The organism is Capnocytophaga canimorsus (assembly GCF_002302565.1).
GTDB lineage: Bacteria > Bacteroidota > Bacteroidia > Flavobacteriales > Flavobacteriaceae > Capnocytophaga > Capnocytophaga canimorsus.
The window spans coordinates 1,233,086-1,348,428 of sequence record NZ_CP022382.1 but is presented as its reverse complement, the minus strand read 5'-3'; the positions used below and the strand labels follow the sequence as shown (position 1 = coordinate 1,348,428).

The following is a 115,343-nucleotide window of genomic DNA, read 5'->3' as shown; positions in this document are numbered from 1 at the left end:
GGAAGAAAATCGACCGATGGGCAAATCGTCCTGTCGAGACCCAAGAAAAAGTCTTTCAAGAACTTATCCAAAGTGCCAAAAATACCCAATTTGGGAAAGACCATCATTTTCAAGAGATTATTTCACATTCCGATTTTGTGAAAAATGTTCCCATTCGTGATTATGAAGCCTTAAAGCCTTACATTGAGCGAGTTGTAGCAGGAGAAGAAAACGTACTTTGGCAAGGAAAACCCATTTATTTTGCCAAAACTTCGGGGACTACCAGCGGAGCGAAATACATTCCCATTACTAAAGCCTCAATGCCTTACCATATTGAGGCTGCTCGTGATGCTATTCTGTGCTATGTTCATCAGACCCAAAAAGCTGATTTTGTTAACGGAAAAATGATTTTCTTGCAAGGAAGTCCTGTTTTGGAGGAAAAAAAAGGCATCAAATTGGGGCGTTTATCAGGAATTTCAGCACATTATGTTCCTAAATATTTGCAAAAAAACCGAATGCCTTCGTGGCAAACCAATTGCATTGACGATTGGGAAACCAAAGTAGATGCCATTGTTCAAGAAACTCAAAATGAGGATATGACGGTTATTAGTGGCATTCCGTCGTGGGTTCAGATGTATTTTGAGAAACTTCGGGAAAAATCGGGAAAAAATGTAGGTGATTTATTCAAGAATTTTCATCTTTTCATTTACGGAGGTGTAAATTACGAGCCTTATCGACAAAAATTTGAACATCTTATCGGAAGAAAAGTAGATAGTATTGAACTTTTTCCTGCTTCAGAAGGTTTTTTTGCCTATCAGGATAGCCAAACGGAAAAAGGAATGCTCTTACTGCTAAATTCGGGTATTTTTTATGAATTTATCAAAGCAGACGATTTCTTTTCTGAAAATCCAAAAAGATTGACTATCAAAGATGTTGAGGTTGGGGTAAATTATGTGATGATTATTTCAACTAATGCGGGATTGTGGGCGTACAATATTGGCGATACGGTACAATTTACTTCAACCAAGCCGTATCGGGTGGTAGTTTCGGGTAGAATTAAGCATTTTATTTCTGCTTTCGGCGAACACGTTATTGCTAAGGAAGTTGAGGAAGCGATTCGCAAAGCCACGATTGGAACAGATATTCGCATTACTGAATTCACAGTTGCTCCTCAGGTAAATCCCGACCAAAACCAATTGCCTTATCACGAATGGTTTATCGAATTTGAGAATGAACCTACTGATTTAAAGCAGTTTGCATTTAAAATTGATGCCCTGATGCAAGAGCAAAATTCGTATTACTTTGATTTGATACAAGGTAAGGTACTGCAACCGCTGAAAATTACGCAAGTGGCAAAAGATGGTTTTTCTGATTATATGAAATCGTTGGGTAAACTCGGCGGACAAAATAAAGTACAACGCCTTGCCAACGACCGAAAAATTGTGGAACAACTCGCTATTTTGAGTTAAATAAAAACTTTAAAATGAGTCAAGTGTTGGAAAATGATGATTTTTACTATTCCGAAAAGGGGTATAAAATCTTTACCGAAAAATACCTACTAAAAAGAGGATATTGTTGCCAAGACGGTTGCAAACACTGCCCTTACGGATATTCTAAAAAGACAGGAACAATAAAGTCTAGAAAATAAATTAACATTTCATTTTTTCTCATTCTTACAAACTTCAAAAATACAACAATGCAATATATCACAAATATGTTCCAAAACTTGAAAAAACTTCCTATTTATTGGTATGTTTTGATGTCGTATTTGCTTCTCACAAGTATAGTAGCTGTTGTTTTTGAGCCGAAGATAATTATTATAAATCGATTGATTTTCATAGGTTTATTGTGTTTTGCTCTTATTTTAGGAAGAACGTTCCCGAAAGTCAAAAGTATCATTCATTTGGTGTTGGCATATGCATTTTTAGGAGTGATTTATAAGGAAACTGCCATAATCCATCCGCTTTTTTTTAGTCCGATTGATGGTTTTTTGATGAAGTTGGACGCTTACTTGTTCGGAGTTCAACCCGCTTTGGCTTTTTCGGCTATATTTCCACAGGTTTGGATTAGCGAATTGCTTTTTTTTGGATATTTTTCGTATTATCTGATGCCTTTAATAGTCATATTTTCACTTAGAAACGAACCCGAAGTCAAAATTAATCAATTTGGAGGGATTCTTATTACTTCATTTGTGATATACTACCTGATTTTCATACTAATTCCTGCCATAGGTCCGCAATTTTATTGGGATTATCCCGAAAACCACATCGAAGCTCAAGGTTTTTTCGGAAAAATCGTAAAAATCATTCAGACCAAAGGCGAAGCTCCTACCGCAGCTTTTCCAAGTTCGCACGTGGGTATTAGCGTAGTGATTCTACTTTGGCTTTATTCTCACAACAAAAAATTATTCTTGGGTATTCTTCCGTTTACAGCAATACTCATATTTTCAACAGTTTATATCAAGGCCCATTATGCAGTTGATGTCTTAGCAGGATTGTTATCGGGTGTATTGATTTATTTTATCACTTATGGTTACTATAAAAGAAGTTAATACTGCAAAACAGCTCAAAACCTTTATATATCTTCCTGAAAAGATACATCAAAGTCACAAAAATTGGTTGCCTCCGTTGTATCTTGATGAGGAGAAATTTTTCTCTCATAAACGAAATCCTGCCTTTCAACACGCAGATACAATATTGTTTTTAGCATATCGAGGAGAACAAGCCGTAGGACGAATTATGGGAATTATCCCTCACGAGTACAACCGCAAAAACGGAGTGCAATGTGTGCGCTTTTCTTATTTTGAATGCTATGAAGACGAATTGGTTTTCAAGGAATTGCTTTTAGCTGTGGAACGTTGGGGGAAATCTAAAAATTGTAAGGAAATGGTAGGTCCGATGGGCTTTTCGGATAAAGAACCTCAGGGATTTCTTACTCAAGGATTTACAGAGCCTACGATGCTCATTACCAATTGTAGTTTTGAGTATATGAAGATTTTTATCGAAAAAGCTGGTTTTGAATCTTTTGTAAGATTATATCAATATCAAGTTCCGCTAACAGAAAATGTTATGGAACGTTACCAAAAATTCACGCAACGTGTAGAAGCCCGACAAAGCATCATCGTTCACGAATTTACTCGAACCAGACAGGTACGTCCCTTTATAGCAGGAGTTTTTGAATTGATAAACAACTCGTATAAAGACATTTACGGTTTTTCGCCCGTAACAAAAAAAGAAACCGAAGAGTTTGCCAATCGCTTCTTACCGCTTCTTAATCCCAAACTTATAAAAATCATTTGCGACCTCAGCGGAAAAGTCATCGCCTTTGTAATTGCAATGCCCGATTTGAGCGGAGGTATCCGTAAAGCCGAAGGACGTTTATTTCCATTAGGTTGGTTTCATATATTACAAGCTTCTCGAAAATCAAAAAAATTGATGCTACTTTTGGGTGCCATCGCCCCCGAAATGCAAAACAAAGGCTTAGATGCCGTATTAGCGACCAAATTGTTTGCCTCTGCCCTGACACTTGGTTTTCAAGAAATAGACAGCCACCTGATTATGGAGAAAAACCTAAAAATGCGTAGTGAAATAGAACGTCTGCCCAATCATAAATTATATAAAGAATATACGATTTATAAAAGGAAGTTTTAAATGTGAATGGGAGATTCTGTAAGTTTGTGGTTTTGCAAGTTTTAGGCTATATGCTTTGCTGCTGGTGCAAAATTGCCATTTTATATAAATAAATTTTCGTACTCTAAATCATCTTTTGAAAAAAGGAAAGCCTATAAAAATAAGGAAGGTGGTGAAGAACGGAGCTTACAGAAGGAAAAACGGCCTTTGCTTTTTTGGTTTTTAAGTCTTAAAAAATAGTCTAAATATAAAAAACAAAAAAGCTTTCCATTTACGGAAAGCTCTTTTGTTGACCTACTAGGACTCGAACCTAGAACGACTGAACCAAAATCAGCTGTGTTACCATTACACCATAGGTCAGCTATCAAAATTGCGGTGCAAAGATACGATGTTTTTTTAAATTTCCAAATTTTAAATCATTTTTTAAGTCAAAAAAAATAACTTTTTTATTTTGTATGGAGAATGATTTGTTTTTATAATCTTTAAGGTGTTGATTTTTATTGGATTATTTCCTTCAAGGTGTTTTTGTTTTTATCTCTTTTTAAGATGTTGAAGATTACTTGGATTAAAGTTGCAGCGGAGAGTGCGTATCGCATCGACAATTGCTGTAAAGTAAGTTACAAAGCAATTGTTGAAAGAATTGTAATTAGTTTTTTGAAAAAAAACGGTTTTTTGTCCGTTTCATCAAGATTTTATTTTTAAATTCGCACACTGTGCTTTTTGCACCTTAACAAACCTCATTTTACAGATGGAAAAGCAATTTAAAAAATACGAAATTATTACGGGGTGGATCGCCTTTTTAGTGGCACTTATTACTTACGGACTTACGGTAGAGCCAACTTTAAGTTATTGGGATTGTGGTGAATATATAGCTACATCGGCTAAACTACAGATAGGGCATCCGCCGGGGGCACCATTTTTTCAAATGATGGGAGCTTTTTTTGCTATGTTCGCGCCTTCTGCTGAAAAAGTAGCTTTGTTTGTGAACTGGATGTCCGTACTTTCCAGTGCTTTTACGATTTTATTTTTGTTTTTCATTATTACTAATTTGACCAAAAAATTGGCTTTACGTTCCAATCAGCCCCTTGACTTACCAAAGACAATTGCTGTTTTGGGAAGTGGGTTTGTAGGCGCTTTAGCTTACACGTTTTCGGATAGTTTTTGGTTTAATGCCGTAGAAGCCGAAGTATATGCTATGGCAATGCTTTTTATGGCGGTGATGTTTTGGTTGGGAATTAAATGGACAGATAATTTACATCAACCAAGAGGTGATAAATGGTTGATTTTGATATCTTTGGTGATAGGTCTTTCTTTTGGGGTACATTTTATGGCACTATTGACCATTCCGGCAATCGGTATGCTTTATTTCTTCAATAGTAATATCAAAAAGAGTGTAAAGAATTTTTTCTTAGCTAATATAATTTCTGTGGCTGTACTGCTACTTATTTTTAAGTTGATATTGCCCTATACTTTGGCATATTTCGGATATTTGGAGGTGTTTTTTGTAAATTCTGTGGGTTTGCCTTTCAACTCGGGAACAATTATAGCCGGAATTTCCATCATTTTGGCTTTTTACGCTACACTTCGCTATACGTATCGTAACGGAAAAACACATTTGCAGACCATTACTTTGTGTATTCTTTTTGTGCTTATTGGTTTTTCTACTTGGATAATGATTCCTATTCGAGCCAATGCTCATACAGTAATTAACGAAAATAGTCCCACTGATGCCCGTTTGCTTTTGGCTTATTACAAATTGGAACAATATCCTGAAACCCACTTGTTCTACGGACCGATGTTCTCTGATAAATATGCAGGTCTTGATGAGAAAAACCCGTATATGGACGACAAACCCAAATACGAAAGGGATTATAAACAGAATAAGTATGTAATTGTAAACGCTTATGAGAATGCTCGAATGCGTCCTAATTCCAGCCATGAAGGAATTTTACCGCGTATGTGGAACTCTCCAAATGCTACGAACTATATGGCGATTACAGGGCTGCTTGATTTTAGCATCAAACCCGAATATTTTTCGAATGATGACCTGCGTCAAGGTGTGGCAGAATTCAAAAAGCGCTTACAAGAGGGGCAAGTTAGTTTGGAGGATTACGACCGTTTTTTATCGCGTTTTAAGGACTATATTGATGTTAAAAAGCCTTCATTCTGGCAAAATATTCAATACCTATTTTCTTATCAGATGAATTATATGTATTGGCGTTATTTTATGTGGAATTTTGTAGGTCGGCAAAATGATATTCAAGGGAAAAAAGATGGTAATGGGAGTTGGCTTAGTGGTATCCACTTTATAGATGATTTCCGTTTGGGGGCTCAGGAAAATCTCCCTTCCGATGTGTTAAATAACAAAGCGCGAAACACGTATTTTTTCTTACCTTTAATTTTAGGAATTGTAGGTTTGTTTTATATGCTTTTGAAAAGTGAACGTCAAACTTGGGTTATTTTTGTGCTTTTTATGTTTACGGGGTTGGCTTTAAAAGTGTATTTGAACGAAAGACCCTTTGAACCTCGTGAGCGTGATTATGCTTTGGTGGGTTCGTTCTTTACTTTTGCCATTTGGATAGGAGTAGGCGTATATGCTGTTTTCGAACTTTTACGAAGAGCCGTGATGAGCCGCATTGCAGCACCACTTTCGGTATTAGTAACACTACTTACTGTTCCAGTGCTTATGGCAAACCAAAATTGGGACGACCATAGCCGTGCGGGGCGTTACACGGCACGTGCCGTAGCAAAAGCATATTTAGATTCGGTCAAAGAAGATGTTGGGGCATTGCTCTTTACCATTGGTGATAATGATACTTTTGGGGTATGGTATGCTCAAGAAATTGAAAATTATCGTACTGATGTTCGTGCCATAAATACTGCGTTACTCTCTACCGATTGGTATATTGACCAAATGAAACGCAAGGCGTACCAAAGCGACCCCATTCCCTCACAGCTCACTCACGATAAGTACGCCTATGGTATTCGCGATGTGGTGTATTACAATCCGCTTACCGAAAATACTTGGAATGTTAAAGATCTTATGAATTGGATTGAAAGCGAAGATCCTAAAACTCAAATGACTTTTAAAAACGGACATAAAGCGTATTTCTATCCTACCCATAAGATACGTATTCCTGTAAATAAAGAAAACGTGCTCAAAAGTGGTGTGGTAAAACCTCAAGACGCTCATTTGATTGTAGAATATATTGATATTGAGCTGCCTAAATCGGGGATTGAAAAAAACCGAATGCTTATGCTTGATATTATCGCGAATAACGATTGGAAGCGCCCGATTTATTTTACAGGAGGAAGTTTAAGTCCTGAAGAATACATTTGGATGAAAGATTATTTACAACTTGACGGATTTGTGTATAAATTGGCGCCCATTAAAACCCCGATTGACAAAAAAAATCCGTTCGATATAGGGCGTATCGATACCGATTTGATGTTTGACATTGTAATGCGCTGGGACTGGGGGAATATGGAAAGTCCAGACATTTATCACGATCCTGAAACTCGTAAAAACGGAATGATTTTCAGAGGGAATTTGGCACGGCTTAAAGAGGCTTTACTTAAAGAAGGAAAAACCGAAAAGGCTAAAAAAGTAATAGATTTGGCAATGACTAAAATTCCGTTCGAGTATTTTGGGTACTACTTTTCGTTAGAGCCTTTCATTGAAGGATATTACCAAACGGGGCAATCCCAAAAGGCGCGTGAGCTTATCCTGAAAATTGCTCAGAAATACCAAGAAGAACTTAATTATTATGTTCATTTGCCTTTAGAGCAACGTTATGAAAATTTCGCTGAAATTCAATATACCGCACAGCATTATGGTTCGCTTTTGGCTATTGCAGTGAAAAATAAGGATACTGAATTTGCTAAAAATCAAGAAGTTATTTTTAGGAAATATTTAGCCAATTTCATTGATGAAATCGACGAAGAAGAATCACTGATGGATGACTTAAACGAGCAAACTACTCCAGAAGACAGTTTAGTTAAAGATAGCTTGGAAAGATTGAAAAATTAAAAAGATTGAAAAATTAAAAAGGAGAATTGATTTTGTTGTCAATTCTCCTTTTTTGTCTTTTGGTAAAAACTTTAACAGCTAAAGAAAATGTCTTCGAGCTATTTCTGTGATTTTGTCGGTTTTGTTAGGTTTTTATATTCGTAAAAATGACGGTATTAAGAACTTTCGGAGTCTAATTATTTATTTTTAGCTTCTAATTCCGCTTGGAATTCTTCCATAACAGGTCGCATTGTACTTTCGGGCAAGTCCGAAATGCGAATGTACATCAGTCCGTCAATGGCATTATTAAACAACGGATCCACATTGAAAGCGATTACCTTCGCATTCTGCTTGATGTATTTCTTTATCAAAACGGGTAAACGCAAGTTTCCAGGTTCCAACTCATCAATAATTTTGTCAAATTTGTTTAGGTCAGCTTTCGTTTCATCAAAGATAAAATCTTTATCTTCATCTTTAAGTTTTACTTTGAACTCTTTTTTAGGTTTTACGTACTGAGCCACATAAGGATCGTAATAATTTGATTTCATAAACTCAATCATCAATGATTTTGAGAAATTCGAAAACTGATTACTTATACTAACACCTCCTAAAAGATATTTATGTTCAGGATAGCGCAAAGTGGTATGTACGATACCTTTCCAAAGCAGGAATAAAGGCATTGGTTTTTGTTGATATTCAGGAACGATAAAGGCTCTCCCCATTTCAATGGTTTTGCTCATCATTTTGTAAAGCTCTGGTTCAAAGCGAAACAAATCGTGGGTGTAAAAGCCATCTATTCCATATTTAGGAAAAATATGAGCCCCCAATCCCATACGATAAGCTCCTGCAATGCATTTGGCGTCACTATCCCATAAGAATAAGTGATGATAGAAAGTATCAAAATGATCCAAATCACTGGAAAGATTTGTTCCTTCGCCTACCTGACGAAAAGTGAGCTCTCGCAGTCGCCCAATTTCGTGCATAATGTTAGGAATATCATCGTACGTAGCTAAAAAAACCTCGTAGTTATTACTTTTAAGTAAGCGTAAATCCTTCTTTGTAATGGTTTCAATTTCTTTTTCCACCAATTCTACAGAAATTGGATTTACAATTTGCTCTGGCTTTGGGGTTCTGTTAGATTTAAGTACTGTAGCCAAAGGTAAAAATTTCCGATTTTGTTCAAAGGCATTGGCTAAAATGTACGTTTTTTTTCTTAAAAACTCGGTATAACTATCAATAGAGGTATATTCCTCTTGGGTCTGTACTGAAATGGGTTTTCCAATGCGTATGTAAATGGTTCGTTTCCTTTGTGTTAACAACTCAGAGGGTAACTTAGCAGTACGTAGAGTACCACTAATTTTTGATAATGTATAGAAAAGTTTGCTATTCTTGGCGTGAAAATAAATTGGGATAATAGGCACTTGGGCTTTTTTAGCCAGTTTCATTGCCGCTTCTTCCCAAGGTTTATCTACCACTAATTTTCCGTTTTTACTTACCGAAACTTCACCCGCAGGAAAAAGCCCTAAAGGCATACCTTCTTTTAAATGCTTGATAGCCTGTTTAAAACCTAAAACACTTGATTTTGCTTCTTTGTGATTTTCAAACGGATTGACAGGCATCACGTAGGGTGCCAAAGGAGCGATCCGCTGTAGTAAAAAATTAGCAATGATTTTAAAATCAGGGCGTTTTTCAAGCAATAGTTTTAAGAGGAGTATTCCGTCAATACCTCCTAACGGATGGTTTGAAATGGTTATGAAGGCTCCGTCTTTTGGTATATTTCTTAAATCTTCTTCAGGAATTTCAAAACATATTTCAAATTCATCAATAATTTTATTGAGAAAATCGATACCCTCGAAATGTTTATTACGCTCGTAAATTTTATTCAAATCGGAAATGCGCAGCATTTTCATTAAAGCCCACCCTGCGAAAGTACCTAAAAATCCGTACTTTTCAAGGTTAATCGCTTTAGCGACTTCCTTAGCACTAACAAGCCCCACACGTTCTTTGCTTTGCATCTGATTCTGATTAACATTTTAATGATTACGACCACAAAGGTAAAAAAATATCTGTTAAGACGAAAAAGGTTATTAATTTCAATCTTTTTAAATCACCGAAAAATGAAGTTAAGTGCTGAAATATAAAAACTTAAAATAAAAATTACCCTTCAATCATTAATTTTGTAAAAAACTAATATCAAAGGGTAAAACTATGAAAACAATTTAGTAAACTCTATTTTTTAGAAAAATATTCGGTCAATCCTAAATTTTTTAGTTTTTGGAAGATTTCATTAAGTTGTGAATCGGTAAGGGTAACGTGCGGATAACGTGCAGGACCACAATCTACCCCTAAAAGTTTCATAAAACTTTTTCCCCCACCATTAAAACCTCCATACGAAGCCACAATGTTCACAAATTCAATGGCTTTTACTTGTAACTCAGTTGCTTTAGTGTAATCGCCCTGATGAAAAGCATCTTGTATTGCCAAATACAATGGTGCTAAGTGATTATAAGTACTTCCTACCCAGCCTTTTGCTCCTAAAGGTAAACTGGCGAGAAAGGCTTCGTCAACTCCGAACAATATATTAAATCCTTCGTTGTCAAACGATTTAGATAGTGCATAATGAATCATATTGTTTTGCGTGAATTTTAGTCCAGCAAAAGTAGGTATTTGCGCTTTGGCTTTTTTCATAAAAGTAGGCATATCTAGCTGTGCCCCTGTAAGTTCCGGAATGTGGTAGTAATAAAATGGAATGTTAGGGGCAGCTTGAGCCACAGCTTTGCAATAATCAACGAGTTTGTCTAAATTGGGCTTAAAATAAAAAGGTGCTAAAACCGAAATGGCATCAACCTTATTGGCACAATGCCCAGCCAATTCAACAGCGTGATTGAGGTTAATATCTCCTACGTGGTTGGTAATGAAAAAATCCGCACTTTTCTCTGCTGCCCAAGCCTCTATCAAAACTTTTCGCTCTGCAACAGATAACGATGCAAAATCTCCTGTGGAACCGTTAGCAAAAATGCCCGATACCTTATTTTTTTTCAAAAAATTCGCGTACTGACCAATAACCTCTGGCGCAATAGCTCCATTTGGGTGCATAGGTGTATAGGTAGCCGCAATTAAGTTTTTCATTGTTTTTAAGTATTATGTATTACATAACAAAAGTAATTTCTTTTTTATTAAATAAAAAATATTTTTAAAGATTTTTTGTGTTCTTTGGAAATTACGTGCTTCTATGATGATGTTTTCAAAGTTCAAAATTTAGCAATTCAGTTGAGCGTCTGCTTTTTTTTCAGAAAAATTAAATCAATTTTTTGTATTCGGATATGTGTTTTTTCGTAAATTAGCGTCCCGAAAAGATTTTAAAAATAAAACTGACGAATAAAAAAATAAACAAATATGCATTCTTTTTCTACATTAGACTATGTGATTTTCGCTCTGTATGCGATTGTTATTCTATCGGTGGGGCTTTTTGTTTCTCGAAGTAAGAAAGATAATAAAACCGCCGAAGATTATTTTTTAGCTAGTAAATCATTGCCTTGGTGGGCTATTGGTGCTTCGTTAATTGCTGCAAACATTTCAGCTGAGCAGTTTATTGGAATGTCAGGCTCTGGATTTGCTTTAGGCTTAGCTATTGCCTCATACGAATGGATGGCAGCTTTGACCTTAATCATTGTAGGGAAGTATTTTCTACCTATTTTCATTGAAAAAGGCTTGTACACCATTCCTGAATTTATTGAGAAGCGTTACAGCACAAACCTAAAATCGATTTTGGCGATTTTCTGGGTTGCTCTTTTTGTTTTTGTAAATCTAACTAGTGTGTTGTTTTTGGGAGGAAAGGCATTGCAAGTGGTTTTAGGTGTTGATCCTGTTTACGCTATGATAGGTCTGGCTCTTTTTGCAGCAGCTTACTCCCTTTGGGGTGGGCTTTCGGCCGTAGCTTGGACTGATGTTATTCAAGTAGCGCTCTTGGTGGTAGGGGGGCTAATTACGGCGTATATTGCTCTTGACCACGTTACTCCAAATGGTGGTGTAATTAACGGCTTGCAACATATTTTTGATGTAGCTCCAGGGCATTTTAAAATGATTTTGGATAAATCACATCCCGAATATATGAATCTGCCAGGTATTGCTGTACTCGTTGGTGGACTTTGGGTGGCTAATTTATACTATTGGGGCTTTAACCAATACATCATACAGCGTACTTTGGCAGCAAAGTCTTTAAAAGAATCACAAAAAGGAATTGTGTTTGCCGCCTTCTTAAAAATGATTGTTCCTATTTTGGTGGTTATTCCTGGTATTGTGGCTTATGTAATGTATCAAGGAGGTAATGGAACAGCTGTGATAGATGGCGTTAAAGAAGCATTTGTTGGTGCAGACGGAAATATAATGAACGATAATGCTTATCCTTGGCTAATAAAAACATTTATCCCTTCAGGGATTAAAGGATTGGTTGTGGCAGCACTAGCCGCTGCTATTGTTTCTTCATTGGCGTCAATGCTAAACTCTACAGCAACCATATTCACTATGGATATTTACAAACAAAATATCAATAAAAACGCTTCGCAAAAACAGTTGGTTAATGTAGGTCGAATTTCTGCGGCTGTAGCTCTGGTAATTGCTTTGTTTGTTGCGCCTGCTTTAGGGAATATCAATCAAATGTTTCAATATATTCAAGAATATACAGGCTTGGTAAGCCCAGGTATTTTGGCGGTGTTTATGATGGGACTGTTCTACAAAAGAGCAACCAATAAAGGTGCTATTTGGGGGATTTTGCTCTCCGCAGTGATTGCTTTCTACTTTAAGGTGGGACCTAATGGTTGGATGGCGGATTCATCTATAAGCAGTTTGTTTGTAATTCTTCCTTGGATGCACCAAATGATGATTACTTGGATTGTTTCAATGATTATTATTGCCGTTATCAGCTACTTTGATAATAAAGGAGTTGTTAGCGAGAGGGCTATTATTACCAATTCCAATACATTTAAAACTGACACTACATTCAATCTGGCGTCTTACACGATAATTATTATGCTGGTTGTTTTGTACGCCTTATTCTGGTAATTCTTTTTAATGTTTTTTAAGATAAAAGCCATCTGATAGCCTATTATCAAGATGGCTTTTAACTTATTTTTCACACTAATACGCGTGTTTTCTTCTTGATTTTTTCTTATATTTGTGTACTTAAAAAAATGGGAAAAATGGACATCTATCAAAAAATAAGCGAAACAGCTCGTATTATTCAATCTTACATTTCAGAACATACTCCTGAATTTGCCATCATTTTGGGTTCAGGGCTAAGTAAACTCCAAGACGAAGTAGAGGTTATCTCTGAAATCAAATACAAAAACATTCCTAATTTTCCAAAATCAACTGTTGCTGGGCATAGCGGTAAGCTTATCTACGGAAAAATAGAAGGGCGGTATGTGTTGATGATGGCAGGTCGTGCTCACTATTATGAAGGATACAGTATGCAGGAGGTAACCTTTCCTATTCGGGTATTTCATCAATTGGGCATTAAACGTTTGATTGTATCGAATGCTTCGGGTGGGGTAAATCCTGATTTTGCTATTGGTGATGTGATGATAATACGTGATCATATCAATATGTTTCCTGAGCATCCTTTGCGAGGTAAAAATTTGGAAGAATTTGGGGTGCGTTTTCCTGATATGAGCAAACCTTACAGCCACCAAATGATTGCTGAATTGGAGCGTATTGCGGCTCAAAATCAAATAAAAGTTCAGAAAGGCGTGTATTTGGGCTTACAAGGTCCTTCCTTTGAAACTCCTGCTGAATACGGAATGGTGCGTATTTTGGGAGCTGATGCTGTGGGTATGAGTACCGTACCAGAGGTTATTGTTGCCAGACATCAGAATATGGAGGTTTGTGCCTTGTCGGTCATTACTGATTTGGGCGGTCCAGAAATTGCGCCAGACGTTTCACACGAGGAAGTGCTAAACGCTGCTAACAAGGCTATGCCTACAGTGATATTGTTAGTAAAATCACTTATAAAAAATTATAGATAGTTTTAAATGATTTGCTTCAAATTAACGACATAGCTGTCTTTATTCTTAATTAAATCATAAATGTTTAATATTTAACAGCTTATTAACTCATTAATAAGTGTGTGGGAGCTATTTTTGTCGCCTTAAATCAATTTGAAAGGAGAAGTGTAGAAGATTTAATGATGAATGATTGATGAAAAGCTTTATAAAAAAAATACTAGTATTAGTTCTGCCGATAGTTATTTTTGGTTTGTCTCTTATGTCCTGTAATTCTTGCCAGACCAAGCAGCAAAACCAAACCTACTTCGGAGGGTACTTGGTGAATTCAAAAGATTCCTTGGTTATTCTTTATTTAAACGATAAGGCGGTGGACTCTGTAGTTTTGGATAAAGACAAAACCTTTAGTTTCTCAATCGATACAAATACCGAAAAATTATACCATTTTGCTATTGACCAAGAGTACCATTATGTGTATTTGGAACCTGGTGATAGTTTGACGGTTTTCGCCAATCTGTTGGATTTCAAAAAAACGATGTCTTTTTCTGGTAAAGACGCTATTGTAAATACTTATATTACAAGCCAATTGGAAGAGAATGAATCATTTCGCGAAGTTTTTAAGAAATTTCATAGAATGTCTCCTAAGGATTTTAAACAGAAAACAGACTCTGTTCGAAGGGTAAAGGAACAAGAATATGTCGATTTTTTAAAAGCAAATCCTACCCTATCAGAGAAAGCCAAAGCAATAACCCAAGTAAGCACAATGTCTTTGGTTAATAAAGAGATAGAGCTTTATCCTTTTATGCATCAAAGGAAGATGAACGAGTGTGTGGTTAATAAACTACCCAAAGATTTTTATGATTATAGGTCGGATATTGATTTTAACAACACGTTTCTAGCTTATTTTCGTCCGTATTACAGCTATATGGTGATGTTTATCAATAATTTGTCGTTTACTACATATCGTAAAAACTCCAAGCAACACGATTTATCAGAAGATATCAATAAAGTGCCTGACTTTCATATTAATAAGCTGGGAATTATTGATAGTATTTTTGGTTCGGGAGATTTGCGTGACGCATTATTTAGAAATGCGGCTTATGCTTTTTTGTTCCATATTCAAGATGAAACCAGTAGCAGGAATTATGTTAATTTGTACGATGGTTTCAATCAAGAAAGTAAACATCGGGAGGAATTAAATCAAGTATTTGCCAATACTTTTGCATTACAGAAAGGAAATTTTCCTCCTGATTTTGATCTTGTTACTCCTGATAAAAAAACAGTTTGTTTTAAGGATACACCTCGCCCAATAATCAACTTGTATTACCTGTGGTCTGTAAATCAATCTTATCAATCAAGCGTTATTCAAGGTAGAATTCATCAATTGATGAAGCGTTTCCCAAGTGTACGCTTTGTAGGAATTGATGCTAGTAAAAATGAAGCACTTTGGTTAAAACGCGTATCAGAATGGGATTTGAAAAATACTGAGCAACTTCACGTAACCAACTTTCAAGATTTTTCGGAAAAATATCTAATCAACGATTTGAATAGGTGCTTCATTTTAGATGAAAAAGGAAAAATTATATCGGTTTTCGAAAATATTTTTAGTGCTAATCTGGAAAAGATACTTTCCGAACGCATTTCCGCCTATAAAAGAAATAGTAGGTTATAGTTTCAGCAGATTTTCCAGCGTGGTTATGCTTTTGCCACGTGAGAGCTTCCCTAGTAGTTTCAAAAACGCCAAAGCGGTTAAAAAAGCATCTCCAGCAGCACTATGTCTATCGTATGGAGTGATGTTTAAGTCGGAACAGATGTCATCTAAGCTATAATTACGATCGTTCTGTAACAAAATATTTATAATTTTTGTTTTTTTGAATAAATAATTGGTATCTATGTATTTGTTTTCCAGAGGAGGTATTGCATTTCGTTCCAGAGCGGCGTTGAGCATTTTTATGTCATAACCTACGTGGTGCCCTACCAATACGGCGTCTTTAATATAAACTAAAAACTGCTCTACGGCCTGTTTTTCAGTAATCTTTTTATATTTATGATGTTTGATGATGCCGTGAATTTGTACGCTTTCAGGATTGAACTTTTCTTGTTGTAAAAAAACTTCAAAACTGTTTTTAAGGTGTATCCGACCGTCCTTAACTTCAACAGCTCCTATAGATAGTATTCTATCGGTAGAATAATTAAATCCGGTAGTTTCTGTGTCAAATACTACGAAACGAACCTGTTCTAAGGGTATTGCTAATTTTGAACTTGATTTTTTAAATAATTTTCCAAACATAATTTTATAGATAAGGACTGATTTTAAAACGAAGCTTTACTAACTCTTGCGCGTTTGAAATGGCTTTAAAGGTGCGTTTGAGCTTTGTTTTTTCTTCCTTGCTCAAATGGTTAATATCCAGATAACGACCGCTATTGTCATTTTTAAGTCCGCTTTTTATTCGAAATTTCAATAAAGCTTTCGCGGCATAAGCGCACGCCAAATAAATTTCGGCATTTTGTGGCTCTATCTGTGCCAATTTTTCAAAGCGTTCAGCAGTATTGGTAATTCCTTTTATTTTATGGGAGAGGATTAGAAGCCTTCCGATGTCAGTAAGTGTAGTAATTGCTCGGGTTTTAAGGTCGAATTGATCTTTGTACTTTCCGTCGTGTTCCACAATAAACTGCCGGAAGAAGCCCAGCGGAGACGGATTTTCCAAAGCACTTTTTGCCAATAACATCATAAATCTTTCGTTCTCTTGTGTAAATTCAAACACTTTTTGGCTAAGCTTGTCAACCAGTGTAGCCTCACCATAAGTGAAACACATATCGTAGAATATGGAAAACATCAATAAATCACTATCTTGAGCCTGTGTTACCCAAGCGTGATATTGTTCTTCCCATTTGTCTAAGCTCATACACCATTTTGGGTTTTTAGCCATCATATCAGCCGGACAATATTCGTAACCGATTTTATTGAGCATTTGGTTCACTTTTTTTGCCAATTGCAGAAAATATTCTTGCGTTTTCGGATAGTTTTGTGGGCTTACATTTTCAAAAACAATGGCATTGTCTTGGTCGGTGATCAAAAATTGTTCTTTACGTCCGTGGCTTCCTAAACTCATCCAAGCAAACCGAACGGGAGGCGGAGTTTCCATTCGTTTGATACATATTTCTATGGCTTTGACGGTAATGGCTTCAAAAAGTTGATGAAACAAATCGGTTATTAGCCCTAAAGGAATATTTTGCACTACGTAACCTTTGAGTAGGTTTAAGGATTGTTGCCGAATGCGTTTCAAATGTTTGGATTTGGTACAACGTTTTACGGCTTTCATCAGCCCAGGAATGTCATCTCCTTTCATAATCTCAATATCGTGATAAGTCATTATCCCACAAACGGGGGTGTCTGGTGTGCCATCTTCGGTGATTATTAGGTGATTGATTTGATATTTAATCATCTCAAATTGTGCTTGAGAGATGGTCATTCGTTTGGGATAGGTACGTACGGGGCTACTCATTACTTGCCCCACTTGCATATCAAGTGAAAAATATCCAGTGGCGATTTGTTTTCGTAGGTCTTTATCGGTAACTATACCGATGGGTTTCTTTTGTGAATCGGTAACGACAATACTGCTTACTCGTTTTTCAGTCATCAATGCAGTTGCCTCTTTGATGGTTCCTTCTGCAGTGATGCGAACTACCTTGCGTACATAGGCGGCGGGTTGTAATTCGAAGAAATCTTGTTGTAACATATTTCTATCGAAATGCTTATATAAGTATTTGGTATAATCAGCCGAATAAGGGTTTCTGGTTTTGGAAGCAAATATTTCGATGAGATATAGCCCAATTTTGGTGTCTTTTTCCAAAATGGGTTTGAATTCATCGGCAGGAATACCATATACGATGGACTCTTCCTGTGCAATGGCACTCATCGTGTAAGGGGTGTTGGTAATCATTGGGCGTACACCAAAAACATCGCCCTCATCACAAATATCCACCATTTCTTGATGGGTATTGATGGTTTGCTTCATTTCAATAGCCCCTTCCTTAACGATATACAAAAAGGAATGTGCTTGTTCATTTTCAGCAAAAAGTACTTTCCCTTTTTCCAAATAAATAACCACTACTTCTTTGGAAAGGGTTAATAAATCCTCCTCGGTGATGATATCAAAAGGAGGGTATTTTTTTAAAAAATCATATACTCTTCGGGCTATAGTATTTCGCATAAGCAAAAGATTTTCAGTGTTTTCTTTGTAGTTAGAATTTTTTAAAGATTGGCTACGAATTTACAAATTTTGATAGAATATTCCTCTTTTCCTTTTTTTGTTTATTTTCATAAAACAATCTGAATTAAGATGAAATTCTGAGTATATTTGCCCCTTGGCACAACTATTGCCTATACTAAAGACAGATGCTGTGTTAAAAGAGCAAAAGCATACTGAAATTAAATGTGTTACATTAAAAATATTTGACAAGGTTTAGCCTAACGGTAAGTAAAGTTACGCCAAATTGTCATTTTTATAAAAATATAATGATGAAAATAGGAAATTTTGACAGTTTTACTCACGAACATATTGATGAAGATGCCGAGTTCATCCCGCTTATGACTCCTGAAGATGAAGAAGAAATTCAGCGAGAAAGCTTACCAGAGAGTTTGCCTATTTTGCCTTTGCGCAATACGGTGCTTTTTCCAGGAGTGGTCATTCCTATTACTGCTGGAAGAGATGCCTCCGTAAAACTCATTAATGATGCTTACGAAACCACAAAAACCATAGGTGTGGTTGCCCAATTAGATGAAAAAGTTGAAACCCCCAAAGGTAACGACGTTTATAAGATGGGAACTGTGGCGCGTATATTGAGAGTTTTAAAAATGCCCGATGGTAATGTAACGGTAATTATTCAAGGCAAGAAACGGTTTGAAATAGAGGCTATTACACAAGAAACACCTTATCTTAAAGCTCAAATTAAAGAAGTGCCTGAGTTCAGAGATTATCAGCACGATAAGGAGTTTAATGCCATCATAGAATCGGTAAAAGACCTTGCTATTCAAATCATTCGTGAAAATCCGAATATTCCTTCCGAGGCTACTTTTGCTATTAAAAACATCGAAAGTAATGCCTTTTTAATCAATTTTGTATCCTCGAATATGAATTTGAGCGTAAACGAAAAGCAGGGGATTTTACAAATTGACGATTTGAAAGAACGTGCTTTAGGTGCGCTCAAGCATATGCATTTGGAGTTGCAAAAATTAACGCTTCGTAATGATATTCAGTCAAAGGTACGTTTCGATTTAGACAAACAACAACGCGAGTATTTTTTACATCAGCAAATGAAAACCATCCAAGAAGAATTAGGTGGAGTATCGTACGAAGCTGATGTGGAAGAGATGAAACAACGTGCCAAAGGCAAAAAATGGGACGTAAAGACCCAAGAACATTTCGAAAAGGAACTTCTGAAAATGCAACGTACCAATCCGCAGTCGCCAGATTATACAGTGCAGCGCAACTATTTGGATGTTTTACTAGATCTTCCTTGGAATGAGTTTACTAAAGATAAATTCGACCTAAAAAGGGCTCAAAAAATACTTGATAAAGACCACTATGGCTTGGAGGAGGTTAAAAAACGTATCATTGAGTATTTGGCAGTACTCAAATTACGAAACGATATGAAGTCGCCTATCATTTGCCTTTACGGACCTCCAGGGGTGGGTAAAACCTCTTTGGGGCGCTCCATTGCTAAGGCACTAGGGCGGGAATATGTGCGTATGTCTTTGGGTGGCTTACGTGATGAAGCGGAAATTCGTGGACATCGAAAAACGTATATCGGAGCGATGCCTGGACGCGTTTTGCAACTGCTAAAAAAAGCAGGGACGTCCAATCCTGTTTTTGTATTAGATGAAATTGATAAACTCAGCTACAGCCATCACGGCGATCCTTCCTCGGCGATGCTCGAAGTGTTAGATCCTGAGCAAAATAAAGAGTTTTATGATAACTTTTTAGAAATAGGATTTGACCTTTCAAAAGTGATGTTTGTTGCAACGGCAAATAATTTGAATTCGATACAACCTGCTTTGTTAGATCGTATGGAAATCATTGATATTACCGGCTATACAGTGGAAGAAAAAGTAGAGATTGCTAAGCAACACTTACTTCCTAAACAATTGGAAGAACACGGATTAAATAAAGGACACTTGAGTTTAGGCAAGAAAGAGCTCGAAAAAATCGTAGAGGGTTACACTCGCGAATCAGGAGTGCGCGGACTGGAAAAACAAATTGCCAAATTAGTACGTCACATTGCTAAAAACGTTGCAATGGAGGAGCCTTACGAAATAAAAATATCCTTAGCTGATATTGAAAAAATATTAGGTCCAGCACGTATGGAGCGCGATAAGTACCAAGACAACGATGTTGCAGGAGTAGTAACTGGACTTGCTTGGACAAGCGTTGGTGGAGACATTCTCTATATTGAGTCTGCTTTATCAAAAGGCAAGGGTAATCTGAACATTACAGGGAATTTGGGGAACGTGATGAAAGAATCAGCAACCATTGCTTTGGAGTACTTAAAGGCAAACGCAAATTTGTTTGACATCGACGAGAGTATTTTTGAGAAATACAACGTTCATATTCACGTTCCAGAAGGAGCTACTCCTAAAGATGGACCAAGTGCAGGGATTACAATGCTAACTTCTTTAATGTCATTGTTTACCCAAAGAAGGGTGAAAAAAAACTTGGCAATGACTGGAGAAATTACCCTACGCGGAAAAGTACTTCCTGTGGGAGGCATCAAAGAAAAAATATTGGCTGCTAAACGTGCAGGAATCAAAGAAATCATTCTCTGTGAGGAAAATAGAAGAGATATCGAACAAATCAATAAAGAATATCTCAAAGGACTTGTTTTTCATTACGTTACCGATATGGAAGAAGTGATCAAAATTGCAATTACGGACAAACAGGTTAAACACGCTAAAAAGTTGTAATTTTCTTGAAATACGCGTTTTTTTAAGTTTCATAAATTCTTGTAATTCATATAAATATTTTATATACCTATGACAAGTACTCTCCCTCGATTTTCGGCTTTTTGCCGAAAATCGAGGGTTTTTACTACAAATGAATTGCAGTGACTCAAAGAAACTTATATCTCTAAAACCTGAAATTTTAAATTGGTAAATAATTATGCAACATTTAGTAAAAACAACCATTGAAGAATTAAGCCATTGGATTGAAAAACCAACCAGTGAAGACGAAAATTTTAATCAAATTATTCAAAAAATTCAAACGCTTTTTTGTGAGAATAAACTCAAAACCATTTTTCGGCAATATGAATATTTGGATACTTGGTATAGCCGAAATTTTATTTATCAATCACTTATCAATAACACGCTGATTTTCCGAGAAAAAATAGCAGAAAATGGTTATTATATCATAAAAATGGCCGATAAAACCGCTAATAAGTATAAGAATAATCCGCCAGTTATTGCTTTTGACTTATATTTGTATTGGATAGCCAATGTTTTCATAATGAATCAAATAGAGAAAACAAAGGAACTTGTACAAATCGTTAATTTTCATTTAGATACCAACCTTTTGAAGGGTGGAGTAGATTATAAGCCAGTGGCTTGGTTTATTTTAAAATTGTTAAACGATTGTTTTGGACTTGAGGTAGATTATTCAAAGTATCATATTCCTAAAAATATGGGCATTTATGAGGAAGTTCTTTTACACAAAAACAGCTCAGATGTTGATTTGGTACAAGAATTAATTTCTCAAATGGCTCAATATCATATTTTACAATCAGAGCCTAAAAATCAATCAGATATGATGTCGTTGCAATTTTGCAAAGCTCACGAGTATATTTATGCTTATGAAATTTTGGTGTGGTTGCAATATCGTCATATCAACGGATTGTCAAATCCGAAAGTGTTTTCACATTCACTTATGAATTTGCCACATAATCAGTTACCTAATAATTATCCCAATATAAGATTTGATGATGACATCTTTAACAAAATAATGAATATATACAATTTGGAGTAAAAATAAACGGAGACAAAAATGTTCAAAATAAAAAAATAGAAATCAAATTTTTAACTTATTAAAAAATATAAACTTATGGCAGTAGGTTTTTATGTAGACCCTTGTTTTTATCTAATAGGTTCGGGAGATTTCCTCAATAGTTTTTTTTCAACGATTTATATTAAGTTGGAAGATTCTTTTTGGGGAAGTAAATATCCGTTGATAATGAATGAATTGTATAATGGGCGATTAGAAAAAGAAAATACTCCACAAGCTCAAAAAGAATTGCAACAAATCAAAGAAGCGTTAGCCAAACTTCCTCCAACAGAGGTTGTTTGGGATTTTGAAGACTTGTCTTTATCTCCGCCTTGGGGTAATGACATCAGCGAAGAAATTACCAATATGGCAGAATATTTTGTTACCAGCGATGGTAAAAATTTGATTGATGTGTTAGAGAAGGCTTTAAAGACTGCTATTGAGTTAGAAGATGGTTTAAGTATAGATGTTTTATAATGAAAACTTTCTATTTTATGGCGAGTTTTTTAAATTATTAAGAATCTACAAAAGCACCCACCAAAACAACATCAACAAACCAAAAAACAGATAAAATGGCAAGAAAAAATTTGATGGCTACGAGCCTGAAACCAATACGCTTATCGATGCCAAAGATTGGGATAAATAGCCTCCTAAGGGAGAAAGTAATTGGGCAAAAAGACGACGAGAACAAATGTTAGAAAATGCTAAAAAAGATTTGGATATAACCCAAAACACAAATCCTCCTTCTAAACTAAAATGAATAGTTTCGGATAGGAAGAATGCTAAGTATTTAGAAAAATTATTCGAGAAAAAGGTATAGATATAGAAGTAGAATTTATAGAAAAAATCGTAACATAATGGAAATAATAACAAGACTTAATTTTAGAGAACTCACCGCACGAGAATATATTTCTTATTGTAAGGAATTGCTCAAAAATATAAAAGATATTTTTCCCAATATTATCCTATCATACTTTTGAAAACACTACCAAATTTTTTTCCAAAACTTATAAAAGAAAGAAAGTAGCTAAAAATAAAAGAGGCGTTTTAAAACGCCTCTTTTATTTTTTCTGCCAATTGTAAAAATTCATCGTGAGTCAATTTTACCTTATGATTAAAGGTCATTTCTTTCATTTCGTTTATAGGAATCAAATGCACGTGTACGTGAGGTACTTCCAACCCAATTACGCTCACTCCCACACGATTGCAAGGAACAACCTTGGCTAATGCAAAGGCCACTTTACGCGAAAAAATCATCAAATCCGTATAAGTTTGCTCATCTAAATCGAATAGCTTATCTACCTCTTTTTTAGGTACACACAAAGTATGCCCCACGGCATTAGGGTTAATATCCAAAAAGGCAATAAAATTATCGTTTTCAACTACTTTATAAGCTGGAATTTCACCCTTAATAATCTTAGTAAAAATGGTAGCCATAGGGTTATGATTTTTAAATTCTACTAGCGTGTTATTTCTAAAATTTCCATTTTTAAAGTGCCATTAGGTACCTTAATTTCAGCAATTTCGCCTTTTGATTTACCTAACAATCCTTTACCAATAGGAGAACTTACCGAAATTTTACCCGATTTTAGGTCGGCTTCACTCTCGGCAACCAAGGTATAGGTCATCTGCATATTGTTAGCTAAATTTTTGATTTTTACGGTAGATAACACAAGTACTTTGGAGGTATCCAACTGTGACTCGTCAATCAGACGTGCATTTGCTAAAAGCGCTTCCATTTTAGCAATTTTCATTTCCAACAATCCCTGCGCTTCCTTAGCGGCATCATATTCAGCATTTTCTGATAAATCGCCTTTATCACGAGCCTCAGCTATGGCCTGTGAAGCTCTGGGGCGCTCCACATCCTTGAGCTGATTGAGCTCATCTTTCAATTTTTTTAATCCTTCAGCGGTATAATAAGATACTTTACTCATAATGGTCTGTTTTAAAAAATAGAAAAATCCTCATCACTTATGAGGATTTGGTTGCAAATATACATTTTTTTTTAATACCTACCACTTTTGATTCTTTTTTTAGCAGGAATTTAAAAAACAAAATCTATTTGTTATCAAAACATTAGCTGTACAAAAGCTTGAGGTACGATTTATGACAAAAAGCAGCTTCTTTTATCGATTTGGATACGATTTTACCGCCTCGACAAAAGCTTTTGCGTTTTCAACAGGAATGTTTGGTAGAATTCCGTGTCCTAAATTGACGATGTAATTGTCTTTCCCAAAATCATCAATCATTTGATGTACCATTCTTTTGATTTCCGAAGGTGGAGAGAGTAATCGTGAAGGGTCAAAATTTCCTTGCAACGTGATTTTACCTCCCGTAAGTTCTCGAGCTATTTTCGGAGTACACGTCCAATCCACACCAAGGGCAGAAGCTTTCGATTTTGCCATTTCAGCAAGGGCAAACCAACAGCCTTTCCCGAAAACAATTACTTTAGTAAGTGGCGCCAATGCTTCCACAATTTGATTGATATATTTCCAAGAAAATTCCTGATAATCAAGAGGTGAAAGCACACCCCCCCAACTATCGAAAATTTGTACCGCATCAACTCCTGCTTTCACTTTTTCTTTCAGATACAAAATGGTCGTATCCGTAATTTTTTGTAACAATTTGTGTGCTGTTTGTGAATCTGTAAAACATAACTCCTTGGCAATGTTGAAGTCACGCGAACCTTTCCCTTCTACGGCATAACAGAAAATCGTCCAAGGAGACCCTGCAAACCCAATAAGAGGCACACGATTATCAAGCATTTGTTTGGTAAGCTTAATGCCCTCCATCACGTATCCTAAAGTTTCGTGAATATCGGGAACTATCACATTTTCAACGTCTTTAGCAGAACGAATCGGATTAGGAAGCCAAGGTCCTACCCCCGATTTCATTTCCACCTCAATATTCATCGCTTGTGGAACAACCAAAATATCTGAAAACAAAATAGCAGCATCAGTACCCACAATATCAATGGGTTGCACTGTGATTTCCGCCGCTAATTCAGGAACTCGGCAACGCGTAAAGAAATCATATTTATCGCGTAAAGCCCTAAATTCTGGCAAATATCTACCCGCTTGACGCATCATCCAAACTGGCGGACGCTCGACAGTTTCGCCATTCAAGGCTCTTAAAAATAAATCGTTTTGTAACATTTGTTAGTGCTTAGTGATTAGTAATCAGTGGTTAGTACAATTACTGAATAACTAACCACTAATCACTAACTGCTATGAATTAAATTCCGTTAATAATTGCAATAAAATCATCGGCTTTGAGTGACGCTCCTCCAATGAGTCCACCATCAACATCTGCTTTTGCAAAAATTTCTTTGGCATTATCAGGTTTTACGCTACCTCCGTAAAGAATTGAAACGCTGTCGGCTACTTCTTTTCCGTATTTATCAGCGAGTGTTTTACGAATAAATGCGTGCATTTCCTGAGCTTGTTCAGGTGAAGCGGTTTCACCCGTTCCGATTGCCCAAACAGGTTCGTAGGCTAAAACGACATTTTTCCACGCGTCGGCAGACAAATGGAACAATCCGTTTTTAATCTGATTTTCAACTACTTTAAAATGATTATTTGCTTTTCTATCTGCTAATTCTTCTCCGATACAAAATACCATTCGGATATTGTGTTTCAAGGCTGTGTCTGCCTTTTTAGCCAATGACTCGTCAGTTTCGTTAAAATAAGCACGACGCTCCGAATGTCCTAAAATTACAGTTTTTACGCCTATGCTTTTTAACATTTCAGCTGAAATTTCACCTGTGTAAGCTCCGTTTTCAGCAAAATGCATATTTTGAGCAATCACTTCAACAGCAGTTCCTTTTGCGGCTTCAGTTGCGGGAATTAAATTCACAAAAGTAGGAGCTACCATCACTTCTGCTTCTGTTTTAGGTAATTTTTTTAATAAATCAGCTATCAATTCTGTTGATTTTTTCAGGTCATTGTTCATTTTCCAATTTCCTGCTACAATTTTTTTTCTCATATTGAAATTATTTTTTGAATTTGTCGGTTTCTGATAGGTACAAAGGTAATGTTTTTATTTCGAAATTGTTTTTAAATGCCCAAATCAAGGGAGGTTTGCTGGTCGTTTTCAGTTTGACTTGATGGTATAAATTGCTCATCACCGATTTCTTCCTCCGAAGGCTCCTGCTGTACATCTTCCTCATAAGGCAAAGGCTCAAGGGCTTTGATTTCCCTTACTTTATCGGTGCTTAGCTGATTGCCTAAAGCCTTAATTCCTTTGATAGCGATGAATTCTTCCAAATTAACGATAACATTTTCTTTGGGGTCTTTCCCTTTTTCTTTGGCAAAGACTACCTCTGCCATTGGTCGCCAATGAGTTGATACGAAAAGCAATGCCGATTTGGGGTGTTCGGTAATTATTAACTCTTCTTTATTTTCGTTTTCTACCACGAAACGCTTTACAAAACAGCGGTCTTTTTCGCCATCGTAATAGATTGCTGAAATGGGCTTTTCGGGTTGCCATTTCTCCATAACCAGCAGATTGTTATCAAAATGCAGACTTAAATCAGGAATTACCGTCTTTACCAAACCTTCTTTGGATATAAGCAACAATCGGTCATCGCCCTTAAAGGCTCCCAACAACGTTCCCCGCTCATCTGTATTGAGGCGACGTACGATATCATCAAACCAAATTTTACGAGGCTTAAGCGTGGATACCCCTTTCTCCTTAAGCTCAATGCGCTTTATGGCAAATTTGGACACCATATTGCCTCGTGCCGAACGACTTTTAATGAGGGTGTCGGCAAAATTGATATCCCATTTGAGCTTACGTATGGAACCAGCTTGTCTTAAATTGATGGTTACAATTTCTGCCTCACCATTAGGATTTGCACTGAAATACAGTACTTTCGAAGCATTGTGTTTCGGGATAAGTTCGTATTCTTTTTCACGTGTGATTGCCGTTACGTTAAAGCGTTTGATGTACGAAAATCCGGTGGTGCCATCTTTGTAAATCATATTGTAAATGGTGCGTTTGTCGTCTTTTTTAAACACCGCTACGTGAATAAGATTCTTTTTTACATATGTTTTTTCGGTTACTTTAAATACGGTCATCGTGCCGTCTTCCGCAAAAGCGATAACATCGTCAATATCACTGCAATCTCCTACGTATTCGTCTTTTTTAAGCGAAGTCCCCACAAAACCTTCCGCTTTGTTTACGTATAATTTGATATTTCGAATAACCACTTTGGTAGCTACAATATCATCAAACGGACGAATTTCAGTTTTTCGCTCACGCCCTTTTCCGTAAGTATCTTTCAAGCGTTTGAAGTGATTGATAGCATAATCAATGAGGTTTTCTAAATGATTTTTTACCTCAGCAATATCCGCTTCAATTTTGAGCATTATTTCATCTGCCTTGAACGAGTCGAAACGGGTGATTCGAATCATCGGGATTTGTGTCAAACGCTGTAAATCATCATCGGTAATTTCGCGGATTAAATCTTTTTTGAAAGGCTCGAAACGTTCATAAAGATAACTATATAGGCTTTCTTTGTCGGAATAATTTTTAAAGTCGATGTACATTTCCTCTCGGATAAAAATCTTTTCCAAAGACGCAAAATGCCATTTTTCTTGTAATTCTTCTAGCTCGATTTGCAATTCGGCTTTGAGTAGCGCCACGGTGTAGTCGGTAGAGCGTTTTAGGATTTCGCTCACGCTCAAAAACAGCGGCTTATTATCTTCAATGATACAAGCTAATGGCGAAACCGAAGTTTCACAAGCGGTAAAGGCATAAAGCGCATCAATGGTTTTGTCGGGAGAGATTCCTGAAGGCAAATGAATGAGAATTTCTACATTTTCTGCTGTATTGTCATCTACCTTTTTGATTTTGATTTTTCCTTTTTCATTAGCCTTTAAAATGGAATCAATCAGCGAGTTGGTGGTGGTTGAAAACGGAATTTCGGTAATGACCAGCGTACTTTTATCCATCTGCGATATTCGGGCTCGTACCCTAATTTTACCACCACGTTGCCCATCGTTATACCCGCTTACATCCATAATACCTGCGGTAGGAAAATCAGGATACAGCTCAAAAGGCTTTCCTTTGAGATATTTTATCGAGGCATCGAGCAGTTCCACAAAATTATGAGGCAAAATTTTGGTAGAAAGCCCAACGGCAATTCCCTCAGCCCCTTGTGCTAACAGCAATGGAAATTTTACAGGCAGGTGAACGGGCTCTTTTTTACGTCCGTCATAGCTGGCTTGCCATTGGGTTACTTTGGGGCTGAAAACCACGTCCAAAGCAAACTTGGAGAGCCGCGCTTCAATGTATCGGGAAGCCGCCGCATTGTCGCCCGTGAGAATGTTTCCCCAGTTTCCCTGCGTGTCAATAAGTAAATCTTTTTGCCCAATTTGCACCATAGCGTCAGCAATACTGGCATCTCCGTGAGGGTGATACTGCATTGTATGCCCCACAACGTTAGCAACTTTATTGTAGCGACCATCGTCTAATTCCTTTAAAGCGTGCATAATACGCCTTTGTACGGGTTTAAATCCGTCTTCAATGGCAGGAACCGCGCGTTCCAAAATCACATACGAGGCATAATCCAGAAACCAATTCTGGTACATTCCCGTGATTTTAATGATGCTATCTCCTGTGTTTTGTGTATTTTGAGTAGTGTTCTCTTCCATCAGATTGCCCAATTGCTTTTACTTGTGAGCAAAGATACAACATTAAAAAAACTAAAAGATTTAAACATTAAAAAAAGTGTAAAGGATAAAGGATAAAGTGAAAAGTAACAAGTAACAAGTAATAAGTGTGAAGTAAAAAGGATAAAGTATAAAGGAATAAGAAATAGTTTTGATGATTAGCTATTCGCTAATTACTGTTGGCTAACGTGTGTAGATTAGCTTCTATCTCATTTATTTAAAGCTTCGACTTCGCTCAGCTTGACCGCAGACTATTGACTAAAAGCTATGTATGACAAACACAAAACTCGGTATTTGTAGCTTTTAGCTCAATATTTCTACTTTTTTATTGAGAATTTTAACCTTTGAGTTAAGTTTTTTAAGCTTTAGGCTAGATGTTTTAAGCTTTTAGCTCAGTGTTTCTAGCTTTTAGCTTCAATTTCGGAGCTTTTAGCTTGAAAAATGAAGCTTCTAGCTAGAATTTTCATACTTGTCACTTGCATATTGATTGTTCATACTTTTCACTTTATCCTTTTCCCTCACACTTGGTTCTTGTTTCTTGTTCCTTTTCACTTTATCCTTTCTACTTTATCCTTGAAACTTCTAATAAATTATTTGTGTTTTGGGCTTTAATTCAGTATTTTTGTCCCGCTCATTAAATATTAAAAATTATGATTCTTTCAAAAAATCTTCTTTGGCTTGTGTTGGTAATGATTTCATTAAGTGCATATTCGCAAAATGGCATCACCATAGTGGAAAGCGAAAACATTAAAACCCTCATTGAGGTGAAAAAGGAAATTGCTAAGAGTGAAAAGCATATACAAATTCAGATTTATAACGGAAATATTTCGGGAGCCAATCAAGCAATGGAAACCGCAAAATCAAAATTCAAGCTCCCTGCTTCGCTCAGTTTTGAAACCCCTAATTACAAGGTGCGTATAGGGGTTTTCCGTACTCGTTTAGATGCCGAAAGACAATTGGTAGAGGTTAAAAAAGTATTCCCTGCGGCTTTCATCTGGAACCCAACAACCTATTAACCCTAAGGCACAAATGCTCAAAAAAAACTCGCTTCGGTTACGTATTTTTTTAAGTATGGCACTTTTGATGCTGGTGGCTTTCTCGGCAATTGCTGCAGTGATGGTCTTTCAGTATCGTAAACAATCGGCTCAGTATCATCAAGAACGGCTTATTGATAAAGAAAATCAGATTCATACTCAAATCCTCCACGTACTGAAGCAGACTACCTATCCGGTAGAAACCAGCTACATTCCCCTTATTTTTCGTCAAGAAATCTTCAATATCGCGAACATTCAAAACGTGAACTTTAACTTGTTTGACCTTAGTGGAAATCTGTTAAAAAGCTCAAGTGTCGTTTTGGACAGCACTAAAGATTCCTTGCAAATCCCTGAAGAAATACTTCGCAATATCGCAGGGGCTTTAGACAAACGCTATGCTCAGCAATTGGAAATTGACCAGCGTAGCTATCAAGAATCGTATTCGTATGTAAACGACCCGCAATTCAAACCTATAGCCATTTTAAACATTCCGAATTTTGAAAACGATACCTTTATTGAGCGTAATATGGAGGGCTCGTTATACAACCTTCTGATGGTATATTTCATTATTTTAATTGTAGCTCTGTCGTTGGCTTACTTTATGTCGAAATACATTACCAAATCTTTAAAAACCATTGAAAAGGGCTTGGAAAAAACACGACTGCTTGAGCGTAATGAAAAGATTATTTTGGATTCCCCAAGTGCCGAAATCGGGAAATTGGTAGCGGCTTATAATGGTATGATTGATGAAATTGAGCGAAGTAAAGTACAATTGGCAAAATCGGAACGTGAACAGGCTTGGCGTGAAATGGCAAAACAAGTGGCTCACGAAATCAAAAATCCGCTTACCCCAATGCGATTGAGTGTACAAAGTTTCCAACGTAAATTTTCGATGCATCCGCAACAATCCTCTGAAACGGTCAATGAGTTTTGCGAGTCTATTATTCAGCAAATTGATATTATGAGCAATATCGCTTCTGCTTTTTCCGCCTTTACCAATATGCCTGCCAAACACGACGAACATTTTGATTTAGTGCCTATTGTAAAGCGTACTTTGGATATTTTCAACTCCAAACATATTGATTTTGTTTGTCAAGAAGAACAAATTGTGGCTTGGTTCGATAAAGACCAAATTGCACGTGTGGTAACCAATTTGGTGAAAAATGCTGTACAAGCCACCGCTCAAAAAGCCGAGCCTAAAATCAGGGTAACCCTACTTAATAAAGACCAAAATGTGGAGCTTATCGTGACCGATAACGGAACGGGCATTGCTCAAGCCGATGCAGACAAGATTTTTGAACCCAAATTCACCACCAAATCCAGCGGTAGCGGACTGGGACTTGCCATTGTAAAAAACATTGTAGAGTCGCACGGCGGAAAAATACAATTCCACTCCGTTGAGGGTCAAGGAAGTACTTTTTTTATCAGTTTTCCTAAATCGGACAAATAGATTTTGACCTTATAATTGGGCGAAATTGCGTGAAAACTGCCGTACCTCGTCCCAATTGGTGTATTCTATGGGTTCTTTTGAGCGTATCGGACCCTTGGTTATAAACATTATCAGTTTTATAATTAGGCGATCACCCAAACTATACAATTTGTAATCAATTCGCCCAGCAAAAACCTGTATCACAGTGGGTTTCCACGCTATTTTACGAATAAATTTCACCACATACGGATTGGTCATAGCACTGCTTTTTTCCGCTTTACGCGCCACCAAATTCACCGAAACAAAAGCCGTTTTTTTTGTGTTTAAAAGTGGGGTGTTTCTGTTTATAAAATCAATAATTTGCTTGTTATGTTTCCCATACCTAATGCTTGACGCTACTATGATTTTGTCGTAATGAGCCACTTGGCTTTCCTGTAGTTGATCAATCCTGACCAAATCAACAATACATCGTTCGGATTTTAAAGTTTGGGCTATGGCTTGACTGATTTTTTGAGTCTGCCCATCTACTGTAGCATAAATAATGATTGTTTTATTCATCGCTTAAGCTTTGTTATCTATCCATTGGTTAATCCATACGGCAATGGCATCAGCCCAACTATCATCGTCATTAAGGCAAGGCACCATCTTGAATACTTCGCCACCGTTTTCTATAAAATCTTTACCAGCTTCCATTTCAATTTCTTCAAGGGTTTCAATGCAATCGGTAACGAAAGCAGGAGTAATGACGGCAAGTTTCTTAACGCCATTTTTAGCCAATTCCTCTACCCGATCAGAAGTGAAGGGTTCTAGCCATTTGTCAATCCCTAAGCGCGACTGAAAGGCTTGAGAATACTGGCTTTGTTTCAAACCTAAACGCTCCACCAGTTGTCGTGTGGTTTCAAAGCAGTGAGTTCGGTAACAATACGTTGCTTCAGGAGTTTTAGGCTGACAGCAGTACTGATTGTCCACTATTTTTTTGTGTTTCCCAGTTTTATCTGTTTTCTTTATATGTCTTTCAGGAACACCGTGGTACGAAAACAGCAAATGGTCAAAATCAAAATCTTTTAAGAAAGACTCGGTAACGCTGGTTAGTGCGTCAATGTATTCTTTTCTATCGTAAAAGGCAGGAAATTTGGTGATTTCAAGGTTTTTGAACTTAGTTTTGACCAAATCATCAGCAAGTACTTCTATGGTTTGTGTAGTAGCCATAGCGTATTGCGGATAAAGTGGCATTACAAGCACTTGGGTAACTCCTTGTTTTTGAAGCTGAGAAAGTCCAAATTCCAAGCTAGGATTGCCGTAACGCATTACTATCTGTACAGGAATCGTAGTGCGTTGCTGTACTTTCTCTTTAAGTCGCTGGGAAAGTACAATAAGCGGTGAGCCTTCTTCCCACCAAATTTTCCGATATGCCTTGGCGGTTTTCGGCGGACGAACGCGCAAAATAATACCACGAACTATAAGGGCACGTAGCCAGTAGGGAAAATCGATGACCCGTTCGTCCATTAAAAATTCATCTAAATATTTTTTTACATCTTCCACTTGGGTGGAATCGGGCGAACCTAAGTTCACTAACAAAACTCCTTTTGACATCGATTTTGAATTGATTAAAAACACAGCAAAAATACTTAATTTATTTTACAAAAAAAGTTTCATTATAAATTATTGAAATACTTGTATAAACAAAAGTTATAGTATTGAGGTTTGAATATTCGTAATAATTATATTATCTTTGTTGTTCATTTTAATTTACTAATTAAAAAATAAAAAATATGGCTTTAGAAATAACTGATGCTACTTTTGAAGAAGTAGTTTTGAAAAGTGACAAACCTGTAGTGGTTGATTTTTGGGCAGCTTGGTGTGGACCTTGCCGTATGTTAGGTCCTGTAATTGAAGAAATTGCAAGAGAATATGACGGAAAAGCCGTTGTAGGAAAGGTAGATGTGGACAACAATCAAGATTTTGCTGGAAAGTATGGCGTACGTAATATTCCTACGGTTTTGATATTCCAAAACGGAGAGGTAGTAGGGCGTCAGGTAGGTGTTGCACCTAAAAAAACATATACAGATGCTATTGACAGCTTACTGTAAATAATTTTTTCATTTTCAGACAAAAGCAGCTGCAAGATTTTTTCTTGTTGTTGCTTTTTTGTTTTTTTATATCGTAATAGTGTAATCCGCAAAATGAAATGTACCAAAATTCAAAATAAAATGTACATTTTTTGAAGATTCTTTTAGAGCCTGTTTAAAAATGTATTTTATAAATTCGTGGCATAAAAAATTGCACTTGGGGGTTGAATGTAGCCAGCCTAATTTTTGTCCATTATACCAAAAATATTATCTTTGCACACGTTTAATAATAGAGGAAAGATTTGACTGATTGCAACCTCTTTGGTATCTACCAAAAAATGCTAAAGCAGTATCTTGTTGGTTTTTACTATACTATAGCTGTAGGATTGTTTTTCTTTTTATCTCTTTCTCTACCTAAATTTTATAATATGGGATATTTATTCACTTCAGAATCTGTTTCGGAGGGGCATCCAGACAAGATTGCTGATCAGATTAGCGATGCCTTGATTGATAATTTTTTAGCTTTCGACCCCAACTCAAAGGTAGCTTGTGAAACTTTAGTAACTACAGGACAAGTAATTTTGGCTGGAGAAGTAAAATCAGAAACATATATTGATGTTCAGCAAATTGCTCGTAATGTAATTGAAAAAATTGGATATACCAAAAGCGAGTATATGTTCGAGGCAAAATCTTGCGGAGTGCTTTCTGCCATTCACGAACAATCACCTGATATCAATCAAGGGGTAGATAGAAAAAATCCAGAGGAGCAAGGTGCTGGTGATCAAGGGATGATGTTTGGCTATGCTACTAACGAAACGGAAAATTATATGCCTTTGGCACTTGACCTATCGCACGTTTTGCTTCGTGAGTTGGCCGAAGTTCGTAGAGAAAATAATGAAATTACCTATTTACGCCCCGATGCCAAAAGCCAAGTAACTTTAGAGTATAGCGATGATAATAAGCCTCAACGCATCAATACTATCGTTATTTCAACTCAACACGATTCCTTTGATACTGAAGAAAAAATGCTTCAAAAAATTAAGGAAGATATCATCAAGATTTTAATTCCTAGAGTCATTAAAAAATATCCGCAATATGCTCGATTTTTCGATGACGATATTATATACCACATCAATCCCACAGGTATTTTTGTAATTGGTGGACCACACGGCGACACGGGGCTTACAGGAAGAAAAATCATCGTAGATACCTATGGAGGAAAAGGGGCACACGGAGGTGGTGCTTTTTCAGGCAAAGACCCAAGTAAAGTGGACAGAAGTGCTGCCTATGCGATGAGGCATATTGCCAAAAATATGGTAGCTGCTGGTATTGCTGATGAAATTTTAGTACAAGTAAGTTATGCCATTGGAGTGGCAAAACCCACAGGGTTATACGTAAACACTTACGGAACAGCAAAGGTAGGCTTGACCGATGGAGAAATCGCTCGAAAAATTGAACAAATATTTACCTTGCGTCCGTATGATATTGAGAAAAGACTGAAACTTCGTAACCCAATATATAGCGAAACTGCGGCTTACGGACATATGGGAAGAACTCCTGAAGTGGTTACAAAGGTGTTTCATTCGCCTTATGAGGCTTCAAAAACTATTGAAGTTGAGTTGTTTACTTGGGAAAAATTGGATTATGTAAATCTTCTTAAGAAAGAATTTGGATTGTAGCTCTTAAACGACCAAATAGTAAAGGAAATAGTGCTTAAAAACAATAAATAAAGTTTTTAAGCACTATTTTATTTTTGTCTTAATCTTCTGTTATTTCTTCCTCTTCTTCGGAGGCTTTACTTTTGCTTGTTTTCTTTGGAGTGTCGCTATTAGATTCTGCTTTGAGTGCTTCACGAATTTGGGTTTCTAATTCTTCCATTAACTCAGGGTTGTCTTTAAGCAAGGCTTTTACGGCATCGCGTCCTTGAGCCAATTTAGTACCATTGTAGTTGAACCACGAACCACTTTTTCCAATGATGTTATAATCTACACCCACATCAATAACTTCTCCTACTTTCGATATGCCTTCTCCAAACATAATATCGAATTCAGCAGATTTGAATGGAGGGGCAACTTTGTTTTTTACTACTTTAACTTTGGTTTTGTTTCCTACGGCATTCCCATCGCCATCTTTTAAGGGTGAGCCTACTTTTCGAATATCTAATCGCACTGAAGCATAGAATTTTAAAGCATTTCCACCTGTGGTGGTTTCTGGGTTTCCGAACATTACCCCAATTTTATCTCGTAATTGATTGATGAAAATAACGGTACAATGTGCTTTGCTGATGCTTCCCGTAATTTTTCGTAAGGCTTGTGACATTAGTCGGGCGTGTACTCCCATTTTTGAGTCACCCATATCGCCTTCAATTTCGCTTTTTGGAGTCAGAGCTGCTACCGAATCAATAACAATCAAATCTACAGCATTGGAACGTATTAAGCTATCAGCAATTTCAAGGGCTTGTTCTCCGTTATCAGGTTGTGAAACAATGAGATTGTCAATATCAACCCCTAGTTTTTGGGCATAGAAACGATCAAAGGCGTGTTCGGCATCAATAAAGGCTGCAATACCTCCTGATTTTTGAGCTTCGGCAATGGCGTGAAGGGTTAGGGTGGTTTTCCCTGATGATTCTGGTCCGAAAATTTCAATAACTCTTCCTTTAGGATAGCCTCCTACCCCCAAAGCTACATCAAGCCCAATAGAGCCTGTAGAAATGGTTTCAATCTCTTCAACTGCAGCATCTCCTAGTTGCATTACAGTTCCTTTTCCGTAGGCTTTGTCTAGTTTTTCAAGGGTAAGTTTTAGGGCTTTTAACTTGGCTTCTTGAGCGCTTTCTACTTTATTTTCTTTTTTACTCATAATCTGTGTAATCTTAAATCAAAGCGCAAGTTACAATTTTATTATGAATATTTTTTAAAATCGAAATCAAATAACATATTTTTATAAAACGGTAGGTTTAACTTTTTACTCATTGTATTTGTTTATGTTATTTCTGCACTATTTTTTATACCTTTGCCCATAAATTATTATTTTTAGAAATTATGGCAAGTATAAAACATTTGAAAAAAGATATCAACTATGTATTAGGAGATATCATTGATGCAGTGCTAATGTGGGAATTATCAACTGGAAATCAAAAATCGGAACAAGGAACGGCTTTGATTCAAGAAATTGTGGCAAAGTATGATGGTTTTATGTCTAAAATATCCGATAGAAATGTAGAAAATAGAGGAGAACACTTGAAGTCGGTTCGAAAAGATTTCGAGGTAGAGGCTGGTAAATTGGTTGAAAAATTGAATCAATTGAGCTAGAAAAATAGCGATAGGGATTTGCAAATAAGAAAAAACATACTATATTTGCACCCGCAATGCCGGCATAGCTCAGTTGGCCAGAGCACGTGATTTGTAATCTCGGGGTCGTGGGTTCGAATCCCTCTGCCGGCTCAAACTAAAGTGCACTTGAATTTCTCAAGTGCACTTTAGTTTTTTATTGTCAATCAATTTTAAATATTATATTTGCACCCGATTATAAAATATAACACTATTGTAATGAAGAAAATTTTTATTGCTTTAACAGCTTTATTTTCTGTTGGAGTTTCGGCTCAACAACCTTTTTCGGGCATACGCTCAAGTAGTTATTTAGGGGTACAAAGTACGCTATCTAACCCTGCTAATATTGTAGCTTCTTCTAAAAAATGGGACGTCAATTTGCTTTCTTTTCAAGTTAATTTTGCAAACAATGCTACCGATTTGAAGCTATCTTCTGTGAAAGATGACTTATTTAAATTAGAAAATGATAAGATATCAGGAGTTATAAATGCTGATGTTTTAGGTCCTTCATTTATGGTAGGAGGTAGCAAATTTGCCTTTGCCCTAACATCAAGAGCTCGTGTTTTTGCTCATTTGAATAACTTGAATACTCATCTGTTTAAGGCTTTGAGCGAGAATAAATTAACAGAAAATTATGTTCTGCAAAGTCCAGAAAATCAAGGTGTGACTGCTAATGGTTGGTCAGAAATTGGTGGTACATTCTCTATGGTGCTTTTTCAAGATTTGAATCACGTGATTAAAGCAGGGGTAACTGCCAAGCTTTTGCAAGGTTTCACTAGCTCATACGTTCAAATCAACGGACTTAAAGATGCTAAAATTGAAATAGACGGAAATGAGGTTTACTTAAGTAATGCCAACGCAGGGGTTGTAATGCTCAATTCAGGAGTTGATTTTACTAATTTGAAAAACGTTTCGGATATTACTAAGTCGTATGGCAAAGGTATCGGGTTTGACTTAGGGTTGGTTTATGAGCGTCAGCTAGAAGGTGCTGACGACTGGTGCCCTAATTGTGGAATAGGAAGAGGATACAGATACAAAATAGGGGTTTCATTGTTGGATATCGGTGGAATTAAATATTCGTCAAATCCTCAAAATTCGTTCCAATATCTTTTGAATGTTCCTGCAGGGAAGCGTTTCCGATTGGATAATTTAGGAGATAATTTGACCCAAATACAAGAAAACCTTAAAAAGAGTGAATACGTTAAAACGGGAGGAATATCCGATAGTTACAAAGCCAGTTTACCTACTTCATTGAACCTGATTTTTGATTACTATGCAGGTTCACGATTTTTTGTGGAATTTGCCTCACAATTCAATTTGGTAAGTAAAGAAGATAGCGCAAAAAATGCGTATTATGCCAATTCGTATTCGTTGACGCCTCGATTTGAAGGTAAATATTTTGGATTTTATTTGCCATTGAATTATAGTGATTTATCAAAATTCAATGCTGGTGTAGCTTTGCGAATGGGGCCTTTGTTTGTAGGTTCAGGAAGTGCGCTAAGTGTACTGACCAACAAGTCAAAACAAGCTGATGTGTATTTTGGGCTGCGCTTTGGTCTGTAATCGGTCAAAAAAGAATAGTTTTAAAATATTTAAAAAGGGATTGTTGTACAATCCCTTTTTTAGTGTTTTGAGACCAACTCAGTGAAAGTTAATTCTTTTTAAAATCACCATTTTAAAATATCTTACGATTGATTGCTGATATTGAGTTTTTTTATTACTTTGCGAAATCATTTTAATTCAATTTAAGTTTATGAATTCAGTCACACGTTTGTTTGACATTCCTTATTACCAATTAAGAACGCTTCCTTCTGATGAAGCTTTTACCACAAAATACGACGGAAAATGGATATCCATTTCCACCCAAACCTATATTGATCGTATAAACACGGTTAGTCGTGGGTTATTGCGTTTAGGAGTTAGAAAAGAGGATAAAATCGCAGTAATTTCATCAAACAATCGCACGGAATGGCATATTTTAGATATGGCAATACTCCAAATCGGAGCGCAAAACGTTCCAGTATATCCTACCATTTCTTTAGAAGATTATGAATACATTTTCAATCACGCCGAGTGTAAGTATTGTTTCGTTTCTGACCAACAATTATTTGAGAAGATTACCTCTATCCGAGAAAAATTACCTCTGTTGGAGCAAATATACACTTTCGATGAGGTTAAAAACGCTCAAAACTGGCATATCCTATCCGAATTAGGAGCCGATACCAGCAATCAAAATGAAGTAGAAAGACATAAAGATAATGTAAAAGCCGATGATTTAGCCACCATCATTTATACTTCAGGGACTACAGCACGACCCAAAGGAGTAATGCTTTCGCATCGTAATATTATTTCTAATATCATCAACTGCCAAGACCGTTTGCCCGTAAAAAGAGGTTCTCGTTGTTTGAGTTTCCTTCCCGTATGTCACATTTTCGAGCGTATGCTTATCTATTTCTATCAATACAATTGTATGCGCATTTATTTTGCTGAATCCATTGAAAAAATGGGAGATAACCTCAGAGAAGTAAAACCACAAATGATGACGGTAGTACCCAGATTGGTGGAAAAAGTGTATGACAAAATATATGCTAAAGGTGCTTCGCTTAACGGATTTAAGCGGAAAATTTTCTTCTGGGCACTGAATTTAGGATTTGATTATGAGCTTTATGGAGCTAATGGGTGGTTTTATCAAATGAAACTTGCCATAGCTCGAAAATTAGTTTTCAGAAAATGGCACGAAGCCTTAGGAGGCGAACTTGAATTGATGGTATCGGGTAGTGCACCTCTTCAATCTCGATTGGCTCGTATTTTTGCTGCCGCAGGATTGCATATTGTTGAAGGATACGGACTGACCGAAACCGCTCCTGTAATCGCGGTGAATCGTGAAGCAGGAAGATATTGGAAAATAGGTACGGTAGGAAAACCTATCAATAATCTGGAAGTTAAAATAGCAGACGACGGAGAAATTCTATGTAAGGGAGAGAATGTAATGCTCGGATATTACAAAGACCCTGAATTAACACAACAGTCCATCACCGACGGATTTTTCCACACTGGGGATATTGGTGAACTTGATGGTGAAAACTTCTTGAAAATTACCGACCGGAAGAAAGAAATATTCAAAACTTCGGGAGGGAAGTATATTGCCCCACAAATGATTGAAAATCTGCTAAAACAATCCCGATTTATAGAACAAGCAATGGTGGTTGGTGAGGGTGAGAAAATGCCTGCCGCTTTCATACAAATCAATTTTGAGTTTGTAAAGGAATGGGCACGTCGTCACCAAATTCCACTTTCGGGAACTTATGCTGAAATGGCTAAAAACAAAGCTGTTTATGACCGAATACAAAAGGAAGTTCATAAAGTAAACAGCCATTTGGGCAATTGGGAGCAAATAAAAGTGTTTGACCTTACTCCTGACGAGTGGAGCATTGATGCTGGGCATCTTACCCCTACACTAAAACTCAAGCGACGTATCATTAAAGAAAAATACGCCGAGATGTACAATAAATTTTACAGACATAATTCGTAATTTAGAAATTTAAATTGATATGACAATGAAAAAACAATCCTCAGTACGTGCCAAATGGAGTTATGCTACTCTGGTGTTGGTAGCAACAGCAATTTTATGCCTATTTTCAAACAACACGCTTCAGGCACAAGAAACCAAAGCGAAGAACGACTCTTCCAAAGAAACTCCGGAGGTAAAAACAATCGAAACAAAAACGTTTGTAATTAAAGACCCCGTAATTAAAACCGCCTACAAAGAACCTTTGATAATTGTTGATAAAAAGGAAGTAACCTTGACTGAATTTAATGCACTATCTCCCGAAAATATTGAAAACATCAGTATTTTAAAAGATGAAAAAGCCATTGAGACTTATGGAGAAAAGGCAAAATACGGAGTTATTATTGTAACCACTAAGATGAAAAACGCTCCTACATCTGAAAATAAGCAAAATATATCCACCATTACAGATTCTTCGGTGTCTGTTGATGAAACTTTAGTTATTATGGACGGGAAAGTGATTTCGCACGAAGAATTACAAGCCTATGACCCGAATAAAATACTTTTGGTAGAGGTGTTAAAAGACCAAAAATCGTTAGAAAAATACGGAGCAAAAGATAAAAAAGCAGTAATCTTGGTAACTACTAAAAAGTAAAATTCCATATCTTGTAAAAGAAATAGAAATCAATTAAAGAAATGAGCCGAGTAAGCACAGGTTTTACTCGGCTCAACTATTTTTTAATGTTTGACCATAATTTGATAAATCAAAGATTAAAGAATAAATAATTTTTTATCCGTAAAATTGAATTTTATATCAGTAAAATTTAATTTTATTGATGTAAAATTAAATTTGTTAGCATAAAAATTATATTTTATATCAGTAAGGGCTTATTATCTATCTGTAAAATTTAATTTTCTATCAGTAAAAACTCATTTTATAGTAGTAAAAAGTATTATTCTATTGGTAAAATTAAATTTCTTATCTGTAAAAAAGAATTTTTAATTAATAAAAGATAATCTTACTTTGGTAAAAATACATTTTTTAGCACAGATTTTTTATTTACAAAGTGGTATAGTCAATTTACTTTAAATGATAACGATATAACCTTTTCTTTAAAGTAAGAATTATAACAGCAATTTAAAAAAGGTTGCTGAATCTGTTGTTTTTTAGCAGACATAATTCAATAAAAAAACTCGGAACAATAGGTTTATTCCGAGTTTTCCTTTTATAAAAACGCACTAAAAAATGTTACATAAAGAATACGATAAGTAGTTGTGCTACCATAATCCGCATAAAGGTAGTGAGCGGATATACACTGGCATAAGTAAGTGCCGGAGTGTCAGAATTGGTTACATCGTGAGCGAAAGCAAGTGCTGGTGGGTCGGTAGAGGCTCCTGCAAGTAATCCGCACGTTTCCAAATAGGTGAGTTTGTAGTTAAATCGGGAAACTAAAGCCGTGATGATAAGTGGAATAAGTGTGATTAGTGCTCCGATAAGCATCCAATACAATCCTTCGCCGTGTAAAATGGTCTCCATAAAGGTTTTTCCAGCATCTAAGCCCACACTTGCCAAAAAGAGTACAATACCTATTTCGCGAACCATTAAATTAGCACTTTGCGAGACGTAATGTGTCACGGATAAACGTCCTCCGTAACGGCTGATTAAAATAGCCACAATTAAAGGTCCTCCTGCCAAACCTAATTTTACAGGTACCGGAATGCCAGGAATATGGAAAGGAATACTTCCTACCAAAACCCCAAGGGTAATTCCTAAGAAAAGTTCAGCAATGTGTGGAGTACGCATACGCTTTTTGGAGTTTCCGAATTCTTTGCTTACCAATTGAATACTTGCTTCATCGCCAATTACGGTAATGGTATCGCCGAATTGTAGCTTGGTGTTGGGGCTGGGAATAAATTCAAGTCCAGCACGGAACACTCGGGTGATGGTTACCCCAAAACGCCCACGTACGTTAAGTTCTGAAAGTTTTTTGGTGTAAGCACTGCGTTGAGTGACATTGATACGACGTGACACGATTTTCATTTGTTTTTCGTCCTCAGAGAAAAACTCTGTCGCTTGTACTTGTTTTCCCATTAGGTTAAGTAGTTTTTCTACGTTTTTCTTATCACAAACAATCAGAGCCACATCTTTTTCTTCAAGGATAATTTGGTTATCTGCCAAATGTTCTTCAGATGTATTTCTTTTGAATACCCGTGAGATGATGAAACTAAAATTCAAAGTTTCGTTAATCACACTAAGTCTTTTGCCGAACAATGCAGGATTGTCTATTTCAATAGCAATACGAGCGATAGAGGATTGGTCATCGTGATGTTTCCAATTATGAAGTCGTTTCTCTGTATTGATATTGATTCTTAAAGCAGATTTCATTGCTAACATTACAATGATAATGCCCAGCACCCCGAAAGGATACGCTACAGCATATCCGGTAGAAAGCACCGAAGTTGAAATAGTTCCTCCCGAAAGGTCAGTAACGGTAGCTTGAGCTGCCCCTAAACCAGGGGTATTTGTTACAGCACCAGACATAATCCCTACTAGTGTAGGCATATCAATATCTAGCAGATAATGAATAGCGATTACCGTTGCCACACAGCAAACAACAGCTATAATTGCCAAAGAATTGAGTTTTAGCCCTTCTTTTTGAAACGAGGCAAAAAAACCTGGTCCTACTTGCAAACCTATCGTATAGACAAACAAGATTAAACCAAATTCTTTTATAAAATGTTGTACTTCGTGGTTTACGGTAAAACCAAAATGAGCGGCAGCAATTCCAGCAAATAGTACACACGCTATCCCAAAAGAAATACCTCCAATGCGCACCTTCCCTAAGGCAACTCCTAAAGCAATTACAACACTGTAAACAATCACGGTGTAGGCTACACTCTCGTGATTAGTCATCAAATTAAAAAACCATTCCATATTCTTAAAATAATCTTTAAAAATTAGAAGACAAAGGTATCGTTTATTTTAATAACATTAGTATTTTCTTATGAAAATAAGTGTAAAAAACTACGAAAACGATAAAGATAAATCTTTCGAAAAGGTTACTACTGATGGCAATCGGGATGCCTTTGGGAGTATTGCCCAGGCGAACAGTTTTTTAACTGTTTGAAAATACGAGAGAAATGGTATCTGTCAGAAAAACCTAAATTATGAGCCACTTTTTCAATAGACATTTCTTTCCGGTCTAATAATTTACAAGCTAACTTTATTTTTTCGGATTTTATAAAATGTTGTACGGACATTTTCATCTGTTTTTTAAACAAACGAGAAAAAGAATTAGTCGCCATATTGGCAAACGAAGCCAATTCGTCATTTGTATAGTTTTGCGAAAGGTTTTGGGTGATTTTTTGAGTAATCTGTAAAATTCGAGAATCAATATGAAGCGGAGTTTGGAAATCAAAGTTCAATAAGCTTAAGAATTCAAAAACAAGGGATTGAATATGAAAACAACACTGAATGGTAGATTGATTGTTCTTTGTTAATTGATCAAATAGAAACAAAAGTCTTTTTTGTTGGCAAGGTGTGAGTGAGATGGTGTAGATTGCAGGAGGCATCCAGTCCAATGGAATGCCTAAATTGAAATGTATTGAAAGGTTTTGATGAGGTTTTGTTTGCTTGATCTGCTGGTTGTTGTTAGTTGTTATCCATTTAGAATGTAGCGTGTTGGGTGAAATGAGATAAACTTTATCGGAAGCCATTTCTTGTCTTTGTTCTTGAAATTCTATAAATACTTTGTCATTCGTATTCCAAGATAAAACCCAATGTGCGAAAGCGTGTTGTTCGTTGCTACATTGCTCTAACTGCGAAATTTGGCAATCCCAAATTTTCAATTCGAAAGGAAAGAAAGAGTCACTTTTTTTCGTTTCTTCAAAAGAAATTTTTTGATAGATATCTGTTGTTGTCATATTTTATCTTTTACTTTCTTTGCAAATAATAACACTTTTTTTATCAACTTAAATAATTTGTTTTTATCCCTTTTAAAAATGAATTTAAACGCGTTAAAAATTGTAATTAAAAGGTAATAAGCTGTTTGGTTTTAAAAATAAATTATTTTTCATTAAAATTTGATTTGGAAAAATGTTTGAAATAGATACAAATATACACTTTTTATTCATTGAATGCAATTAGTCTTTTTTATAGGTTTGTTACGATAAAATTAAGAATACGAAAGGATAAACTAATAAAATACAAACACATAACCTAATGATAAAATTCAACACCTCGCACCCGTTATCTAAAAATACAGCCAATAACATCTTTCTTAAAACAAGGATGCGGGGTGTTTCTTGGATAAAAACTAATAACATCGAATCAAAATTAAGTGGTAGCATCATCTAAATTTTGCTGCAACAACAATTACAAGACTTTTCCAATCAAACCAAAACTTTAACAATTCATTTACCAATTAAATTGTTATTTATTTTGAAGAGATGATTTATCTGCGTAGGCTGATTACCAACAGCCTACGCTTTCGTTTTTATGTGATACGTAAAAATTTCAATACTTATTAGAATAATTTTTCTACCTTTGTTCATTATGAAATTAACTTTTAAATCTCAAAAACAATGATTCTCTCTACAACCCCAACTCTTGAAGGTCACCCTATCAAAGAATATAAAGGTATCGTAACGGGTGAAACGATTATTGGCGCTAATGCCATCAAAGATTTTATGGCAGGGCTTACCGATTTTTTTGGAGGACGTTCTACCACCTACGAGAAAGTACTTATTGAAGCTAAAAATACGGCTATTGCCGAATTACAACAACGAGCCGCTATGCTGGGAGCCAATGCAGTAGTAGGTATTGACCTTGATTATGAAACTGTTGGTAGCGGTGGGGGTATGCTTATGGTTACAGCAAGCGGAACCGCAGTGGTTATCTGATAAATATCCAAAACTTACTTAAAACTTTCAAAGGATTCCAATCTTTTAAAAACTTTATTTTCTTTTGATTTCAAAAAGCACCATTGATAAAATTTTCGACGCGATGCGTGTCGAAGAGGTTATTGGAGATTTTGTACAGCTGAAAAAGGCAGGGGCTAATTATAAAGGACTGAGTCCGTTTTCAAATGAGCGTACCCCTAGTTTTATGGTCTCGCCAGTGAAACAGATTTGGAAGGATTTCAGTAGCGGAAAAGGAGGAAATGCCGTAGCTTTTTTGATGGAACACGAGCATTTTACCTATCCAGAAGCTCTTCGGTATTTAGCTAAAAAGTACCATATTGAAATTGAAGAAACTCAAATCGATGACGATGAAAAAGTTAAGGCAGATCATCGCGAGAGCCTTTACATCGTTTCGCAGTATGCTCAACAGTTTTTTGAGGAAAACCTTTGGCAAACACAAGAAGGTAAAGCTATTGGGCTTTCTTATTTTAAAGAAAGAGGGTTTACCGAAGAGACCATCAAAAAGTTTCATTTGGGGTATTCGCCCGACCTTTGGGAAGCCTTTACTCAAGAGGCTTTAAAACAAGGATATCAACTCGAATTTTTGGAAGAAACAGGGCTCACGATAGTTAAAGACGATAAAAAATTCGATCGGTTCAAAGGACGTGTGATGTTTCCCATTCATTCAATGAGCGGACGTGTGTTGGGCTTTGGTGGACGTATCCTTACTCAAGACAAAAAAGCAGCCAAGTACCTCAATTCGCCCGAAAGTGAAATCTATCATAAAAGTAAAATACTTTATGGTATCTATCACGCCAAACAAGCTATAGCTAAAGCCAATAACTGTTATTTGGTAGAGGGGTACACTGATGTTATTCAGTTTCATCAAAGAGGTATTGAAAACGTGGTGGCATCTAGTGGAACGGCACTGACCCCCGAACAAATTCGGCTTATCAATCGGCTCACTCCAAACATTACCTTGCTTTATGATGGCGATGCAGCAGGACTTAGAGCCTCACTACGCGGTGTTGATTTGATTTTGGAACAAGGAATGAACGTAAAGATTTGTACCTTTCCAGAAGGAGAAGATCCTGACAGTTTTGCTCGGAAACACGCCTTTGAAGATTTGGTGCTTTATCTGGAAGAAAATGCTACTGATTTTATTCGTTTTAAAGCCTCGCTTTTGGTTCAAGAAGCAAAAAATGATCCTATAAAAAAATCGGAAACCATTCGTGATATGGTGGAAAGTATTTCCAAAATTTCAGATATGATAAAACAGGAGGTGTATCTGCGTGAGTGTGCCGTGTTGATGGATATTTCGGAAGATGTACTTTTCTCTACCCTTTCACAAATTTCTAAAAAGGATATTTATGAAAATCAGCGAAAAGAGCGTAAAACCCAGAAACCAATGGAGCTTGTTCGTACCAAAGAAGAACAGCTCAAAACACAAATCAATAGGCTCGAATCATTGGAATACGAATTGGTAAAACACCTTTTGCTTTACGGAAAAGAAGAAGGTATTTCTACCGAAAAAATTTTAGTGGCAGATGAGAATAACCAACTCAAAGAGCAAGAGGTACAACGCAAACTGAAGGTACACGAAAAAATCTTTTTGGAACTACAACAAGATGAGATTGAGCTTAGTACTCCCGATTTTCAACAAATATATAGTGAAATCATCGCTAAATACCATCAAAATCCCGATTTTGAACAAAGTACATTAGCCAACGAGCTTCCGATGGAGCTAAGCCCTAAAGTATCAGAGATTTTAATGAGCGAAGAAAAAGAACAGCTTTGCGATTGGGAGAAAAGAGGTATTGTTGTGAAGTCCAAATCAGAAACTGCCTTTTTTGCTGTTGATGATATCTTGCTCAATATTCGTTTGTTTTTGGTAAATAAAATTATTTTTGATTTTCAAAACCAAATTGCTGAAACTGTTTCGGAAGACGAAAAACGTGATATTCTGGAAAATATCATCAATTATATGCAACTGCGAAAAGTGTTGTTTCATCGTCTGAGTCGTGTGGTCTAATTATCAGATTGTAAGTTGCTAATATTCGTAAGTATTTGCAAAAAAACATTACTTATTTTGGTGTTTATATGGTTAAAGTAGACCAATTTACAAAAACTTATTTTTGATAGATTGGTTTGTGGTGTTGAAGGTGGCTTTCAAGATGCTTTTTTTATCTAAAACAACTATTTAGTGATGATTTGTTGCTTGTGTTCAGTAAGTTATAAAATATGAAAACCATTAAAAATTTAGCATTATTCCTCCTTGTTGCAATTACAATAAGTTGCTCATCTCCCAAGCTCGGGAAAGACCGTTTGGATTTGGAAAAGTTCGACTTGAATTTCGATGTTGATGCTTTTTATGCCGATGAAATTAAGAAAGGCAAAAGGAATGAGAAAGAATTAAAGAAACTCAGGGAAAAAAGAGAAAATGAGCATCTTTCTGAAAAGGAAAGGCAAAAAATGCAAGAAAGATTTTGGGAGCTTTTGGATTTTAAAAGTATTCAGATAGATACCGTTTTTGAAGATGAAATTTTGAATAGAAAAAGGATTCCTCTTGCTAATCAATATAATATGTGGAATTGGAGTCAGGATGATAGCTTGGCATATTTTCAGAAAATGCACTTTTGCAAAATAGAGATGGCGACCAGTTTTAAAGGTGATTTTATGGCATTGGTTGCTGAAAGTGAAAGTAAAGGTACGGACGATTTTGAGGCTTTACTCCATTATTTGAAGCAAAAACACGGCAAACCAACGGTAAAAGAAGATAGAATTTTTAACGGATTCTTTACCTACCATTGGGAGCTGGACGATCGCCTATTGGCTATTTTCTCTCGTTACGATAACAAAGAGAACACCTTAAAATTAGGTGTCGAAATTACCGAAAATGGCGTAAAGGCAGATACAGCCAAACAGCCTGCCCACATAACGCGTTTGTTTATACTCAAAAACCAATACAAACAGGATAGTATCCTGACGCATTTCATTCGTGGCGAATGGAGTGATTTTAACGATTTGCTCGATGGTAGATGATTCCTCTGAATAATATACTTTTATAACATCTTGATAATTTTTATGCATAAATACTTGATACATAAATATGAAGACTATTAAAAATTTAGCATTATTCTTTTTTGTTGCAATTACAATGAGTTGCTCATCTCCGAAGCTCGGAAAAAATCGATTGGATTTGGAAAAATTCGACCTAAATTTTGATGTAGCGGCTTTTTATGCTGACGAAATCAACAAAGGCAAAGAAAATATGAAAGAATTGGAGAAACTTGAGGAAAAAAGAGAAAAGGAGGGGTTTTCTGAAAAGGCAAGAAAAGAATTGGTCAAAAAGGCTTGGAAACTTCTCAATTTTAAGAGTATTCGAAAAGATACGATTTTTAACGCCCAATTTTACGAGGACGAACGAAGTCCGATAGCGTATCGATATGATATGTGGGGCTGGAATTCTGCTGACAGTTTGGCGAATTATCATAAGATGCACTTTCATAAAATAAATATGGCAACAAGCCTTGAAGGTGATTTTATGGCGTTAGTCGCCCAAAGCCAAGGCGAAGGTACGGACGATTTTGAAGCTTTACTCCGTTATTTGGAGCAAAAACACGGTAAGGTAACGGTAAAAGAAAAAAACTTCTTCCGAAATTTTCCTATTTATTATTGGGAGTTGGATGACCGCCTATTGGCAATGATTTCTAAACAACAAAAACAGGCAAATCTAACACTGAAATTAAGTAAAGAAGCTACTGAAAACAATCCAACGACAGATACCATTAGATTTAATACAACCCATTTGTTTATACTCAATAACCAATACAAACACGATAGTATCATTAGTAATTTTCGCTCTGGCGATTGGATAGATTTTAATGCAGTTCTCAAAAAGTGATTTTCTGTATTTTAATAATGTAATTGTTTAATTTTTAAATATTTATAAAAGTATGAAAGCCATTAAAAGTTTAACCTTATTCTTTATTTTTATCCTTATGTTGCATAGTTGTTCGTCTCCCAAGCTCGGAAAAAATCGATTGGATTTGGAAAAATTCGATCTAAATTTTGATGTAGCCGCTTTTTATACCGATGAAATCGAAAAAGCTCAAAAAAATATGAAAGAATCCGATAAAATTTTGGAAAAAAGAAACAAAGAAAATCTTTCCGAAAAGGAAAGAGAAAAATTGACTGAGAAAATTTGGGAACTTTTGCGTTTTCACGTCATTCAAATAGACACCGTTTTTAAAGGTGAATTTACGAAAGAAAAAACTCCGATGGCGTATCGATACGATATGCGAAGTTGGAGTACTCGTGATAGTTTAGCCTATTTTCAGAAAATGCACTTTTGCAAAATCAATATGGCAACCAGTCTTCAAGGCGATTTTATGGCGTTAGTTGCTGAAAGTGAAAGCAAAGGTACGGACGATTTTAAAGCCTTACTTGATTATTTAGAACAAAAACACGGCAAACCAACGGTAAAAGAAAACAGTTTTTACAACGGTTCATTTACCTACCATTGGGAGCTGGACGACCGCTTATTGGCAATTTTTTCTCGTTACGACAACAAAGAAAGCAGCCTAAAATTGGGTATCGAAGTTACCGAAAATGATGTAAAGGTAGACACCACCAAACACCCCACCCACGTAACGCGTTTGTTTATACTCAAAAACCAATACAAACACAATAGCATCATTAGAAATATAAACTCGGGTGATTGGGTTGCTTTTTACAAAATCCTTGAGAAGTAAATTTTTATATTTTAATAGTGTAATAATTTAATTTTTAAGTGTTTATAAAAAATATGAGAACCGTGATAAGCTTTGTTATATTTCTGATTTTGTTGGGCTTAATCTATTCTTCGGATTTGGGGTTTAGGTCGCGTAAATATGCCAACCGTGCACAAAATCCCCCTGCCAAGGTATTTAGTGGCGAGGCGTTGTCCGCTGCTCAAAAAATGTTTGACGGCGATATAGCGGGAATGGAGCAGGAAATTAAACAAAAAAATGTCAATCTCGACCAATTAGACCCTGAAAAAGGCTATACCTTATTGATGTACGCCACCATTATAGAAGATATAAAAGCGATGAGAAGGCTGCTGGAATTGGGGGCTAATCCTAATATTATTTCTGCTGATTATAGTACGCCATTAAAACACGCGGTGGCACTTAATAATTATAAAATGCTGGACTTGCTTTTTGAGTTTAAAGCCGACCCCAATCCCAAAGTAGGTAACTCTCCTTTAGTAACGGCTTTATCTTTGGCTGGTTTTAAATATGTAGAAAAGAACATGGTGGATTATCTGTTGGCTCACGGGGCGGATATTAATAATATTTCTCTGAGCGGACATAACATAATGAAAGAAGTTACGCTGGATAATTTTGATATGGCGTTGTATTTTTTAGAAAAAGGCGGACAACCCATAATAGAAGGCACCAACCTGAGTCCTATGGCAAGTTATATTCAATCCGAAGAAAAGTGGTTGAAAAAAAATAATAAATCAGAAACGGAGTATTATAAAAAATTATTATCCCTAAAACAACTGTTGATAGACAAATATGGCGTTCAATTTCCTTATGAAAAAGATACCTTACAGGAAGCCAAATTGAGAATCAAGCTATACGAAGAGCTTAGTCCACAAGATAAAATTTCCATTAATTTTAGATATAATTACGGCGAAAACCTTTATCAAAAAGATTTAGAATTGATAAAAAATAGTGAATAATTTTGTTTCAAAAAATATATTTTAAAGCGATTTATAAAGGAAAATTTTTATAAGTTGAATCTAAATGTTAATGTAAGTTGATATAAATTAAGAAATGAAAAATCAAGAAATTAAAATAGATAGTTTTAATGTGAAATATTCTTTTTGGGCGAGTATTATCACGATTTTTATTCTTTTTCCAATGGCATTATTAGTATTAAAATCGGGCAATATTAAAAATACAGCAAGCCAAACACAACTCATTATTTTGTTACTTTCTATGACATTTGGGTTTTTGATCATCATTATGAAAAGTAAAATGAAGAAAGTTTATTTCATAAAATCGGATGAAAATATTTTGATAAAAGATGAACATCATACTGAAATAAAATTGGATAAAAACTTTAATTATAACTTGTATAATTACAACTCTAAAAAAGCATTTATGATAAGAATATCAGACGAAAATAAATCATATTTTTACTTATCTCCTAATATGCATTTAAAAAATGATATAGAAGCTTTTTTTCCTGCGTCAAATAAGAAGAAAATTAGAATGGATTTTTACGCTCAATATTTCCCAATAATACTTTGCCTATTTTATTATATCTGTTTTGTTTGTTGTTTTTGTTATTTAGAAATAAGTATGGGAGTTTAAAAAAACATCAAATTAAGTATAAAAAAACACAAAAATGAATAAAAAATATTTGTTTTCAGTCATAGGTTTTTTGGCAGGTGTAACTTTCTATCTGTTTGATGTAATGGTATCTAATTCAGAAGTTTCGTCAATAGAAGCCACAGCCAATGAATTATTGCGTAACATTAATTATTTTATGTTATTTATATATGGCATCATAGGTTTTATAATGATGTATATCTTGATAACAACTCTTAATAAACTTATTAAATAGACAAAGCAAGACGCTCAAATTTTCTGCTTTGTGCATTATAATATCTTTAAAATTCGCATATAATATAGAAAATCAGATTACGAAAAAATATACCATAAAAGGCGTTGATTTAAAATCAGAAATTTTGATGACACTGCCTATTATTCCTGTTGTCCTTTTTATGATTCAATAAGTTATAAAAATATGAAAACTATTAAAAATTCAACCCTATTTTTAATTCTTGCCCTTATGATGTATAGTTGTTCGTCTCCGAAACTCGGAAAAAATCGATTGGACTTGGAAAAATTCAACCTAAATTTTGATGTAGCAACTTTTTATGCCGATGAAATCAAGAAAGGCAAAGAAAATATGAAAGAATTGGAGAAACTCAGAGAAAAAAGAGATAAGGAGGGTTTTTCTGAAAAAGAAAAAGAAGCATTGACCGAGAAAATTTGGGAACTTTTGGATTTTCACGTCATCGAAATAGACACCGTTTTAAGTGGCAAAACCTATAAAGACGAACGAAATCCGATAGCGTATCAGTACGATATGCGGAGTTGGAGCACCTCTGATAGCTTAGCATATTTCCAGAAGATGCATTTTTGCAAAATCAATATGGTAACTAGTCTTAAAGGCGATTTTATGGCGTTAGTTGCTGAAAGTGAAAGCAAAGGTACGGACGATTTTAAAGCCTTGCTTGATTATTTAAAACAAAAACACGGCAAACCAACGGTAAAAGAAAACGGTTTTTATAACGATTCATTTATCTACCATTGGGAGCTGGACGACCGTCTGTTGGCAATTTTCTCTCACCACGATAACAAAGAAAGCACCCTAAAATTGGGTATCGAAGTTACCGAAGATGGCGTAAAAGCAGACACTACCAAACAGCCTACCCTCGTAACGCGTTTGTTTATACTCAAAAATCAATACAAACACGATAGTATCCTCACGCATTTTACTCGTGGCAATTGGAGTGTTTTTGATGAAATTCTTGAAAAGTGATTTCCTAAGAAAAAAAGCAGTTTAATATTAGGTTTCTCAATTTTTTGAAAAAGCAAAATGTTTTTTCAGCGTAGTGTTGGGAGCTTTTAAGAATTGTGTTTCTGCTTTTTAATAAAAGTAAGTTAGCAATGTTTAAACTCAAAGTCAAATCCCTTCGGCTATTTTTTGCAGTTGCTTTGGGTTAGTTATTCGGATGCGTTTTCCTTTAGTAATAATCCAATTGTTTTTATTAAAGTCGGAAAGCATACGAATGAGTGATTCGGTGGCTGAGCCTATCATATTGCCAATCTCTTCACGTGAGAGTTGTACATTGATAAATCCGTTACTATCATTGCCAAAGGTTTTTTCTAAAAATAGTAAAGCACTTGCTAATCGTTGTTTTACAGTCTTTTGGGCTAAATCAACAATGGTATCATCAGCTCTTTTGAGTTCCTCACAAACCTCTTTCAAAACTTCCGAAGAAAAATCGGTATTTTGAACAAAGGAAGCTAATACCTCTTCTTTAGGAATAAAACACGCTTGTACATCAGTAAGTGCTACTGCTGTAAGGTTAGCGGGTTGTTTGCCTATTACGCTACGTTGCCCTAGTATATCTCCTTTGACTACGAATCGAACAATTTGGCTTTTGCCATTGGTGCACAGCTTACTAAGTTTGCATACGCCCTCAACAATGCAATACACCCCCGAGAGCGTTTCTCCTTCTTCGAAAATGACATCTCCTTTTTTTATTGTCATTCCAGATTTACACATCGAAATTTTACCCAATTCACTAATGCTTAATGATTTAAGTGCATTGTTTAGCTTGTTGGTACATTGTTCACATTTAGGGGTTTGCATCATAATAGGTGAAATTTCTTCCGCAAAGATAAAATTTTTTATGATATTTGTCATCGTGTAAAAACAAAACATTGTCGAAATTTGTCAGTTCATACAATTAAATAATATGCAAAATATTTGCTACCATTGCGGAGGCGAATGCGAAGAACAAACCCTTACCGCTGATGATAAACTTTTTTGCTGTTTAGGTTGCAAAACGGTTTATGAAATACTAACGGAGAATAATTTAGAATCTTATTACAATATTGAAAAAAATCCGGGGGCTCGTCCTGAAACCTCTTTTGAAAAATATCAGTTTTTAGATAATCAAAAAATCGTTGAAAAACTTCTGGATTTTAATGATGATAACATTCAGGTAGTTACACTTTTTATTCCTCACATACATTGTAGCTCGTGTATTTGGGTGCTTGAAAACTTACAAAAACTACACACTGCTGTAAATGCTTCCTTAGTGAATTTTCCTAAAAAAACGGTGCGTATCACTTACAATGCCACCCAAATTTCCCTAAAAGAATTAGTCCTTTTGCTCTCGCATATTGGTTATTCGCCCTACATTAGCTTGGAAGATTTTCAAAAGCAGAAAGACCATCAAAATCGAGAAATTTACTATAAATTAGGCGTAGCTTCGTTTGCTTTTGGTAATGTAATGTTGCTTTCCTTTCCTGAATATTTTGAGTCTGACGAATATTGGTTAGAACAATACAAATATTTTTTCAGAGGGTTGATGTTTTTGCTTTCGCTTCCTGTGGTTTTTTACGCGGCTAATAGTTATTTTATTTCGGCTTATAAAGGGTTGCGCTCCAAGTTTTTGAATATTGATGTTCCGATAGCTTTAGGTATTGTTGCTCTTTTTGTGCGAAGTACATATGATATTGTAACCGATTCAGGTCCAGGTTTTTTTGATAGCCTTACGGGGCTGCTTTTTTTCTTGCTTTTAGGGAAATTTTTTCAACAAAAAACCTATAATTTTCTTTCCTTTGAACGCGATTACAAAAGCTATTTCCCTATCGGAATTACACGAATTGCCAACGGAAAAGAAGAAAGCATACAAGTGTACGATATTGAGCGAGGGGATAAATTACTTATTAGAAATCAGGAGCTTATTCCAGTAGATGCTATCTTAATACAGGGTGATGGATATATTGATTACAGCTTTGTAACGGGCGAATCTGTTCCCGTGCAGAAAAACAGTGGCGACAAGCTTTTCGCAGGAGGTAAACAAACCCGAGGAGCTATTGAAATTGAAGCCATTAAAAGCGTATCGCAAAGCTATTTGACGCAACTTTGGAGCAATGATATTTTTAGCAAAAATAAACACGATCGCTTTAAGACCCTTACCGATCGCATTAGTCAATATTTTACCATTGTTATTCTTGGTATTGCTTTTACCTCCTTATTGTATTGGTATTTTATTGACCCGCTTATAGCTTGGAACGTATTTACCGCAATTCTTATCATTGCCTGTCCTTGTGCTTTGGCAATGTCTGCTCCTTTTACTTTAGGAAATATGTTGCGCATTTTCGGATACGAAAAATTGTACCTCAAAAACAGCAAGGTCATTGAGCAAATGGCACAAATTGACACTATCATATTTGATAAAACAGGAACGATTACTTCGGCTCAAAAATCAGAAATCACCTATGAAGGTATTACCCTTACTGCTACAGAAGAGGAGGTGCTAAAGAATGCCCTACGTAACTCTAACCACCCATTGAGTAGGTTGCTTTACCATTTTTTACCAGAACAAAAAATGGTGTCAATAACACATTTTGAAGAGTTTACAGGGAAAGGAATTGAAGCAAAAGCAGAAGGCTATCACATCAGGATAGGCTCGGCAAATTTTGTAGGTAAAGCCGAATCAAACAAGACCTTAAAAACCAGTGTTCATATATCCATAAATGACACCTATAAAGGAAGCTTTATCTTTAATAATGCTTATCGAAAAGGAATAAAAGAGCTGTTCAATTCCCTATCTCAAAAATATCGCTTAGTGATTCTCTCTGGTGATAATGAAAGTGAACGACAAACCCTTGAAAAGATGCTTCCTGCCAGTGCTCAAATGTTATTCAATCAAAAACCTGATGATAAGCTCAATTACATTAAAACAGAACAAGAAAATGGGCATTCGGTAATGATGGTAGGCGATGGGCTAAATGACGCTGGAGCCTTACAACAGAGTGATGTAGGTATTGCTCTTTCGGAAAATGTAAACGTATTCTCTCCAGCTTGTGATGGTATTTTAGATGCCCAAAAGATAAACAAATTAGGTTTGTTTATGCAGTTGTCTGAAAAGTCAATTCGGGTAATTATGGTGAGCTTTGGGTTGTCATTTTTGTATAATATCGTTGGGTTGTCGTTTGCTATCAGCGGAAATTTATCGCCTGTGGTAGCGGCTATTTTAATGCCGTTGAGTTCCATAAGTATTGTAGTTTTTACTACTGTTACCACTAATATCATTTCAAAGCAATTGAGAATCAATACAAATAATGAAGTGAATCGCAGGCTTGTTGAAAAATAATGACAAAAATCATTTTTTATACTATCCAAGATAATTACTTTTGCCACAAAACTTTATCGTAAATAAAAACATAATGAGTGTTATTTACATGTTAATTTCCATAAGCATTGTAGTGGCTTTGATATTTTTCTTTTTGTTTATCAAGGCGGTACGTACAGGGCAGTATGATGATAGTCACACACCAGCGGTGCGAATGCTTTTTGAAGATGAACTTGTAGAGGAAGCTCCTACTGAAAAAGAAAATATTAAAGAACACTAATAAACAACTAACATAATGGAAAAACAGCAATTTTATTACGACAACAAAATTGTGAGTAAGTTTCTTTTCGCAACGCTCTTGTGGGGAGTTGTAGGGATGTTGGTAGGGCTTATTTTGGCCTTCCTTTTCATTTTCCCAGGACTAACGCAAGATATTTCTTTCTTAAGCTTTGGGCGAATCCGTCCGTTGCACACCAATGCGGTAATTTTCGCTTTTGTGGGGAATGCTATCTTTGCGGGGGTTTACTACTCGTTACAACGGTTGCTCAAAGCGCGTATGTTTAGCGATTTTTTGAGTAACTTTAACTTTTGGGGTTGGCAGTTAATCATCGTTGCAGCAGCCATCACCTTGCCTTTGGGGTACACCTCTTCTAAAGAATATGCCGAATTGGAATGGCCTATTGACATTGCCATTGCTTTGGTTTGGGTAGCCTTTGGGGTAAATATGATTGGAACCATACTAAAGAGAAGACAACGACACATTTATGTGGCGATTTGGTTCTACTTAGCAACTTTTGTTACTGTAGCTGTTTTGCATATTTTTAATAACTTAGAGCTTCCTGTTACAGCACTAAAGAGCTATTCGGTTTATGCAGGGGTACAAGATGCTTTGGTACAATGGTGGTACGGGCATAATGCGGTAGCTTTCTTCTTGACCACACCTTTCTTAGGGTTGATGTATTACTTCGTTCCGAAGGCAGCGAATCGTCCCGTGTATTCGTACCGATTGTCAATCATTCACTTTTGGAGTTTGATTTTTATCTACATTTGGGCAGGTCCTCACCACTTATTGTATAGTGCACTACCTGATTGGGCGCAAAACTTAGGGGTTGTCTTTTCGGTAATGCTTATCGCTCCTTCTTGGGGAGGTATGATTAACGGATTGCTTACTCTTAGAGGCGCTTGGGATAAAGTTCGCGAAAATCCTGTGTTGAAATTTATGGTGGTTGCTATTACTGGATATGGTATGGCTACCTTTGAAGGACCTATGCTTTCGCTCAAGAATATCAATGCCGTAGCTCACTTTACCGATTGGATTATTGCACACGTACACGTGGGGGCTTTGGCTTGGAACGGTTTCTTAGCTTTTGGTATGATTTACTACTTGGTGCCCAAAATGTGGAAAACAAACCTTTACTCTATCAAATTGGCAAACTTCCACTTCTGGATAGGTACTTTGGGTATCGTGCTTTATGCTTTGCCTTTATACGTAGCTGGATTTACGCAGGCCTCTATGTGGAAGCAATTTAACCCTGACGGAACACTTGTTTATGGAAACTTCTTAGAGACGGTAACCAACATTATGCCAATGTATTGGATGCGTGCTATAGGAGGAAGCCTATATCTGTTTGGTGTTTTGGTTGGAGTTTATAACGTTGTTGTAACTCTAGGAAGAGCCAACAGCTTAAAAGATGAATTGGCAGAAGCCCCTGCACTAGCACCTATTTCTAAACATCGTTTGAAAGGCGAAGGTTATCACACTTGGCTGGAAAGACGCCCAGTACAGATGACCATTTGGGCTACTGTAGCTATCCTTATTGGAGGACTTGTACAGATTATTCCTACTATTTTCGTTAAGGAAAACATTCCTACCATTAGCACCGTAAAGCCATATACGCCTTTGGAATTGGAAGGACGTGATTTGTATATCCGTGAGGGTTGTGTGGGTTGTCACTCACAAATGATTCGCCCGTTTAGAAGTGAAGTGGAACGTTATGGCGAATATTCAAAAGGAGGCGAATATGTTTATGACCGTCCATTCTTGTGGGGAAGTAAACGTACGGGTCCTGATTTGTTACGTGTTGGTGGCAAGTATTCTGATAACTGGCACTTTAACCATATGCTTAAGCCCGAGAGTACTTCGGCAAAAAGTATTATGCCTGCTTATCCTTGGCTCATTAGCAACAAACACGACAGAAGTGATATTCAAGCGAAAATGCGCACTTTGGTAAAATTAGGGGTTCCTTATACTGATGAGGATATTGAAAATGCTCACACTACTATGGAAGCGCAGGCCGCTCAGATTGAGAAGAATCTGTACAGCGATCCTAAATTTGTGGAATCATACGAGAAATCTAAAAAAGCAGCTTTGGCTGAAGGCAGAGAGTTTGTTGCAATGAAAGACCGTGAGATTGTAGCGCTTATTGCCTATCTACAGCGTTTGGGTACTGATATTAAAGTAAAAACGGCTAACGCGGAATAAACTATGCTGAAATTTGTTAAAGATCATATGGCAAGTATTGATGGGATAGAAATCTTTCCCATCATATCCCTATTGATTTTCTTCCTTTTTTTTGTGGGACTTTTTTGGTGGGTAATAGGCTACAAAAAAGAAACTATTAAAGAACTGGACAGCATCCCTTTTGACAATGACAACGAAAATAACGACACTTTATCATGAGAAATTTTACATCATTTTTACGAGTAACTTCCATAGTTGCCCTCGCAGCATTAGTTGCTGAGTTTTTCTTGGGAAGTTGGGAGAAACCCGCTATTATAACTTATCCTGAAATTCCTGTTTTTTTGGTTTTTCTTACCATTGTTCTGATAATTGTTGAGATTATGTTAGGGTCTTTAAAAACCCTTGCCGAAGCCATTATGACTGAGGAACAACGCCAAAAACACAAAGAAGCGGCTAAAAATGCTTGGTACCGACGGTTCTATGCCAAAATGCTTGATCAAAAACCTATTGAGAAAGAAAGCGAAATCATTCTTGACCACGATTATGACGGAATTAAAGAGTTGGATAATACTTTACCGCCTTGGTGGGTGTATATGTTTTACCTAACTATTATTTTTGCAGGAATTTATATGGTGCGTTACCACATCTTGGGTGCTGACAATCAAAAAACAGAATACGAAAAAGCCGTGGCCGAGGCGCAACTTCAAATTGAAGAATACAAAAGAAACGCCCCCGATTTATTAAATGCAGATAACGTAGAACTTCTTACCGATGCTGCTGATATTTCCGCAGGGAAAGTTGCCTTTGAAACCAATTGCGTGGCTTGTCATATGGCAGATGGTGGAGGAGGTATTGGGCCTAATCTTACCGATGATTACTGGATTTTAGGAGGTGGTATAAAAGAAATTTTTACTACTATTTCTGAAGGAGGACGTGAAGGAAAAGGTATGGTGCCTTGGAAATCAACCTTGAAACCCAGAGAAATTGCACAAGTGGCAAGTTACATTAAATCATTACGAGGAAAAACTCCAGCAAACCCTAAAGAACCCGAAGGAGACTTATGGGTAGAGCAAACAACAAGCCAAGACACACAAGAGCAAGAAGTTTCTCTATAAAAAACCTTTTTTAAAATATTTTGTTTAGGTTGCTTTAAGTGGCTTTTCCTTAACTTCTCTATCAAAAAGAAGATATGCTGAAAAACTTAAAGCAACCTTTGCTTACTTAAACTAACTGACAACAAACACACCTATGGCTGAACAGAATAAAGAAGTCTTTCGTGACTCCATTGGTACAATTAGTGAGGAAGGAAAACGGGCTTGGGTTTATCCCAAAAAACCTTCTGGGAAGTTTTACAACTATCGTAAGTACGTAAGTTATTTTTTACTCTTATTCCTTTTTACGGCTCCTTTTATTAAAATTGAAGGGAATCAATTTCTGATGTTCAATGTTTTGGAGCGTCGATTTAATATTTTTGGACTGCCTTTCTGGCCCCAAGATTTTTATCTTTTTGTAATCTCGATGATTATTGGGGTGGTTTTTGTTACGCTCTTTACGGTGGCTTTCGGAAGGATTTTCTGTGGCTGGATTTGCCCTCAAACCATATTTATGGAGATGGTTTTTCGCCGTATTGAATATTGGATTGATGGCGATCGTGGGGCACAGATGCGATTGGATAAACAACCTTGGAATGGAGAAAAAATCAGAAAACGACTGCTCAAATGGAGTATCTTTTTTATCATTTCTTTTGCCATTTCCAACATCTTTTTGGCATACCTTATCGGAAGTGATGAGCTACTAAAACTCATTGCCGATGGACCTTTGGCACATTTGAGTACTTTCGTTGCATTGCTTATTTTTACAGGTATTTTCTACTTCGTGTTTAGCTGGTTTCGTGAACAGGCCTGTATCATTGCTTGTCCTTACGGACGATTGCAAGGGGTACTTTTGGATAACCAATCCATCGTAGTAGCTTACGATTACAAACGTGGCGAGGGTGAAAACGGACGTAAGAAATTTCGTAAAAATGAAGACCGACAAGCCTTAGGTTATGGAGATTGTATTGACTGTATGCAATGCGTTCACGTTTGCCCTACTGGAATAGATATCCGTAACGGAACACAATTGGAATGTGTAAACTGTACGGCTTGTATTGATGCTTGTGATGAAGTAATGGAAAAAGTAGGCTATCCTAAAGGGCTTATCCGATACGCTAGTGAAGAAAACATCGCTAAAAAAGCTCCCTTTAAGTTTAATTTACGAATGAAAGGATACACAGCTGTTTTATCGGCATTGATAATTGTGCTTATAGGGATGCTCTTTTTACGTTCGGAATTACAAGCTACTGTTTTGCGCTTACCTGGGCAACTGTACCAACACGAGCCAGATGATGTTATTAGTAATGTCTATACGTATAAAATCATCAATAAAACCACTAAAGATTTTGAAAATGTTTCCTTTAAGGTCGTTTCACCCATAGCAGCAGATGTTGTTTTGGTTTCCAAAGAAACCATTTTCATTCCTAAGCAGGGTATGGCAGAAGGAACGCTATTTATCAAAACCAAAGACTTTTTACTTAAAGATGACACCACTGTTTTTGAAATAGAGGTGTATAGCAATGGTAAAAAAATAGAAAGTACTAAAACTACTTTCTTAGGTCCTCGAATATTCAGATAAAGTACTTTTAGTTTTTGTTTTCATTTTATTTAAGAGAGAAGGGATTGAGTGCAAGTTCAGTCCCTTTTTTATGTTTTTTTCGCTCTTTTTTCTACTGATTTAATAAATTTGTCCTCTATTAAAAACATAGTTAATAATGCGAATTTTGATATTGGCTTGGCGAATTTGGTTTTATTTACTCACAGGATTGCTCATTGTGTTTTTGATTCCTTTTTTGCTGATTTTGATAAGTAATCCTCTTTGGTATGGGAAATTTTACTGGGTTGTACGTAATTTTTGGGCAAAACCCATACTTTGGGGAATGGGATTATTCCCCAAAATACAGCAGGAAATGCCTTTCAAAAGCGGACAAAGTTATATGCTGGTTGCCAATCACGTAAGTATGATTGACATTATGCTTATGATGTATTGTAGTACTCAACCTTTTGTTTTTGTAGGAAAAAAAGAGCTCTCAAAGCTTCCTGTTTTTGGTTATTTTTACAAAAGAGTGGCTATTTTGGTGGATCGTTCTGATGCAAAAAGTAGAAAACAAGTGTATGACCACGCTAAGAAACGATTGGAATTGGGCTTGAGTATCTGTATTTTTCCCGAGGGGGGAATCCCTGAGGAATTCGTGATTTTAGACCAATTTAAAGACGGGGCTTTCCGATTGGCCATTGAGCATCAAATCTCTATTATTCCGATGACGTTTCTTGATAATAAAAAGCGTTTTCCGTGGCGACTCACAGCAGGGGCTCCCGGAAGGTTACGTGTACATATTCACGCTTTTGAATCTACCAAAGGGTTATCATTGGAAGATAAAAATGCTCTAAAAAATCACATCCGAAACCTGATACTTCAAGATTTGATATCTTATCAGAAGTAATGAACCATATTTACTTTTATTCACTAATGTGAATTGATTAAAATTCTCTTTATTTTATAAATTCACAGCTATGAATTTATAAAGTTCTACCCAATACTCCTAATTCACGGGTGTGAATTACTCCATTTCTTCAAAAGTGATCCATTCACTGCTGTGAATGGTTTAAGTATCTTTTTGAGGAGTCAATTCATAAGTGTGAATTCAATTAAATGGCGTCTAAATGCTTAATGTTTTTTGTTGTCACAAAACCTATCTTCTGCCCAAAGCACCTCGTAAAAAAGCAGCAAGATTTGACCTGTTTTTCAATAAATCATTCATAGAAAATTACTTAAACTCAATAATGTGAGGTATGCGTTTTTCTAAATCTTGAAGCTCAAAATCATAATTACGCACACTGGTAAAGTTATAAATATGATCACCGCTTCCGGGAATCCTCGGAAAATAGCAAAATGATACTTGAAAATCACCGAACATTAGGTAATCATTCGTTACATAAAACCCAATGCCAATTTTTGAGTACACTTGGTTTTTAAACCAAGGCTCGTGCTCTGAGCCTATAAACCCAATGTCACCCACCAAAAAAGGGCTGAAACGAAAACCAATCCACTCAAAAGGCGAATACGACTGTGTTTGTGAGGAAATCACCCAACGACGAGTGCCATAAACAAAATTACTTCGAAAGCCCGATATGCCGTGCTCATCATTGAGGGTGATACGATCCTTTACAAATCCCCTGCGATTAAAGCCCACCGTAAGATGCGTTTTTAAAAACTGCCTAAAATGCCAATCTCCCATACGGAAAAGGTTCGAAAAATGAGTAACCTCTCCTCTTAAAACGGTTTGTTGGGTTCGGTCAACCAAAAACAGACTACCTGCTTCCGTTTTAACTCCAAAATATCCCCTATTCGTGTAATTCGCCCAAATGAAACTTGCCCCCAAATAAGGGTAATTTACCTGATTTTTATGGAGTATTCCAGAAGTTAAAGCAAAACTTTTCCCTGTACTAACATCTTCTGTGTCGCCGTGCCTGAAGATGTATCGGTCTTGTTTATAGTCCACCCGATTGAGCAAGACTTCTGCCAAAAAGAGTCTTTCATTGGAATAATATAAATCGGCATAAATATAATCTTTGGGGCGTTCGTGATAATTCAAAAGTTTATATCTTGTTGAAAAAATGAGATTGGTTCTATCTTTTCGCTTTTTGAAAATGGGAAACGCATAACTTGCATAAGCGTCGAATTTTGTAGTTTTTAACATTGGACGATGTATGCTGTCATTGATAGGAACTTCATCGCGCCATCTGTTTTTGTACAGCCCAATGCTGCCTGACCAACGCGCATACGGAGAAAAAAACGGACGCTCAATTACCCATTGCTTGTGGTATTGATTATCGAAATTAAAATCATATTCAATAATGGCGTTTATTTGGCTATTATATAGATTATCAGCTCGATACCCTAAGGCGAATGCGTTCTTCTGCCAATTGTCAAATCGTTGACGATAAATACCTGTAGCCTCGTGCCCAAGCCCAAGAAAGTTGCGCTCACGAACCCGAACTTTACCTTGTGTTTGCGAACCGTCTGCATCAACATAAATACTCCAGTTGTCAAGTACCGCCACTTGAATATCCACAGAATCGGAAGTCTGTTCCAGAGCTATGGGAGTAATCAAAGCACGGCGTATATATCTGCGACTTCGCAAAATACGTTCCGATTCTTTGAGTAATACCGAGTCCAGAGGCATATTTTCTTTGATGAGTAACTGCCCTTTGATGGTAAACTTTTTGGTTCGTCCGTGTAAGGCATTACCCCAGCGGTCAATATTTCGGGAGGGTTTTTTATTTAGGTCTTTTTCGTCAAATCCGAAAGGGTCTAAAGGATAAATTTCAATATTTCGAATGATTTTTCCTTGATATTGTGCAAACTCACGTTGTTCTACTTGTTTTTTAGGGTCAGATTTATCCGCAGGGCGAATGCGTTCAAAAGTTATCTGGTGTAGCATTCGCATCAGTTTACTTCTTTTGGAGTAATCTTGAATTCCTTTGTAGAACTCAATGTTTTTTTTAATCCTGTTGGAATCAACTTCTATTTTTGGCAAAGAGTCTTTTTCCTCTTGCTGAGCGTAAGTGCTTGTGCTTAAGAGGAATAAAAATATCCAAAATAGTTGTTGAACTTTCATATTCAAAAGGTTACTTTCTTTTTTTATTAAAGAATTGGTGTAGAAGTTGTGTTGCCTCGTGTTGCAATACGCCACTTTGAATTTCTGTTTTGGGGTGAAGCAAATTGCCTACGGTTCTAAAGCCACGTTTGGGGTCGTCAGCGGCAAAAACCACACGCGATATTTGGCTCCAAAATAGGGCACCAGCACACATAATACAAGGTTCAAGAGTTACGTATAAAGTGCAATTTTTCAAATATTTACCTCCTAAATATCCTGATGCTGCTGTTATGGCTTGTATTTCAGCGTGAGCGGTAACATCATTGAGTTTTTGGGTAAGATTATACCCTTTGGCGATGATTTGATTGTTTGTGGTAATGATTGCTCCTACTGGAATTTCATCTTCCTCCAAAGCCTTTTGAGCTTCTTCTAGGGCTTTTTTCATAAAATATTCATCTGTGAAAAATGTATTCATAACACAATCAGTTTATTTATTGCCAAAAGTACTATTTTTTTTAATATGATAAAGAGTGGGGGATAAAGCAAAAAGTAAAAGAATAAAGCAAAAAGAGAAAATAACAAGAAATAACCAAAACTACAATACTTACATAAAATCAACTACTTACAAGTAAATTTTCTATTACAATGAAAAATATTTTGAAAAAAAGTTGGAGAAAAATTTTTTCTATTTAAAATTTGTTTCTACATTTGTAGTGTAAAATCTAAACTTGTAGAAAATGAAAAAATTATCAAATACAGAAGAACAGCTTATGGAATATTTATGGCAGAAACAAACTGCCTATATGAAAGATTTATTGGAGGCTTATCCTGACCCAAAACCGGCAAGTACAACCATCGCTACGCTTCTTAAACGAATGATTGACAAGCAGATGGTTGGGTATCATCAGCGGGGAAATTCACGTGAGTATTATCCGAAAATTTCTAAAAACAGCTATTTTTCCCGAAAGATGAAAACCATTATCAGTGATTATTTTGGAAATTCAGCTTTTCAGTTTGCTTCCTTTTTTGCAAAAGAAATTTCGATGACTCCCGAGCAATGGGAAGAATTGAAAAAAATAGTAGATTCAAACCTTAAAAAGGAATAAAATGATACCGTATCTTATCAAAACGCTATTATGTGGTATGTGTTTCTACACATTGTATCACTTGTTGCTATCGCGAGAAAAAATGCTGATATTCAATCGGTTTTTCTTGCTCTTGGCTTTGGTAGCTTCGTTTGTTTTTCCGCTGATTACCATTGAAATGCCTTTTCAACTCATATTTGAAAAAACATTCGAGAAAACAGTCGTTACACAAGAAGTTAACAATTCCTCAATTTACGTAAATCCAACAACAGAGCAATTGATTATAGAAACTAAAGACTTTACAAATCTGATTATCATATGTTTATATGGAGTGATTGCGTTTCTGATGCTATTTCGATTCTTACGTAACTTGCTTAAAATCTTCAATAAAATCAAAAAACATCCTAAACAAGTTTACGAAGGAGCTTATTTGGTAATTTTGGAAGAAGAATGTGCACCCCATTCATTTTGGAATTACATTTTTATCAATAAAAAAGATGCCTATGAACAGAAAGTTTTATTACACGAACTGACCCACATTCGGCAAAAACATTCTTTGGATTTGCTTTTTGTCGAGTTTTTGAAAATCGTGTTTTGGTTTCACCCTATGGTGCATTTGTTTGGGAAAGCTATCCGAATCAATCACGAGTTTTTAGCCGATGCTTGTGTGGTTTCTAAACACACAAATATTGCAGAATATCAAATGCTTATACTCAAAAGAGCTGCTTCTGCAAATGTCCCATTTTATAATTATTTCAATTTTTACAACACCAAAAAACGTCTGATTATGTTACAAACAAAAGTAAATCATTTTCGTAATTTATGTAAAATGGCGTTGCTTATCCCAACAAGTGTTCTATTCCTTGTGGTTTTTGCCGAAAAAAGCTACGCCCAAGAAGCGGAAAAACAAAAAGAAGTTTCTCCCTTACAAGCATCTGCCAAATATAAAATAATAAGAGTAGAAGGTGTAAGTCTTAAGGGAAAAGGAGAAAAAACAACTGTTACTCTGACAGATGAAGCAGGTAATGAAATTGTGGAGCAAATTACCAATAAATCAGAAAGAGAGGCTTTTACTAAGAAGTATGGCTTACAATTGCCGCCTCCGCCACCAACTCCACCATCTGCTATCAGAGTAAAAAAAGCTGAGGAATTACCACCGCCTCCTGCTCCTCCAACACCGGTTGGCAAAATGAAAAAAAGTACGGAATTACCGCCTCCGCCACCACCTCCGGTGCCTGTCAAAGAAAAGTAATGTCGTTTTTCTGTGAATGAAAACAAAAAAGCAAGTTTTTAAGACTTGCTTTTTTATTGTAAAGTCATTGTATAAACTTTAAGCTATCATAAAATACACTTCTATAAGCAGATTCAACCCAATTAAAGTGTAAATAATTGTCATAACACCTATACCAAGACTAATGAAACCTTTAGTTTTTCGTTTTTCAGTCAGTAAAAAGTAGGATTCCGCCATCAAATACAAAGAAGAAATACCGCTCCACAGAAAAAGACATAAAAACAAAAACTTTTCCATTTTGATGCCATCATCCATTTTTGAAAAGACATATCTTATGATGAAAAACACCAAAAAGAAACCTAAAAAACGGACAAGAAAATGTATTATGTTTGATTTCATCTGTTCCTCTTAAAAAGAACTTTTGAACTGCTCTAAAAAACGGACATCATTCTCATAAAACATACGAATATCTCCAATTTGATAAAGCAACATCGCTATACGTTCTACTCCCATTCCGAAAGCAAAACCACTGTACTCTTCACTATTTATATTGCAGTTTTTCAATACATTAGGGTCAACCATTCCACAACCCATAATTTCGAGCCAACCCGTTCCTTTAGTGATGCGATAATCAATTTCGTTATTCAAGCCCCAATAAATATCCACTTCCGCAGAAGGCTCTGTAAACGGAAAATACGACGGACGCAAACGAATTTTTGACTTTCCGAACATTTCTTTAGTGAAATAAAGCAATGTTTGTTTCAAATCAGCAAAAGATACGTCTTTGTCGATGTAAAGCCCTTCTACCTGATGGAATAAACAATGCGAACGTGCCGAAATAGCTTCATTTCTGAATACACGTCCTGGAGAAATGGTACGAATTGGCGGTTGGTGGTTTTCCATATACCGAACCTGTACCGAACTAGTATGCGTACGGAGCAAAATATCAGGATTAGTTTGAATGAAAAACGTATCTTGCATATCACGAGCAGGGTGATATTCAGGTAAATTCAATGCCGTGAAATTATGCCAATCGTCTTCAATTTCAGGTCCTTCGGAAACGTTAAACCCAATGTTAGAAAAAATTTCCACGATTTGTTTTTTTACCAGTGATATTGGGTGCCTTGCTCCCAAGCTGATGGGTGTGGCAGGACGTGTTAAATCTCCATAAACGCCTTTGCTTTCTTGTTGTTGTTCCAAAGCATCACGAAGTTCTTGCACTTTGGCTTCTACCTTATTTTTCAGCTCATTGATAACTTGCCCGAAAGCCTTTTTTTCTTCATTAGGAACTTGCTTAAAAGCAGCAAAAAAATCATTTAAAATTCCTTTTTTTCCTAAATACTGGATGCGAAACTGTTCAATTTCTTCTTTTGTAGTTGCGTTAAAACCTTCTACTTGAGCAATATCTTCCTTAATTTTGTCAATCATAGGTGTAGTTTCCTTTTTTGTGAAATTCTAAAAGGGCAAAACTACATATTTTTTAGCAAAAAATGGGGACAAAGTCTAATTAAATAAATAATACGCAACAAATTATTGTATTTTACGTGTGGCTCTTTTGATAATCCATTGAGTGTTTGGGTTTTCGGAAGTTTTCCAGCGTTCAATCAAAGGTAAAACGGCTTGGCGATTTACTTTGAGCCAATCGGTAAGGTGGTTAGCAACCGATTTTTTAACGAACAAAATTTCATCTTCTTTTAATAGTTCGAGAACTTCGAAAACAGGGGTAGGGTTTTCTATGAAAGTATCTAATTTACTTGCCCAAGGGAGCTTTGGTCGTAGCCCTTCACTTGCCAATCTGCGCAAGTGAAAATTGGGTGATTTTGCCCATATTTTAACGATTTCGAGAGCGGCTTGTGGGTGCTTTCGAATATAGGGGCGAACGGCGTATTCCCCTGTATTTCTTTTGGTGATTTCTTCGATAGCTTTCATTGAAAGTTCAAAATTGTTCAATCCGTACTCTTGTACAAATTTTCCTATGGGTAAAATCCAGTAAAAGTGAGTAAACATTCCCGTTTGATTCGGATTTTCTTCGCCCAAAATTGCAAATAGAATGGTTAAAGCCTCTTTATAATCAGCAGGTAAATAGTTTTTTAAAAGTTCGGCAAGGGATGCTACACGTTGCGTGTAGGTCTGTCCTATGGTTTTGCTTTCGGTATCTTGTATGAAGTGTTCCGAATCAAACTTTGGGTAGATTTTTTGAATTTTTTGAGCCAAAAATTCAGCGAGATTTGCTCCAAATTTTTCGGTAATACTGTAATTAGTTCCCACTTTTAATTTTTTAGCAAAACTAATCACATTTTTTTAAATGAATGTCGTTATCTTTAGAAAATGGTATGTTTACATACAAAAGGAGGTTGTGTTATAAAAAGTATGATGATAATTTTTTAGTGTTAGTGGTCAATTATGAATTTTATTTCAATTTATAAATTGTCTATTTAAAAAACTTGTATATCTTTGTTATTCATTGAATAAAAAAGTATGGCTTCGGAAAAAGAGATACAAGCGTTACAGGAAAAACTTAGAGAGTTGCTTAAAAGGCAAGAGCTTTTTATGACAGAAATCAACGAAATTCGTCAAGTTTTGGATAGTATGCTCAACCAAACGGGAAAATATTCGCAGGAGGAACAAGTACATTTCAATGATGCGCAATTGGAGGTTTTTGAGCCAAAAACAGCAACTAAACCTGTGTTGGAGGAGCCATCACCACTACAGGCCACTGAACCGAAAAAAGGTTGGTCATTCAAAGATCCAGAGGTGTTTGAAAGAGAACAGCGACAGAAAAAACATCCTCAAGACACTCTATTTTCACCACCATTGCCGAAAACCCAAAACAGTTTAGAGCGATTTTTGGGAGAAAACTTACTCAATAAGGTGGGTATTTTCGTTTTGATTATCGGAGTTTTTATTGGAGTAAAATATTCCATTGATAATAACTTGATTAGTCCGCTGATGCGTGTAGTTTTAGGGTACGTAACAGGAACGTTGCTTTTAGTTTTTGGGTTTAAACTAAAGGCTAAGTATGAGGCTTTTAGTGCTGTTTTGGTTAGTGGGGCGCTGACTATTTTCTACTTTATTACTTATATTGCTTTTGATTTTTACAATCTGTTTCCCAGAGTTTTAGCGTTTGTTATGATGTTTTCATTTACCGCTTTTGCTGTGGTTTCAGCATTGAATTACAATCGACAACTTATCGCTTTATTAGGTTTAGTAGGGGGGTATGCCGTGCCCTTTTTACTTAGTGATGGTTCGGGAAATATTCCAATTTTGTTCACTTATGTGGCAATAATTAACATCGGGATTATGATTATTTTTATCTTCAAGAAATGGAGAATTTTACAAATAACTGCTTTTTCCCTAACTTGGTTGATGTATTTGATAGCACGAGGAGGATATTATCAAGAACAGTATCTGCATACGTATTATCTGTTTTGTTTGGTGTATTTCTTGATTTTTCATATTCCTTTGCTTATCGGAATTAAAAAGAAGGACTATGTATTTGGATGGACAGACTTAGTTTTAATGTTATGTAATAGTATTTTGGTATTTTTGCTGGGATATTCGCTCTTAAGCGGAAGTACTTCAAACAGCTCTATTTCATTAGGATTTTTCACTTTGGCAAATGCACTTTTTCACTTTTTGTTGGCGGTGTTTTTGCGTTCCAAAGATTTGAAAAACAATATGTATTATCTGTCAATAATACTCGTTTTAGGGTTTGCCACCATAGTGCTTCCTATTATGGCAGACGGATTTGTGGTCACTCTTTTTTGGGCTACACAAGCCGCCCTTTTGTTTTGGGTAGCTCGAAGTAAGAAAATGCCCTTTTACGAATGGCTTTCCTATCCGCTTATGGCAATCACATTTTTTAGCCTTTTACACGATAGAGAGGTGTATAATCTTATCTATTTTGAAAGATATGTAGCGGAAAAATCCAGCTACATACAGCCTTTTTTAAATGTTTATTTGCCTACTTCATTGTTTGTAGTTGCCCTTTTGGCTTTCGCTTGGTACATAAATCGAAAATATACGGAACGTTACACCAAACCACTATCATACGTGTTTGGAGGTGGTTGCTTACTTTTGTTGTATTTGGTTTTTTATCAAGAGATAGGATATTATTGGGATTTTAATTTTTACAACGATGAAGATAAGTATTGGCAGTATAACTATTTTAAAAAGTTGTGGCTTATAAATTATACTTTGTTTTTTGTGGCTTCATTTATTTTATTAGTAATAATGAAGATAAGACAAGAGACTATTGGTTATATTGCTTTAAGTATAGGCTTTTTATCGGCATTTGTTTTCCTTACTTTTGGTTTGTATGCGATTAGTGAGCTTAGGGAGTCGTATCTTTTCTCTGAAGAGATAGGATATACTGATGCGGATATGATGCACCTATACATACGTTATATCTCGTTAGCTTTTTTCGCTTATTTGATTTTTGCCTTACGCACTTTGTTGCAATCAAATTTGTTAAAATTCAGAAGATTGCCTTTCTTTGCTTTGGCATTACACATAACCATTTTATGGGTAGTAAGTAGCGAATTGTTGCATTGGACGCAGATGTATCAACAAACTAATAATTATAAATTAGGAATCAGTATTTTATGGGGCGTGTATGCTGTATTTATGGTCGTTTTAGGATTGTTCAAAAGGCGTCGTTATGTGCGTTTGGGTGGAATAGCACTTTTTGGAGTTACACTCTTAAAACTCTTTTTCTATGATATTGCTAATCTAACTACAATTGCCAAAACCATAGTTTTTATTTCTTTGGGGGTATTGTTGCTTTTGGCTTCGTTTTTATACAATAAATATACCAATCGTATAGAGGCGGAGGAAGAAAAATAAAATCGTACCTGTATTTATGAAAAGATATTTATCGTTTTGTTTGCTATTTTTTTGTGTTTTGGGGTTTGCTCAAATGCACACCTACGACTACAAGCAGGAAATAAAAGGAGCCAAAGCAGGGGAGTGGAAGCGCTTTTCCTTGCCCGAATTGGTATATGCTAAACTCAAAAGCGAAGGGAATGACTTGAGAATCTACGGAATAACCACTGAAAAAGATACCATAGAGGTTCCGTATATTTTGGATAAAAATCACTCCAAAACAGAGCTTTTGCCTATACTTTTTCAAGTAATCAATCAATCTCGTACAAGTGAAGGTACGTTTCTAACGCTGAAAAATCCGAAGAAAGAAATCATTGACCAGATTGAGCTTACTTTTGAAAACCAGAATTTTGACCGAAAAATCACCCTCGAAGGCAGTAACGACCAAAACCAATGGTTTACCCTGCTGAAAGATTATCGCGTGGTAGCAATAAAAAACGAATCGGTTTCTTTTGTTTACAATACGTTAGAATTCAACGAATCGGAATATCTGTACTATCGTATCTTTATCCCTGACCCTTCCCACGCAATACAATTTGTTTCGGCAACAGTGAATCATCGGCAAAAAACTTCTATTTTGATATACGAATATGAGTCGCAATTTGCTGTTAATGAGGATAAAAAACACAAAGAAACTTGGGTGCGCGTACAACTAAATACTTTGCTACCCATTTCAACTTTAAGGGTGTTACCCCAACAAACTCACGATTATTTCAGACCTATACGCATCGGATACGAAGACAGTATTCAAACTCGAAAAGGTTGGCAAAAGCGCTTTGTAACCATAGCCTCTGATGTGCTTACTTCACAAAACAAAAATATTTATGATTTGTCTATGCAAATGCTGGATAATCTTGTAATTCGGATAGATAATCAAGATAATGAACCCTTACAAATCAACGCCGTTGAGGTTTACGGAACTCATTACCAAGTAACGGCTCGTTTTCCAGAAAAACAAGCGGATTATTTTTTGGTTTATGGAAAAGTCAATGATTATCAACCTGATTACGATATATCTCGCTTTATGCAAAACATTCCTGCCGATATAGCTTCCGTTGCCTTGGGAGGGATTGAGCGTTTAAGACAAAGCAAAAATGAGAATACCGTACTTGCCACGAATAATAAAAATTGGCTTTGGGGTATTGTTGTTTTTATGGTGGTACTTTTGTTTTACTTTTCTTTTAAAATGTTACGCGAAAAGAAATAGAGATGAAAACTTTTTTCAATTTTTGCCCTTCTTGTGGTTCGTCAGATATTATTTTTCCCAATCAAGTACGTTTGTCTTGTAACGATTGCGGATTTGTTTACTTCCATAACATAGCGGCAGCTGTTGCTGTAGTTTTTACCTTTGAAGGGCAGGTGCTTTTCACTGTTCGTAATCAAGAACCCGATAAAGGAAAACTTGATTTACCAGGCGGATTTATTGACCCTGAGGAAAATGCCGAACAAGCTGCTTGTCGTGAAATTAGAGAAGAAATGGGACTTGAAATCGCTCCCGATCGTCTTAAATATATCACTACTCAGCCCAATAATTATCTTTACAAAGACGTACTTTACCGCACGATGGATATCTTTTTTGAATGTCCGCTTCAAAACCAAGATCTTTCGGTGGCTGCTCCTGATGAAATCAAAGCTTTGATTTGGAAAAACCCTAAACAGATGGATTTTAATGAAATTGGCTTTGTTTCAATCCGAAAAGTTATCGAGAATTTTTATGGTAAATAATCCTTTTGTAATAAAAGTTACAGAACTTCAAGGGAAGATAATATAACTATAATCCGTAAAACCAAATGTACCAAAATTCAAAATGGAATATACATTTTTTGATGATTTCATTATCACGGACAAAGATATATAAAAGCACAAAAAACACAGCGTTTTAGCCTTGTTTTTTATGTGCTTTCTCCTGCAATTGCTCCAACATTAGTAAATTAGGTTTGTAAATGTCTTTCACGTTGGTATTGAACTCAAAGGTAGAGAAATGTTTGTCCTATGCCAAATATCGATTACCAATTTCGATAATAGGGAAGTATCATCTTGCAATAGATTTTATTCGAGAGAGAAAATCGACTTAAAATCTGTACAAATAGCTTAACAAGAGTAAGTTGCTTGTCATTTGGTGGCTTGTTCTTTCTTTTTATTTGTTTCTCCTTACTTTATTCTTTAATCTTTATCCGTCTGAACTTTATCCTGCTTATTATTCCTTGTTTTTTCTTTTTTTAATAGTTATTTTTGCCAAGAAACCAACATTTTTCTCGGTATGAAACACTTTATGATTATTGCTTTTTGTCTATTTTTTGGCATCAGCACGGCACAAAACACCAAGCCCTTTGTAATTCCTGAACTTAGCCAGTGGCAACAGGGTAAGGGGAACTTCACAATTTCCGAAAAAACATCTATTTCAGCAGATATGAAATCGGCAGAGGTGGCACAAGCCTTTACTGATGATTTCAAAACGATGTTTGGAAAAAATCTGAAAGTAAACAACTCAAAATCAGACATTCATTTTGAAATACATTCAGATATTTTGAAGGATAAAGGGGAAGAAGCCTACCAAATCGAAATTGGGCAACAGATAAAAGTTAGTGCAAATTCCACCAAAGGGCTGTATTGGGCTACGCGTACTTTGTTGCAACTTTCCGAACAATCTTTTGACCTTCCTTGCGGAACCATCATAGACTATCCGCAATATCCCCTTCGTGGTTTTATGCTCGATGTTGGCAGAAAATTCTTTACCATTGATTACCTCAAATCGGTAGTGAAATTGATGGCTTACTACAAGATGAATACCTTTCAAATTCACCTGAATGACAATGGGTTCAAGAAATTTTTTAATGAGGATTGGGACAAAACCTATTCCGCATTTCGGTTAGAAAGCACCACTTTCCCTGGTCTTGCTGCAAAAGATGGGCATTACACCAAAGATGAATTCCGTCAACTTCAAATAGATGCTCTGAAACAGGGAGTTACCATCATTCCAGAAATTGATGCTCCTGCACACACATTGGCTTTTGCTCATTATCTGCCCGAAATCGGAAGTGATAAATACGGTAAAGACCACGTCGACTTATTCAATCCGAAAACTTATGAATTTCTTAATCAGTTATTTAAAGAATATCTGGAAGGCGAAAATCCCATTTTTGTAAATCCGCTAGTACATATCGGCACAGACGAATACAACAATGAAGACCCCGAAGTGGTAGAGAAATTTCGCTATTTCACAGACTATTACATCAAGTATATCGAAAGTTTCGGAAAAAAAGCAGCACTTTGGGGAGCTTTGACTCACGCTAAGGGTAAAACTCCTGTAAAAGTGGAAGATGTACTGATGTTTTGCTGGTACAACGGATATGCTGAACCTCGCGATATGATTGCTTTGGGATATGATGTGGTTAGCATTCCTGATGGATTGGTGTACATTGTACCACAAGCAGGATATTATTACGATTACTTGAATATCAAAAAGTTATATGAAAGTTGGACGCCAGCTACCATCGGAAAAGAAGTTTTTGAAGAAAATCATCCTCAAATTAAAGGTGGAATGTTTGCCGTTTGGAACGACCATTGCGGAAACGGAATCAGTCAGCAAGATGTTTATCATCGAGTATTTCCAGCAATGCAAACGCTTTCTGTAAAGATGTGGAACGGAAAAAACACAACACTCCCTTTTGCTGACTTCGATAAGAAACGCCTCTTGCTTAGTGAAGCTCCTGCGGTAAACGTATTAGGGCGTCCTGAAAAAAATGAAAAAGGTGTGGTTTTTGAAATCAAAAATCCTGAAAAAGGTAAAGAATTGGGGCAAAAACTAACCGATATTGGTTATGATTACCGAGTAACTTTCTACATCAATGCAAAGAGCAATCCGAAAGGAACTGCTTTATTTACTTCTGATTATGCAACTTTCTATTTATCAGATCCTAAAAGTGGAAAAGTAGGTTTTAGCCGTGATGGATACGATTATCAATTCAATTATTTTCTGCCCACAAACAAAAAGCTGAAAATCATTGTTAAGGGAACTAATAAATCGACTTCATTGTACGTAAACGATGAACTTATCGAAACCTTAGAAATTGTTCCGCATAAAGATGATGCTCATTTGGACAAACCCAGAAAATGGGTACAAACCTTAGTTTTCCCACTCAAAAAATTAGAACACTTCAACGGAAAAATTACCGATTTAAAAGTAGAATATTTGAAAGATTGATAAGAAAGCATATGGTATCAAGTATTTTGTCAGACTGAGCGAAGTCACAGCCTGACAATGAAAATTGAAAAACAAAGGGAATGTAGTTAATCACATTCCCTTTGTTTTTTAAAGTTCTTCTTTATATTCCAAAATATCAGCAGGTTGGCAGTCAAGTGCTTTACAAATAGCTTCGAGGGTGCTAAATCGGATGGCTTTGGCTTTTCCTGTTTTCAAAATGGAAAGGTTGGAAAGCGTTAAACCTACTTTTTCCGAAAGCTCATTTAACGATATTTTTCGCTTTGCCATCATTACATCTAAATTTACAATAATTGGCATAATATCAAACAGTTAAATCATTTTCTTCCTTCATTTTTGTACTTATTTTAAGCACTTCACTCAAAGTCATAAATAACAAGCCCACAGCTATCTTAAACAACATAGGATTTGTATCCAATCGGAATCCTATATTTTTGCGTTCTATAACGCTATAAATCATTAAAGAAATATCAGTACATATAATTATGATTATCAGTAGAATTCCTATTTTATTCAAGTTTTTAACCACTTTCTCGTTAAAAATTCGTACTCGAAGAAATAAGTATGCAGTTTTTCTGAAAAGATAAAGAATATATATGAACAAAAGATAACCAATATACCAAAGCCAAAGCACAATTTTAGCGAATAATGTGTCAGCCGTAACATCATAACCGTTCACTCTGATAGTCTCTTCCAAAAAGAATGAAATAAAACTCAAAACCCCGAAAATTGATAAAATAAATAGCAAGTCGAGAATAGTTTTTAGAATAAATATTTTTCGCATAATATCAAATAGTTAAATCGTTTTCTTCTTGTAAATCTATTCCTTTTTTGAAAATGTAAGCAAGTACATACATCGTTGACCCTAAAAGAAGTATTATTCCCATATCCGATGCCGTTCTACGATTAAATTCTTGGTATGACGGGGTGTTAATAAAAATAAAATCACTTATGGCTTGAAAAATAAATATGAAGCAACTCAAAGAAATAGCTATTTTACTGATTTTTAAAAAATTGTCAGCCAATTTCTCTTTAAAAAACGAGTTGTTCACATTTAATTTTGAAACAGATTTAGCCGCTATGAAACTCATATAAATTTTTGAAAAGGCAATAATTAACTCAAAAAAAACAATAATTCCGTAATAAATTGGGTGATTTTGGAAGAATATCAATTTTCTACCCCAGCTTGATGTGTTGTTCTCTCTCAAAAAAATCAAAGGGAATATGAATTCGAACAACATTCGTATTGCATCAAAAGAAAATATCACTAATATCAACCAAACAGTTAATTTAATGAGTTGAAAATCGGAAGATGTAATCTTTTTCATTGTATCTGATTTTAAAATTATGATGCAAACATAATAAATATTTATTGAAAAACAATAAATAATTTTTATTTTTCATTGAATATGTCATTTTCAAATTTTCTTTGAAAGGAAATATTTATCTTTGCCTAATCTTGAAATAGCTGCAGTTCAGTGCGGTGTAGATTTGATTAACAACATATTTATCAGAAATAGATGAGAATAGGGATTATAGGAGCTATGGAGCTTGAAATAAATCGGTTAAAAAATGAATTGGAAGATTTAGAAGTCCAAAAAATAGCCGCTTTTACTTTTTATAAAGGAAGTATAGCAGGAGTTTCGGTAGTGGTACTACTTTCGGGAATAGGTAAGGTAAGTGCTTCTGTAGCAACTACTTTACTTATAGAAAAGTATCATCCTGATATTATTATCAATACAGGAACTGCTGGAGGGTTGGGTGATACTTCGGTACACGACCTTATTTTAGCTACCGAAGTACGCCATCACGATGTAGATGTTACTGCTTTTGGCTATCAAATGGGACAACAAGCGCAAATGCCAGCAGCTTATCTTCCCGATAATCAATGGTTTGAAAAGGCTAAAGCTATTGCTAAAAAGCATACCCAACAGCTTCATTACGGATTGGTAGTTAGCGGAGATGCTTTTATTCACGATCCTAAACGTTTACAAAATATTCAAAGACAATTTCCTAAAGCAAAAGCAGTTGAAATGGAAGCCGCTGCCATTGCACAAACTTGCTATTTAATGCAAGTCCCTTTTATTATGCTCAGAGCCATCTCCGATAAAGCTGGAGAAGGAAACGCACAATCCTACGAACAGTTTGTACAAGAAGCAGGTAAAATTGCTGCCGAAATTAATATCGACCTTATTAAACACTATGCCTTAGAGGTTTAGTTTTTGGTTTTTGCAAAGCATTTTCTACTAGTAACAATCCATACGCAATTGTCCGCGATTTTGGAAATGATGTAGAGGCTTGTTTAACTGATTTTTACAGATGTTTTCCAAAACTTCAAGAATCTCTTTTTGCATAGCTACGGAGCCACAAATCATAATGGTGCCTCGCTGGCTAAGTAATTCAGCTACCAATGTTCTTCTTTCTGAAATTAAGTCTTGTACGTATTGTTTTGGAGTATTTTGTGAAAAGGCAAATTCGCAAAATATTTTACTGCTTATCCAAGGACGATAAATTTCGAAAGACTTTTGGGTTTTTCCACCCCAAAATAAGTATAGCTCGGCTTTCGGGCGATGAGTCATCATTCCTAAAAAAGGAGCGATTCCTGTACCAGTGGCAATACACATTACTTTTGTAGTTCGATGTGGGAAGTGAAACGATGTGTTTTTTATAATACGAGCTTTTAGGATATCGCCTATGTTTGTTGTGGTGTATAGTAAATTTGAAATCAGTCCTTTCTCGTGTTTTTTGATACTGAGCAAAATGTTTTTTTTAGAAATTTTTCCGATAGAATATAATCGTTCACGTTGGTCAACATCACTAGTAATTCCTAATAAATCACCTGATTGGAAACTTTTATTGCCAATAATTTTCAATGTGATTAAAAATGTATCGTCTTGATTGATAACTGATTTTTGAACTACTTTGAAAAGCTGTTGTTTGTGTTTTTTTCTTTGTAAGTTATTGGCTTCAATAGTAAGCGAAATTTGATGTTTCTCCGCCCACAAATTTACCCATTGCGTAAAATCTTCAAACGATTGATTATTTATGGTATAAATAGGTAAAAGAGCTTGAGCATTAGGTAGTTTTCTTAATAAAATTTCTGTTTGAAAAGCAAATTTGCAAAAATCAGGATAGGCATACGAGCCAAATCCCACCACGGCAAATGAAAAATCAGCCATCGGCGGATGTTTTTCGAAAATGTCTTCAAATTTATTTGCATTAGAAGGAGCATCACCCTGCCCATAAGTAGAAGTCATCATCACCAAATGCTTCATTTTTGGGTAAGGTGTATAAGCATTCATTGTGGTAAGAAATGATTTTTTGCCTTGTTTTAAAAGGGATTGGTGCAATAAATCAGCGAAAGCAAGGGTAAAGCCACTTTCCGAGCCTACCAAAATTAGATATGGACAATCTTCCTTTTTGTAAAGGTTTTTTATTGCGGTATTTTTTCGTTTTAAAGTGATGGCAAACCCAGAGTACATAAAAAATAGTAATCCGAAGCAAGTAAAAATGAGTATTATAGCCCAAAAAATGTTCCCTTGACCTGTGTGTAAAATAAAGCTATAATACGATATCATTTTGGTTAACGGATAATCATATTCGCTGATGATTTCGCCAGAAAGGGGGTGAATCAGTAACTCTTTATGAGTTAGTTGTAGGGTAAAATAGTCTTCGGGGTCATCAGAAAACGGAAATTCCAATTGCTTGACTTGTGAGAGCGGTTTGTCGAAAGCTCCCATTTCTTGCTCGGCTTTTGATAAGTTTTCTTGTGGGGGATTAAAATGGTGTTTTGGGGAGGCATCAGGTAGCCACGAAAATTTTTCGATTGAAAGATAAATCCCTGTAAAAGAAATAATAACAATAGGAATAAGCGTCCATCTACCCAAAATCACGTGATAGTAAGGGTAGAAACCGTCTTTGATTACCTTATGAAAAAAACGCCACCAATGTTTTTGACGTTTAATAATTAGCCAAATCCCCGTAAGAGCTATTAAAAGTAGTAGAAGCGAAGTAATTGCCATAATAACCCGACCTACACTACCCATAAATAAAGAGCGATGCAGAGTGGTAGCGAACTGGTATAAAGGCTTTTTAGGGCTTGAGCTTCCTATTTTTTCTGCGGTTTTGGGGTGAATGTAAAAGGTTTCGTTTTCGCCTTGTTCATTTATGGTTTCAATAAGCACAAAACCACTATGTTCTACCTCTAAACGAACTGTTTCAGGATATTTATTTTTGACCGCTTGTAGGGTTTGGCTCAAAAGCGTGTTTTCAAATTCAGCTGATTTTAGTGGTTTTAGTTGATTTTCAATCGGTTCTATGGCTAAAATAATACCTGTTGCCGAAGCTATGAAAATAAAAAATGAAGCCACCAAAGCCAGTGCCAAATGAGCGTACCTCCAAAGGGAAAAAATCATATCTAAAAATCAGAAAGCTATATAAGTCAAATTAAATCAATCTTCTATCGCTAAGATTGATTATCTTTTGAGTTCAAGTTTTTGTATGCGTTCGCCCTCTGAAGTTTCCCATTTTTGGGTTTTCCTTTTGCTTTGGGTGATTTTCCAAGTTCGGGCAAATTCGCTGTAATTTCCTCCAATGACAACCCTCCTTCCTTTTCTTTTCCAACTAAGTGGCGATTTTTCATTGTGAGTAACCCCAAAGATGCTGTAGGTTAAGTGCTGTTCGCCTGAGCCGTCTCGGTCTAATTTTATGGTTCCGATGTTACTCAAAATAACCCCTTGTTTTTCGGGAGTATAGGTTTCATACCTACTTACTTGCCAAGTTCCTGTAATTTTCGGTGAACAAGAGCTCAAGAATAACAACAATCCTAATGGGAGAAATAATTTAATTACTTTTCTTTTCATATATTTTTTGATAAAAATTAAGGGACAAAGGTACTAAAAAACCTGAGGTTATTAAAAATAAATGTGTTAGTTCGTTGTTAAAACTTGATGTCTAGAGAACTCAAAATGATATCTAATTAGGTATCATTCGTACATAACGGATGTATCCATTTCCTTCTATTTTCCCTTTTAGATTTTCGGTAGTGAGTTCAAACTCTACATCTTTGGCGTAGTATTTTTGGTCTTCCACAGCTGTTTCAAAACGCAATTTGTAGCCTTTGTTAAGTTTGTCGTCATCAATTTCAATAATTTTTATGGCTCTTTGTCCGCCGCTGATGGTTGCTCCAGTAATGGCATCAATGGTTTCTCGTTTTCCGTAAAATTTCCACCATTCGGGTAAATCACTATACCATTCGGGGTCGTCACCCAATACTTGCAAAGTTTTTACATAAGCTCCGTTAGGGTCGAGTAGCGACACCACGATGTAAGCGCCCTCACCCTGATAGTTGGTCAGTTGAATCATACATTTATATTTCGTTGAAGGCTGTTGGCTTGTAAATGAAAATACTGTCAAAACCACTACCAATGCCAATAATATCTTTTTTAAATTCATATTTTTATGTCTTTTTTAATCTTTTAATTAACTTAAATCGTTTAATCTCTCAAGAAATCAAGGTTGTGCTGATTTAAAAACTCATTTTCTTGAGCAAGTTCTAAAACAGTTTCTCCAAAATCAGTGGTAACGGATTTGTCTGCTCCTAATTTAAGTAATAAATGTAATAGGTCAGTATTTTTTGCCGTCATTGCTGCTTTTTGAAGTGGCGTTAAACCTTCGTCATTTTTAGTGTTTATAGAATTGTTAACGTTACTTACTTTCTGTACTAAATCGGTATTGCTTTTTTCTACAGCGATGTGGTACAGGGTGTTGTTCCCAGCCTGTAAGGCAGTCCAATCCAAACCTGCGTCGGATAAAAGTTTCCATTTTTGTTCAAAAGCTTTCAGATTTCGAGGCGAGAAATTATCCAACAAATGATATGCCAATGTGTTTTGATTTTTATCTTTAATTGTTACATCAGCTCCTTTTTCAAGCAAAAATTTTACCACTTCAGGGGTGTTGCCGCGCACGGCTTGGGTAAGGGCAGAAAAGCCTTCATTATTTTGAGTGTCGATATTTTTGCAATGTTGAGTAAGTGTTACCACCACTTCGCGAGAGTTGCGCAAGGCTGCCCACATCAGAGGAGTGTTTCCTTCTTTATCTACCTGATTTACATCATTGCCTTTTTTGATGAAGTAATCAATCACCTCTAAATTTTTATTTGATGAAGCAACAATCATTAAGGGGGTTATTCCTTCATTGTTAGGCTGGTTTGGAGAAATACCTTGTTTTTCTAAAAATTGAAAAAAGTCAAGGGTGTTGGTTTTCATTCGTGCACCTTGTGCAGCAGCAAACATTAGGTTTTCTCCTTTTTTATTCAGGGCTTTGATATTTATTTTTCGTTTTTTAAGTTGCTTAACAAGAGTTTCATTTCCTGAACGAGCGGCATAAAATGCAGCGTTGTTTCCGTTGTGGTCAGTACTTTTTAAGGATAATCCTTTTTTGATAAAAAAGTCAGCTTCTTTTATGTCTTTCATATTACCGATAGCTAAAAGCAAAGCATTAGCCCCTTGCTCGTTACGATAGTTAATATCTGCTCCGTTTTTAATAAGTAGCTCAATTACAGGTTGATTGTCTGTTCCACGGGCTGCGGCAAACAAAATGGGGTTGTATAGGTGTGAGTCGTATAGGTTTACATCTGCTCCTAATTTTATAAGTTTCTCAGCTAAAGGTAAATTCCCCTTCATAGCTGCCCAAAACAGATAGGTACGTTTGTCGTGAGTACGTTTATGTACATCGTTGCCCTCTAACGATAGCAAATATGAAATTACTTCTAAGGAAGCATCGTTAATAATTGCCATTGAAACGGCATCATAAGCACGTTCGTTTAATGAAGTAGGGCTGTTGCCTTCTGCAATTTTTTGTTTTACCTGTTCAACTGTGGGGTTTAACTTCCAAAAATCAGCAGTGTGGAAAGTGTTTTGTTGTGCATTTGCAAAAGCAAACACCCATAAAAATACCAAAAAGAGTTGTTTTTTCATATCCTATATAACTGAATTATAGTTTAAAATAACTAATAACGTTTAAAAACGGATCACTTCACTTTAATTAAATAATTGATGGTTTGATAATTCATTTTGTACGATTTCCCATTGTGGTCGCCCTCTTCTTTGTTTGACCACGAAAACTCAAGCAGATAATTTCCTTTCCAAAGCGGATTGAATTTAATCCTTCCGTTGCTATCAGTACGATATGCCATTGCCCAGCCATTTTCGGAAGTGATACTGACACGCTCTTTCCCGGCAACATTACCTTCTTTGAGCATTTTAAAAATCTTTGTTCCGTTTGTTTTTACTGCCGAAGTATCAAAAGAAAGCTGCAAGGGCAATTCTCCTAATGTAAGTTCTGAGACTTCTTTCGTGCCGACACTTACAAACGCTACCGACTGATAGGTAATTTTCATCTCCTTGAATACATCTTTTACCAGATGTTTTACCGAAAGCGTGTAGATGCCTTTTTGAGAAGGAATAAACGATGCCAAATAATGGCTTTCTTTTTGAGTTTTGTTCAAAACCTCTTTTTTCCCTGACGGATATATGAGCAACAGCTCTAAATCTTTAATGTCTGAAAACCATTTTTCAGTAAAGGTAGGGCTATCAGGCTCTCCGAAGAAAACTTTTACTTGATGGGGTTTGTTCAATTTTCCGTTAGCATCGGTTTCTATCCACACGGTGTGAGCGTATGTCGTTAAGCAACCTATTAAAAATAGCAATATATTTAAAAGTTCTTTTTTCATAATGTGCTGATATGTAATAAAGTTTTTTATGTTTTATTGTTTAGATACATAAATATCTATTATGGCATTGATTTGTTCTTGAGTTTTATATTTTTCTTCATTTAAAAGGTGTTCGTACAGAGTTTTTCCCTCTATTTTTTCCTGTACTTTGAGATTTCCTTTTTGCTCAAAAACCTTCTCCCAACGATTGCGAACTAAAGCCCATTTTTCTTTATTTTCTTGCCAGAATTCTTGAGCCGCCTTACATTTTTCATCAGCTACTTTTTTGTAAGTATTGTAGCCTCGTTCTTGTGCAATGACCAAATCGTCTTTATCATCTCGACGTAAAACTTTATCGTTATCTTGCTGGTGCAACCAACCGTAATTGGTGATTTCGTGTCGGTTACGTCTTAAAAGCACGTTATAATCGTTTCGGATTTCTTGTTCGCGTCGTGGCATTGGGGCATCTGCTTCACTTTCCCAAAAACTTTTGCCGTCCACGTGAACCCAAGTAGCGGTTTGTTCGTAACGTGGGCTGTCATCTACTTGATAGACTTTTTGTGTCCATTGTCCTTTCACTGCCGATTTGGGTAAGGAATAACTACTCCACTCATTGTCTTTTATATATTTTAGAAGGTCAGTGTTTTGATAAATCCAATCTTGTCGCCAATGCTTGATAACGTGCTGTTTATCTCTTTTTCCCACTACAAGCAAATGTTGCAAAACGAGTTTCTTTTTATTGTTTTCTATAAGCTCTACCCATTCCAAAGCTTTGGAACGACTTGATTTTGAAGGCACATATGTAGAATCAGCACCATACTGAAACGTTTCTGCATACTGAAACGTTACCTCATAACAGCCACACATACTTTTTATGGACTCAATATCTTTCTTGTTTTGAGCCTTAACTTCTGCTAAAAAAGAAATCACACATAAAACAACAAATAATCTTTTCATATCTTCTGAATATTAAGTATTTTAGACTAAACTCGGGGCAAATATAGCACTTTATTTTTATTTAGAATATATATAAATAATAATTTTTGATGTTTTTTAATTATTTGATATATAGTGATATATAAATTTTTGTTACTTATTTAAATAATTGATGGTAAAATGTAAGGAAAAAGCGTGGTATTAGGGAACATACGTCTTACTACATCATAAAAAACACGGTTTAGCGACCGTGTTTTTTACATTTTTATACATCTTTTTTGGTGATAATTCCTCAAGAAGTATGCTTGATTTTACAGATTATACAGCAAAAATACCATTTTATTATTCCTCTCTTTTTGTTGGAGGACTTTCAAAATCTTCTTTTCTTTTGGGAGGAAGATTTCTGGAAAGGCTGTAAATTCCAAAGAAAAGCAATGCCATACCCAGCACTAACATCCATTGATGATATTTCTCATCAAAAAAATCTCTGGAAAAAGCCAATATTACGCCTAAAAGCATACAAACATACAACCACTTGTTATTCATTTTCTTCATTTGTTATTTTTAATCAATTCGTAATAACTCTTTGGCTAACTGAATCATACGAGGTTCTCCAGTATGTTTATTGGGCTCATCAGAAATTTTAACCGTAGGTACCCATTCGTTATCGCTGGTAAGCACTTCGGTAAGTTTGATGACGATGTTCATCGGGCGTAATCCTACATCATTAGTAAGGTTCGTGCCGATACCGAACGAAATACCAATTTTGCCTTTGGTTGCCTCAGTAATTTCGGTTACTTTCTTAGGATTTAACCCATCTGAAAAGATGATGTATTTGTACATTGGGTTGATACCGTGTTTTCTATAATGCTCGATGGTTTTATTGGCAAAGGCGATAGGGTCACCGCTATCGTGACGGACTCCGTCAAAAAGTTTGGCAAATTTAGTATCAAAATGTTTGAAAAATACTTCTGTGGTATATGTATCGGAAAGTGCCACACCCAAGTCACCTCGAAAAACATCTACCCAATGCTCCAGCGACATTGCGTTTGCCATTTTGTACCCGTATTCAGCTGCGTGAAACATAAACCATTCGTGAGCGTGTGTCCCGATGGGTTTTACTTGATTTTTCATTGCGAAATGTACATTGCTCGACCCTATAAAACTCTTCTGTTGATTGCTCTTTAAGGTGCGCATTACCAAGTCGTGTACGTGATAAGAATGCCTACGACGTGTGCCAAATTCGGCAAAAGGTACTTCCAGTTCATTGTACAATTTTATTTTTTCAATGGTATTTTCAATGATTTTTGTATCCTCCCAATGCACTGCTCCTGTAAGTTTGTAATACAGTTCGCTAATCATTGCCAAGAGAGGTACTTCCCATAAAATGGTGCGGTACCAATATCCTGAAATTTGCACCTGAAGGTCTTCTCCCTCTTGTTCAATATGTACCTCTGAGGGGTCGTAACGGTATCCTTCCAAAAAGTCAATATAGGCCGGATTTAAATACGGACAGTTTTTTATGAGGAATTTTTTTTCGTCTTTAGTTAGTTTAAGTTGTGCCATTTGGGCTACCGAAACGCGCATTGCCTCGGCAAAACCTTCAGGGAATTTGTGCTCTCCACGATTGATAAATTTGTACCGTGCTTTTACATTAGGGAATAGTTTTACGGCGGCACATTGCATCGTAAATTTATAAAAATCATTATCTAACATTGAGTTAAATACCCTAAAGGTTTCATTTGTTGTTTGCATACCGAGTTTTAATTTGGGTTGACAAGCAAATGTAATATATTTATCTGAAAAACAAAATCAATATTAGCTGATATCTTTTGTGAATCGTTATCATTATCTGAAATATTTTTATATTTTAGCACACAGAAATAAAATAAATATTTAATAAATATGAAGGGACATTTATTAACCGCATTTTTACTTACAGGAGGCTTATCTATGGCACAAGAAGTTGCTTTTGAAGAGTATGATTTAGCCAATGGCTTACACGTAATTTTACATCAGGACAATTCTGCACCCGTGGTTACCACTGGAGTGATGTATCACGTTGGGGCAAAAGACGAAGACCCTACACGTACAGGATTCGCTCATTTTTTTGAACATCTTCTCTTTGAAGGAACTAAAAATATTGAACGTGGTAAATGGTTCGATATTGTTTCTTCAAATGGTGGAAGAAATAATGCCTTTACTACACAAGACAAAACTTACTACTATGAGGTTTTCCCTTCCAATAATTTGGAATTAGCCCTTTGGATGGAATCCGAGCGCTTGTTACACCCAGTAATCAATCAAGTAGGGGTGGATACTCAAAATGAGGTGGTTAAAGAAGAAAAGCGTCAACGTATTGACAATGCGCCTTACGGAAAAATCATTTACCGAACGGGCGTAAATCCTCATTTGTTTAAAAAACATCCTTACGGACAATCCGTTATCGGGAGTATGGAGCATTTAGATGCTGCCACCTTAGACGAATTCATCGCCTTTAAGAAGAAATTTTATAATCCTAACAATGCTGTTTTGGTAGTTGCAGGTGATATTAACATTGCACAAACTAAAAAATGGATTGAAAAGTATTTCGGAAAAATCCCTAATACGGCTGCAAAGCCCAAGCGAGTGGATATTCAAGAAGAGCCTATAAAACAGACCATCAAAGTTACTGAATACGATGCAAATATTCAGATTCCGATGAAATTATATGCTTACCGCACTCCAGGAATGAAAGAAAAAGATGCCTATGTTTTAAACCTGATTTCATCGATTCTTTCAGGAGGAAAAAGTTCACGTTTGTATAAAAAAATGGTAGATGATAAAAAATCAGCTTTGCAAGTATTGGCTTTTTCTGATTCTCAAGAAGATTACGGCACATACATCATTGGGGCTTTGCCTATGGCAGGAGTAAGTTTAGATGATTTAGGAAAAGACATTGACCAAGAAATTGAAAAACTACAAAACCAACTCATCTCTGAGCGCGAATTTGAGAAACTTCGCAATCAAATAGAGACTAATTTCGTAAACTCTAATCAAAGTACAGAGGGAATTGCCTTGTCGTTAGCCGATTATTACACCTTCTACAAAGACACCAATTTAATCAATAAATCGGTAGAAATTTATCGTTCTATCACTCGTGAAGACATCCAACGTGCTGCCAGAGAATACCTAAACCCGAACCAACGTTTGGATTTGGATTACTTGCCAGAAAGCACTAAAAAATAAGTTTTTACAAAAACAATTATCCATTTAAAGTATTGATAAATATGAAAAAAAATATCAAATTTATAATTACGCTTTTAATTACTTGTTTCACAGTAGTAACTATGGCACAAAATAATCGTTCAAAAATGCCTAAGCCAGGCAAAACTCCAGCTATCAATCTAAAAACTCCGGCTATTCATAAATTACCCAACGGAATTACGCTCTTAGTGGTTGAAAATCATAAGCTTCCTTGGGTTCGATTAAGTTTTGTTATGGATGTAGCTCCCTTTGCAGAAGGCGATAAAGCAGGGATTTCAGACCTAACGTCTTCAATGATGGGTAATGGTTCAAAAAACATTTCGAAAGATGATTTCAATGAAGAAGTTGATTTTTTAGGAGGAAGCATTCATTTGTCTACTGGTGGTGGTAGTGCATCGTCTTTACCTAAATATTTTCCACGAATTGTAGAAATGATGGCTGATGCAGCACTAAACCCTAATTTTACTCAAGAAGAATTGGATAAAGAAAAGGCTCGACTGATTCAAGGTATTAAATCTGGAGAAAATAGTGCCGATGCTATCGCTTCACGAGTACAAGGAGTTTTAATCTACGGCAGTCAGCATCCTTACGGAGAGTACGCCACCGAACAAACCATCAATAGTATTACTTTGGAAGATGTTAATAGCTTCTATAAAGACCATTTTTCTCCTGCTAATGTGTATATGGTAGTTTCAGGAGATATTAAGGAAGAACAAGCAAAAGAGTTGATTTCTAAACACTTTTACAATTGGATGCCTTCAACGGCGATGCAAAAAACGGTAAGCTCTCCTACCGATGTGCAATACACCCAAATCAATTTTGTGGATATGCCCAATGCCGTTCAATCGGAGATTCGAGTAAATAACTTGGTAGATTTAACGCTTTCCAATAAAGACTTCTTTGCTGTTTTAATTGCAAACCATATTTTAGGAGGTGATTTTGGAAGCTACATCAATATGAATCTTCGTGAAAAACACGCCTTTACTTATGGCGCGGGGTCTTCCGTAGGTACTAATAAATGGACGAAATCAAATTTTAAAATTCAAACCAAGGTACGCAATGCGGTAACTGATAGTGCTGTGGTTGAAATTTTGAAAGAAGTAAATCGTATCCGTGAAGAATATGTAACCGATAAAAGCCTTGCTCAAGCTAAAGCACAATATTTAGGTAAGTTTATTATGGCTACTGAAAATCCGGCAACTATGGCACAGTATGCCATCAATATCAAAACCCAAAATCTCCCTGAGGATTTTTATAAAAATTACATTGCCAACATCAATGCTGTTACCAAAGAAGATATTAAACGGGTGGTAAACAAATATTTCAAAACCAATAATTTAAGATTTACTATCGTAGGGAAAGGTAGTGAGGTTGCGCCCAAATTGGAAGCTCTTACTCACAACGGAAAAGCGATGCCTGTATTTTATTTTGATAAATTTGGTAATAGAACAGAAGCTCCTAAAAATCAGGTTATACCTAACGATGTTACTGCTCAAAATGTAATCGAAAAATATTTCAACGCCTTAGGAAGCCCTCAAGCCGTGAATGCAGTGAAAACCACGGCAACTTTCGGAAAAGCTGAAGTTCAAGGAATGACTCTTGATATTGCTATTAAAAGAAGCAAACAAAATAAGTTCAATCAAACGTTGAGTATGATGGGCAATGTGGTTTCAAAACAAGTTTACAATGGCAATAGCGGATATGCTGAAGTTCAGGGGCAAAGAGTTTCTATTGAAGGTAAAGATTTAGCTGTTTTACAACAAGAAAGTGGTATTTTTCCTGAAAATCATTTTAAAAATCATCCAGAAGTTACACTGGTGGGAGTTGAAAAAGTAGGCGAAGAAGAGGCTTATAACTTGCAAGTAACCGTTAACAAAAATGTGTTTTACAGCATTTCAAGTGGACTCAAAATCAAAGAAGTTTCTACTCAAGAAATGAACGGACAAACTATTGAAAACACGGTGTTTTACAAAGATTACAAAGAAGTAAACGGGGTTAAATTTCCTTTTACAATATCCATTGCGATAATGGGACAAACTTTAGATTTTAAAGTTCAAGAAATCAAGATAAATAGTGATGTTTCAGATGCTGATTTTGAATAAATTACTTAAAAAGTAGTTCGCTATAATTACCCTCAAAAAAGTGATACACTATTTTGGGGGTATTTTTATGGAAAAGAGATATGATTTAGTATTCAGTTTATGGTTTAAAGAGCAAACTCCAATCGGTAATTTTTTTTGATTTACTTTTTTTTGATAATTTAAAGGCTAAATCAGGATAAGCTTTATTGAAGATGAATGAAGAGCAAATATCTGCTACTTCTAAAAAAAATAACTCTCTGTTTTACAGAGAGTTATTTTGTGTTTTGTGACCTCGTCAGGATTCAAACCTGAAACCTCTTGAGCCGTAATCAAGTGCTCTATTCAGTTGAGCTACGAGGCCTAAATGTGGATGCAAATATACAACTTTTTTAGTTCTATACAAGTGTTGTCTCGTTATTTTTCAAAAAAATAAATTTTTTTCTTGTTATGAGGTGGTTATGTCATTAAATTTTAATACGCCAACCAAAAGGATCGTCGGTTTTATTGTATTGTATATTCAAAATAGCGTCTTTAATGGTTTGTGCGTATGTTTTTTCAGGACGTGTAAAGGTATAGTCTTTTCCGTTGTAGCCAAATCCGCTGATGGGACTGATAACTGCAGCCGTTCCGCTACCAAAAATTTCTTGAAGCGTACCCTTTTCAGCAGCTTGTACTAATTCTTGGACTTTTACAGGACGAACCTCAACTTTAATTCCTAATTTTTCTGCCATAGTAATAACGCTTTTTCGGGTTACTCCATCTAATATACGATCGCTGGTTGGGCAAGTAATCAATGTGTCATCAATACGGAAAAATAGGTTCATTGTTCCAGCTTCTTCCAAATACTCGTGGGAGGTGTCGTCTGTCCAGATGATTTGCTGGTAGCCTTCTTGAATAGCCAATTGAGTAGGATAAAACTGCCCAGCATAGTTTCCTGCTGCCTTTGCTGCCCCAAAACCACCATTGGCAGCACGGCTGTAATAGTCAGCTATTTTTACCTTTACATCTCCTCCGTAGTACGATTGTACTGGAGAGGTGATGATGAAAAACATATACTCTTTTGAAGGTGAGGCCATTACTCCAGGTGCCATAGCAATAACAAACGGACGTATATATAAGGAATTACCAAATCCTTTCTGAATCCAATCGCTATCTATTTTAAGTAGCTGACGCAAACCTTGGTCAAACCATTCTTCGGGAAATTCAGGGATAGCTAAGCGCTTTGAGGATTTATTTAAACGACGATAGTTTTCAAAAGGGCGGAAGAGAAATATATCTCCAGCATCATCCTTGTAAGCTTTCATTCCTTCAAAAACCGCCTGACCGTAATGAAATACGCTGGCTGAAGGCTCTAAGGTAATCGGAGCGTAAGGTTTTATTTGAGGTTGCTGCCATTGACCGTCTTTATAATGGCAGAAAAACATATGATCTGAAAATATTTTTCCGAAAGCCAAGTTGGAAAAATCTACTTGACCGATACGACTTTGTTTTACGCGTTCTATCTCTAAATTCATAACATTAATTTTTTATGCGAATGTATTGAATTATTATGAATTCTGAAATTATTTCTCGAATAAAGTAAGATTAGGTATCAAGATTCCATTTTTGATAGCCTGAAATTTATTTTATAAATTCGTGGTATAAAAAAATTGCACTTGGGGTTGAATGTGCCGAATGTACCTCTTTAAAATATTCCTTAAAAATTTAGAAAAAAATGATTACATTTGCTTGATGGAACAAATTTTAGGTAGATATATTCCTGAGAAAGCTGTGTTGGTTTGTTTTGAAATGATAAAGCACTACAAAGTGCATTTAAAAATTGTAAACGAGCGACGTACCAGACACGGAGATTATCGGTTGTTGCCTGATGGTCAGCATCAAATTACTGTTAATGCAGGGGGGAATAAGTATCGTTTTTTAATCACGTTAATCCACGAAATAGCTCATTTGGTGGCTTTTCAACGCTTTGGAAGACAGATAAAACCTCACGGACAGGAGTGGAAATATACTTTTCAGCAATTGATGTTGCCTTTTATTCGTCCTGAAATTTTTCCAGCACAGTTACTTCAGGTTGTAGCAAGGCATTTTAAAAATCCAACGGCTAGTAGTGACATTGATGTACACTTGTCGGTAGCTTTGAAAAAATATGATCAACAGCACGATAAAAATTATATATTTGAGCTCCCTTTAGGTAGTATTTTTCGAACCGATGATGGGAGGGTATTTCAAAAAGGTAAAAAACGAATTAAAAGATACGAATGTTTAGAGGTTAGTTCAGGACGAATTTTTATATTTCAGCCTCACGCCGAGGTGGAGCCTCTTCGCATTACACAATAACTTTATTTTTATGATGGATATCAATCATTATGCAGTAATTATGGCAGGAGGGATAGGCTCTCGCTTTTGGCCTATAAGCACTTCAGATTATCCTAAGCAATTTCACGATATGTTGGGTTCGGGAAGAACGCTACTACAGAAAACGTTTGACCGTTTGAGTGGTTTTATTCCCAAAGAAAATATATTGGTGCTTACCAATGCGATGTATTTTGATTTGGTTCACCAGCAATTACCCGATTTACACTCAGAGAATGTGGTTTCAGAGCCTTGTATGCGAAATACAGCACCTTGTATTTTATATGCGGCTATGAAAATCAAGCAGAAAAACCCCAATGCTGTAATGATTGTTGCTCCTAGCGACCATTGGATTGAAAATGAAATAGCTTTCATATCTGATGTAAAAGCGTGTTTTGAAGCTGCTAAAACTTCAGATATTTTGATGACTTTGGGGATTGTACCTACTTTTCCCAATACGGGATACGGCTATATTCAGTATGAAAAGCAAACACAACGGCACATTAAAAAAGTAAATAAATTTCGTGAAAAGCCTGATTATGAAACGGCAAAATCCTTTTTAAATGAAGGAAATTTTCTGTGGAATGCTGGGATTTTTGTATGGAGCGTAAGTAGTGTCTTAAAAGAGTTTGAAAAATATCAACCCGTGCTTTTTGCTCTTTTTGAGGCAGGGAATCAATATTACAACACTTCTTCTGAGGCAGATTTTATTAAAGAACAATATCCTAAGGCAGAAAATATTTCGGTAGATTATGCGATTTTAGAGCCTTCGGATAATATTTTTGTATATCCAGCTCATTTTGATTGGAACGACTTGGGTACTTGGGGCTCTCTTCACGAAAAATTGCCTAAAGATGAACAGCAAAACGCCACGGTCAATGCCCAAGTGCTTTTTAAAAGTGCCAAGAATAACATCGTACGAACTGAAAATAAAAAAATTGTGATTATTGACGAACTTGATGATTATATTGTTGTTGATAAAGAAGAAGTTCTTTTGATATATCCTAAGTATAAAGAACAGCAAATCAAAGAAATACTCAATGAAGTCAAGGTTAAATTTGGTGACCATTTAGGTTGATTTTAAGGGAAATAACTTCCTGAAAATGAAATAAAATCTCAAATATAACCCTTGATTACCTTTGAGATTTTTTTATCAAAATATCGTTTTATTCACTATCAAAGGGCAAATGCAATAAAAATTAACATATAAAAATTGGGAAAGTTCGACTAATATTATACTTTTACCTTAAAATGAAAATTATGAAGGCATTACTAGTCGTTTTGAGCGTTTTATTTTTAACGGTGATTAACGCCCAAGAGGTTAAAAAGTCACAAGAAATACAGCTAACCAATGGAGATTTTGCTATTGATGGGGTTTTGCAACTTCCAGACAAAATCAAGTCTCCACTGCTGATTTATGTGCCAGGTTCAGGCAATATAGACCGAAATGGTAATCAACCTAATACTTTTGTACAAGCTTCTTATATTCAGCAGTTAGCAGATTCTTTGGTTGCAAAAGGTATTGCTATTTTTCGTTATGATAAACGTACGGCAAACACTAAAAATAAGGCACTTCTTAGTCAATCCATTTGTTTTGAGGATTTTGTGTCAGACGTTAAGGCAATCATATCCTACTTCCGTAATGATGAGCGTTTTTCATCAGTCAACTTGTTGGGGCATAGCCAAGGGGCTTTGGTAGCGATGTTGGCTATTGATAGCGATATTAGTCGTCTAATTTGTGTAGCGGGTCCTTCTGAAAATGTCGAGCAAACTCTTGTAGCTCAGCTTAGAAAGCAGTCTCCAGCACTTGCCGATAAAGCCAAAGAGCACTTTCAGGAGTTGATGGAAACGGGAAATATCGCTCAGGTACATCCGTTTTTGATTTCGATTTTTGCCCCAGTAAATCTGAAATTCTTACAATCATACAACAAATACACGCCCGTTCAAGAAATCCGAAAGCTACAGCTCCCGATACTGATTATTAACGGTACTTCCGATTTGCAAGTAAGCCCAGCCGATGCAAAGAAAATGCACACCGTAGCCAGTGATAGCCGATTGGTAATTATTGAAAATATGACACACGTGCTTAAAATAGCAAATAATCTTTACGAGAATCAACAAACATACATCAACCCCAAATACCCTATTTCAACAGAACTTGTAAAGCAAATTACTGATTTTCTCACTCAAAATTAGTTATATAATTCTTCTATTAGGTTGGCTACCAAGGCAGTCCACCCAGTTTGGTGCGAAGCCCCCACACCTCGTCCGTTATCGCCGTGGAAATACTCGTAAAATAGAATTAAGTGTTTGAAGGCTTCTCTTTGATATAAATCCTGATGCAACAAGTTTACGGGGCGGTTTTCTTGTTTGTCTTTTTCAAAAATACGGATTAAACGTTTGCTAATTTCATTTGAAATCTCTTTAAAATTGAGTTGATTTTCGCTATTTCCAGTAGGAAATTCAAATTTAGTATCGTCATAGAAATGAGATAATTCGCGTAAGGCATCAATCAAAATATAGTTGATAGGAAACCATATAGGTCCTCGCCAATTGCTATTGCCTCCAAAGAGGTGGCTGGTAGATTCGGCAGGGTCATAAGCAATTTGGTAATTATTGCCTTCAAGAGGCACTGAAAAAGGATTTTCATATACTTTTGAAAGCGAACGAATGCCATAGTCGCTTAAAAATTCTTTTTCGTTGATGAGTGTACGTATGAGCTTAGCGATTCGGTTTTTAGGTACCAAAGACAATAAAATACCATCATCTGATGCTTGAGTTTGGATGATAGGGTGTTTTAATTTGTTCATTCGGTGTTTTTTAAACCACGAAAAACTATTTTTAAATCGTGGGAGACGGTCTAAAGTTTCTTTGTCGATATACAATACAGCGATTAAGGCAAGCATACCTACCACCGAACGTACTTTTACCAACTTTGAATTTCCATCGTGGAAGATGATTTTGTCGTAAAAAAAGCCGTCGTTTTCGTCCCAAATTCCCTTGTTTTCTTCGTTCATATGGTTTAAGGCTTTGGCAATATGAATGAAGTGACCAAAATATTTGGTTGCCATTTCTTCATAGGATTCGTCTTCTTTTGAAATTTCAAGGCTGATTTTTAGCATAGAAAGACAATAAAGAGCCATCCAAGCTGTACCATCAACTTGTTCTAAAACTTTTACCCCAGGAATGCCTTGACTGCGGTCGAAAATCCCGATGTTATCTAGTCCTAAAAATCCACCTTCAAAAACGTTGTTTTCAGTACGGTCTAATCGGTTAACCCACCAAGTGAAATTTACGGTAAGTTTGTTAAACATACGTTTAAGGAAAGCAATATCAGCTTTTCCTGTTTGTTTTTTATCTATAAGATAAATCATTACCGTAGCCCAAGGCTGTACAGGAGGATTGACATCACTGAAATTCCATTCGTAAGCCGGTATCTGCCCGTTGGGCTTCATATACCATTCTTTAGTAAATAGTAGCAGTTGCTCTTTAGCAAACTGACTATCAATCATTGCCATACTCACGCAGTGGAAAGCTGAATCCCACGAGGCGTACCACGGATATTCCCATTTGTCAGGCATCAGCAAAATATCGTGATTGCGTAGTGTTTGCCAATGGGCATTTCTGCCTTGCCAACGTTGTTTTGGGGGCTGGGGTTGTTTAGGGTCGCCTTCCAGCCATTTCTCAACGTCAAAATAGTAGTATTGTTTGCTCCAAAGTAATCCTGAAAGAGCTTGTTTTTGAATATAGAATAGTTCTTCGCTTTTAGGTTTAAGAATATCCCGATAAAAATCGTCACACTCTTTAGCTCTTTGTAAAAATAAATTTTCACAATGGATAAAGGGCTGATTTTGTTTTTGATTAGATAATCGAAGAAAAATGGTTTTACTGCTTTTTGCTTCAATATCAAATTGATACATTGGGGCAAACTTTGTGCCGTGTTTGCGCTGTGTTGGTAGAGAGATATCTCCTGAAATTACTGCTGTATGAAACAAATCCTTTTTGAAAGGATGATCGTTAGGGTGACAATGTATTTTTTCGTCATTGGTTTCATTTTCAGTGAATAGATGATGTAAGGCGCGGTCGAAATACAAATAATAAGTGCCTAAACTCTCGTGTTCGATACGCACAAAATGGTTTTGGTTATCGCTTTCCAAAATAATTTCTGGTTTTTTATCAATTTCGATAAAGCTCCAATAATTACGAAGCAAAAGAGTAGGTAGTAGGGTCAGTGGTGCCGTTTCATCGCCTTGATTGGTTGCCGTTATCTTCATAAAAATATCGTTTTCACTGGCTTTGGCGTATTCAATTTGAATGTCGAAATAGGCATTTTGGTCGAAAATACCTGTCTCAATGAGTTCAAATTCGGGGTCGTGAAGCCCACGTTCTGCATTGGTTTGTTCCAAAAGTTGATAAGGGAACTCATTTTGAGGGTATTTGTAGAGGTATTTCATATAGGCGTGAGTAGGGGTATTGTCTAAATAATAGTACAATTCTTTAACGTCTTCCCCGTGGTTGCCTTGATTGTTGCTTAGTCCGTAGAGTCGTTCTTTAAGTATGGGGTCTTTTCCGTTCCAAAGGGCTACGGAGAGGCAAATGTTACACAATCGGTCTGAGATTCCAGCCAGTCCGTCTTCCCCCCAGCGGTAGGTTCGGCTTCGGGCATCGTCGTGCGAGAGGTAATTCCAAGCATCGCCATTGGCGCTGTAATCTTCACGAACAGTTCCCCATTGGCGTTCACTGAGATAGGGTCCCCAATTGAGCCATTGTTTTTCGCGTTTGTTTTTTTCTTCAATACGTTGCTTTTCCGAAGATTCAAAAGTAGAAAAATTGTCCATAATGTATTTTTTGTTTTAAAACGATGATTTATATGAGTCCAGCACGTTTGAGCAGTCCCTCTGCTGAAGGTTTCTTTCCTCGGAAACGTTCATAAAGCGTCATCGGGTGTTCGCTTCCTCCTTTGCTTAAAATGTGTTCTTTGAATTTATCTGCTGTTTCTCGATTGAAAATTCCGTTTTCGGAAAAAAACTCAAAAGCATCAGCGTCAAGTACCTCCGCCCATTTGTAACTATAATATCCTGAGGCATATCCTCCTTGAAAAATATGAGAAAACGCCGTTGAGGTACAAATTTCATCTATATTAGGTAGGATTTCAGCAGCTGAAATCGCTTCATTTTCAAAAGATTTTACGTTTTTTATTTCATTTGAAGGATAAGTATGCCAAGCCATATCTAATAAACCGAAACTCAGCTGACGTATGGTTTGCATACCTTCCATAAAGGTGGCTGCTTCTTTGATTTTGTTAACTAAATCAATGGGAATGAGTGTGTTGTTTTTGTAATGATGGGCAAATAAGGCTAAGGCTTCCGGTTCATAACACCAATTTTCCATAATTTGGCTGGGAAGTTCCACGAAATCCCAATAGACGTTGGTTCCACTGAGGTTCGGATAGGTAGTGTTTGCCAACATACCGTGAAGCGCGTGTCCGAATTCGTGGAAGAGGGTGGTTACTTCGTTGAAATTAAGCAGTGAAGGTTCGCTTTTTGTGGGACGAGTAAAATTGCAAACGATGGAAATATGCGGACGAGAATTTACGCCATACCGCTTATATTGGTTTTTGAAGGAAGTCATCCAAGCTCCGTTTCGTTTGCCTACGCGCGGATGAAAATCAGTGTAAAAAACGGCTACTTCGTTGTTTTGATCATCGGTAACGAGGTAAGTATCCACCTCGGGGTGGTATTTATCAATGGCGTTTGTTGGAGTAAAATGCAATCCGTAAAGCCGATGAGCTATTTTAAACATTCCTTCTACCACGTTTTCTAAACGAAAAAAAGGTTTCAGAATTTCATCATCAAACTCAAAACGCTCTTGTTTGAGTTTTTCACCATAGTAAGAAGTATCCCATTTTTGTAGGTCGATGATGCCGTCTTTCTCAAAGGCATATTTTTTTAAATCTTCCAATTCGTGTTTGGCAGCAGGGAGTGCCTTTTGGAGTAAGTCTTTTAGAAAAATATTTACTTTTTCGGGGGATTGTGCCATACGTTCCTCCAAAACGAAATGTGCATAATTGTTGTAACCTAATAATTTGGCTCTTTGTTCTCGCAGCTTTACAATTTCAAGCACGGTTTCTTCGTTATTGTGTTTATTGTTATGAAAACCTTTGCTGCTGTAAGCTAAAAAAAGAGTTTTTCGTAAATCACGATTTTTGGCATATTTCAGAAAAGGCACATAACTTGGAAAATCAAGAGTAAAAATCCAACCCTTTTTGTTTCTTTCCTGAGCTAATTGAGCAGCGGCTTCAATCACTTGCTCGGGCAAACCTTTAAGGTCGTTTTCATCGGTGATGAGTAGTTCGTAATTTTGGGTTTCAGCAAGTACGTTTTCACCGAAATGCAGACTTAAAGCGGCGAGTTTTTTATCAATCTCACGCAGTTTTTGTTTTTCTTCTTCGGGTAAGTTGGCGCCATTTCGGGTAAAACTTTTGTAAGTGTTTTCCAAAAGTGTTTGTTCTTCGGCAGACAAAGAAAGGGTTTCTTTTTGCTCATAAACCACCTTGATGCGCTGAAAAAGAGCGGTATTTAGCCGAATATCATTGGTGTAATCAGTTAAAATAGGCGAAATTAGCTGGGCTTGTTCTTGCATCAAAGGGCTGGTTTCAGCACTGTTAAGATTAAAGAACATTGACGATAATCGGTCTAACTTTTCGCCACAAAAAGCCAATGCCTCAATGGTATTTTCAAAAGTAGGTATTTCTGAATTGTTAGTAATTTGCTCAATTTCAGCTAAACTTTCGGTAATAGCGTTTTCAATGGCAGGTTTATAATCTGTAACCCCAAATTGGCTAAAAGGAGCTGTGTCGTAAGGGGTGGAAAAAATATTTTTAATAGTCATTTTTATTTGAATCTGTAAGTGAGGGGCAAAAATACGCAAATTGTTCGGATGTAAATCTTTTTTAAGAGTCGCTTCGGCTTAAAAATGTAAAAATAAATGGAGTTGATAGTTGTTTTTGATATGCTGAATTTTATTATTTTTGCCTCAAAAATCAGGATAATTTTTAAATTTGTAACCAATGAACTTTGATTTAGCCGAAATTCGAACAATTGCTGCTGAATTATTTGTTGTGATAGATATCATTGGGAGTATTCCCATTGTATTGGACTTACGGAAAAAAGTGGGACATATCCATTCGGAAAAAGCTACCATAGTGGCTGGGCTTTTGATGATTGCTTTTCTCTTTTTAGGTAAGGAAATATTGGAGTTTATAGGGCTTACCGAGCAAACCTTCGCTATAGCGGGTTCTTTTATTATTTTCTTTTTTGCTTTAGAGATGATTTTGGGTATTTCGCTTTACCGAGATGACCACCCCGAAACGGCTTCAATCGTACCTATTGCTTTTCCGCTCATTGCAGGAGCTACTTCTTTAACAATGATTTTGAATTACAGCTCTAAATATCATACCGAAAACATTATTGTTGCCATTCTTATTAACCTGATTATTGTTTACTTAGTGCTTAAATCTGCTAAAAAAATATATGATTTTTTAGGTAAACAAGGTATTAGTATTGTGCGTAAAGTTTTCGGTGTGATTTTACTTGCCATTGCTATAAAACTTTTTGCAGAAAACGGAAGTAAACTTATGATTCTCATCAAAGAGAAACAAACTGAAGAGCTATTGAAAAAAACTGAGGAAAAAACAGCATACAATGAAAATTTTATCTATTATTTTGGTAATAGTAGCCCTTGTACTTATAGGGTTTAATATTACTTACATTGATTTGGACAATCCGTTTTCGGGCAATAGTATGGTGGCTATCATAGCCATTGTTGCCGCTTTATGCGCCTTGATGCTACTAGCATTGCTTTATGTTTCCAGAAAAATCAACGACAAGCTGAAATAAATAATTTTTTAGCCGAATTATATTTTTTACCTTTGCTTGGTGATTAACCAGTCAAGGCTAGTGTCTTTGTGCTGTTTTTTTTAATTAAGAATAAAGATGAGTAAATTAAATAGTATATCGCAACTTACAAATAATGAGCAAGGTATGTTTTTTTTGTTGGCAGGACCTTGCGCTATTGAGGGCGAGACAATGGCAATGCAAATTGCTGAAAAAATAGTTAAAATCACGGAAAATCTCCGTATCCCTTATGTTTTCAAAGGGAGTTTTAAAAAGGCGAATCGCAGTCGTATCGATTCTTTTACAGGAATTGGTGACGAAAAAGCCTTGAAAATCTTACGAAAAGTAGGCGAAACTTTTGGTGTTCCTACTATTACTGATATTCACGAGGTTTCTGATGCCCAAATGGCAGCTGAATATGTTGATGTATTGCAAATTCCTGCTTTTTTGGTACGTCAGACCGATTTGGTGGTGGCGGCTGCAAAAACAGGGAAGGTGGTCAACTTGAAAAAAGGGCAGTTTATGAGTCCTGAAAGTATGAAACACGCGGTACAAAAAGTAATAGACTGTGGCAATCCCAATACATTAGTTACTGATAGAGGTACAATGTTTGGTTATCAAGATATGATTGTTGATTTTCGAGGTATCCCCACTATGCGTGAATTTGCCCCTGTGGTGCTTGATGTTACTCATTCGCTGCAACAACCCAATCAGACCTCTGGCGTAACTGGTGGAAGACCTGAAATGATTGAAACCATTGCCCGAGCAGGTATTGTAAATCAAGCTGATGGGTTGTTTATTGAAACTCATTTCGATCCTGCTAACGCCAAAAGCGACGGAGCTAATATGCTTCATTTGGATTTGTTGGAAGGACTTTTAACCAGACTTGTAGCCATCCGAAAAACCATCAATCAGTTCTAATTCAGTTAAATCACTGAAAACAAAATCACAAAACGTAATCAAATCTGTATTCAATGTCTCAAAATCATAAAGAAGCGTTAAAAGACCCTATTTTTTTACTTATTAGCCAAGTAGCCAATGAAATAGCGTTGGAAAGCTATGTGGTAGGGGGCTTCGTTCGTGATTTTCTTTTGGGAAGAAGATTGCCTAAAGACATTGATGTCGTTTGTATTGGTAGTGGAATTTCTTTAGCAGAGAAAGTAGCTGAAAAACTCTGTGGAAACCCAAAAGTCTCTGTGTATAAGAATTTTGGCACAGCAATGATTAAGGCTAAAGATTTGGATTTGGAATTTGTGGGAGCTCGAAAGGAAAGCTATCAGAGCAATTCCAGAAAACCTTATGTGGAAAGCGGTTCTTTGCAAGACGACCAAAATCGTAGGGATTTTACCATAAATGCGATGGCTCTTTCGCTCTCTCAAGCTGATTTTGGAGCGCTTATTGACCCCTTTGATGGTGTTTCCGACTTGAAAAACAAAATCATACGCACACCACTCGACCCCGATATTACTTATAGTGATGACCCCCTACGAATGATGCGCGCCATTCGTTTTGCTTGTCAGTTGAACTTTCAAATTCAAGAAGAATCATTACTAGCGATTACTCGGAATAAAGAGCGAATAAAAATCATTTCTAACGAACGTATCGTTGATGAACTTCACAAAATATTGGCTTGTGAAAAACCTTCTGTGGGTCTTAAGCTTTTGTACACTACGGGCTTACTTCATTACATACTTCCTGAGTTGATTCAACTTCAAGGGGTGGAGGAAAAGGAAGGACAACTCCATAAAGACAATTTCTGGCATACCCTCGAAGTGGTGGATAACATCGCACAGCATACAGATAATTTATGGCTGCGTTGGGCTGCCCTATTGCACGATATCGGTAAAGCGCCTACCAAACGATTTGACAAAAAAATCGGTTGGACTTTCCACGGGCACGAGTTTTTAGGAAGCAAAATGGTCTTCCAGATTTTTAAACGATTGCGTATGCCTTTGAACGAAAAAATGAAGTATGTTCAAAAAATGGTGCGTATGAGTTCTCGCCCTATTGTTATTGCTGAAGACGTAGTAACTGATTCTGCTGTAAGGCGTTTGGTGTTTGATGCTGGTGATGATTTTGAGGATTTGATGACTCTTTGTGAGGCTGATATCACTACTAAAAACCCTAAAAAATTCCAGAAATATCATCGTAATTTTCAAATTGTACGTCAGAAAGTGGTGGAAGTGGAAGAAAAAGACCATATACGTAATTTTCAGCCACCTATATCAGGGGAAGAAATTATGGCTATTTTCAATTTAAAACCTTCTCCAGAGATTGGCATACTTAAAGAAGCCATAAAAGAAGCTATTTTGGAAGGAAAAATTCCTAATGAATATGAGGCGGCAAAAACGTTTATGTTTGAAAAAGCTCGAAAAATGCAACTGAAGTTTTAATTCTGATTTACTTTCAACTTTTTTACCGTATCTTCCGAAATTTTGATGTTTTCGGCTTCTATTCCTCTTAAAATTAAATCAATAAATCTTTTTGTGTATATCTCTATTTTCGGATTGGTTACATTGAAAAGCATTACAATTACCACTTGCGGTTCAGGGTAAACATAAAACCAAGCATATCCGCCAATGCCGTTGCCGATATGCCCAAAATAAGGTCTGCCTTTCCAATCGTTGCCTGTTTGCCAACCGATACCATAGCCTGTTTTTTGTTTATCGGTGGTATATTGTGAGGTAAGCATCTGTGTTTTTGTGTTTTCCGATAAGAAGTTTTTATCCAGTAGTGCGTTACCCAAACGAGCAATGTCCTCCGAAGTAGATAAAAATCCGCCTCCAGCAAGTTTGTAAAAGTTATTTACAGCGGGAGCTATGGTAAAACTTCTTTTGTTTTTGCTGTAAGGAATAGATTGATTTTCAGTAACTTTTCCTCTATCGGCAAGGGTGTTGTACATCGAAAGTGGTTGCAAAACTTCTTCAAAGACAATATTCTCAAAAGGTTTTTTAAGATGTTTTTGCACAGCAAGTGAAATTAAATTCCAATTAAAGGTATTGTAATTATACTCACTGCCTGGGATAGCAATTAAGGGGTCGTTTTTAAACATATCGATGCCCTCTTCTATGCTAAAAGGTTTATTACTAAACATTTCTTTGCCTCTGTAACCTCGTATGCCCGATAAATGTCCGCCCAATTGCTCAATAGAAAAGTCAAAGTTTTTCTTCGGAAAATCAGGCAAGTATTTATATACTGAAGCCTTCCAATCCATCAATTTTTTATCTTGTAACTGAGCCAGAGCTGTTGCAGAAATGGGTTTAGACACACTGGCTACTCTAAAAAGGGTTTTAGAGGGATTTATGGGTGTTTTTTGTTGGATATTTGCCCAACCGTAGCCTTGTTGCCAAAGGGTGTGGTTGCCTTTGGTGATTGTTATTGATGCTCCAGGTACTTGTCCGTCTTCAATGAGAAATTTTATAATTTTTTCAGCTTCTTCCTTTGCTTCTTTAAAAGATTTTATAGCTGTAAGTTCTTTTTGTAGTAAAGAGTTTTCTGGCAGATTTTGAGAAAAAGAAATCTGAAAAAAACAGCATAAAATTGAAAACCCAATGATAGACTTTAGATGAGGCATTTTATGAGATGAGTTAAGATAAGAGGGAAAGTTAGATTTACGTCAAAAAAAACAAGTTAAAAATAAAATCCTGCCCCGAAACTCACGCCTGAAACTCGACTACCTGCTAAGTTGCTGTATTGGTATTTTAGCCCAAAATGATACCGATTTAAGTGGTATTTGGGTCCAATAGCAAATAGAGTAATATCATTGTTTTTAAAAGCAATATAACCAAAATCAGCCTGAATGGTAAAGGGTTTTATGAATATTTCGCTACCTGTTTTTACGGATAAGCCTAGCTGGTTTAATCCGTTGCCAATGTATCCTGCACCTAAGCCCCAATACATTGAAAAATAAGGAGTTCTTACTCGGTAATAATCTAAATTGGTACAAAATAAATCCAATTTTTCTTTTTGATGGATTAAGGTTTCCCGAAAGCTTATGTATGAGGTACTTATGCTTAATCGGCGCATCAATCGGAATTTTAAATCCAAAAAGTTAGCTGAAAGTTTTCCTTTTTCCGATAGGTAATAATTAGCAACATCTAAACGCCAACGAACCAAATCATTGGTATAATACTGATAGTCACCTTTATGATTTTGGTAGAAAGGGTAAGGCGATAAACTGGCTTGGTACATTGGTGAGTTTATTTCGTCTATTCCTTCAAAGAGAATGTGATAGGTTAATCCTATAGAAATTTCAAAAAATACAAAGTAAAGAAAATCAGCCAAAAGGCTATCCGACCGATAAGAACTTGACGAAGATGTATTTGATGTACTTTCGGTTATAACTGCTTGATGGGTAGAGGTTGAAAGGTTGTTTTTTGCGTTTTGAATTTTACTTTGGGCTATAGATGGGTGTGCCATCAAAACACAATACAACATACATACCAAAACACGTATTTTCATAGACAAAAGTGAGTTTTTAGAGTTACTTTGCTATTCTTCAATAGGCTCTTCATCAATGTTATAAACCTTCTCTTTTAAAGTTTTCCAAGTTTGAGCACTGATGGCATCTTCAAAGATGATTTCATCTTGCTCTTCAAGATATTTCAAAATGTACTCGCTTCGGTCGGTCGATATGGGGTGGGTACTAATCCATTGCGTTACCGATGGCATTGCACTTTCTTCCAAGAAGAAGAAAAAATCGGCTAAAGGCTCTGGATTGATTTTGGCATTAAGCAAATATTGTACTCCTACCATATCGGCTTCCTTTTCCATTTTTCGGTCGAAGGCTGAAGAAGAAAGTGTTTTAGCAATTTGCGATATAACACCAGGGTCGGATTGTCCAGAAATCACAGAAACCAGCACTGAAAGCCCTATTTCACGAGTGAGTTTCTTTATCACGTGTTTCTTTTCGATATGAGCCAACTCGTGAGCGATAACACCGCTTAGCATCTCTTGTTTGTCCACCGATTCAATAAGTCCTGTGTTTATAACAAGTTGCCGATCAGGTAGTGCAAAGGCATTTACTTCTGAATTTTTTAATACATAAACTTTTAAGCCTTTTTTGGAGATGTGGTTCGCCTCGGCAATTTTAGTAACTAAACTATCCACACTACGAACTATGTAACTATCTTCCACTTTGGTGTGTTCTTTTACAAAGAGGTCAATGGTCAGTTCTCCTAATTTTTTTTCGATACTCTGGGTGTTTTCTTTTACTTTGAAGAGTTTTTCCCAATTGAATTGTGCCATCAAAAACCACAATCCTAAAAATGAAAACACCACAAAAAAACCACGAGCGTATATGTTGTTCATAATCACTGTTTTATTCTTGTACGATAGTCTCTGTTAAATCTCCATAAAACCACCACGAGATGTGTTCTCCTTTTCGAGTTTGCACGGCAGTGTAAATGGTTGCGATAAACTCGGTAAGGTTGAACAAAAATGCTGAGATGATGTAAGCAAAATATAGATTTGTCGGTTCTTTTTCTTGTAAAATTACCGAAATCGTCCACCAAAAGCCCACACTATTGATACATAGTACAGAAAGCTGTGAGAGTAGTGCTTGCATACAATGCCAACGCACAAAATAAGTACCCTTTCGGTTGGCTAGATAGAAAAAGAGAGTAGCCAAGACATTGATGATAGGTAGAGGCATTCCAGCAATAATGGCAATTACTGACATTAGATAGCCGTTTGAGGCTCTTTCTTTTTCGTTTTCAGTTACACGATACGGGAAAGGTTTTGTGAGAATCATAGGTCTTTATAAAAATTCCAAATCCAATTTAATAAAATCAATATGGCAAAAGGTACGTAAATATAAGGTTTTTTTAAGTATTTTTCAAAAATTAGAAAGGCTCGAAAAAAGGAATCTTTGTGTAAAACAAAGTCGTAGATGAGCCAAAACGGAGCCAATAACAGCCCTAAAGAACCTACAATTCCTATTGGGTTTGTTAACAAGGCTTTTATAAAATCACCTTGAAAGAAACTTATTACCGATCGTGTCGTTCCACACGAAGGACAAGGAGCGCCCGTAACATTTTTGAAAAGACAAATGCTTACTTGGTTGTGATGGTATGCCGTAAAAAAAAGATTATAGACTAACCAAACCCAACCAAGAAAGCATAATGCGACCAAAAAAAAATAAAAATTTTTCTTTTTCAATGTTATTGAAGGGCTGTCTGTAGCAATTGAGCATTTTTATCGCGAGTAGCGTCTTGAATCATAAACCAATCTACAATGCTCCAAATTCCTAATCCGCCACAAGTAAGCAATTTAGCAACTCCTAAACCTACATCGCCAATAAAGAAACGGTCAATACCTAAACCACCAGCAAGGATAGAAATAATTAGTGATGTGGTAGGGTCTTTGAATTGTAGTGATTGTACTCCTACCCATTTTGATTCGTCTAACTGAAGCATACGTTCGCGAATTTGAGGAACGATTTCACTTTTGAAGAATTTTGAATTGGACATAATGAACATATCCACTTTTTGTGCATCCATAGTGCTATTAAATTAAAATTACTCTTTGCAAAGAAACTACTTTTTTTTAAAATAACGAAATTTTTAACCTTTTGTTTTTGCCTGTGAATAACCATTGATATACAAAAAGTTACTTCCGTATTTGTGGGGTGTTAATAACAAGTTTTTTTTTGCTTAACCTCATTGAAAATAATAGGGTGAAAAGCACCCTATTATTGTTTGTATTATTTCGTTGAAAGATAAAGCAGTTATCTATTTTGAAGGTAGTTAATTACATTTGTGTAGATACGTTGCGAGATGTCATCGGTATTTGCCTTTACAAAGGGTTCGCCCATAATGTTTTCGTACAGTTCGATGTATCGTTCGGAAATGGTGTTTATATATGTGTCGCTCATATGAGGTATGGTTTGTCCTTCTTTGCCTTGAAAACCATTGGAAATGAGCCATTGACGCACAAATTCTTTGGAAAGTTGTTTTTGAGGTTCTCCTTTTTCTTGGCGTTCCTGATAGCCTTCTTGATAAAAATAGCGAGAGGAATCGGGGGTGTGAATTTCGTCAATGAGTACGATTTTACCATCTTTGGTTTTTCCGAATTCGTATTTGGTGTCCACCAAAATAAGTCCTCTTTGGGCAGCAATTTGTGTTCCTCGGGCAAATAAAGCGTAGGTGTATTTTTCTAACAAAGCATAATCTTCTTCACTTACAATGCCTTTACTGATGATTTCTTCTTTGGAAATATCCTCATCGTGAGCCCCATTGTCGGCTTTGGTGGCTGGGGTGATGATGGGGTGGTGTGGAAAAATATCGTTTTCTTTAAGTCCTTCAGGAAGGGCAACTCCGCAAAGTTTGCGTTTTCCAGCTTTGTATTCTCTGGCGGCGTGTCCGGCTAAGTACCCTCGGATGACCATTTCCACCTTAAAGGGTTCGCACAGATGTCCTATAGCTACGTTAGGGTCAGGGGTGGCAATAAGCCAATTCGGAACAATATCCTCGGTTTGTTGCATAAACTTTGTGGCTATTTGATTTAGTATCTGACCTTTGTAAGGAATTCCTTTGGGCATAATTACATCGAAAGCTGAAAGTCTATCCGTTGCTATCATTACCAATAAATCGTCTTCCAAATGATAAACTTCGCGTACTTTTCCTTTGTAAACGGATTTTTGTTTTGGAAATTGAAAATCTGTATTTGTAATGGTATTTTTCATTGTTTTGCGTTTTTATATGTTGGCAAATTTATACATTCCTATCAGAAGCAAAAGGGAATAGTTATCAGATTTTATCCACAGCCTTACAAATTCAGATAAAAATCTTTAGTGAGTTCAATATACTCAGGGGTGTATTGGTGGCGCTCGGTTTCTATAACTAATTCGTTACAGAGGCAATCTTGTTGGTTTTTGCTAAAAGCGATAAGGCTTCTTTTTATTTTTGTTTTCGAATTCCCTCTGACGTGTGTTATTTTTTGAGGAAATAGTCCGTATGTTGTTGCTTTTTCCAAAAAGAAAGTTTCTTCTTCATAAGGAATGATGACAGCAAAAATTCCCGTTTGGGGCGAAAGCAACTGCGAAGCGCCTTTGAGTAAGTTTTCAAAGGGTAAGGAGGCTTCAAATCGGGCTTGATTCCGTTGCGGGTGCGCTGTGGTTACGTTTTGGGTGTAAAAAGGTGGATTTGAAACGATTAAATCATAAGTTTCATCGTCCATTTCAGTTACAAAGTCATCAAATGAAGCGTGGTAACAAAAAAGGCGGTCGTTCCAAGGGCTTTCTTCGAAGTTTTCGGTACATTCTTCAAAGGCTTGGGCGTCAATTTCCACAGCGTCAATTTGCTGGGCTGAGGTGCGCTGGGCTAACATCAAAGCGATAAGCCCTATGCCAGCACCAACATCTAATACCGAATAGGGTCGGTGAGCTATAGGGGTCCAAGCGCCCAAAAGCACACCATCGGTGCCAACTTTCATTGCACTTTTGGACTGATTCACTGAAAAAGATTTGAATGTAAATCTCATAATTAAACGAAGAGAAAAGCCTCACCTTTAGCCACTTTTTTAGCAAAATCACAGATGGTGTTTTCCGTAAGTAGCTTCATAAACTCGTGTTTGAAAGGTTGCACCGCGTGGTGAATGGGGCAGGGCTGTTGTTCGGAACACAATTTTAGCCCCAATGCACAATTGGTGAATTTGTCTATTCCATCAATGTGATAAACAATGCTTATCAGTGGAGCTTTCTTTTCCTCATCGTTAAGCCAAAACCCTCCGCCAGGTCCTTTGGTGGAACTAATGGCTTTTTTCCGAGATAGAATTTGCAATATTTTTGCTAAAAAAGGAGAGGGTATTTTTAATGCCTCACCGATGTCTTTAACTCCTATTTTTTTTGTTTCGGAAGCATTTACAGCTAAAAAAATAACTGCGTTGATAGCGTATTTACTTGAATTGGAAAGCATCTTTTTTTTCTGAAAACTTTAACGGCACAAAGGTACGTATTTTCAATAAATACCAAAAAATCTTTTTATACTGAATTGCGCTTTCTAAGTGCGTTTGCGATAAAATGCTTTGATAAAGAGCAAATTCTTTTACAAAATTTTTATATTTGTAGGCAGGTAATTATTTAATTTTTAACAATGAAAAAAATAGCTTTATTGTTAGCCGTAGGAACATCTTTATTTGTGTCGGCTCAAGATGATTTAATTAACAAAGTAGCAGGAAACTATAGCCAAAAAGCAGGATTTTTGTTTACGCCTATGATCAATTTGGAGCGTATGGAAGTGAAAGACCAAGGTAGTAGTGGTACTTGTTGGAGCTACGCTGGGGCTTCCTTTCTGGAAAGCGAAATGATAAGAATGGGCAAACAACCCGTTGATTTGGCAGAAATCTATACAGCCAGAAATACTTATATTGAGAAAGCAAAACAATATGTCCGTTTTCACGGGAATTTAGATTATGGTGATGGTGGAGAGTTACACGATATTATCAATATTTACGCCAAATATGGGGCTGTACCCCAATACGTTTATTCTGGACTGAATTACGGTACAAATCGCAATGATTTCTCGGAAATGCAAGGTGTTTTGAAAGGCTTTTTAGAAGGATTAGTAAAGCGCCCTAATGTTAAAAAACTAACCCCCAATTGGGAAAAAGCTTTTACCGCAGCCATTGACGCCTATTTAGGAGAAGTGCCAGAAACTTTTTTCTTCAAAAATAAAAAATATACACCACAGAGCTTCGCTAAAGAGGTGGTAGGTATAAATCCTGACGATTATATTGAAATGCTTTCGTATGAAAATCAGCCTAAATACAAAAACGTACTGATGGCTGTTCCTGATAATTGGAGCTTTGACCACGCTTATAATGTTGAAATGACCGATTTTACTAAGGTTATAGACAATGCTCTTAAAAAAGGATATACCGTAGCTTGGGCTGCCGATGTAAGCGAAAAGTATTTCAGCTGGAAAAACGGAGTAGCTTTCGTTCCTGAAAAAGATTGGCAAGAAATGAGCGCTGAACAACAAACAAGACTTTTTGATAATCCGCCAACTAACGAAAGAAACATCACTGCAGAAATGCGTCAGAAAGCTTTTGATAATTATGAAACCACCGATGACCACGCAATGCACATTGTAGGACTTGCCAAAGACCAAAACGGTAGAGAATACTACATTGTGAAAAATTCGTGGGGGGTAAATAACGACTATCAAGGCTATTTGTACGTAACAAAGGCTTACGTGAGGTACAAAACCACAGCGCTTATGGTACATAAAGGTGCTGTTCCTGCTGAAATTTTAAAAAACTACAGAAAATAATATCTTTATCCTAAGTTCATAATGAGCTTAGGATATTTTTTTGTAGTACAGTTTCTGCAAGTATGATACAGAAAAAAATAAATGATTTCTGTCAGGATAATAATCATCATACTTTTTATAAAACAAACCAATTATGAATAAAAAACTTTCAATTATTTTTCTTTTATTATGGATAAGTATGAGCCATTCACAGGAAACCATATCATTTAGTGGCTACTTTAGGGAAGATTTTCGTACAATAAGATTAGATGAAAAAACCGCCAATTTTCTCTTTATTATGGAAAAGGGTAGCGTTTTTCTACCCGAATGGGCTTATTTTTTAGAGCTTTTGCCAGCCGATGCCGAGCGATTACAACAAAAAACGGCACTGATTATTCCGCTTTTTAAAGATGATATTTGTTACACCTACGATACGCTTTTTACCATTGAGGCAACTCTTGTGCCTTCAACAGAAAATACCTTTGTAGCTAAAAAAATCTATCAAAACAACAAAATTATCGCTCAATATCCTGATGATTTGAATGAAACATTCCCTTCGATATATCAATTAATGCAAGAAGGAAAACCTTTTTCATATCGGCAACTTTCTGTTTATGAGGATTTGAGAGATATTCCGCTTTGGATAGACCAACTCAATAACCAAGATAGCATCCCTTTTATAAGCGAAATCATTTGGCATGGTGTAAATAAAGATGGTAAAATGGTTGCTGGTAGTGAATACTATCAAAAAAAAATGGCAGTTGCCGATGTGGCACAACAAATACTTGATAAACTCTATCGGTTCAAATACGATTTTCCCATTCCCAAAAATCCTACTGCCCAAGCCTATAAAATCTGGCTTAAAAACATTTTAAATACTGATATTACAGAAAAAATCTGTCCGTCAAAAACACATACTTTCCGAGTTCGAAAAGAGGGTTACGGAAATTCTTTACGGAAAAATAACAATCCGCAACAAAGAAACATTATGTTTTTGAGTTCTCCTTCGGAAGGAAAACAGCTTGTTGAATTAGACCCCGTAACCTTTACCGAGAAAAACATTCCTACTGAAGCAATAAGCAGCATTAAAAGTTTTTATTTAAACAACGAGGCATTGTACATACTAAAAGATTTTCCTGATATTGTTTGGCAAAAATATTTGCAAAAAGGACAGGAGGGCAATCTTTCTTATAAAAAACAAAAAGAAAATATACTGATGCCCAAAACAAAAGGAAATAAGCTCGTAGAAGTTCGAGAATCTCTATTTACTGAAAACGTTTTATATCTCTGTTATAAGATTTCAAATACCTATAAGGCCTTATTGATAAATACCAAAACGGGGGAAAAAATAAAAGAAATCAACCTTTCTAAACTGTTGCCCAAAGATGATGCTATTGACTTTATCCGAGTAGGACGCATTGGTGAAACTCAAATTTCGTATTTACCCATTATTATTTCGGGTGAAAAACGAAAATATCAGGTGAATTTAACCCAAAACGGAGCTTCTTCTCTAATTGATTTGGGAGAAAAATATACTCATTGGGGGATTTACTTCAATGGAAATCCGTCTTATTATCTTGATAGTAAAGGAGGTACGCTTTACAAGTATCCGATTTCGCAAGAATGGGAGCCCGAAGCTCTTTTCACAGACAATTTTTTGGATAGTGTTATTGCCATAGCTGATGAAAAATATGTTAATGTAATTTATAATACCACTGATGCTTTCTTTGAAAAAGTATTGCTCCAACGATTGGATAAGCAAACCCTTAAAAAAATAGGCGACCCTCTTTGTTTGTATAGTTATTTAGTTATGGAAAATCGCTCGTCAGAAAATACTCCGGTAAATTTATGGGCATTTAAAGCTTACGGAAAATGGAATGTAACCTTTGAAATAGGCAACTTTTTACATTGGGTACAAGTTCAACAATAGAAAATTGCATTGATATGCTTTGCCTGAATTGCTTGATTTCTGCTAAAAAATTACTTTGCTTCACAAACCATTAAATTCTGTACCTTTGCCTTTATGAATACACCTTTGGCAGAACGTATGCGTCCCACACATTTGGATAGTTATGTGGGGCAAGAACATTTGGTAGGCGAAAATGGCTCACTGCGTAAACAGATTGAAAGTGGTTTGCTTCCTTCTCTCATTCTGTGGGGACCACCAGGAACGGGAAAAACGACACTTGCTCAAATCATTGCTCAACAAAGCCGTCGGGCTTTTTTTACTTTGAGCGCTATCAGTTCAGGCATCAAAGAGGTGCGTGAAGTGATTGAAAAATCGAAACAAAACAATGGGTTATTTGCTACTAAAAATCCTATTGTTTTTATTGATGAAATCCACCGATTTAATAAAACACAGCAAGATTCATTACTGGGAGCGGTTGAAAAAGGGTGGATAACGCTCATTGGGGCTACTACCGAAAATCCGAGTTTTGAGGTAATTCCTGCTTTATTGTCACGTTGTCAGATATATACGCTTAATTCCTTTGAGCGTAATGATTTGGAAAAATTGCTCAAAAATGCTGTTGAAAAAGATGAAATCTTAAAGAAAAAACGCATTACACTCTCTGAAACGGAAGCGTTAATACGGCTATCTGGTGGGGACGGACGCAAACTCCTTAATACGTTCGAGCTAATAATCAATACCTTTGAAGCCAATGAAATTGTCATTACTAATGAAAAAGTAATGCAAGTAGTTCAGAAAAATACGGTGCTTTATGATAAAACGGGTGAACAACATTATGACATTGTTTCGGCATTTATCAAATCCATACGGGGGAGTGACCCCAATGCCGCTGTTTATTGGCTTGCTCGAATGATTGAAGGTGGTGAAGATGTGAAATTCATTGCTAGACGAATGCTTATTTTGGCTTCGGAAGATATTGGAAATGCTAATCCAACAGCGCTAATTTTAGCCAATAATACCTTTCAGGCAGTGACTACTATTGGTTACCCAGAAGCGCGTATCATTCTAAGTCAGTGTGCGGTGTATTTAGCGGCTTCGCCTAAAAGTAATGCTTCGTATATGGCAATCAACAAGGCGCAACAATTGGTGAAGCAAACTGGCGATTTGTCCGTACCTATTCATTTGCGGAATGCTCCTACAAAGTTGATGAAGGAATTGAATTACGGAAAAGACTACAAATACTCACACGATTTTGAAAATAATTTTGCATTTCAAGATTTTCTACCCGAAGATTTGCAAGGCACAATGCTATACGAACCTGGTGACAATCCGCGTGAAAACGCATTGCGTACCTATCTTAAGAATTTGTGGGGTGAACGATACAATTATTAGTTTATGTCCCGATGTAAATTAGAAGCATAATTTGATAAACAGGCGTTTTTTTGTAAATTTGCTTTTGTAGTTTTTGGTAAAGCAAAAAGAAATAAAAGGAGGGTTTTAGGCTAAAACTCATCAAAGTGGTAAAGGCTGATATAGAGCTAAATTTTGCAAATTAAGGTTTTGACTTTGCTTATCTTAAAAGAAAGCAGATTGTTTGTTTATCATATTTTTTTGAATTACCTCTGAGGTTTGTGCCAAAACTACATAAATGATGATTTTTTCAAAATAAAAATATAGAATTATGGCTATTCGAGAATCTGAACTTATTTTAAATCCTGACGGAAGTATTTATCATCTGAATTTAAAACCCGAACAAGTGGCTCCAACCATCATTTTGGTGGGCGACCAAAATCGTGTGGCACGCGTGAGTGCCCATTTCGATCATATTGAGCATCAGGTACAAAAAAGAGAGTTTTGCACTCATACGGGGACTTACAAAGGAAAACGCTTGTCGGTGCTTTCAACTGGGATTGGTCCTGATAATATTGATATTGCTATCAATGAGATAGATGCTCTGTTTAATATCGATATGGCGACACGTCAGCCTAAAGAACAACAAACTTCATTAAACTTTATTCGTTTTGGAACTTCTGGGTCTTTACAGGCAGATATTCCAGTAGATAGTATTGTGCTTTCTACTCACGGATTGGGGTTAGATAATATGCTTCATTCGTATAAAGATGCTCCAAAAGTACGAGAAATAGAGCTGGAAGAAGCTTTTATTGCCCACACACAATGGGATTTGCAAAAGGGACGTCCGTATATTGTAGGTTGTGGGGCTTCACTGAGAGAAAAGTTGGTTTCGGATCATATCTTTGAAGGAATTACGGGAACAGCTCCTGGTTTTTATGGTCCTCAAGGGCGTGTACTTCGTCTTGCCGTACAAGATGCTCAGCTAAACGATAAGTTACATAGCTTCAAATATAAAAATTTTAGAATGACCAATTTGGAAATGGAAACTTCTGCTATTTATGGGCTTTCGCGTTTGCTGGGGCATCAAGCCGTTTCGCTCAATGCAATCATTGCCAATCGAGCAAACGGAACCTTCACTAAAGATACTAAACAAGCTGTGGAAAATCTTATCGTTTACGGATTAAATCAATTAGCTAAAAACCTGTAAAATGCCTATTCCGTTAACTGGAGAAGAATTACATTATTTGGCAATGAACATCGTGGGGACAGCCTTGCGAGACGATTTGCAGTGGGAGTTTTTACTGGTAAATAGTAAACTTAAAAAAGACCCACAATTTGTTTGTGTTGATAAAAACAAACAGAAGCATTTCATTATTGTAAGAGCCGTTCCTTATGGTGAAGATCCTGATGCTTATGACCCTATACTGATGCAAATGGTACGTAAGCACGCTGAAAAACACCAAGCTAAGACCTACTTTGCAGGAGTGGGGCTTACTAATATTGAAAATCAGGAGTATCCTATTTACAAAAATCAGCCCTATAAGGTTAATTTTAAAGGGCTCTTGGAAATCCGCTAAGTTATTTTAAAGAGGAATGTAATGAAAAGAAAACTATTTTTTTTACTGATTTTAGGCGGAGTGTTCGCTTTTCAATCTTGTCAAGAAAAAACAAATAAACTACATACTATAAGCGGATTAGCTCAAGGAAGTACCTATCAGATAAAGTACATTTCGGATCGTGAAGAAATTAAAAAATCATCGGTGGACTCTATTTTTGAAGTGATTGATTTGTCAATGTCCACCTATCGTTCGGAGTCTATCATCTCAAAAATCAATCGGGCAGAAGAGGCTTATATTGATACTCATTTTGAAAAGGTTTTTCTTGCCTCGCAAAGTATTTGGCAACAAAGCGAAGGGCTGTTTGACCCTACGGTCGGAATTTTAGTAAATGCTTGGGGATTTGGTAAAAACAATGCTAAAAAACCGCCAACATCGTCAGAGATAGACAGCCTTTTACTTCGTGTAGGTTTTCAGAAAGTGACCCTTTTGCCAAACAAACAAATTGTCAAACAGCATTCTGAAATTGCGTTCGATTTCAATGCTATTGCACAAGGGTATACTGTAGATGTATTGGCAGATTTCTTAAAATCAAAAGGAATTGAAAATTTTCTGGTGGAAGTAGGAGGTGAGATTTTCCTAAGTGGGAAAAATACCATTGATGATAAAAAGTGGACTATTGGAGTTGATGACCCCACGCAATCTCCCGAAAACCGCACCTTAATTACTACATTACAATTTACTAACAAAGGGCTGGCTACCTCTGGGAATTATCGGAAAGTATGGACGGATAGCCTCACTGGGGAAAAATATGTGCATTCCATTAACCCTAAAACGGGTTTAGCCAAGCAAAGTAATATTCTTAGTGTAACGGTCGTTACCTCCAACGCGATGTTGGCTGACGGATATGCTACAATGTTAATGCTTATGGATTTCGAGCGAAGTA

Annotated in this window: 100 protein-coding genes and 3 tRNA genes (2 of these 103 running past the window's edge); 58 read left to right on the top strand and 45 right to left on the bottom strand. The window is 36.2% G+C overall.

What is annotated here, in order from left to right; translation table 11 throughout:
* The 4 genes in view from CGC47_RS05875 to CGC47_RS05865 are tightly spaced (at most 48 nt apart) and all read left to right on the top strand, a layout consistent with a single transcriptional unit that may run on beyond the window.
* Positions 1–1,448, top strand: the 3' portion of a protein-coding gene (locus CGC47_RS05875) for a GH3 auxin-responsive promoter family protein (RefSeq protein WP_042002207.1). 46 nt of this gene lie to the left of the window's left edge; only the last 1,448 of its 1,494 coding nucleotides appear in the window; the start codon falls outside the window, past its left edge; its stop codon occupies positions 1,446–1,448.
* A 14-nt stretch (positions 1,449–1,462) separates the two neighbouring features.
* On the top strand, positions 1,463–1,627 hold the full coding sequence (locus tag CGC47_RS10785; protein ID WP_157908817.1) for a DUF5522 domain-containing protein: 165 nt from the start codon (positions 1,463–1,465) through the stop codon (positions 1,625–1,627).
* 48 nt (positions 1,628–1,675) lie between these two features.
* Complete coding sequence (locus tag CGC47_RS05870; protein WP_231552419.1) at positions 1,676–2,530, top strand: phosphatase PAP2 family protein; 855 nt, start codon at positions 1,676–1,678, stop codon at positions 2,528–2,530.
* Complete coding sequence (locus tag CGC47_RS05865) at positions 2,508–3,629, top strand: hypothetical protein (protein ID WP_095900114.1); 1,122 nt, start codon at positions 2,508–2,510, stop codon at positions 3,627–3,629. Before CGC47_RS05870 ends, CGC47_RS05865 begins: the two co-directional genes overlap by 23 nt.
* A 268-nt stretch (positions 3,630–3,897) precedes the next feature.
* Here CGC47_RS05865 and CGC47_RS05860 read toward each other — a convergent pair.
* Positions 3,898–3,968 (bottom strand) — tRNA-Gln (locus CGC47_RS05860).
* 388 nt (positions 3,969–4,356) lie between these two features.
* Between CGC47_RS05860 and CGC47_RS05855 the strand changes: the two genes are divergently transcribed.
* Positions 4,357–7,638, top strand: a complete 3,282-nt coding sequence (locus CGC47_RS05855) for a glycosyltransferase family 117 protein (protein WP_042002203.1) — start codon at positions 4,357–4,359, stop codon at positions 7,636–7,638.
* A 176-nt stretch (positions 7,639–7,814) separates the two neighbouring features.
* On the opposite strand, the gene CGC47_RS05850 is transcribed toward CGC47_RS05855, so the two are convergent.
* The gene (locus CGC47_RS05850) at positions 7,815–9,632 is read right to left on the bottom strand and encodes a GNAT family N-acyltransferase (RefSeq protein ID WP_095900113.1); all 1,818 of its coding nucleotides are present in this window, start codon (positions 9,630–9,632) and stop codon (positions 7,815–7,817) included.
* A 214-nt stretch (positions 9,633–9,846) separates the two neighbouring features.
* The gene (locus CGC47_RS05845; RefSeq protein ID WP_042002199.1) at positions 9,847–10,746 is read right to left on the bottom strand and encodes a dihydrodipicolinate synthase family protein; all 900 of its coding nucleotides are present in this window, start codon (positions 10,744–10,746) and stop codon (positions 9,847–9,849) included.
* Positions 10,747–11,013: 267 nt separating this feature from the next.
* Between CGC47_RS05845 and CGC47_RS05840 the strand changes: the two genes are divergently transcribed.
* From CGC47_RS05840 to CGC47_RS05830, 3 genes are all read left to right on the top strand, one after another.
* On the top strand, positions 11,014–12,678 hold the full coding sequence (locus CGC47_RS05840; RefSeq protein WP_042002196.1) for a sodium/sugar symporter: 1,665 nt from the start codon (positions 11,014–11,016) through the stop codon (positions 12,676–12,678).
* 128 nt (positions 12,679–12,806) lie between these two features.
* Positions 12,807–13,640: a purine-nucleoside phosphorylase gene (locus CGC47_RS05835; protein WP_013998175.1), complete on the top strand. Its 834-nt coding sequence runs from the start codon at positions 12,807–12,809 to the stop codon at positions 13,638–13,640.
* Positions 13,641–13,878: 238 nt separating this feature from the next.
* Positions 13,879–15,288: a TlpA family protein disulfide reductase gene (locus tag CGC47_RS05830; RefSeq protein ID WP_100342899.1), complete on the top strand. Its 1,410-nt coding sequence runs from the start codon at positions 13,879–13,881 to the stop codon at positions 15,286–15,288.
* On the opposite strand, the gene CGC47_RS05825 is transcribed toward CGC47_RS05830, so the two are convergent.
* Together CGC47_RS05825 and CGC47_RS05820 are read right to left on the bottom strand one after the other, a co-directional pair.
* Entirely contained in the window at positions 15,283–15,906 is a 624-nt protein-coding gene (locus CGC47_RS05825) for a 3'-5' exonuclease (protein ID WP_042002193.1), read from the bottom strand. The two genes, CGC47_RS05830 and CGC47_RS05825, sit on opposite strands and share 6 nt — an antisense overlap.
* Before the next feature lie 4 nt (positions 15,907–15,910).
* Positions 15,911–17,830: a DUF294 nucleotidyltransferase-like domain-containing protein gene (locus CGC47_RS05820; RefSeq protein ID WP_013998172.1), complete on the bottom strand. Its 1,920-nt coding sequence runs from the start codon at positions 17,828–17,830 to the stop codon at positions 15,911–15,913.
* Between the two features lie 308 nt (positions 17,831–18,138).
* On the opposite strand from CGC47_RS05820, the gene lon reads away from it, so the two are divergent.
* From lon to CGC47_RS05805, 3 genes are all read left to right on the top strand, one after another.
* Positions 18,139–20,580, top strand: coding sequence for an endopeptidase La (gene lon / locus CGC47_RS05815; RefSeq protein WP_042002190.1), 2,442 nt, complete (start codon positions 18,139–18,141; stop codon positions 20,578–20,580).
* 196 nt (positions 20,581–20,776) lie between these two features.
* Positions 20,777–21,637: a hypothetical protein gene (locus CGC47_RS05810; RefSeq protein ID WP_095900111.1), complete on the top strand. Its 861-nt coding sequence runs from the start codon at positions 20,777–20,779 to the stop codon at positions 21,635–21,637.
* A gap of 75 nt (positions 21,638–21,712) precedes the next feature.
* Positions 21,713–22,129 carry an immunity 70 family protein gene (locus tag CGC47_RS05805; protein WP_095900110.1) on the top strand — a complete coding sequence of 139 codons (417 nt, stop codon included), beginning with the start codon at positions 21,713–21,715 and terminating at the stop codon, positions 22,127–22,129.
* A gap of 570 nt (positions 22,130–22,699) precedes the next feature.
* On the opposite strand, the gene CGC47_RS05800 is transcribed toward CGC47_RS05805, so the two are convergent.
* The 5 genes from CGC47_RS05800 to CGC47_RS05780 all read right to left on the bottom strand — a co-directional run bounded on the left by CGC47_RS05800 (position 22,700) and on the right by CGC47_RS05780 (position 28,308).
* The gene (locus CGC47_RS05800; RefSeq protein WP_042002185.1) at positions 22,700–23,089 is read right to left on the bottom strand and encodes an HIT family protein; all 390 of its coding nucleotides are present in this window, start codon (positions 23,087–23,089) and stop codon (positions 22,700–22,702) included.
* Between the two features lie 23 nt (positions 23,090–23,112).
* Complete coding sequence (greA, locus tag CGC47_RS05795) at positions 23,113–23,586, bottom strand: transcription elongation factor GreA (RefSeq protein ID WP_013998168.1); 474 nt, start codon at positions 23,584–23,586, stop codon at positions 23,113–23,115.
* A 192-nt stretch (positions 23,587–23,778) separates the two neighbouring features.
* Complete coding sequence (gene hemE / locus CGC47_RS05790) at positions 23,779–24,807, bottom strand: uroporphyrinogen decarboxylase (RefSeq protein WP_042002182.1); 1,029 nt, start codon at positions 24,805–24,807, stop codon at positions 23,779–23,781.
* 79 nt (positions 24,808–24,886) lie between these two features.
* Positions 24,887–25,636, bottom strand: coding sequence for a triose-phosphate isomerase (gene tpiA, locus CGC47_RS05785; RefSeq protein WP_095900109.1), 750 nt, complete (start codon positions 25,634–25,636; stop codon positions 24,887–24,889).
* Positions 25,637–25,707: 71 nt separating this feature from the next.
* Positions 25,708–28,308: a DNA gyrase/topoisomerase IV subunit A gene (locus CGC47_RS05780; protein ID WP_095900108.1), complete on the bottom strand. Its 2,601-nt coding sequence runs from the start codon at positions 28,306–28,308 to the stop codon at positions 25,708–25,710.
* Between the two features lie 668 nt (positions 28,309–28,976).
* Here CGC47_RS05780 and CGC47_RS05775 point away from each other — a divergent pair.
* Positions 28,977–29,342 (top strand): SPOR domain-containing protein, encoded by a 366-nt coding sequence (locus CGC47_RS05775; protein ID WP_013998164.1) that lies wholly within the window; start codon positions 28,977–28,979, stop codon positions 29,340–29,342.
* Positions 29,343–29,355: 13 nt separating this feature from the next.
* Entirely contained in the window at positions 29,356–30,810 is a 1,455-nt protein-coding gene (locus CGC47_RS05770; RefSeq protein ID WP_042002175.1) for a sensor histidine kinase, read from the top strand.
* A 9-nt stretch (positions 30,811–30,819) separates the two neighbouring features.
* Here the strand turns inward: CGC47_RS05770 and hemG are convergent, their stop codons facing one another.
* Positions 30,820–31,347: a menaquinone-dependent protoporphyrinogen IX dehydrogenase gene (gene hemG, locus CGC47_RS05765; protein ID WP_042002172.1), complete on the bottom strand. Its 528-nt coding sequence runs from the start codon at positions 31,345–31,347 to the stop codon at positions 30,820–30,822.
* A 3-nt stretch (positions 31,348–31,350) separates the two neighbouring features.
* On the bottom strand, positions 31,351–32,382 hold the full coding sequence (hemH, locus tag CGC47_RS05760; protein WP_042002168.1) for a ferrochelatase: 1,032 nt from the start codon (positions 32,380–32,382) through the stop codon (positions 31,351–31,353).
* Positions 32,383–32,561: 179 nt separating this feature from the next.
* Between hemH and trxA the strand changes: the two genes are divergently transcribed.
* Both trxA and metK read left to right on the top strand, forming a co-directional pair.
* Complete coding sequence (gene trxA, locus CGC47_RS05755) at positions 32,562–32,879, top strand: thioredoxin (RefSeq protein ID WP_013998159.1); 318 nt, start codon at positions 32,562–32,564, stop codon at positions 32,877–32,879.
* 407 nt (positions 32,880–33,286) lie between these two features.
* Positions 33,287–34,537 carry a methionine adenosyltransferase gene (gene metK / locus CGC47_RS05750; protein ID WP_041913938.1) on the top strand — a complete coding sequence of 417 codons (1,251 nt, stop codon included), beginning with the start codon at positions 33,287–33,289 and terminating at the stop codon, positions 34,535–34,537.
* A 79-nt stretch (positions 34,538–34,616) separates the two neighbouring features.
* Here the strand turns inward: metK and recA are convergent, their stop codons facing one another.
* Positions 34,617–35,714: a recombinase RecA gene (recA, locus tag CGC47_RS05745; protein ID WP_041986545.1), complete on the bottom strand. Its 1,098-nt coding sequence runs from the start codon at positions 35,712–35,714 to the stop codon at positions 34,617–34,619.
* Between the two features lie 182 nt (positions 35,715–35,896).
* Between recA and CGC47_RS05740 the strand changes: the two genes are divergently transcribed.
* The 5 genes from CGC47_RS05740 to CGC47_RS05720 all read left to right on the top strand — a co-directional run bounded on the left by CGC47_RS05740 (position 35,897) and on the right by CGC47_RS05720 (position 40,347).
* Positions 35,897–36,166, top strand: a complete 270-nt coding sequence (locus tag CGC47_RS05740; RefSeq protein ID WP_013998147.1) for a hypothetical protein — start codon at positions 35,897–35,899, stop codon at positions 36,164–36,166.
* Positions 36,167–36,224: 58 nt separating this feature from the next.
* A tRNA-Thr gene (locus tag CGC47_RS05735) sits at positions 36,225–36,298 on the top strand.
* A 105-nt stretch (positions 36,299–36,403) separates the two neighbouring features.
* Positions 36,404–37,747 (top strand): DUF5723 family protein, encoded by a 1,344-nt coding sequence (locus tag CGC47_RS05730; protein ID WP_095900107.1) that lies wholly within the window; start codon positions 36,404–36,406, stop codon positions 37,745–37,747.
* Between the two features lie 190 nt (positions 37,748–37,937).
* Positions 37,938–39,716, top strand: a complete 1,779-nt coding sequence (locus CGC47_RS05725) for an AMP-dependent synthetase/ligase (RefSeq protein WP_042002163.1) — start codon at positions 37,938–37,940, stop codon at positions 39,714–39,716.
* Between the two features lie 25 nt (positions 39,717–39,741).
* A complete protein-coding gene (locus CGC47_RS05720; protein ID WP_042002161.1) occupies positions 39,742–40,347 on the top strand; it encodes a hypothetical protein in 606 nt (201 codons plus the stop codon).
* 594 nt (positions 40,348–40,941) lie between these two features.
* On the opposite strand, the gene CGC47_RS05715 is transcribed toward CGC47_RS05720, so the two are convergent.
* On the bottom strand, positions 40,942–42,627 hold the full coding sequence (locus CGC47_RS05715; RefSeq protein ID WP_095900106.1) for a putative transporter: 1,686 nt from the start codon (positions 42,625–42,627) through the stop codon (positions 40,942–40,944).
* A gap of 128 nt (positions 42,628–42,755) precedes the next feature.
* On the bottom strand, positions 42,756–43,616 hold the full coding sequence (locus CGC47_RS05710) for a helix-turn-helix domain-containing protein (RefSeq protein WP_042000558.1): 861 nt from the start codon (positions 43,614–43,616) through the stop codon (positions 42,756–42,758).
* A 660-nt stretch (positions 43,617–44,276) separates the two neighbouring features.
* Here CGC47_RS05710 and CGC47_RS05705 point away from each other — a divergent pair.
* The 9 genes from CGC47_RS05705 (at position 44,277) to CGC47_RS05665 (ending at position 52,196) form a co-directional block, all read left to right on the top strand.
* On the top strand, positions 44,277–44,594 hold the full coding sequence (locus tag CGC47_RS05705; protein ID WP_013998140.1) for a heavy metal-binding domain-containing protein: 318 nt from the start codon (positions 44,277–44,279) through the stop codon (positions 44,592–44,594).
* Positions 44,595–44,658: 64 nt separating this feature from the next.
* Complete coding sequence (gene dnaG, locus CGC47_RS05700) at positions 44,659–46,626, top strand: DNA primase (protein ID WP_042000561.1); 1,968 nt, start codon at positions 44,659–44,661, stop codon at positions 46,624–46,626.
* Positions 46,627–46,835: 209 nt separating this feature from the next.
* Positions 46,836–47,636, top strand: coding sequence for a hypothetical protein (locus tag CGC47_RS05695; protein ID WP_042000564.1), 801 nt, complete (start codon positions 46,836–46,838; stop codon positions 47,634–47,636).
* A gap of 67 nt (positions 47,637–47,703) precedes the next feature.
* On the top strand, positions 47,704–48,498 hold the full coding sequence (locus tag CGC47_RS05690; RefSeq protein ID WP_042000567.1) for a hypothetical protein: 795 nt from the start codon (positions 47,704–47,706) through the stop codon (positions 48,496–48,498).
* A gap of 52 nt (positions 48,499–48,550) precedes the next feature.
* Entirely contained in the window at positions 48,551–49,348 is a 798-nt protein-coding gene (locus tag CGC47_RS05685) for a hypothetical protein (RefSeq protein WP_095900105.1), read from the top strand.
* Between the two features lie 53 nt (positions 49,349–49,401).
* The gene (locus CGC47_RS05680) at positions 49,402–50,322 is read left to right on the top strand and encodes an ankyrin repeat domain-containing protein (RefSeq protein WP_231552313.1); all 921 of its coding nucleotides are present in this window, start codon (positions 49,402–49,404) and stop codon (positions 50,320–50,322) included.
* Between the two features lie 94 nt (positions 50,323–50,416).
* Positions 50,417–50,959 (top strand): hypothetical protein, encoded by a 543-nt coding sequence (locus CGC47_RS05675; protein ID WP_095900104.1) that lies wholly within the window; start codon positions 50,417–50,419, stop codon positions 50,957–50,959.
* Between the two features lie 49 nt (positions 50,960–51,008).
* Positions 51,009–51,212, top strand: coding sequence for a hypothetical protein (locus CGC47_RS05670; RefSeq protein ID WP_231552314.1), 204 nt, complete (start codon positions 51,009–51,011; stop codon positions 51,210–51,212).
* Between the two features lie 183 nt (positions 51,213–51,395).
* The gene (locus tag CGC47_RS05665; protein WP_042000577.1) at positions 51,396–52,196 is read left to right on the top strand and encodes a hypothetical protein; all 801 of its coding nucleotides are present in this window, start codon (positions 51,396–51,398) and stop codon (positions 52,194–52,196) included.
* A 144-nt stretch (positions 52,197–52,340) separates the two neighbouring features.
* Here CGC47_RS05665 and CGC47_RS05660 read toward each other — a convergent pair whose 3' ends face one another.
* A complete protein-coding gene (locus tag CGC47_RS05660; protein ID WP_231552315.1) occupies positions 52,341–53,087 on the bottom strand; it encodes a Crp/Fnr family transcriptional regulator in 747 nt (248 codons plus the stop codon).
* 52 nt (positions 53,088–53,139) lie between these two features.
* Between CGC47_RS05660 and CGC47_RS05655 the strand changes: the two genes are divergently transcribed.
* The 7 genes from CGC47_RS05655 (at position 53,140) to CGC47_RS05625 (ending at position 61,529) form a co-directional block, all read left to right on the top strand.
* Entirely contained in the window at positions 53,140–55,551 is a 2,412-nt protein-coding gene (locus CGC47_RS05655) for a heavy metal translocating P-type ATPase (RefSeq protein WP_095900103.1), read from the top strand.
* Positions 55,552–55,624: 73 nt separating this feature from the next.
* Positions 55,625–55,810 carry a cbb3-type cytochrome oxidase assembly protein CcoS gene (gene ccoS, locus CGC47_RS05650; RefSeq protein WP_042000580.1) on the top strand — a complete coding sequence of 62 codons (186 nt, stop codon included), beginning with the start codon at positions 55,625–55,627 and terminating at the stop codon, positions 55,808–55,810.
* Between the two features lie 15 nt (positions 55,811–55,825).
* Positions 55,826–58,012 carry a cytochrome-c oxidase, cbb3-type subunit I gene (gene ccoN / locus CGC47_RS05645; RefSeq protein WP_042000583.1) on the top strand — a complete coding sequence of 729 codons (2,187 nt, stop codon included), beginning with the start codon at positions 55,826–55,828 and terminating at the stop codon, positions 58,010–58,012.
* 3 nt (positions 58,013–58,015) lie between these two features.
* Complete coding sequence (locus CGC47_RS05640) at positions 58,016–58,210, top strand: cytochrome c oxidase subunit IV (protein WP_041913674.1); 195 nt, start codon at positions 58,016–58,018, stop codon at positions 58,208–58,210.
* Positions 58,207–59,106: a cbb3-type cytochrome c oxidase N-terminal domain-containing protein gene (locus CGC47_RS05635; RefSeq protein ID WP_013998126.1), complete on the top strand. Its 900-nt coding sequence runs from the start codon at positions 58,207–58,209 to the stop codon at positions 59,104–59,106. The genes CGC47_RS05640 and CGC47_RS05635 overlap by 4 nt, the downstream gene beginning before the upstream one ends.
* 133 nt (positions 59,107–59,239) lie before the next feature.
* Positions 59,240–60,664, top strand: coding sequence for a cytochrome c oxidase accessory protein CcoG (gene ccoG / locus CGC47_RS05630; protein ID WP_095900102.1), 1,425 nt, complete (start codon positions 59,240–59,242; stop codon positions 60,662–60,664).
* Positions 60,665–60,800: 136 nt separating this feature from the next.
* Positions 60,801–61,529 (top strand): lysophospholipid acyltransferase family protein, encoded by a 729-nt coding sequence (locus CGC47_RS05625; RefSeq protein WP_042000589.1) that lies wholly within the window; start codon positions 60,801–60,803, stop codon positions 61,527–61,529.
* 324 nt (positions 61,530–61,853) lie between these two features.
* Here CGC47_RS05625 and CGC47_RS05620 read toward each other — a convergent pair whose 3' ends face one another.
* Complete coding sequence (locus CGC47_RS05620) at positions 61,854–63,707, bottom strand: BamA/TamA family outer membrane protein (RefSeq protein ID WP_042000592.1); 1,854 nt, start codon at positions 63,705–63,707, stop codon at positions 61,854–61,856.
* Between the two features lie 10 nt (positions 63,708–63,717).
* Positions 63,718–64,161: a nucleoside deaminase gene (locus CGC47_RS05615; RefSeq protein WP_013998122.1), complete on the bottom strand. Its 444-nt coding sequence runs from the start codon at positions 64,159–64,161 to the stop codon at positions 63,718–63,720.
* Between the two features lie 262 nt (positions 64,162–64,423).
* On the opposite strand from CGC47_RS05615, the gene CGC47_RS05610 reads away from it, so the two are divergent.
* Both CGC47_RS05610 and CGC47_RS05605 read left to right on the top strand, forming a co-directional pair.
* Positions 64,424–64,792 (top strand): BlaI/MecI/CopY family transcriptional regulator, encoded by a 369-nt coding sequence (locus CGC47_RS05610; RefSeq protein WP_044729063.1) that lies wholly within the window; start codon positions 64,424–64,426, stop codon positions 64,790–64,792.
* 1 nt (position 64,793) lies between these two features.
* Positions 64,794–66,023 carry a M56 family metallopeptidase gene (locus CGC47_RS05605; RefSeq protein ID WP_232779645.1) on the top strand — a complete coding sequence of 410 codons (1,230 nt, stop codon included), beginning with the start codon at positions 64,794–64,796 and terminating at the stop codon, positions 66,021–66,023.
* A 78-nt stretch (positions 66,024–66,101) separates the two neighbouring features.
* On the opposite strand, the gene CGC47_RS05600 is transcribed toward CGC47_RS05605, so the two are convergent.
* The 3 genes from CGC47_RS05600 to CGC47_RS05590 all read right to left on the bottom strand — a co-directional run bounded on the left by CGC47_RS05600 (position 66,102) and on the right by CGC47_RS05590 (position 68,270).
* On the bottom strand, positions 66,102–66,401 hold the full coding sequence (locus CGC47_RS05600) for a hypothetical protein (protein ID WP_100342900.1): 300 nt from the start codon (positions 66,399–66,401) through the stop codon (positions 66,102–66,104).
* A 9-nt stretch (positions 66,402–66,410) separates the two neighbouring features.
* Complete coding sequence (gene pheS / locus CGC47_RS05595; protein WP_013998118.1) at positions 66,411–67,430, bottom strand: phenylalanine--tRNA ligase subunit alpha; 1,020 nt, start codon at positions 67,428–67,430, stop codon at positions 66,411–66,413.
* A 102-nt stretch (positions 67,431–67,532) separates the two neighbouring features.
* The gene (locus CGC47_RS05590) at positions 67,533–68,270 is read right to left on the bottom strand and encodes a DNA alkylation repair protein (protein ID WP_041913935.1); all 738 of its coding nucleotides are present in this window, start codon (positions 68,268–68,270) and stop codon (positions 67,533–67,535) included.
* 210 nt (positions 68,271–68,480) lie between these two features.
* On the opposite strand from CGC47_RS05590, the gene CGC47_RS05585 reads away from it, so the two are divergent.
* The 4 genes from CGC47_RS05585 to CGC47_RS05570 all read left to right on the top strand — a co-directional run bounded on the left by CGC47_RS05585 (position 68,481) and on the right by CGC47_RS05570 (position 75,090).
* Positions 68,481–70,847: a DUF2339 domain-containing protein gene (locus tag CGC47_RS05585; RefSeq protein ID WP_095900101.1), complete on the top strand. Its 2,367-nt coding sequence runs from the start codon at positions 68,481–68,483 to the stop codon at positions 70,845–70,847.
* Between the two features lie 16 nt (positions 70,848–70,863).
* The gene (locus tag CGC47_RS05580) at positions 70,864–72,093 is read left to right on the top strand and encodes a DUF3999 family protein (protein WP_095900100.1); all 1,230 of its coding nucleotides are present in this window, start codon (positions 70,864–70,866) and stop codon (positions 72,091–72,093) included.
* 2 nt (positions 72,094–72,095) lie between these two features.
* Positions 72,096–72,611, top strand: coding sequence for an NUDIX hydrolase (locus CGC47_RS05575; protein ID WP_013998114.1), 516 nt, complete (start codon positions 72,096–72,098; stop codon positions 72,609–72,611).
* Between the two features lie 535 nt (positions 72,612–73,146).
* Positions 73,147–75,090 carry a family 20 glycosylhydrolase gene (locus tag CGC47_RS05570; RefSeq protein ID WP_095900099.1) on the top strand — a complete coding sequence of 648 codons (1,944 nt, stop codon included), beginning with the start codon at positions 73,147–73,149 and terminating at the stop codon, positions 75,088–75,090.
* 108 nt (positions 75,091–75,198) lie between these two features.
* Here CGC47_RS05570 and CGC47_RS05565 read toward each other — a convergent pair whose 3' ends face one another.
* Genes CGC47_RS05565 through CGC47_RS05555 form a run of 3 tightly spaced genes read right to left on the bottom strand, consistent with a single transcriptional unit; the run spans position 75,199 to position 76,436 of the window.
* Entirely contained in the window at positions 75,199–75,408 is a 210-nt protein-coding gene (locus CGC47_RS05565) for a helix-turn-helix domain-containing protein (RefSeq protein WP_018280269.1), read from the bottom strand.
* Between the two features lie 4 nt (positions 75,409–75,412).
* Entirely contained in the window at positions 75,413–75,892 is a 480-nt protein-coding gene (locus tag CGC47_RS05560) for a DUF2975 domain-containing protein (protein ID WP_042000607.1), read from the bottom strand.
* Between the two features lie 4 nt (positions 75,893–75,896).
* A complete protein-coding gene (locus CGC47_RS05555; RefSeq protein WP_042000610.1) occupies positions 75,897–76,436 on the bottom strand; it encodes a DUF2975 domain-containing protein in 540 nt (179 codons plus the stop codon).
* Between the two features lie 192 nt (positions 76,437–76,628).
* Between CGC47_RS05555 and CGC47_RS05550 the strand changes: the two genes are divergently transcribed.
* Positions 76,629–77,327 (top strand): 5'-methylthioadenosine/adenosylhomocysteine nucleosidase, encoded by a 699-nt coding sequence (locus CGC47_RS05550; RefSeq protein WP_042000613.1) that lies wholly within the window; start codon positions 76,629–76,631, stop codon positions 77,325–77,327.
* A 27-nt stretch (positions 77,328–77,354) separates the two neighbouring features.
* On the opposite strand, the gene CGC47_RS05545 is transcribed toward CGC47_RS05550, so the two are convergent.
* The 8 genes from CGC47_RS05545 to pncB all read right to left on the bottom strand — a co-directional run bounded on the left by CGC47_RS05545 (position 77,355) and on the right by pncB (position 85,510).
* Positions 77,355–79,523: a PepSY domain-containing protein gene (locus CGC47_RS05545; RefSeq protein ID WP_042000616.1), complete on the bottom strand. Its 2,169-nt coding sequence runs from the start codon at positions 79,521–79,523 to the stop codon at positions 77,355–77,357.
* A 60-nt stretch (positions 79,524–79,583) separates the two neighbouring features.
* Entirely contained in the window at positions 79,584–79,970 is a 387-nt protein-coding gene (locus tag CGC47_RS05540) for a hypothetical protein (protein ID WP_042000619.1), read from the bottom strand.
* Positions 79,971–80,082: 112 nt separating this feature from the next.
* The gene (locus CGC47_RS05535) at positions 80,083–80,562 is read right to left on the bottom strand and encodes a DUF2271 domain-containing protein (RefSeq protein WP_042000622.1); all 480 of its coding nucleotides are present in this window, start codon (positions 80,560–80,562) and stop codon (positions 80,083–80,085) included.
* A gap of 41 nt (positions 80,563–80,603) precedes the next feature.
* Positions 80,604–82,085, bottom strand: a complete 1,482-nt coding sequence (locus tag CGC47_RS05530; protein ID WP_042000624.1) for an ankyrin repeat domain-containing protein — start codon at positions 82,083–82,085, stop codon at positions 80,604–80,606.
* A gap of 53 nt (positions 82,086–82,138) precedes the next feature.
* On the bottom strand, positions 82,139–82,840 hold the full coding sequence (locus CGC47_RS05525) for a DUF4198 domain-containing protein (protein WP_042000627.1): 702 nt from the start codon (positions 82,838–82,840) through the stop codon (positions 82,139–82,141).
* Between the two features lie 33 nt (positions 82,841–82,873).
* Positions 82,874–83,776 (bottom strand): DUF6607 family protein, encoded by a 903-nt coding sequence (locus tag CGC47_RS05520; protein WP_042000630.1) that lies wholly within the window; start codon positions 83,774–83,776, stop codon positions 82,874–82,876.
* Positions 83,777–84,097: 321 nt separating this feature from the next.
* Positions 84,098–84,310 carry a hypothetical protein gene (locus CGC47_RS05515; RefSeq protein WP_013998097.1) on the bottom strand — a complete coding sequence of 71 codons (213 nt, stop codon included), beginning with the start codon at positions 84,308–84,310 and terminating at the stop codon, positions 84,098–84,100.
* Positions 84,311–84,319: 9 nt separating this feature from the next.
* Positions 84,320–85,510, bottom strand: a complete 1,191-nt coding sequence (pncB, locus tag CGC47_RS05510) for a nicotinate phosphoribosyltransferase (protein ID WP_042000633.1) — start codon at positions 85,508–85,510, stop codon at positions 84,320–84,322.
* Positions 85,511–85,708: 198 nt separating this feature from the next.
* On the opposite strand from pncB, the gene CGC47_RS05505 reads away from it, so the two are divergent.
* Together CGC47_RS05505 and CGC47_RS05500 are read left to right on the top strand one after the other, a co-directional pair.
* Positions 85,709–86,983 (top strand): M16 family metallopeptidase, encoded by a 1,275-nt coding sequence (locus tag CGC47_RS05505; RefSeq protein WP_041913668.1) that lies wholly within the window; start codon positions 85,709–85,711, stop codon positions 86,981–86,983.
* Between the two features lie 41 nt (positions 86,984–87,024).
* The gene (locus CGC47_RS05500; protein WP_095900098.1) at positions 87,025–89,103 is read left to right on the top strand and encodes a M16 family metallopeptidase; all 2,079 of its coding nucleotides are present in this window, start codon (positions 87,025–87,027) and stop codon (positions 89,101–89,103) included.
* A gap of 266 nt (positions 89,104–89,369) precedes the next feature.
* On the opposite strand, the gene CGC47_RS05495 is transcribed toward CGC47_RS05500, so the two are convergent.
* Together CGC47_RS05495 and CGC47_RS05490 are read right to left on the bottom strand one after the other, a co-directional pair.
* A tRNA-Arg gene (locus CGC47_RS05495) sits at positions 89,370–89,443 on the bottom strand.
* Positions 89,444–89,546: 103 nt separating this feature from the next.
* Positions 89,547–90,596, bottom strand: coding sequence for a branched-chain amino acid aminotransferase (locus CGC47_RS05490; protein WP_042000636.1), 1,050 nt, complete (start codon positions 90,594–90,596; stop codon positions 89,547–89,549).
* Between the two features lie 217 nt (positions 90,597–90,813).
* Here CGC47_RS05490 and CGC47_RS05485 point away from each other — a divergent pair, with 217 nt between their 5' ends.
* From CGC47_RS05485 to CGC47_RS05475, 3 genes are all read left to right on the top strand, one after another.
* The gene (locus CGC47_RS05485) at positions 90,814–91,419 is read left to right on the top strand and encodes a SprT-like domain-containing protein (protein WP_042000639.1); all 606 of its coding nucleotides are present in this window, start codon (positions 90,814–90,816) and stop codon (positions 91,417–91,419) included.
* A 13-nt stretch (positions 91,420–91,432) separates the two neighbouring features.
* A complete protein-coding gene (locus CGC47_RS05480; RefSeq protein WP_042000683.1) occupies positions 91,433–92,512 on the top strand; it encodes a mannose-1-phosphate guanylyltransferase in 1,080 nt (359 codons plus the stop codon).
* A 182-nt stretch (positions 92,513–92,694) separates the two neighbouring features.
* Complete coding sequence (locus CGC47_RS05475; protein ID WP_157799868.1) at positions 92,695–93,630, top strand: alpha/beta hydrolase; 936 nt, start codon at positions 92,695–92,697, stop codon at positions 93,628–93,630.
* Here the strand turns inward: CGC47_RS05475 and CGC47_RS05470 are convergent.
* Entirely contained in the window at positions 93,627–96,272 is a 2,646-nt protein-coding gene (locus CGC47_RS05470; RefSeq protein WP_042000642.1) for an MGH1-like glycoside hydrolase domain-containing protein, read from the bottom strand. The two genes, CGC47_RS05475 and CGC47_RS05470, sit on opposite strands and share 4 nt — an antisense overlap.
* Positions 96,273–96,300: 28 nt before the next feature.
* Complete coding sequence (locus tag CGC47_RS05465) at positions 96,301–98,325, bottom strand: M3 family metallopeptidase (RefSeq protein ID WP_095900377.1); 2,025 nt, start codon at positions 98,323–98,325, stop codon at positions 96,301–96,303.
* Between the two features lie 178 nt (positions 98,326–98,503).
* Between CGC47_RS05465 and CGC47_RS05460 the strand changes: the two genes are divergently transcribed.
* The 4 genes from CGC47_RS05460 (at position 98,504) to CGC47_RS05445 (ending at position 101,722) form a co-directional block, all read left to right on the top strand.
* Positions 98,504–99,193, top strand: a complete 690-nt coding sequence (locus tag CGC47_RS05460; RefSeq protein WP_044729304.1) for a MarC family protein — start codon at positions 98,504–98,506, stop codon at positions 99,191–99,193.
* Positions 99,138–99,332, top strand: coding sequence for a hypothetical protein (locus CGC47_RS05455; RefSeq protein ID WP_013998084.1), 195 nt, complete (start codon positions 99,138–99,140; stop codon positions 99,330–99,332). The genes CGC47_RS05460 and CGC47_RS05455 overlap by 56 nt, the downstream gene beginning before the upstream one ends.
* Before the next feature lie 96 nt (positions 99,333–99,428).
* Positions 99,429–100,250, top strand: coding sequence for a 3-deoxy-8-phosphooctulonate synthase (kdsA, locus tag CGC47_RS05450; RefSeq protein ID WP_042000645.1), 822 nt, complete (start codon positions 99,429–99,431; stop codon positions 100,248–100,250).
* A gap of 53 nt (positions 100,251–100,303) precedes the next feature.
* A complete protein-coding gene (locus tag CGC47_RS05445; protein ID WP_042000648.1) occupies positions 100,304–101,722 on the top strand; it encodes a CCA tRNA nucleotidyltransferase in 1,419 nt (472 codons plus the stop codon).
* Here the strand turns inward: CGC47_RS05445 and CGC47_RS05440 are convergent.
* The 9 genes from CGC47_RS05440 to CGC47_RS05400 all read right to left on the bottom strand — a co-directional run bounded on the left by CGC47_RS05440 (position 101,719) and on the right by CGC47_RS05400 (position 108,244).
* Positions 101,719–102,903 (bottom strand): serine hydrolase domain-containing protein, encoded by a 1,185-nt coding sequence (locus CGC47_RS05440; RefSeq protein WP_013998081.1) that lies wholly within the window; start codon positions 102,901–102,903, stop codon positions 101,719–101,721. The two genes, CGC47_RS05445 and CGC47_RS05440, sit on opposite strands and share 4 nt — an antisense overlap.
* Positions 102,904–102,959: 56 nt before the next feature.
* Positions 102,960–103,790 (bottom strand): hypothetical protein, encoded by an 831-nt coding sequence (locus CGC47_RS05435; RefSeq protein WP_095900096.1) that lies wholly within the window; start codon positions 103,788–103,790, stop codon positions 102,960–102,962.
* Between the two features lie 30 nt (positions 103,791–103,820).
* Complete coding sequence (locus tag CGC47_RS05430) at positions 103,821–104,639, bottom strand: M48 family metallopeptidase (RefSeq protein WP_042000653.1); 819 nt, start codon at positions 104,637–104,639, stop codon at positions 103,821–103,823.
* A 10-nt stretch (positions 104,640–104,649) separates the two neighbouring features.
* Entirely contained in the window at positions 104,650–105,081 is a 432-nt protein-coding gene (locus CGC47_RS05425; protein WP_044729301.1) for a DUF4870 domain-containing protein, read from the bottom strand.
* Positions 105,078–105,461, bottom strand: a complete 384-nt coding sequence (locus tag CGC47_RS05420) for a DUF2752 domain-containing protein (RefSeq protein ID WP_232779644.1) — start codon at positions 105,459–105,461, stop codon at positions 105,078–105,080. The genes CGC47_RS05425 and CGC47_RS05420 overlap by 4 nt, the downstream gene beginning before the upstream one ends.
* A gap of 29 nt (positions 105,462–105,490) precedes the next feature.
* On the bottom strand, positions 105,491–105,829 hold the full coding sequence (locus CGC47_RS05415; protein ID WP_013998076.1) for a TM2 domain-containing protein: 339 nt from the start codon (positions 105,827–105,829) through the stop codon (positions 105,491–105,493).
* 227 nt (positions 105,830–106,056) lie between these two features.
* The gene (locus CGC47_RS05410) at positions 106,057–107,013 is read right to left on the bottom strand and encodes a phosphoribosylaminoimidazolesuccinocarboxamide synthase (protein WP_013998075.1); all 957 of its coding nucleotides are present in this window, start codon (positions 107,011–107,013) and stop codon (positions 106,057–106,059) included.
* Positions 107,014–107,096: 83 nt separating this feature from the next.
* The gene (locus CGC47_RS05405; RefSeq protein ID WP_042000658.1) at positions 107,097–107,810 is read right to left on the bottom strand and encodes a tRNA1(Val) (adenine(37)-N6)-methyltransferase; all 714 of its coding nucleotides are present in this window, start codon (positions 107,808–107,810) and stop codon (positions 107,097–107,099) included.
* 2 nt (positions 107,811–107,812) lie between these two features.
* Positions 107,813–108,244, bottom strand: coding sequence for an RrF2 family transcriptional regulator (locus CGC47_RS05400; protein ID WP_013998073.1), 432 nt, complete (start codon positions 108,242–108,244; stop codon positions 107,813–107,815).
* A gap of 177 nt (positions 108,245–108,421) precedes the next feature.
* Between CGC47_RS05400 and CGC47_RS05395 the strand changes: the two genes are divergently transcribed.
* From CGC47_RS05395 to CGC47_RS05370, 6 genes are all read left to right on the top strand, one after another.
* A complete protein-coding gene (locus CGC47_RS05395) occupies positions 108,422–109,600 on the top strand; it encodes a C1 family peptidase (RefSeq protein ID WP_042000664.1) in 1,179 nt (392 codons plus the stop codon).
* Positions 109,601–109,733: 133 nt separating this feature from the next.
* On the top strand, positions 109,734–111,509 hold the full coding sequence (locus CGC47_RS05390; RefSeq protein ID WP_100342901.1) for a hypothetical protein: 1,776 nt from the start codon (positions 109,734–109,736) through the stop codon (positions 111,507–111,509).
* 93 nt (positions 111,510–111,602) lie between these two features.
* Positions 111,603–112,880 carry a replication-associated recombination protein A gene (locus CGC47_RS05385; protein ID WP_095900093.1) on the top strand — a complete coding sequence of 426 codons (1,278 nt, stop codon included), beginning with the start codon at positions 111,603–111,605 and terminating at the stop codon, positions 112,878–112,880.
* 289 nt (positions 112,881–113,169) lie between these two features.
* Complete coding sequence (locus CGC47_RS05380) at positions 113,170–114,048, top strand: nucleoside phosphorylase (protein ID WP_042000673.1); 879 nt, start codon at positions 113,170–113,172, stop codon at positions 114,046–114,048.
* 1 nt (position 114,049) lies between these two features.
* Positions 114,050–114,418, top strand: coding sequence for a hypothetical protein (locus tag CGC47_RS05375; protein ID WP_041985454.1), 369 nt, complete (start codon positions 114,050–114,052; stop codon positions 114,416–114,418).
* Between the two features lie 21 nt (positions 114,419–114,439).
* Positions 114,440–115,343: the 5' portion of an FAD:protein FMN transferase gene (locus CGC47_RS05370; RefSeq protein WP_013998065.1), read on the top strand. The gene runs 113 nt beyond the window's last position; 904 of the gene's 1,017 nt are visible here — the first part of the coding sequence; it begins with the start codon at positions 114,440–114,442; its stop codon lies off the right edge, out of view.

Bases quoted from the DNA above. Each gene is read 5' to 3' on its own strand.
- CGC47_RS10785 (WP_157908817.1), top strand. From the start codon at position 1,463: ATGAGTCAAGTGTTGGAAAATGATGATTTTTACTATTCCGAAAAGGGG.
- CGC47_RS05870 (WP_231552419.1), top strand. From the start codon at position 1,676: ATGCAATATATCACAAATATGTTCCAAAACTTGAAAAAACTTCCTATT.
- CGC47_RS05865 (WP_095900114.1), top strand. From the start codon at position 2,508: ATGGTTACTATAAAAGAAGTTAATACTGCAAAACAGCTCAAAACCTTT.
- CGC47_RS05855 (WP_042002203.1), top strand. From the start codon at position 4,357: ATGGAAAAGCAATTTAAAAAATACGAAATTATTACGGGGTGGATCGCC.
- CGC47_RS05850 (WP_095900113.1), bottom strand. From the start codon at position 9,632: ATGCAAAGCAAAGAACGTGTGGGGCTTGTTAGTGCTAAGGAAGTCGCT.
- CGC47_RS05845 (WP_042002199.1), bottom strand. From the start codon at position 10,746: ATGAAAAACTTAATTGCGGCTACCTATACACCTATGCACCCAAATGGA.
- CGC47_RS05840 (WP_042002196.1), top strand. From the start codon at position 11,014: ATGCATTCTTTTTCTACATTAGACTATGTGATTTTCGCTCTGTATGCG.
- CGC47_RS05835 (WP_013998175.1), top strand. From the start codon at position 12,807: ATGGGAAAAATGGACATCTATCAAAAAATAAGCGAAACAGCTCGTATT.
- CGC47_RS05830 (WP_100342899.1), top strand. From the start codon at position 13,879: ATGTCCTGTAATTCTTGCCAGACCAAGCAGCAAAACCAAACCTACTTC.
- CGC47_RS05825 (WP_042002193.1), bottom strand. From the start codon at position 15,906: ATGTTTGGAAAATTATTTAAAAAATCAAGTTCAAAATTAGCAATACCC.
- CGC47_RS05820 (WP_013998172.1), bottom strand. From the start codon at position 17,830: ATGCGAAATACTATAGCCCGAAGAGTATATGATTTTTTAAAAAAATAC.
- lon (WP_042002190.1), top strand. From the start codon at position 18,139: ATGAAAATAGGAAATTTTGACAGTTTTACTCACGAACATATTGATGAA.
- CGC47_RS05810 (WP_095900111.1), top strand. From the start codon at position 20,777: ATGCAACATTTAGTAAAAACAACCATTGAAGAATTAAGCCATTGGATT.
- CGC47_RS05805 (WP_095900110.1), top strand. From the start codon at position 21,713: ATGGCAGTAGGTTTTTATGTAGACCCTTGTTTTTATCTAATAGGTTCG.
- CGC47_RS05800 (WP_042002185.1), bottom strand. From the start codon at position 23,089: ATGGCTACCATTTTTACTAAGATTATTAAGGGTGAAATTCCAGCTTAT.
- greA (WP_013998168.1), bottom strand. From the start codon at position 23,586: ATGAGTAAAGTATCTTATTATACCGCTGAAGGATTAAAAAAATTGAAA.
- hemE (WP_042002182.1), bottom strand. From the start codon at position 24,807: ATGTTACAAAACGATTTATTTTTAAGAGCCTTGAATGGCGAAACTGTC.
- tpiA (WP_095900109.1), bottom strand. From the start codon at position 25,636: ATGAGAAAAAAAATTGTAGCAGGAAATTGGAAAATGAACAATGACCTG.
- CGC47_RS05780 (WP_095900108.1), bottom strand. From the start codon at position 28,308: ATGGAAGAGAACACTACTCAAAATACACAAAACACAGGAGATAGCATC.
- CGC47_RS05775 (WP_013998164.1), top strand. From the start codon at position 28,977: ATGATTCTTTCAAAAAATCTTCTTTGGCTTGTGTTGGTAATGATTTCA.
- CGC47_RS05770 (WP_042002175.1), top strand. From the start codon at position 29,356: ATGCTCAAAAAAAACTCGCTTCGGTTACGTATTTTTTTAAGTATGGCA.
- hemG (WP_042002172.1), bottom strand. From the start codon at position 31,347: ATGAATAAAACAATCATTATTTATGCTACAGTAGATGGGCAGACTCAA.
- hemH (WP_042002168.1), bottom strand. From the start codon at position 32,382: ATGTCAAAAGGAGTTTTGTTAGTGAACTTAGGTTCGCCCGATTCCACC.
- trxA (WP_013998159.1), top strand. From the start codon at position 32,562: ATGGCTTTAGAAATAACTGATGCTACTTTTGAAGAAGTAGTTTTGAAA.
- metK (WP_041913938.1), top strand. From the start codon at position 33,287: ATGGGATATTTATTCACTTCAGAATCTGTTTCGGAGGGGCATCCAGAC.
- recA (WP_041986545.1), bottom strand. From the start codon at position 35,714: ATGAGTAAAAAAGAAAATAAAGTAGAAAGCGCTCAAGAAGCCAAGTTA.
- CGC47_RS05740 (WP_013998147.1), top strand. From the start codon at position 35,897: ATGGCAAGTATAAAACATTTGAAAAAAGATATCAACTATGTATTAGGA.
- CGC47_RS05730 (WP_095900107.1), top strand. From the start codon at position 36,404: ATGAAGAAAATTTTTATTGCTTTAACAGCTTTATTTTCTGTTGGAGTT.
- CGC47_RS05725 (WP_042002163.1), top strand. From the start codon at position 37,938: ATGAATTCAGTCACACGTTTGTTTGACATTCCTTATTACCAATTAAGA.
- CGC47_RS05720 (WP_042002161.1), top strand. From the start codon at position 39,742: ATGAAAAAACAATCCTCAGTACGTGCCAAATGGAGTTATGCTACTCTG.
- CGC47_RS05715 (WP_095900106.1), bottom strand. From the start codon at position 42,627: ATGGAATGGTTTTTTAATTTGATGACTAATCACGAGAGTGTAGCCTAC.
- CGC47_RS05710 (WP_042000558.1), bottom strand. From the start codon at position 43,616: ATGACAACAACAGATATCTATCAAAAAATTTCTTTTGAAGAAACGAAA.
- CGC47_RS05705 (WP_013998140.1), top strand. From the start codon at position 44,277: ATGATTCTCTCTACAACCCCAACTCTTGAAGGTCACCCTATCAAAGAA.
- CGC47_RS05695 (WP_042000564.1), top strand. From the start codon at position 46,836: ATGAAAACCATTAAAAATTTAGCATTATTCCTCCTTGTTGCAATTACA.
- CGC47_RS05690 (WP_042000567.1), top strand. From the start codon at position 47,704: ATGAAGACTATTAAAAATTTAGCATTATTCTTTTTTGTTGCAATTACA.
- CGC47_RS05685 (WP_095900105.1), top strand. From the start codon at position 48,551: ATGAAAGCCATTAAAAGTTTAACCTTATTCTTTATTTTTATCCTTATG.
- CGC47_RS05680 (WP_231552313.1), top strand. From the start codon at position 49,402: ATGAGAACCGTGATAAGCTTTGTTATATTTCTGATTTTGTTGGGCTTA.
- CGC47_RS05675 (WP_095900104.1), top strand. From the start codon at position 50,417: ATGAAAAATCAAGAAATTAAAATAGATAGTTTTAATGTGAAATATTCT.
- CGC47_RS05665 (WP_042000577.1), top strand. From the start codon at position 51,396: ATGAAAACTATTAAAAATTCAACCCTATTTTTAATTCTTGCCCTTATG.
- CGC47_RS05660 (WP_231552315.1), bottom strand. From the start codon at position 53,087: ATGACAAATATCATAAAAAATTTTATCTTTGCGGAAGAAATTTCACCT.
- CGC47_RS05655 (WP_095900103.1), top strand. From the start codon at position 53,140: ATGCAAAATATTTGCTACCATTGCGGAGGCGAATGCGAAGAACAAACC.
- ccoS (WP_042000580.1), top strand. From the start codon at position 55,625: ATGAGTGTTATTTACATGTTAATTTCCATAAGCATTGTAGTGGCTTTG.
- ccoN (WP_042000583.1), top strand. From the start codon at position 55,826: ATGGAAAAACAGCAATTTTATTACGACAACAAAATTGTGAGTAAGTTT.
- CGC47_RS05640 (WP_041913674.1), top strand. From the start codon at position 58,016: ATGCTGAAATTTGTTAAAGATCATATGGCAAGTATTGATGGGATAGAA.
- CGC47_RS05635 (WP_013998126.1), top strand. From the start codon at position 58,207: ATGAGAAATTTTACATCATTTTTACGAGTAACTTCCATAGTTGCCCTC.
- ccoG (WP_095900102.1), top strand. From the start codon at position 59,240: ATGGCTGAACAGAATAAAGAAGTCTTTCGTGACTCCATTGGTACAATT.
- CGC47_RS05625 (WP_042000589.1), top strand. From the start codon at position 60,801: ATGCGAATTTTGATATTGGCTTGGCGAATTTGGTTTTATTTACTCACA.
- CGC47_RS05620 (WP_042000592.1), bottom strand. From the start codon at position 63,707: ATGAAAGTTCAACAACTATTTTGGATATTTTTATTCCTCTTAAGCACA.
- CGC47_RS05615 (WP_013998122.1), bottom strand. From the start codon at position 64,161: ATGAATACATTTTTCACAGATGAATATTTTATGAAAAAAGCCCTAGAA.
- CGC47_RS05610 (WP_044729063.1), top strand. From the start codon at position 64,424: ATGAAAAAATTATCAAATACAGAAGAACAGCTTATGGAATATTTATGG.
- CGC47_RS05605 (WP_232779645.1), top strand. From the start codon at position 64,794: ATGATACCGTATCTTATCAAAACGCTATTATGTGGTATGTGTTTCTAC.
- CGC47_RS05600 (WP_100342900.1), bottom strand. From the start codon at position 66,401: ATGAAATCAAACATAATACATTTTCTTGTCCGTTTTTTAGGTTTCTTT.
- pheS (WP_013998118.1), bottom strand. From the start codon at position 67,430: ATGATTGACAAAATTAAGGAAGATATTGCTCAAGTAGAAGGTTTTAAC.
- CGC47_RS05585 (WP_095900101.1), top strand. From the start codon at position 68,481: ATGGCTTCGGAAAAAGAGATACAAGCGTTACAGGAAAAACTTAGAGAG.
- CGC47_RS05580 (WP_095900100.1), top strand. From the start codon at position 70,864: ATGAAAAGATATTTATCGTTTTGTTTGCTATTTTTTTGTGTTTTGGGG.
- CGC47_RS05575 (WP_013998114.1), top strand. From the start codon at position 72,096: ATGAAAACTTTTTTCAATTTTTGCCCTTCTTGTGGTTCGTCAGATATT.
- CGC47_RS05570 (WP_095900099.1), top strand. From the start codon at position 73,147: ATGAAACACTTTATGATTATTGCTTTTTGTCTATTTTTTGGCATCAGC.
- CGC47_RS05565 (WP_018280269.1), bottom strand. From the start codon at position 75,408: ATGCCAATTATTGTAAATTTAGATGTAATGATGGCAAAGCGAAAAATA.
- CGC47_RS05560 (WP_042000607.1), bottom strand. From the start codon at position 75,892: ATGCGAAAAATATTTATTCTAAAAACTATTCTCGACTTGCTATTTATT.
- CGC47_RS05555 (WP_042000610.1), bottom strand. From the start codon at position 76,436: ATGAAAAAGATTACATCTTCCGATTTTCAACTCATTAAATTAACTGTT.
- CGC47_RS05550 (WP_042000613.1), top strand. From the start codon at position 76,629: ATGAGAATAGGGATTATAGGAGCTATGGAGCTTGAAATAAATCGGTTA.
- CGC47_RS05545 (WP_042000616.1), bottom strand. From the start codon at position 79,523: ATGATTTTTTCCCTTTGGAGGTACGCTCATTTGGCACTGGCTTTGGTG.
- CGC47_RS05540 (WP_042000619.1), bottom strand. From the start codon at position 79,970: ATGAAAAGAAAAGTAATTAAATTATTTCTCCCATTAGGATTGTTGTTA.
- CGC47_RS05535 (WP_042000622.1), bottom strand. From the start codon at position 80,562: ATGAATTTAAAAAAGATATTATTGGCATTGGTAGTGGTTTTGACAGTA.
- CGC47_RS05530 (WP_042000624.1), bottom strand. From the start codon at position 82,085: ATGAAAAAACAACTCTTTTTGGTATTTTTATGGGTGTTTGCTTTTGCA.
- CGC47_RS05525 (WP_042000627.1), bottom strand. From the start codon at position 82,840: ATGAAAAAAGAACTTTTAAATATATTGCTATTTTTAATAGGTTGCTTA.
- CGC47_RS05520 (WP_042000630.1), bottom strand. From the start codon at position 83,776: ATGAAAAGATTATTTGTTGTTTTATGTGTGATTTCTTTTTTAGCAGAA.
- CGC47_RS05515 (WP_013998097.1), bottom strand. From the start codon at position 84,310: ATGAAGAAAATGAATAACAAGTGGTTGTATGTTTGTATGCTTTTAGGC.
- pncB (WP_042000633.1), bottom strand. From the start codon at position 85,510: ATGCAAACAACAAATGAAACCTTTAGGGTATTTAACTCAATGTTAGAT.
- CGC47_RS05505 (WP_041913668.1), top strand. From the start codon at position 85,709: ATGGCACAAGAAGTTGCTTTTGAAGAGTATGATTTAGCCAATGGCTTA.
- CGC47_RS05500 (WP_095900098.1), top strand. From the start codon at position 87,025: ATGAAAAAAAATATCAAATTTATAATTACGCTTTTAATTACTTGTTTC.
- CGC47_RS05490 (WP_042000636.1), bottom strand. From the start codon at position 90,596: ATGAATTTAGAGATAGAACGCGTAAAACAAAGTCGTATCGGTCAAGTA.
- CGC47_RS05485 (WP_042000639.1), top strand. From the start codon at position 90,814: ATGGAACAAATTTTAGGTAGATATATTCCTGAGAAAGCTGTGTTGGTT.
- CGC47_RS05480 (WP_042000683.1), top strand. From the start codon at position 91,433: ATGGATATCAATCATTATGCAGTAATTATGGCAGGAGGGATAGGCTCT.
- CGC47_RS05475 (WP_157799868.1), top strand. From the start codon at position 92,695: ATGAAGGCATTACTAGTCGTTTTGAGCGTTTTATTTTTAACGGTGATT.
- CGC47_RS05470 (WP_042000642.1), bottom strand. From the start codon at position 96,272: ATGGACAATTTTTCTACTTTTGAATCTTCGGAAAAGCAACGTATTGAA.
- CGC47_RS05465 (WP_095900377.1), bottom strand. From the start codon at position 98,325: ATGACTATTAAAAATATTTTTTCCACCCCTTACGACACAGCTCCTTTT.
- CGC47_RS05460 (WP_044729304.1), top strand. From the start codon at position 98,504: ATGAACTTTGATTTAGCCGAAATTCGAACAATTGCTGCTGAATTATTT.
- CGC47_RS05455 (WP_013998084.1), top strand. From the start codon at position 99,138: ATGAAAATTTTATCTATTATTTTGGTAATAGTAGCCCTTGTACTTATA.
- kdsA (WP_042000645.1), top strand. From the start codon at position 99,429: ATGAGTAAATTAAATAGTATATCGCAACTTACAAATAATGAGCAAGGT.
- CGC47_RS05445 (WP_042000648.1), top strand. From the start codon at position 100,304: ATGTCTCAAAATCATAAAGAAGCGTTAAAAGACCCTATTTTTTTACTT.
- CGC47_RS05440 (WP_013998081.1), bottom strand. From the start codon at position 102,903: ATGCCTCATCTAAAGTCTATCATTGGGTTTTCAATTTTATGCTGTTTT.
- CGC47_RS05435 (WP_095900096.1), bottom strand. From the start codon at position 103,790: ATGAAAATACGTGTTTTGGTATGTATGTTGTATTGTGTTTTGATGGCA.
- CGC47_RS05430 (WP_042000653.1), bottom strand. From the start codon at position 104,639: ATGAACAACATATACGCTCGTGGTTTTTTTGTGGTGTTTTCATTTTTA.
- CGC47_RS05425 (WP_044729301.1), bottom strand. From the start codon at position 105,081: ATGATTCTCACAAAACCTTTCCCGTATCGTGTAACTGAAAACGAAAAA.
- CGC47_RS05415 (WP_013998076.1), bottom strand. From the start codon at position 105,829: ATGGATGCACAAAAAGTGGATATGTTCATTATGTCCAATTCAAAATTC.
- CGC47_RS05410 (WP_013998075.1), bottom strand. From the start codon at position 107,013: ATGAAAAATACCATTACAAATACAGATTTTCAATTTCCAAAACAAAAA.
- CGC47_RS05405 (WP_042000658.1), bottom strand. From the start codon at position 107,810: ATGAGATTTACATTCAAATCTTTTTCAGTGAATCAGTCCAAAAGTGCA.
- CGC47_RS05400 (WP_013998073.1), bottom strand. From the start codon at position 108,244: ATGCTTTCCAATTCAAGTAAATACGCTATCAACGCAGTTATTTTTTTA.
- CGC47_RS05395 (WP_042000664.1), top strand. From the start codon at position 108,422: ATGAAAAAAATAGCTTTATTGTTAGCCGTAGGAACATCTTTATTTGTG.
- CGC47_RS05390 (WP_100342901.1), top strand. From the start codon at position 109,734: ATGAATAAAAAACTTTCAATTATTTTTCTTTTATTATGGATAAGTATG.
- CGC47_RS05385 (WP_095900093.1), top strand. From the start codon at position 111,603: ATGAATACACCTTTGGCAGAACGTATGCGTCCCACACATTTGGATAGT.
- CGC47_RS05380 (WP_042000673.1), top strand. From the start codon at position 113,170: ATGGCTATTCGAGAATCTGAACTTATTTTAAATCCTGACGGAAGTATT.
- CGC47_RS05375 (WP_041985454.1), top strand. From the start codon at position 114,050: ATGCCTATTCCGTTAACTGGAGAAGAATTACATTATTTGGCAATGAAC.